Annotated in this window: 105 protein-coding genes and 3 tRNA genes (1 of these 108 cut by a window edge); 76 read left to right on the top strand and 32 right to left on the bottom strand. The window is 67.4% G+C overall.

Annotated features, from left to right (window positions below; all coding sequences use genetic code 11):
- Positions 1–323 precede the first annotated feature (323 nt).
- The gene (locus tag RZE79_RS34785; protein WP_373696586.1) at positions 324–10,865 is read right to left on the bottom strand and encodes a hypothetical protein; all 10,542 of its coding nucleotides are present in this window, start codon (positions 10,863–10,865) and stop codon (positions 324–326) included.
- On the opposite strand from RZE79_RS34785, the gene RZE79_RS34780 reads away from it, so the two are divergent.
- The 5 genes from RZE79_RS34780 (at position 10,837) to RZE79_RS23580 (ending at position 17,681) form a co-directional block, all read left to right on the top strand.
- Positions 10,837–12,243 carry a YadA family autotransporter adhesin gene (locus tag RZE79_RS34780; RefSeq protein ID WP_373696581.1) on the top strand — a complete coding sequence of 469 codons (1,407 nt, stop codon included), beginning with the start codon at positions 10,837–10,839 and terminating at the stop codon, positions 12,241–12,243. The two genes, RZE79_RS34785 and RZE79_RS34780, sit on opposite strands and share 29 nt — an antisense overlap.
- Positions 12,244–12,336: 93 nt before the next feature.
- The gene (locus tag RZE79_RS23595) at positions 12,337–13,488 is read left to right on the top strand and encodes a DUF2827 domain-containing protein (RefSeq protein ID WP_319357080.1); all 1,152 of its coding nucleotides are present in this window, start codon (positions 12,337–12,339) and stop codon (positions 13,486–13,488) included.
- Positions 13,485–14,651 carry a DUF2827 domain-containing protein gene (locus RZE79_RS23590; RefSeq protein WP_319357079.1) on the top strand — a complete coding sequence of 389 codons (1,167 nt, stop codon included), beginning with the start codon at positions 13,485–13,487 and terminating at the stop codon, positions 14,649–14,651. Before RZE79_RS23595 ends, RZE79_RS23590 begins: the two co-directional genes overlap by 4 nt.
- An 11-nt stretch (positions 14,652–14,662) precedes the next feature.
- Complete coding sequence (locus RZE79_RS23585) at positions 14,663–15,262, top strand: hypothetical protein (RefSeq protein WP_319357078.1); 600 nt, start codon at positions 14,663–14,665, stop codon at positions 15,260–15,262.
- A 154-nt stretch (positions 15,263–15,416) separates the two neighbouring features.
- A complete protein-coding gene (locus tag RZE79_RS23580) occupies positions 15,417–17,681 on the top strand; it encodes an acyl-CoA dehydrogenase (protein ID WP_319357077.1) in 2,265 nt (754 codons plus the stop codon).
- On the opposite strand, the gene RZE79_RS23575 is transcribed toward RZE79_RS23580, so the two are convergent.
- Complete coding sequence (locus RZE79_RS23575) at positions 17,584–18,438, bottom strand: helix-turn-helix transcriptional regulator (RefSeq protein ID WP_319357076.1); 855 nt, start codon at positions 18,436–18,438, stop codon at positions 17,584–17,586. The two genes, RZE79_RS23580 and RZE79_RS23575, sit on opposite strands and share 98 nt — an antisense overlap.
- A 132-nt stretch (positions 18,439–18,570) precedes the next feature.
- Between RZE79_RS23575 and RZE79_RS23570 the strand changes: the two genes are divergently transcribed.
- From RZE79_RS23570 to RZE79_RS23520, 11 genes are all read left to right on the top strand, one after another.
- Positions 18,571–18,984: a hypothetical protein gene (locus RZE79_RS23570; protein ID WP_319357075.1), complete on the top strand. Its 414-nt coding sequence runs from the start codon at positions 18,571–18,573 to the stop codon at positions 18,982–18,984.
- A gap of 174 nt (positions 18,985–19,158) precedes the next feature.
- Positions 19,159–22,026 (top strand): aconitate hydratase, encoded by a 2,868-nt coding sequence (locus RZE79_RS23565; protein WP_319357074.1) that lies wholly within the window; start codon positions 19,159–19,161, stop codon positions 22,024–22,026.
- 10 nt (positions 22,027–22,036) lie between these two features.
- Complete coding sequence (locus tag RZE79_RS23560; RefSeq protein ID WP_319357073.1) at positions 22,037–22,498, top strand: metallophosphoesterase family protein; 462 nt, start codon at positions 22,037–22,039, stop codon at positions 22,496–22,498.
- 121 nt (positions 22,499–22,619) lie between these two features.
- A complete protein-coding gene (efeU, locus tag RZE79_RS23555) occupies positions 22,620–23,456 on the top strand; it encodes an iron uptake transporter permease EfeU (protein WP_099795612.1) in 837 nt (278 codons plus the stop codon).
- 12 nt (positions 23,457–23,468) lie between these two features.
- Positions 23,469–24,650 (top strand): iron uptake system protein EfeO, encoded by a 1,182-nt coding sequence (efeO, locus tag RZE79_RS23550; RefSeq protein ID WP_319357072.1) that lies wholly within the window; start codon positions 23,469–23,471, stop codon positions 24,648–24,650.
- 22 nt (positions 24,651–24,672) lie between these two features.
- Complete coding sequence (gene efeB / locus RZE79_RS23545) at positions 24,673–25,986, top strand: iron uptake transporter deferrochelatase/peroxidase subunit (RefSeq protein WP_319357071.1); 1,314 nt, start codon at positions 24,673–24,675, stop codon at positions 25,984–25,986.
- Positions 25,987–26,033: 47 nt separating this feature from the next.
- The gene (gene efeO, locus RZE79_RS23540) at positions 26,034–26,870 is read left to right on the top strand and encodes an iron uptake system protein EfeO (protein WP_319357070.1); all 837 of its coding nucleotides are present in this window, start codon (positions 26,034–26,036) and stop codon (positions 26,868–26,870) included.
- A gap of 141 nt (positions 26,871–27,011) precedes the next feature.
- On the top strand, positions 27,012–27,311 hold the full coding sequence (locus tag RZE79_RS23535; protein ID WP_070062301.1) for a FeoA family protein: 300 nt from the start codon (positions 27,012–27,014) through the stop codon (positions 27,309–27,311).
- The gene (locus RZE79_RS23530; protein WP_319357069.1) at positions 27,304–29,199 is read left to right on the top strand and encodes a ferrous iron transporter B; all 1,896 of its coding nucleotides are present in this window, start codon (positions 27,304–27,306) and stop codon (positions 29,197–29,199) included. The genes RZE79_RS23535 and RZE79_RS23530 overlap by 8 nt, the downstream gene beginning before the upstream one ends.
- A gap of 35 nt (positions 29,200–29,234) precedes the next feature.
- Complete coding sequence (locus RZE79_RS23525) at positions 29,235–29,519, top strand: DUF6587 family protein (RefSeq protein WP_153282519.1); 285 nt, start codon at positions 29,235–29,237, stop codon at positions 29,517–29,519.
- Between the two features lie 5 nt (positions 29,520–29,524).
- Positions 29,525–30,709: an FAD-dependent monooxygenase gene (locus RZE79_RS23520; protein WP_319357068.1), complete on the top strand. Its 1,185-nt coding sequence runs from the start codon at positions 29,525–29,527 to the stop codon at positions 30,707–30,709.
- 269 nt (positions 30,710–30,978) lie between these two features.
- Here the strand turns inward: RZE79_RS23520 and RZE79_RS23515 are convergent, their stop codons facing one another.
- From RZE79_RS23515 to kynB, 4 genes are all read right to left on the bottom strand, one after another.
- Entirely contained in the window at positions 30,979–32,232 is a 1,254-nt protein-coding gene (locus RZE79_RS23515; RefSeq protein WP_319357067.1) for an SMI1/KNR4 family protein, read from the bottom strand.
- Between the two features lie 93 nt (positions 32,233–32,325).
- Positions 32,326–33,183, bottom strand: coding sequence for a tryptophan 2,3-dioxygenase (gene kynA, locus RZE79_RS23510; RefSeq protein ID WP_319357066.1), 858 nt, complete (start codon positions 33,181–33,183; stop codon positions 32,326–32,328).
- Complete coding sequence (kynU, locus tag RZE79_RS23505; protein WP_319357065.1) at positions 33,180–34,541, bottom strand: kynureninase; 1,362 nt, start codon at positions 34,539–34,541, stop codon at positions 33,180–33,182. The genes kynA and kynU overlap by 4 nt, the downstream gene beginning before the upstream one ends.
- A 14-nt stretch (positions 34,542–34,555) precedes the next feature.
- Complete coding sequence (gene kynB, locus RZE79_RS23500) at positions 34,556–35,200, bottom strand: arylformamidase (protein WP_319357064.1); 645 nt, start codon at positions 35,198–35,200, stop codon at positions 34,556–34,558.
- 176 nt (positions 35,201–35,376) lie between these two features.
- Between kynB and RZE79_RS23495 the strand changes: the two genes are divergently transcribed.
- Positions 35,377–35,853 (top strand): Lrp/AsnC family transcriptional regulator, encoded by a 477-nt coding sequence (locus tag RZE79_RS23495; protein ID WP_062477192.1) that lies wholly within the window; start codon positions 35,377–35,379, stop codon positions 35,851–35,853.
- A 4-nt stretch (positions 35,854–35,857) separates the two neighbouring features.
- Here RZE79_RS23495 and RZE79_RS23490 read toward each other — a convergent pair whose 3' ends face one another.
- Genes RZE79_RS23490 through RZE79_RS23475 form a run of 4 tightly spaced genes read right to left on the bottom strand, consistent with a single transcriptional unit; the run spans position 35,858 to position 38,906 of the window.
- Entirely contained in the window at positions 35,858–36,175 is a 318-nt protein-coding gene (locus RZE79_RS23490; protein WP_319357063.1) for a YkgJ family cysteine cluster protein, read from the bottom strand.
- Positions 36,172–36,732, bottom strand: coding sequence for a hypothetical protein (locus RZE79_RS23485; protein WP_319357062.1), 561 nt, complete (start codon positions 36,730–36,732; stop codon positions 36,172–36,174). The genes RZE79_RS23490 and RZE79_RS23485 overlap by 4 nt, the downstream gene beginning before the upstream one ends.
- Before the next feature lie 30 nt (positions 36,733–36,762).
- On the bottom strand, positions 36,763–37,698 hold the full coding sequence (gene argF, locus RZE79_RS23480; protein ID WP_153282528.1) for an ornithine carbamoyltransferase: 936 nt from the start codon (positions 37,696–37,698) through the stop codon (positions 36,763–36,765).
- A complete protein-coding gene (locus tag RZE79_RS23475; protein WP_192193060.1) occupies positions 37,695–38,906 on the bottom strand; it encodes an aspartate aminotransferase family protein in 1,212 nt (403 codons plus the stop codon). The genes argF and RZE79_RS23475 overlap by 4 nt, the downstream gene beginning before the upstream one ends.
- 160 nt (positions 38,907–39,066) lie before the next feature.
- Between RZE79_RS23475 and RZE79_RS23470 the strand changes: the two genes are divergently transcribed.
- A complete protein-coding gene (locus tag RZE79_RS23470) occupies positions 39,067–39,405 on the top strand; it encodes a DUF3579 domain-containing protein (protein WP_319357061.1) in 339 nt (112 codons plus the stop codon).
- A gap of 164 nt (positions 39,406–39,569) precedes the next feature.
- Here RZE79_RS23470 and rpsT read toward each other — a convergent pair whose 3' ends face one another.
- Positions 39,570–39,884, bottom strand: a complete 315-nt coding sequence (gene rpsT / locus RZE79_RS23465) for a 30S ribosomal protein S20 (RefSeq protein ID WP_056571937.1) — start codon at positions 39,882–39,884, stop codon at positions 39,570–39,572.
- A 118-nt stretch (positions 39,885–40,002) separates the two neighbouring features.
- Between rpsT and murJ the strand changes: the two genes are divergently transcribed.
- The 5 genes from murJ to RZE79_RS23440 all read left to right on the top strand — a co-directional run bounded on the left by murJ (position 40,003) and on the right by RZE79_RS23440 (position 43,913).
- Entirely contained in the window at positions 40,003–41,556 is a 1,554-nt protein-coding gene (gene murJ / locus RZE79_RS23460) for a murein biosynthesis integral membrane protein MurJ (protein ID WP_319357060.1), read from the top strand.
- A 65-nt stretch (positions 41,557–41,621) separates the two neighbouring features.
- Positions 41,622–42,473, top strand: coding sequence for a SirB1 family protein (locus RZE79_RS23455; protein ID WP_153282532.1), 852 nt, complete (start codon positions 41,622–41,624; stop codon positions 42,471–42,473).
- A 10-nt stretch (positions 42,474–42,483) separates the two neighbouring features.
- Positions 42,484–42,915 carry a VOC family protein gene (locus RZE79_RS23450; RefSeq protein WP_319357059.1) on the top strand — a complete coding sequence of 144 codons (432 nt, stop codon included), beginning with the start codon at positions 42,484–42,486 and terminating at the stop codon, positions 42,913–42,915.
- A gap of 124 nt (positions 42,916–43,039) precedes the next feature.
- Positions 43,040–43,462 (top strand): YciI family protein, encoded by a 423-nt coding sequence (locus tag RZE79_RS23445; RefSeq protein ID WP_319357058.1) that lies wholly within the window; start codon positions 43,040–43,042, stop codon positions 43,460–43,462.
- A 31-nt stretch (positions 43,463–43,493) separates the two neighbouring features.
- Positions 43,494–43,913: a YciI family protein gene (locus tag RZE79_RS23440; RefSeq protein ID WP_319357057.1), complete on the top strand. Its 420-nt coding sequence runs from the start codon at positions 43,494–43,496 to the stop codon at positions 43,911–43,913.
- A gap of 17 nt (positions 43,914–43,930) precedes the next feature.
- Here the strand turns inward: RZE79_RS23440 and RZE79_RS23435 are convergent, their stop codons facing one another.
- The gene (locus tag RZE79_RS23435; protein ID WP_373696500.1) at positions 43,931–44,926 is read right to left on the bottom strand and encodes a formylglycine-generating enzyme family protein; all 996 of its coding nucleotides are present in this window, start codon (positions 44,924–44,926) and stop codon (positions 43,931–43,933) included.
- A 38-nt stretch (positions 44,927–44,964) separates the two neighbouring features.
- Between RZE79_RS23435 and RZE79_RS23430 the strand changes: the two genes are divergently transcribed.
- Positions 44,965–46,257: an RNA polymerase sigma factor gene (locus RZE79_RS23430; RefSeq protein ID WP_319357056.1), complete on the top strand. Its 1,293-nt coding sequence runs from the start codon at positions 44,965–44,967 to the stop codon at positions 46,255–46,257.
- On the opposite strand, the gene RZE79_RS23425 is transcribed toward RZE79_RS23430, so the two are convergent.
- The 5 genes from RZE79_RS23425 to purM all read right to left on the bottom strand — a co-directional run bounded on the left by RZE79_RS23425 (position 46,254) and on the right by purM (position 50,709).
- Complete coding sequence (locus RZE79_RS23425; RefSeq protein WP_319357055.1) at positions 46,254–47,249, bottom strand: helix-turn-helix domain-containing protein; 996 nt, start codon at positions 47,247–47,249, stop codon at positions 46,254–46,256. The two genes, RZE79_RS23430 and RZE79_RS23425, sit on opposite strands and share 4 nt — an antisense overlap.
- Positions 47,219–47,848: a DJ-1/PfpI family protein gene (locus tag RZE79_RS23420; protein ID WP_319357054.1), complete on the bottom strand. Its 630-nt coding sequence runs from the start codon at positions 47,846–47,848 to the stop codon at positions 47,219–47,221. The genes RZE79_RS23425 and RZE79_RS23420 overlap by 31 nt, the downstream gene beginning before the upstream one ends.
- Entirely contained in the window at positions 47,845–48,417 is a 573-nt protein-coding gene (locus RZE79_RS23415) for an isochorismatase family protein (RefSeq protein ID WP_319357053.1), read from the bottom strand. The genes RZE79_RS23420 and RZE79_RS23415 overlap by 4 nt, the downstream gene beginning before the upstream one ends.
- A 112-nt stretch (positions 48,418–48,529) precedes the next feature.
- Positions 48,530–49,618: an AI-2E family transporter gene (locus RZE79_RS23410; protein WP_319357052.1), complete on the bottom strand. Its 1,089-nt coding sequence runs from the start codon at positions 49,616–49,618 to the stop codon at positions 48,530–48,532.
- Between the two features lie 50 nt (positions 49,619–49,668).
- A complete protein-coding gene (gene purM, locus RZE79_RS23405) occupies positions 49,669–50,709 on the bottom strand; it encodes a phosphoribosylformylglycinamidine cyclo-ligase (protein ID WP_319357051.1) in 1,041 nt (346 codons plus the stop codon).
- A 151-nt stretch (positions 50,710–50,860) separates the two neighbouring features.
- Between purM and hda the strand changes: the two genes are divergently transcribed.
- The 6 genes from hda to RZE79_RS23375 all read left to right on the top strand — a co-directional run bounded on the left by hda (position 50,861) and on the right by RZE79_RS23375 (position 55,876).
- Positions 50,861–51,550, top strand: a complete 690-nt coding sequence (gene hda, locus RZE79_RS23400) for a DnaA regulatory inactivator Hda (RefSeq protein ID WP_056571899.1) — start codon at positions 50,861–50,863, stop codon at positions 51,548–51,550.
- 46 nt (positions 51,551–51,596) lie between these two features.
- Positions 51,597–53,237: a polynucleotide adenylyltransferase PcnB gene (gene pcnB / locus RZE79_RS23395; RefSeq protein ID WP_319357050.1), complete on the top strand. Its 1,641-nt coding sequence runs from the start codon at positions 51,597–51,599 to the stop codon at positions 53,235–53,237.
- Complete coding sequence (gene folK / locus RZE79_RS23390) at positions 53,234–53,917, top strand: 2-amino-4-hydroxy-6-hydroxymethyldihydropteridine diphosphokinase (RefSeq protein ID WP_319357049.1); 684 nt, start codon at positions 53,234–53,236, stop codon at positions 53,915–53,917. Before pcnB ends, folK begins: the two co-directional genes overlap by 4 nt.
- Positions 53,918–53,922: 5 nt before the next feature.
- Complete coding sequence (locus RZE79_RS23385; protein ID WP_319357048.1) at positions 53,923–54,081, top strand: TRIC cation channel family protein; 159 nt, start codon at positions 53,923–53,925, stop codon at positions 54,079–54,081.
- A gap of 125 nt (positions 54,082–54,206) precedes the next feature.
- On the top strand, positions 54,207–54,851 hold the full coding sequence (locus RZE79_RS23380) for a DUF47 domain-containing protein (protein WP_099791791.1): 645 nt from the start codon (positions 54,207–54,209) through the stop codon (positions 54,849–54,851).
- 14 nt (positions 54,852–54,865) lie between these two features.
- The gene (locus tag RZE79_RS23375) at positions 54,866–55,876 is read left to right on the top strand and encodes an inorganic phosphate transporter (RefSeq protein WP_153282544.1); all 1,011 of its coding nucleotides are present in this window, start codon (positions 54,866–54,868) and stop codon (positions 55,874–55,876) included.
- A 135-nt stretch (positions 55,877–56,011) separates the two neighbouring features.
- On the opposite strand, the gene RZE79_RS23370 is transcribed toward RZE79_RS23375, so the two are convergent.
- Entirely contained in the window at positions 56,012–56,458 is a 447-nt protein-coding gene (locus tag RZE79_RS23370) for a hypothetical protein (protein WP_319357047.1), read from the bottom strand.
- Positions 56,459–56,466: 8 nt separating this feature from the next.
- Entirely contained in the window at positions 56,467–56,991 is a 525-nt protein-coding gene (locus RZE79_RS23365) for a GNAT family N-acetyltransferase (RefSeq protein WP_319357046.1), read from the bottom strand.
- Between the two features lie 179 nt (positions 56,992–57,170).
- Between RZE79_RS23365 and rpsP the strand changes: the two genes are divergently transcribed.
- From rpsP to RZE79_RS23325, 8 genes are all read left to right on the top strand, one after another.
- Positions 57,171–57,434 carry a 30S ribosomal protein S16 gene (gene rpsP / locus RZE79_RS23360; protein WP_153282546.1) on the top strand — a complete coding sequence of 88 codons (264 nt, stop codon included), beginning with the start codon at positions 57,171–57,173 and terminating at the stop codon, positions 57,432–57,434.
- Between the two features lie 15 nt (positions 57,435–57,449).
- Positions 57,450–58,004 carry a ribosome maturation factor RimM gene (gene rimM / locus RZE79_RS23355; protein WP_319357045.1) on the top strand — a complete coding sequence of 185 codons (555 nt, stop codon included), beginning with the start codon at positions 57,450–57,452 and terminating at the stop codon, positions 58,002–58,004.
- A 16-nt stretch (positions 58,005–58,020) separates the two neighbouring features.
- Entirely contained in the window at positions 58,021–58,767 is a 747-nt protein-coding gene (trmD, locus tag RZE79_RS23350; protein ID WP_319357044.1) for a tRNA (guanosine(37)-N1)-methyltransferase TrmD, read from the top strand.
- Between the two features lie 109 nt (positions 58,768–58,876).
- On the top strand, positions 58,877–59,260 hold the full coding sequence (rplS, locus tag RZE79_RS23345; protein WP_056572437.1) for a 50S ribosomal protein L19: 384 nt from the start codon (positions 58,877–58,879) through the stop codon (positions 59,258–59,260).
- A gap of 127 nt (positions 59,261–59,387) precedes the next feature.
- On the top strand, positions 59,388–60,131 hold the full coding sequence (locus RZE79_RS23340) for a CoA pyrophosphatase (protein ID WP_319357043.1): 744 nt from the start codon (positions 59,388–59,390) through the stop codon (positions 60,129–60,131).
- Positions 60,132–60,189: 58 nt separating this feature from the next.
- Positions 60,190–61,191 (top strand): CobD/CbiB family protein, encoded by a 1,002-nt coding sequence (locus RZE79_RS23335; protein WP_153282550.1) that lies wholly within the window; start codon positions 60,190–60,192, stop codon positions 61,189–61,191.
- A 4-nt stretch (positions 61,192–61,195) separates the two neighbouring features.
- Positions 61,196–62,281: a histidinol-phosphate transaminase gene (gene hisC, locus RZE79_RS23330; protein ID WP_319357042.1), complete on the top strand. Its 1,086-nt coding sequence runs from the start codon at positions 61,196–61,198 to the stop codon at positions 62,279–62,281.
- Between the two features lie 22 nt (positions 62,282–62,303).
- A complete protein-coding gene (locus tag RZE79_RS23325; protein WP_319357041.1) occupies positions 62,304–63,329 on the top strand; it encodes a hypothetical protein in 1,026 nt (341 codons plus the stop codon).
- Between the two features lie 28 nt (positions 63,330–63,357).
- Here the strand turns inward: RZE79_RS23325 and rsgA are convergent, their stop codons facing one another.
- From rsgA to RZE79_RS23310, 3 genes are read right to left on the bottom strand one after another with little or no spacing between them, the layout of a single operon-like run.
- A complete protein-coding gene (rsgA, locus tag RZE79_RS23320) occupies positions 63,358–64,317 on the bottom strand; it encodes a ribosome small subunit-dependent GTPase A (RefSeq protein ID WP_099791770.1) in 960 nt (319 codons plus the stop codon).
- A 12-nt stretch (positions 64,318–64,329) separates the two neighbouring features.
- Entirely contained in the window at positions 64,330–64,680 is a 351-nt protein-coding gene (locus tag RZE79_RS23315; protein ID WP_099791768.1) for a 4a-hydroxytetrahydrobiopterin dehydratase, read from the bottom strand.
- Between the two features lie 37 nt (positions 64,681–64,717).
- The gene (locus RZE79_RS23310; protein ID WP_319357040.1) at positions 64,718–65,983 is read right to left on the bottom strand and encodes a M48 family metallopeptidase; all 1,266 of its coding nucleotides are present in this window, start codon (positions 65,981–65,983) and stop codon (positions 64,718–64,720) included.
- Positions 65,984–66,045: 62 nt separating this feature from the next.
- On the opposite strand from RZE79_RS23310, the gene orn reads away from it, so the two are divergent.
- The 6 genes from orn to RZE79_RS23280 all read left to right on the top strand — a co-directional run bounded on the left by orn (position 66,046) and on the right by RZE79_RS23280 (position 72,812).
- On the top strand, positions 66,046–66,642 hold the full coding sequence (orn, locus tag RZE79_RS23305; protein ID WP_319357039.1) for an oligoribonuclease: 597 nt from the start codon (positions 66,046–66,048) through the stop codon (positions 66,640–66,642).
- Positions 66,643–66,892: 250 nt separating this feature from the next.
- Positions 66,893–68,854, top strand: a complete 1,962-nt coding sequence (locus tag RZE79_RS23300) for a DEAD/DEAH box helicase (RefSeq protein ID WP_319357038.1) — start codon at positions 66,893–66,895, stop codon at positions 68,852–68,854.
- Between the two features lie 215 nt (positions 68,855–69,069).
- A complete protein-coding gene (locus tag RZE79_RS23295; RefSeq protein ID WP_319357037.1) occupies positions 69,070–70,143 on the top strand; it encodes an NAD/NADP octopine/nopaline dehydrogenase family protein in 1,074 nt (357 codons plus the stop codon).
- Positions 70,133–71,137, top strand: coding sequence for a 3-hydroxybutyryl-CoA dehydrogenase (locus RZE79_RS23290; protein WP_319357036.1), 1,005 nt, complete (start codon positions 70,133–70,135; stop codon positions 71,135–71,137). The genes RZE79_RS23295 and RZE79_RS23290 overlap by 11 nt, the downstream gene beginning before the upstream one ends.
- Positions 71,134–71,937, top strand: a complete 804-nt coding sequence (locus RZE79_RS23285; RefSeq protein ID WP_319357035.1) for an alpha/beta fold hydrolase — start codon at positions 71,134–71,136, stop codon at positions 71,935–71,937. The genes RZE79_RS23290 and RZE79_RS23285 overlap by 4 nt, the downstream gene beginning before the upstream one ends.
- Entirely contained in the window at positions 71,934–72,812 is an 879-nt protein-coding gene (locus tag RZE79_RS23280; RefSeq protein ID WP_319357034.1) for a zinc-binding alcohol dehydrogenase family protein, read from the top strand. The genes RZE79_RS23285 and RZE79_RS23280 overlap by 4 nt, the downstream gene beginning before the upstream one ends.
- On the opposite strand, the gene RZE79_RS23275 is transcribed toward RZE79_RS23280, so the two are convergent.
- Positions 72,809–73,285, bottom strand: a complete 477-nt coding sequence (locus RZE79_RS23275) for a MarR family winged helix-turn-helix transcriptional regulator (RefSeq protein WP_099791754.1) — start codon at positions 73,283–73,285, stop codon at positions 72,809–72,811. The genes RZE79_RS23280 and RZE79_RS23275 overlap by 4 nt on opposite strands.
- A 144-nt stretch (positions 73,286–73,429) precedes the next feature.
- Here RZE79_RS23275 and RZE79_RS23270 point away from each other — a divergent pair, with 144 nt between their 5' ends.
- The 23 genes from RZE79_RS23270 to RZE79_RS23160 all read left to right on the top strand — a co-directional run bounded on the left by RZE79_RS23270 (position 73,430) and on the right by RZE79_RS23160 (position 98,962).
- Positions 73,430–75,622: an indolepyruvate ferredoxin oxidoreductase subunit alpha gene (locus tag RZE79_RS23270; RefSeq protein WP_319357033.1), complete on the top strand. Its 2,193-nt coding sequence runs from the start codon at positions 73,430–73,432 to the stop codon at positions 75,620–75,622.
- Between the two features lie 4 nt (positions 75,623–75,626).
- Positions 75,627–77,132 carry an indolepyruvate oxidoreductase subunit beta family protein gene (locus RZE79_RS23265; RefSeq protein ID WP_319357032.1) on the top strand — a complete coding sequence of 502 codons (1,506 nt, stop codon included), beginning with the start codon at positions 75,627–75,629 and terminating at the stop codon, positions 77,130–77,132.
- A gap of 22 nt (positions 77,133–77,154) precedes the next feature.
- Positions 77,155–78,141, top strand: coding sequence for a PDR/VanB family oxidoreductase (locus RZE79_RS23260; protein WP_319357031.1), 987 nt, complete (start codon positions 77,155–77,157; stop codon positions 78,139–78,141).
- 29 nt (positions 78,142–78,170) lie between these two features.
- Complete coding sequence (locus tag RZE79_RS23255) at positions 78,171–79,484, top strand: aromatic ring-hydroxylating dioxygenase subunit alpha (protein WP_319357030.1); 1,314 nt, start codon at positions 78,171–78,173, stop codon at positions 79,482–79,484.
- Positions 79,484–79,972 (top strand): aromatic-ring-hydroxylating dioxygenase subunit beta, encoded by a 489-nt coding sequence (locus tag RZE79_RS23250; protein WP_319357029.1) that lies wholly within the window; start codon positions 79,484–79,486, stop codon positions 79,970–79,972. Before RZE79_RS23255 ends, RZE79_RS23250 begins: the two co-directional genes overlap by 1 nt.
- 10 nt (positions 79,973–79,982) lie before the next feature.
- The gene (locus RZE79_RS23245) at positions 79,983–81,617 is read left to right on the top strand and encodes an AMP-binding protein (protein ID WP_319357028.1); all 1,635 of its coding nucleotides are present in this window, start codon (positions 79,983–79,985) and stop codon (positions 81,615–81,617) included.
- Entirely contained in the window at positions 81,614–82,789 is a 1,176-nt protein-coding gene (locus tag RZE79_RS23240) for a thiolase family protein (RefSeq protein ID WP_319357027.1), read from the top strand. The genes RZE79_RS23245 and RZE79_RS23240 overlap by 4 nt, the downstream gene beginning before the upstream one ends.
- A complete protein-coding gene (locus RZE79_RS23235; protein ID WP_192193028.1) occupies positions 82,786–84,069 on the top strand; it encodes an SDR family NAD(P)-dependent oxidoreductase in 1,284 nt (427 codons plus the stop codon). Before RZE79_RS23240 ends, RZE79_RS23235 begins: the two co-directional genes overlap by 4 nt.
- A gap of 17 nt (positions 84,070–84,086) precedes the next feature.
- A complete protein-coding gene (locus RZE79_RS23230) occupies positions 84,087–84,899 on the top strand; it encodes a cyclase family protein (RefSeq protein WP_319357026.1) in 813 nt (270 codons plus the stop codon).
- A gap of 145 nt (positions 84,900–85,044) precedes the next feature.
- A complete protein-coding gene (locus RZE79_RS23225) occupies positions 85,045–85,767 on the top strand; it encodes an SDR family oxidoreductase (protein WP_319357025.1) in 723 nt (240 codons plus the stop codon).
- A 66-nt stretch (positions 85,768–85,833) separates the two neighbouring features.
- Entirely contained in the window at positions 85,834–87,000 is a 1,167-nt protein-coding gene (locus RZE79_RS23220; protein ID WP_319357024.1) for an ABC transporter substrate-binding protein, read from the top strand.
- Positions 87,001–87,025: 25 nt separating this feature from the next.
- Positions 87,026–88,171, top strand: coding sequence for an ABC transporter substrate-binding protein (locus RZE79_RS23215; protein ID WP_319357023.1), 1,146 nt, complete (start codon positions 87,026–87,028; stop codon positions 88,169–88,171).
- A 26-nt stretch (positions 88,172–88,197) separates the two neighbouring features.
- Complete coding sequence (locus RZE79_RS23210) at positions 88,198–89,517, top strand: aromatic ring-hydroxylating dioxygenase subunit alpha (protein WP_319357022.1); 1,320 nt, start codon at positions 88,198–88,200, stop codon at positions 89,515–89,517.
- Entirely contained in the window at positions 89,514–89,978 is a 465-nt protein-coding gene (locus RZE79_RS23205) for an aromatic-ring-hydroxylating dioxygenase subunit beta (RefSeq protein ID WP_319357021.1), read from the top strand. Before RZE79_RS23210 ends, RZE79_RS23205 begins: the two co-directional genes overlap by 4 nt.
- A gap of 39 nt (positions 89,979–90,017) precedes the next feature.
- A complete protein-coding gene (locus RZE79_RS23200) occupies positions 90,018–91,181 on the top strand; it encodes an ABC transporter substrate-binding protein (protein ID WP_101489348.1) in 1,164 nt (387 codons plus the stop codon).
- Positions 91,182–91,236: 55 nt separating this feature from the next.
- Positions 91,237–92,292, top strand: a complete 1,056-nt coding sequence (locus tag RZE79_RS23195; RefSeq protein WP_062474985.1) for a branched-chain amino acid ABC transporter permease — start codon at positions 91,237–91,239, stop codon at positions 92,290–92,292.
- On the top strand, positions 92,289–94,076 hold the full coding sequence (locus RZE79_RS23190) for a branched-chain amino acid ABC transporter ATP-binding protein/permease (RefSeq protein WP_319357020.1): 1,788 nt from the start codon (positions 92,289–92,291) through the stop codon (positions 94,074–94,076). The genes RZE79_RS23195 and RZE79_RS23190 overlap by 4 nt, the downstream gene beginning before the upstream one ends.
- Entirely contained in the window at positions 94,073–94,804 is a 732-nt protein-coding gene (locus tag RZE79_RS23185) for an ABC transporter ATP-binding protein (protein WP_101489351.1), read from the top strand. The genes RZE79_RS23190 and RZE79_RS23185 overlap by 4 nt, the downstream gene beginning before the upstream one ends.
- Positions 94,794–96,389: an ATP-dependent acyl-CoA ligase gene (locus tag RZE79_RS23180; RefSeq protein WP_319357019.1), complete on the top strand. Its 1,596-nt coding sequence runs from the start codon at positions 94,794–94,796 to the stop codon at positions 96,387–96,389. Before RZE79_RS23185 ends, RZE79_RS23180 begins: the two co-directional genes overlap by 11 nt.
- A 5-nt stretch (positions 96,390–96,394) precedes the next feature.
- Positions 96,395–97,144: an SDR family NAD(P)-dependent oxidoreductase gene (locus tag RZE79_RS23175; RefSeq protein WP_319357018.1), complete on the top strand. Its 750-nt coding sequence runs from the start codon at positions 96,395–96,397 to the stop codon at positions 97,142–97,144.
- A 53-nt stretch (positions 97,145–97,197) separates the two neighbouring features.
- The gene (locus RZE79_RS23170) at positions 97,198–97,974 is read left to right on the top strand and encodes an SDR family NAD(P)-dependent oxidoreductase (RefSeq protein WP_319357017.1); all 777 of its coding nucleotides are present in this window, start codon (positions 97,198–97,200) and stop codon (positions 97,972–97,974) included.
- A complete protein-coding gene (locus RZE79_RS23165) occupies positions 97,971–98,507 on the top strand; it encodes a MarR family winged helix-turn-helix transcriptional regulator (protein WP_099791713.1) in 537 nt (178 codons plus the stop codon). The genes RZE79_RS23170 and RZE79_RS23165 overlap by 4 nt, the downstream gene beginning before the upstream one ends.
- The gene (locus RZE79_RS23160) at positions 98,504–98,962 is read left to right on the top strand and encodes a thioesterase family protein (protein ID WP_319357016.1); all 459 of its coding nucleotides are present in this window, start codon (positions 98,504–98,506) and stop codon (positions 98,960–98,962) included. Before RZE79_RS23165 ends, RZE79_RS23160 begins: the two co-directional genes overlap by 4 nt.
- A 6-nt stretch (positions 98,963–98,968) precedes the next feature.
- Here the strand turns inward: RZE79_RS23160 and RZE79_RS23155 are convergent, their stop codons facing one another.
- Positions 98,969–99,388 (bottom strand): hypothetical protein, encoded by a 420-nt coding sequence (locus RZE79_RS23155; protein WP_319357015.1) that lies wholly within the window; start codon positions 99,386–99,388, stop codon positions 98,969–98,971.
- Between the two features lie 153 nt (positions 99,389–99,541).
- Between RZE79_RS23155 and RZE79_RS23150 the strand changes: the two genes are divergently transcribed.
- The 5 genes from RZE79_RS23150 to RZE79_RS23130 all read left to right on the top strand — a co-directional run bounded on the left by RZE79_RS23150 (position 99,542) and on the right by RZE79_RS23130 (position 101,155).
- Positions 99,542–99,751, top strand: coding sequence for a hypothetical protein (locus RZE79_RS23150; protein WP_319357014.1), 210 nt, complete (start codon positions 99,542–99,544; stop codon positions 99,749–99,751).
- A gap of 254 nt (positions 99,752–100,005) precedes the next feature.
- A tRNA-Pro gene (locus RZE79_RS23145) sits at positions 100,006–100,082 on the top strand.
- Positions 100,083–100,225: 143 nt separating this feature from the next.
- Positions 100,226–100,438, top strand: coding sequence for a short-chain dehydrogenase (locus tag RZE79_RS23140; protein WP_319357013.1), 213 nt, complete (start codon positions 100,226–100,228; stop codon positions 100,436–100,438).
- Positions 100,439–100,474: 36 nt separating this feature from the next.
- A tRNA-His gene (locus tag RZE79_RS23135) sits at positions 100,475–100,548 on the top strand.
- A 43-nt stretch (positions 100,549–100,591) separates the two neighbouring features.
- Entirely contained in the window at positions 100,592–101,155 is a 564-nt protein-coding gene (locus tag RZE79_RS23130; protein WP_319357012.1) for an HNH endonuclease, read from the top strand.
- 137 nt (positions 101,156–101,292) lie between these two features.
- Here the strand turns inward: RZE79_RS23130 and RZE79_RS23125 are convergent, their stop codons facing one another.
- Positions 101,293–101,469 carry a hypothetical protein gene (locus RZE79_RS23125; RefSeq protein ID WP_153282581.1) on the bottom strand — a complete coding sequence of 59 codons (177 nt, stop codon included), beginning with the start codon at positions 101,467–101,469 and terminating at the stop codon, positions 101,293–101,295.
- Between the two features lie 109 nt (positions 101,470–101,578).
- Here RZE79_RS23125 and RZE79_RS23120 point away from each other — a divergent pair, with 109 nt between their 5' ends.
- A complete protein-coding gene (locus tag RZE79_RS23120) occupies positions 101,579–101,992 on the top strand; it encodes a hypothetical protein (protein ID WP_319357011.1) in 414 nt (137 codons plus the stop codon).
- A 315-nt stretch (positions 101,993–102,307) separates the two neighbouring features.
- Here RZE79_RS23120 and RZE79_RS23115 read toward each other — a convergent pair whose 3' ends face one another.
- The 7 genes from RZE79_RS23115 to RZE79_RS23085 all read right to left on the bottom strand — a co-directional run bounded on the left by RZE79_RS23115 (position 102,308) and on the right by RZE79_RS23085 (position 110,979).
- Entirely contained in the window at positions 102,308–103,846 is a 1,539-nt protein-coding gene (locus RZE79_RS23115; RefSeq protein ID WP_319355680.1) for an IS3 family transposase, read from the bottom strand.
- 368 nt (positions 103,847–104,214) lie between these two features.
- Positions 104,215–104,290 (bottom strand) — tRNA-Thr (locus RZE79_RS23110).
- Positions 104,291–104,315: 25 nt separating this feature from the next.
- Positions 104,316–105,329: a class 1 fructose-bisphosphatase gene (locus RZE79_RS23105; RefSeq protein ID WP_056571748.1), complete on the bottom strand. Its 1,014-nt coding sequence runs from the start codon at positions 105,327–105,329 to the stop codon at positions 104,316–104,318.
- Positions 105,330–105,461: 132 nt separating this feature from the next.
- Positions 105,462–108,173, bottom strand: a complete 2,712-nt coding sequence (pepN, locus tag RZE79_RS23100; RefSeq protein ID WP_319357010.1) for an aminopeptidase N — start codon at positions 108,171–108,173, stop codon at positions 105,462–105,464.
- Positions 108,157–108,846 carry an HAD family phosphatase gene (locus tag RZE79_RS23095; RefSeq protein WP_319357009.1) on the bottom strand — a complete coding sequence of 230 codons (690 nt, stop codon included), beginning with the start codon at positions 108,844–108,846 and terminating at the stop codon, positions 108,157–108,159. The genes pepN and RZE79_RS23095 overlap by 17 nt, the downstream gene beginning before the upstream one ends.
- A gap of 3 nt (positions 108,847–108,849) precedes the next feature.
- A protein-coding gene (prfB, locus tag RZE79_RS23090) for a peptide chain release factor 2 (RefSeq protein ID WP_099791691.1) occupies positions 108,850–109,954 on the bottom strand; the annotation gives its coding sequence in 2 pieces (ribosomal slippage) (positions 108,850–109,872 and positions 109,874–109,954; 1,104 coding nt in all).
- A 200-nt stretch (positions 109,955–110,154) separates the two neighbouring features.
- Positions 110,155–110,979 carry a MetQ/NlpA family ABC transporter substrate-binding protein gene (locus tag RZE79_RS23085; protein ID WP_319357008.1) on the bottom strand — a complete coding sequence of 275 codons (825 nt, stop codon included), beginning with the start codon at positions 110,977–110,979 and terminating at the stop codon, positions 110,155–110,157.
- Positions 110,980–111,215: 236 nt separating this feature from the next.
- Here RZE79_RS23085 and RZE79_RS23080 point away from each other — a divergent pair, with 236 nt between their 5' ends.
- The 3 genes in view from RZE79_RS23080 to RZE79_RS23070 are tightly spaced (at most 40 nt apart) and all read left to right on the top strand, a layout consistent with a single transcriptional unit that may run on beyond the window.
- The gene (locus RZE79_RS23080) at positions 111,216–112,085 is read left to right on the top strand and encodes a methionine ABC transporter ATP-binding protein (protein ID WP_153282591.1); all 870 of its coding nucleotides are present in this window, start codon (positions 111,216–111,218) and stop codon (positions 112,083–112,085) included.
- Positions 112,078–112,740 (top strand): methionine ABC transporter permease, encoded by a 663-nt coding sequence (locus RZE79_RS23075; protein WP_119556563.1) that lies wholly within the window; start codon positions 112,078–112,080, stop codon positions 112,738–112,740. Before RZE79_RS23080 ends, RZE79_RS23075 begins: the two co-directional genes overlap by 8 nt.
- Positions 112,741–112,780: 40 nt before the next feature.
- Positions 112,781–112,959, top strand: the 5' portion of a protein-coding gene (locus tag RZE79_RS23070; RefSeq protein ID WP_319357007.1) for a MetQ/NlpA family ABC transporter substrate-binding protein. The gene runs 646 nt beyond the window's last position; the window shows 179 of its 825 coding nt (coding positions 1–179); the start codon lies at positions 112,781–112,783; its stop codon lies beyond the right edge, outside the window.

Below are 112,959 nucleotides of genomic sequence, written 5' to 3'. Positions count from 1 at the left end.
GATGGCTCAGGCACGTTTTCTTCCGTTGTCGGAGGTTGCTCGGCGAACGGGGCAGGCTTTCTCGGCGTAACGCTCTTCGGGTCCTATACGACCGCGACTGGCAAAGGGGCGACCATGCTTGGCATGGGCTCAACCGCGGGAGTGTGGGGGACCGCGCTGGGATTGCAGGCAAAGGCCGCGGGACAAGGCAGTTTGGCTGGGGGCTTCAATGCGAACGCCAGCGCGACAAACAGCGTTGCACTCGGCAATGGCGCAACTGCTTCTGACGATAACAGCGTGGCCTTGGGAGCCGGTTCAACTACGGGCGTAGGAGCAAACACCGGCTATACGGCGTTCGGTTTGAGTGCTCCGCAGACTTCGATGGGGGAGGTCAATGTCGGCAATCGCCAGATTACAGGCGTTGCGGCAGGGAGTGCGGCGCAGGACGCAGTGAATGTGTCGCAACTGTCAACGACGGCTTCCAGCCTTTCGTCGGGCTTGAGCACGGCGAACAGCACTGTCAGCAGCCTGTCGACCTCGACATCCTCGGGTCTCAGCACGGCCACAAGTCGTATCAACAGCCTTTCGACATCGACATCGAGTGGTCTCAGCACAGCGACCAGCGGCATCTCTAGCCTTTCCACGGGCCTGAGTACCACGAACAGCAACGTCAGCAGCTTGTCGACTTCAACCTCGTCGGGCCTGAGCACCGCGACCAGCAGTATCTCCAGCTTGTCGACGGGTCTGAGTACGACCAACAGCAATGTCGGCAGCCTGTCGACTTCGACATCCTCCGGGCTGAGCACGGCCACGAGCAGCATCAGCAGCTTGTCGACGTCTACTTCCAGCGGTCTGAGCACGGTCGCCAGCGGCCTCTCAAGTCTGTCGACCGGTCTGAGCACCACGAACAGCAGTGTCGGCAGTCTCTCCACATCCACGTCATCCGGCTTGAGCACGGCCACAAGTGGCATCTCGAGCCTGTCCACCGGCCTGAGCTCGACCAACAGCAATGTGAGCAGCTTGTCGACTTCCACGTCGTCGGCCCTGAGCACAGCGACCAGTGGCATCTCGAGTCTGTCCACTGGCTTGAGCACGACGAACAGCAACGTCAGCAGCTTGTCGACTTCCACGTCGGCGGGCCTGAGCACAGCCACCAGTGGCATCTCCAGCCTGTCGACAGGTTTGAGCACCACGAACAGCAATGTCAGCAGCCTGTCGACGTCGACGTCGTCCGGCTTGAGCACCGCAGCGAGCGGCATCTCGAGCCTGTCGACCGGCCTGAGCACGACAAACAGCAACGTGGGCAGCCTCTCGACGTCCACGTCGTCCGGCCTGAGCACCAGCAGCAGCCGCATCGACAGTCTCTCGACGTCGACTTCGAGCGGGCTGAGCACGGCGACCAGTGGCATCTCCAGCCTGTCCACTGGCCTGAGCACTACCAATAGCAACGTCAGCAGTCTTTCGACCTCCACCTCGAGCGGTCTGAGCACGGCCACCAGCGGCATCTCCAGCCTGTCCACGGGCCTGAGCACCACGAACAGCAATGTGGGCAGTCTGTCGACGTCCACGTCGACTGGCCTCAGCACGACCAACAGCCGCATCGACAGCCTGTCGACGTCGACGTCGAGCGGCCTGAGCACCGCCACGAGCGGTATCTCAAGCCTGTCCACCGGCCTGAGCACAACGAACAGCAATGTCAGCAGCCTGTCGACTTCCACGTCGTCGGGTTTGAGCACGGCTACCAGCGGCATCTCCAGCTTGTCGACAGGTCTGAGCACGACGAACAGCAATGTGTCCAGCCTCTCGACCTCGACGTCGAGCGGTCTGAGTACGGCGGCCAGTGGTATCTCGAGCCTGTCCACCGGCCTGAGCACGACGAATAGCAACGTCAGCAGCCTGTCGACGTCTACGTCGTCGGGCCTGAGTACGGCAACCAGCGGCATCTCCAGCCTGTCGACCTCGACGTCGAGTGGTTTGAGTACGACCAACAGCCGCATCGATGGCTTGTCTACGGGGCTGAGCACGACAAACAGCAACCTGGACAGCCTGTCGAGCTCGACTTCGTCCGGTTTGAGCACGGCGACCAGTGGCATCTCCAGCCTGTCGACTGGCCTCAGCACGACGAACAGCAACGTCGGCAGCTTGTCGACCTCCACCTCGAGCGGATTGAGCACCGCCACCAGCGGCATCTCCAGCTTGTCGACTGGTCTGAGCACCACGAACAGTAACGTCAGCAGTCTCTCGACCTCGACGTCGTCGGGTCTGAGCACAGCGAACAGCGGCATCTCCAGTCTGTCGACCGGTCTGAGCACCACGAACAGCAATGTCAGCAGTCTTTCGACCTCGGCGTCCTCGGGCCTGAGCACGGCCACGAGCGGCATCTCGAGCTTGTCCACCGGCCTAAGCACCACGAATAGCAACGTGAGCAGCCTGTCGACCTCTACGTCGTCGGGTCTGAGCACGGCCGCAAGCGGAATTTCCAGTCTTTCGACTTCGACGTCGAGCGGCTTGAGCACGACCAACAGCCGTATCGATAGCCTTTCGACGTCCACGTCGTCAGGTCTGAGCACCACGAACAGCAACGTGAGCAGCCTTTCGACCTCGACGTCGTCCGGCTTGAGCACGGCCACGAGCAGCATCGACAGCCTGTCGACGTCTACCTCAAGTGGTCTGAGCACCGCAACCAGTGGCATCTCGAGCCTGTCCACCGGCCTGAGCACTACAAACAGCAACGTGGGCAGCTTGTCGACTTCGACGTCGTCGGGTCTGAGCACGACCAATAGTCGCATCGACAGCCTCTCGACATCCACATCGTCCGGCTTGAGTACCGCCACCAGCGAGATCTCCAGCCTGTCGACTGGACTGAGCACGACCAACAGCAATGTGAGCAGCTTGTCGACGTCGACGTCGTCCGGTCTGAGCACCGCGACCAGCGGAATCTCTAGCCTGTCGACTGGCCTGAGCACCACCAACAGCAATGTCAGCAGCCTTTCGACTTCGACGTCCTCGGGCCTGAGCACGGCCACAAGCAGTATCGACAGCTTGTCGACGTCAACCTCATCCGGCCTGAGCACCGCAACGAGCGGGATCTCCAGCCTTTCGACCGGTCTGAGCTCGACCAACAGCAACGTCAGCAGCTTGTCGACTTCTACGTCGTCTGGTCTGAGTACCGCCACGAGCAGCATCGATAGCCTGTCGACGTCCACATCGAGTGGCCTGAGCACCGCGACCAGTGGCATCTCGAGCCTGTCCACTGGCCTGAGCACGACGAACAGCAATGTGAGCAGCTTGTCGACTTCTACGTCGTCGGGTTTGAGCACGGCCACGAGCAGCATCGACAGCTTGTCGACGTCAACCTCATCCGGCCTGAGTACTGCAACGAGCGGTATCTCCAGCCTGTCCACGGGCCTAAGCACGACCAACAGCAACGTCAGCAGCCTCTCGACTTCTACGTCGTCGGGTTTGAGCACGGCCACGAGCAGCATCGATAGCCTGTCGACGTCCACATCGAGTGGCCTGAGCACTGCGACCAGTGGCATTTCGAGCCTGTCCACTAGCCTCAGCACGACGAACAGCAATGTCAGCAGCCTCTCGACTTCGACGTCGTCGGGTCTGAGTACGGCCACGAGCAGCATCGACAGTCTGTCGACGTCTACCTCGAGTGGCCTGAGCACTGCGACCAGTGGGATCTCGAGCCTGTCCACGGGCCTGAGCACCACGAACAGCAACGTGAGCAGTCTGTCGACGTCCACTTCCTCGGGGTTGAGCACGGCCACGAGCAGCATCGACAGTCTCTCGACCTCGACGTCATCGGGCTTGAGCACAGCATCCAGCGGCATCTCCAGCCTGTCGACTTCGACGTCGAGCGGCCTGAGCACTGCCACGAGCAGCATCGATAGCCTCTCGACCTCGACGTCGTCGGGCCTGAGCACAGCGACCAGCGGCATCTCGAGCTTGTCCACAGGTCTGAGCACGACCAACAGCAACGTCAGCAGCCTCTCGACTTCTACCTCGTCCGGTCTGAGCACGGCCACGAGCAGCATCGATAGCCTGTCGACGTCTACGTCGTCTGGCCTGAGTACCGCGACCAGCGGCATCTCGAGCTTGTCCACCGGCCTGAGCACCACGAACAGCAATGTCGGCAGTCTGTCGACGTCGACGTCGTCCGGTCTGAGCACGGCCACGAGCAGTATTGACAGTCTGTCGACCTCGACATCGTCTGGCCTGAGCACGGCTACCAGCGGCATCTCCAGCCTGTCCACGGGCTTGAGCACGACGAACAGCAATGTGAGCAGCCTGTCGACGTCCACGTCGAGTGGTTTGAGCACAGCGACCAGTGGCATCTCCAGTTTGTCCACCGGCCTGAGCACGACGAATAGCAACGTGAGCAGCCTGTCGACTTCGACATCGTCGGGCCTGAGCACAGCCACGAGCAGCATCGACCGCTTGTCGACGTCCACGTCGTCCGGTCTGAGCACTGCAACCAGTGGGATCTCCAGCCTGTCTACCGGCTTGAGCACGACAAACAGCAACGTCAGCAGTCTGTCGACTTCGACGTCGTCGGGCCTGAGCACAGCCACGAGCAGCATCGACAGCCTGTCGACGTCGACTTCGAGTGGCCTGAGCACGGCCACCAGTGGAATCTCGAGTCTCTCGACCGGCCTGAGCACGACGAACAGCAATGTCAGCAGCCTCTCAACCTCGACGTCCTCGGGCCTGAGCACAGCCACGAGCAGCATCGATAGCCTCTCGACATCGACGTCTTCCGGGCTGAGCACAGCGACCAGCGGTATCTCCAGCCTGTTCACTGGCCTGAGCACCACGAACAGCAACGTCAGCAGTCTGTCGACTTCGACGTCGTCGGGCTTGAGCACGGCGACGAGCAGCATCGACAGCTTGTCGACGTCCACTTCGAGCGGTCTGAGCACGGCGACCAGTGGCATCTCGAGCCTGTCCACGGGCTTGAGCACGACGAACAGCAACGTCAGCAGTCTGTCGACTTCAACGTCGTCGGGCCTGAGCACGGCCACGAGCAGCATCGACAGTCTCTCGACTTCGACCTCCTCGGGCTTGAGCACTGCAACCAGTGGCATCTCGAGCTTGTCCACTGGCTTGAGCACCACTAACAGCAACCTGGACAGCCTGTCGACGTCCACGTCGTCCGGCCTGAGCACCACCACCAGCGGCATTGCCAGCCTGTCGACTTCGACGTCGTCTGGCCTGAGTACGACCAACAGCCGTATCGACAGCCTCTCGACTTCCACATCGACGGGCCTGAGTACCGCGACCAGTGGCATCTCGAGCCTGTCCACGGGCTTGAGCACGACGAACAGCAACGTCAGCAGCCTCTCGACCTCCACGTCGTCCGGTCTGAGCACAGTCACGAGCAGCATCGACAGCTTGTCGACGTCTACTTCGAGCGGTCTGAGCACAGCGACCAGCGGCATCTCGAGCCTTTCCACCGGGCTGAGCACGACGAATAGCAACGTCAGCAGCTTGTCGACCTCGACGTCCTCGGGTCTGAGCACCGCCACCAGCGGTATCTCCAGCCTGTCTACGGGCCTGAGCACGACAAACAGCAACGTCAGCAGTCTGTCGACTTCGACGTCGTCGGGCCTGAGCACCGCCACCAGCAGCATCGACAGCCTGTCGACGTCGACTTCGAGTGGTCTGAGCACCGCCACCAGTGGAATTTCGAGTCTCTCGACCGGCCTGAGCACGACGAACAGCAATGTCAGCAGCCTCTCAACCTCGACGTCCTCGGGCCTGAGCACAGCCACGAGCAGCATCGATAGCCTCTCGACATCGACGTCTTCCGGGCTGAGCACAGCGACCAGCGGTATCTCCAGCCTGTCCACTGGCCTGAGCACCACGAACAGCAATGTGAGCAGCCTGTCGTCTTCGACGTCGACGGGCCTGAGCACGGCTACGAGCGGCATCGACAGCCTGTCGACGTCGACCTCGTCGGGCCTGAGCACTGCTACCAGCAGCATCGATAGTCTGTCGACGTCCACTTCGAGCGGTCTGAGCACCGCAATGAGCGGGATCTCCAGCCTGTCGACTGGCCTGAGCACCACCAACAGCAACGTCAGCAGCTTGTCGACCTCGACATCGTCGGGTCTGAGCACGGCTACAAGCAGCATCGATAGTCTCTCGACCTCGACGTCCTCCGGATTGAGCACGGCGACCAGTGGTATTTCGAGTCTGTCTACGGGCCTGAGCACGACGAACAGCAGCGTGAGCAGCCTGTCGACCTCGACGTCGTCGGGCTTGAGCACGGCGACGAGCAGCATCGACAGCTTGTCGACGTCCACCTCGAGCGGTCTGAGCACGGCGACCAGTGGCATCTCCAGCCTGTCCACGGGCCTGAGCACCACCAACAGCAACGTGAGCAGCCTCTCGACCTCTACGTCGTCGGGCCTGAGCACGGCCACGAGCAGCATCGACAGCCTGTCGACGTCGACTTCGAGTGGTCTGAGCACCGCCACCAGTGGAATCTCGAGTCTCTCGACCGGCCTGAGCACGACGAACAGCAATGTCAGCAGCCTCTCAACCTCGACGTCCTCGGGCCTGAGCACAGCCACGAGCAGCATCGATAGCCTCTCGACATCGACGTCTTCCGGGCTGAGCACAGCGACCAGCGGTATCTCCAGCCTGTCCACTGGCCTGAGCACCACGAACAGCAATGTGAGCAGCCTGTCGACCTCGACGTCTTCTGGCTTGAGCACGGCCACGAGCAGCATCGACAGCTTGTCGACGTCTACGTCGAGCGGCCTGAGCACGGCGACCAGCGGCATCTCGAGTCTGTCCACTGGCCTGAGCACGACGAACAGCAACGTGAGCAGCCTGTCGACCTCCACGTCGTCGGGTCTGAGTACGGCTACGAGCAGTATCGACAGCTTGTCGACGTCTACTTCGAGCGGTCTGAGCACTGCTACCAGCGGTATCTCCAGCCTGTCCACGGGCCTGAGCACCACCAACAGCAACGTCAGCAGCCTCTCGACCTCGACGTCCTCGGGTCTGAGCACAGCGACCAGTGGCATCTCGAGCCTGTCCACCGGCCTGAGCACGACGAACAGCAACGTCAGCAGTCTGTCGACGTCCACATCGAGTGGTCTGAGCACAGCGACCAGCGGCATCTCGAGTCTGTCCACCGGCCTGAGCACGACGAATAGCAACGTGAGCAGCCTGTCGACTTCTACGTCGTCGGGTCTGAGTACGGCTACGAGCAGTATCGACAGCTTGTCGACGTCTACTTCGAGCGGTCTGAGCACTGCCACCAGCGGTGTCTCGAGCCTGTCCACTGGCCTGAGCACGACGAATAGCAACGTGAGCAGCCTGTCGACTTCTACGTCGTCGGGTCTGAGTACGGCTACGAGCAGTATCGACAGCTTGTCGACGTCTACTTCGAGCGGTCTGAGCACTGCCACCAGCGGAATATCGAGCCTGTCCACCGGCCTGAGCACCACGAACAGCAATGTGAGCAGCCTGTCGACTTCGACGTCATCAGGTCTGAGTACGGCCACGAGCAGCATCGACAGCTTGTCGACGTCTACTTCGAGCGGTCTGAGCACTGCGACCAGTGGCATCTCGAGCCTTTCCACAGGCCTGAGCACCACGAACAGCAACGTCAGCAGCCTCTCAACATCGACGTCGTCCGGTTTGAGCACTGCCGCCAGTGGCATATCGAGCTTGTCCACGGGCCTGAGCACGACAAACAGCAACGTCAGCAGTCTGTCGACTTCGACGTCGTCGGGCCTGAGCACGGCCACGAGCAGCATCGACAGCCTGTCGACGTCGACTTCGAGTGGTCTGAGCACCGCCACCAGTGGAATCTCGAGTCTCTCGACCGGCCTGAGCACGACGAACAGCAATGTCAGCAGCCTCTCAACCTCGACGTCCTCGGGCCTGAGCACAGCCACGAGCAGCATCGATAGCCTCTCGACTTCGACCTCTTCGGGCTTGAGCACTGCAACCAGTGGCATCTCGAGCCTGTCCACCGGGCTGAGCACCACGAACAGCAACGTCAGCAGCTTGTCGACTTCTACGTCGTCGGGTCTGAGTACGGCGACGAGCAGCATCGACAGCCTGTCGACATCTACGTCGAGCGGCCTGAGCACGGCTACCAGTGGTATTTCGAGCCTGTCGACTGGGCTGAGCACGACGAACAGCAACGTCAGCAGCCTGTCGACCTCCACGTCGTCCGGCCTGAGCACTGCTACCAGCGGTATCTCCAGCCTGTCCACGGGCCTGAGCACCACCAACAGCAACGTCAGCAGCCTCTCGACCTCGACGTCCTCGGGCCTGAGCACCGCCACCAGCGGCATCTCAAGCCTTTCCACCGGGCTGAGCACCACGAACAGCAACGTCAGCAGCTTGTCGACTTCTACGTCGTCGGGCCTGAGCACGGCCACGAGCAGCATCGATAGCCTGTCGACTTCCACATCGAGTGGTCTGAGCACAGCGAGCAGCGGCATCTCGAGTCTGTCCACGGGCCTGAGCACCACGAACAGCAACGTGAGCAGCCTTTCGACCTCCACGTCGTCGGGTCTGAGTACGGCGACGAGCAGCATCGATAGCTTGTCGACGTCTACTTCGAGCGGTCTGAGCACTGCGACCAGTGGTATTTCGAGTCTGTCCACGGGCCTGAGCACAACGAACAGCAACGTGAACAGTCTGTCGACTTCGACGTCGTCGGGTTTGAGCACAGCCGCGAGCAGCATCGACAGCTTGTCGACGTCTACTTCGAGTGGCCTGAGCACGGCGACCAGTGGCATCTCCAGCCTGTCCACGGGCCTGAGCACCACCAACAGCAACGTCGGCAGCCTGTCAACCTCTACGTCGTCGGGCCTGAGCACGGCCACGAGCAGCATCGACAGCCTGTCGACGTCCACGTCTTCCGGGCTGAGCACTGCCACCAGCGGTATCTCGAGTCTGTCCACGGGCCTGAGCACGACAAACAGCAACGTCAGCAGCCTGTCGACTTCGACGTCGTCAGGTCTGAGCACTGCTACCAGCGGTATCTCCAGCCTGTCCACGGGCCTGAGCACCACCAACAGCAACGTCAGCAGCCTCTCGACCTCGACGTCCTCGGGTCTGAGCACAGCGACCAGTGGCATCTCGAGCCTGTCCACCGGCCTGAGCACGACGAACAGCAACGTCAGCAGTCTGTCGACGTCCACATCGAGTGGTCTGAGCACAGCGACCAGCGGCATCTCGAGTCTGTCCACCGGCCTGAGCACGACGAATAGCAACGTGAGCAGCCTGTCGACTTCTACGTCGTCGGGTCTGAGTACGGCTACGAGCAGTATCGACAGCTTGTCGACGTCTACTTCGAGCGGTCTGAGCACTGCCACCAGCGGTGTCTCGAGCCTGTCCACTGGCCTGAGCACGACGAATAGCAACGTGAGCAGCCTGTCGACTTCTACGTCGTCGGGTCTGAGTACGGCTACGAGCAGTATCGACAGCTTGTCGACGTCTACTTCGAGCGGTCTGAGCACTGCCACCAGCGGAATATCGAGCCTGTCCACCGGCCTGAGCACCACGAACAGCAATGTGAGCAGCCTGTCGACTTCGACGTCATCAGGTCTGAGTACGGCCACGAGCAGCATCGACAGCTTGTCGACGTCTACTTCGAGCGGTCTGAGCACTGCGACCAGTGGCATCTCGAGCCTTTCCACAGGCCTGAGCACCACGAACAGCAACGTCAGCAGTCTGTCGACCTCTACGTCGTCTGGCTTGAGCACGGCCACGAGCAGCATCGACAGCTTGTCGACGTCTACTTCGAGCGGCCTGAGCACGGCGACCAGTGGCATCTCCAGCCTGTCCACTGGCCTGAGCACCACCAACAGCAACGTCAGCAGTCTGTCGACCTCTACGTCGTCTGGCTTGAGCACGGCCACGAGCAGCATCGACAGCTTGTCGACGTCTACTTCGAGCGGCCTGAGCACTGCGACCAGTGGCATCTCGAGCCTGTCCACCGGCCTGAGCACGACGAACAGCAACGTCAGCAGTCTGTCTACGTCCACATCGAGTGGTCTGAGCACTGCAACCAGTGGCATCTCGAGCTTGTCCACAGGCCTCAGCACCACGAACAGCAATGTGAGCAGCCTCTCGACGTCCACGTCGTCGGGTCTGAGCACCGCCACGAGCAGCATCGACAGCTTGTCGACATCTACGTCGAGCGGCCTGAGCACTGCGACCAGCGGGATATCGAGCCTGTCCACCGGGCTGAGCACGACGAATAGCAACGTCAGCAGCCTGTCGACTTCCACGTCGTCGGGTCTGAGTACGGCTACCAGTGGTATTTCGAGCCTGTCCACTGGGCTGAGCACGACGAACAGCAACGTCGGCAGCCTGTCGACCTCCACGTCGTCGGGCCTGAGCACTACCACGAGCAGCATCGGCAGCCTCTCGACCGGCCTGAGCACTGCCACCAGCGGCATCTCCAGCCTGTCCACCGGCCTGAGCACCACCACCAGCAACATCGACAGCCTGTCGACCGGCCTGAGCACGACCAACAGCAACGTCAGCAGTCTCTCGACCTCGTTCTCGACCGGCCTGAGTACCGCCACCAGCGGCATCTTCAGCCTGTCGACGGGCCTGAGCACGACGAACAGCAACGTGAGCAGCCTGTCGACGTCGACGTCGAGCGGCCTGAGCACGGCAAACAGTGGCATCGGCAGCCTGTCGAGTGGCCTGAGCACAGCGACCAGCGGCATCTCGAGTCTGTCCACGGGCCTGAGCACCACGAACAGCAACGTGAGCAGCCTGTCGTCGGGCCTGAGCACGACGAACAGCAACGTCAGCAGCCTGTCGACGTCCACGTCGTCCGCCCTCAGCACGACGAACAGCAATGTGAGCAGCCTGTCGAGTTCGGTGTCCACCGGCCTGAGCACGGTCAACAGCAATGTCGACAGCCTGTCCACCGGCCTGAGCACGACCAACAGCAACGTGAGCAGCCTGTCGACGGGACTGAGCACCACGAACAGCAACGTCAGCAGCCTGTCGACGTCGACGTCGGCGGGCCTGAGCACGGCGACGAGCGGCATCAACAGCCTGTCGACCGGCCTGAGCACGACGAACAGCAACCTGGACAGCTTGTCCACCAGCGTGGGCGGTGCGGCCAGCGGCATTGCCAGCCTGTCGACCTCGACGTCGAGCGGCCTGAGCACGGCCACGAGCAGCATCAGCAGCCTGAGCACGACGGTCAGCTCGATCTACAACGGGGGCACGAAGTACTTCCACGCGAACTCGACCAACACGGACTCCAAGGCCAGCGGCCAGGAAGCCGTGGCGATCGGGCCGCGTACCGAGGCCAGCGGCGCCAACTCCTTCGCCGCCGGCAACGGCGCGAAGGCCACGGCCGACGGCGCGGTGGCGGTGGGCTTCGGGGCGCAGGCTACGGGCACCAACGCGATCGCCATCGGCACCGGAGCGCTGGCCACCGGCTCGCAGGCGATCGGTGCGAACTCCCGCGCGGGCGGCGGCGGCGTGGCCCTGGGCGATCGGGCCGATGCCGGCGGCACGCCGCTGAGCGCAGCGAAGAACGTGGCGCAAGGCACGGCGATCGGCTTCGGCGCGGTGGTGCAGCAGACCGGCGGCGTGGCGCTGGGTGCGAACTCGGTGGCCTCGACGGCGGCGGGCATGGTCGGCTACGTGCCGGGCAGCGCCAACGCAGAGCAGGCCGCGGCCATCCGGGCCACGACCGGCACGCAGGGTGCGGTGTCGGTAGGCGACGCGGCCAGCGGCCAGTTCCGCCAGATCACGGGCGTGGCTGCCGGCACGGCCGACAGCGACGCAACCAACGTGGCGCAGTTGAAGGCAGCCTCGGCAGCCTCGAAGGCCAGCAGCGTGCAGTACGCCACCAACCCCGACGGGTCGGTCAACTACAACCAGATCACGCTGGGTGCCGGCGAAGCGGCAAGCGGCACGCGCATCAGCAACGTGGCACCGGGCGTGCTGCCGGGCGACGCGGTCAACCTGGGCCAGTTGCAGCAGGTGCAAAAGCAGGTGGGCGACGTGGCGCGCATCGCCTACTCGGGCACGGCGATGGCCTTCGCGATGTCGGGCACCTACCTGCCCACGCTGTACCCGGGCGAGAAGACGATCGGCGTCGGCCTGGGTTCGTACCAGGGCTACAGCGCCGTGGCGCTGACCTTCAAGGCCTTGTCGGACGACGGCAAGATGTCCTGGGGCGCGGGCCTGACCTCCACCGGCAAGGAGTGGGGCGTCAACGCGGGCATCGGCTGGAAGTGGAAGTAAGCCGCTGAGCGAGCAAGCGCCAGGCTGACGCCCGGCCGGTGGCTCCCGTGCCCTGCGCGCGGGAGCCCTTGTTTTTTGGTACACACTTCGGCCATGCGCATCGGTATTTCAGTCCTCTCCCACGCGGGGCAGAACATCTGGGAAAACGGCATGGGACAGAACGTCCTGTTCCTGGCCCGGCTGCTGCAACGCATCGAATTCGTCGAATCCGTCACGCTCATCGACGCGGGCGACCAGCACGCCATGCCGCCGCAGGTCGACCTGTCGGGCATGGGCCTCACGCTGGGCCGCGCGCGCGAGTTGACCGACGCGCTCGACGTGGTCATCGAAATGGCGGGTGCACTCGACGTGCAGTGGCTGTCGTACTTCCGCGCCTGCGGCGGGCGCGTGGCCTTCCACGGCGTGGGGCAGCCCTTCGCGGCGTTGGCCGAGCCGATCATCTTTGCCGACAAGGGGCACTTCGGCGCCACTGACCGTTGCGACGAGATCTGGCTGCTGCCCAAGGACGCGGGCTTCGCGCCGATGATGCGCACGCTGCACCGCTGCCCGGTGCACGAGGTGCCGTACCTCTGGTCGCCGCAGTTCCTGGCGCAGCGCGTCGACGAGGTGCAGGCGCAGGGCTTCCGCTTTGGCTACCAGCCGCGCACGGCGGAGCAACCGGGTTTTCGGGTGGCGATCTTCGAGCCGAACATCTCGGTCGTGAAGTCGTGCAGCATCCCGATGCTGATCAGCGACGAGGCCTTCCGCGCCAACCCGGAGCACGTCGCGGCGATGCACGTGCTCAACACGCTGCACCTGAAAGACCATCCGACGATGCTCTACCTGGCCAACTCGCTGGACCTCGTGCGCCAGCACAAGGCCACCTTCCACGGGCGGCACGACTTCGCGGGCTTCATGGTGCAGCACGCCGACGCGGTGGTGTCGCACCAGTGGCAGAACGACCAGAACTACAGCTACCTCGACGCGCTGTACGGCAACTACCCGCTGGTGCACAACTCGCCCTGGCTGCGCGACGCCGGCTACTACTACCCCGACTTCGACATCGCCGTCGGTGCCGAGCAACTGGCCGCCGCCGTGCGCGGCCACGACGCGCAGCTCGATGACTACCGTGCGCGCAGCCAGCGCGTGTTCGACGCGATCGATCCGATGCACCCCGCCAACATCGACGGCTACGCGCAGCGGCTGCTGCACCTGGTCGGTGGCGACCCGGCGTTCCGCGCCGGCAACGCGAAGGTGGCCGCATGAGCGACGTGCAGAACCACACTGCAGGCCCGCGCGCAGCCGCTTCACCGACCCGCCTGAAAGTCGGCGTCTCCATCTTCATCCGCAAGGGCGAGCAGAGCCTGTGGGAGAACGGCGTTTATCAAAACTGCCTGTTCCTCGTGATGCTGCTGCTGCGCTCGCCCTGCGTCGAGCGCACGGTGCTGGTGGCCGGCGGCGGCGATGGCGGCCCGGCCGACGCCACCAACTTCCTGGCCGATTCGCCGGTGCCGATCATCGACATGGCCACCGCCGCGCAAGAGCTCGACCTCATGATCGAGATGAGCGCGCAGCTCGGTCGCGACTGGTCGGTGGCGTTCCGCGAACGCGGCGGCAAAATCGTTTCGATGCGCGTGGGCAACGACTACGTGATCGACATCGAGCGCATGACCTTCAACAAGCCGCACGGCATGCTGGTCAGCGGTGCGCCGTACGACGAGGTGTGGACGCTGCCCGAGTACGAAACCTCCTGCAAGCCGTACTTCGCGAGCACCTTCCGCGCGCCCACCAAGCTCATGCCGCACCTGTGGAGCCCGATGGTGGTCGAGAAGGCCATGGCGCGCGGCACCGAGGGCAAGCGCTTTGCCTACGAACCGGGCCGCACGCAATGGCGCGTGGCCATCTTCGAGCCCAACATCTGCATGGTGAAGACCAGCTTCATCCCGATGCTGGGCTGCGAGTCGGCGCACCGCGCGCAGCCGCGTCTCATCGAGAAGATGTGGGTCTACAACAGCTTCCACCTGAAAGAGAAGCCGAACTTCATCGCCTTTGCCCAGAGCCTCGATCTGGTGCGCCATGGCCTGGCGACGTTCGAAGGGCGTTTTCCGCTGTACCAGGTGCTGCCGGGCGCCATCGACGCGGTCTTTGCGCACCACTGGGAGAACGCGCAGAACTACCTCTACTACGAGGCGCTGTACGGCGGCTGGCCGCTCATCCACAACTCGCACCTGATCGGCGACTGCGGCTACCGCTACCACGGCTTCGACTGCGAGGAGGGCGGGCAGGCGCTGCGGCGTGCGTTCGCCGAGCACGACGCCAACCTGCCGGCCTACCGCGCGCGCGCCCGTGCACTCATCGCGAAGCTCGACCCGGAAGGCGAAGAGAACGTGCGCCTCTACTCGGCCGCCATCGAGAGCCTCTACGCGTGAAGGCGACACCGATGAACGTCCTTGCCCGATCCTCTGTCGCAGCCTGGACGCTCGCGATCGCCGGCAGCGCGCTCGCGCAAGGCGTGCTGGCCCCGCCCGCCCAGCCGCAAGACACGCTCACGCGCGCCGCCGCCAGCGTCGGCATCCAGCGCTGCCTGCCCGCCATCACGCGGCTGGCCACGCTCACCGTGCAGGGCAGCCGCGCGCACGACGTGCTGCTCGACTGGGACCGCAAGCGCCCCGACGCCGGCCCGGTGTTCTCGCTGGTGGGCATCCAGTACCCGAATGCGGGCGTGGCCGCGTCGATCACCGCCATCCCCGACGACAGCGGCGCCTGCACCGTGTCGGCCGAGCGCATCTCGGTCGCGCCCTTCACCTGCGCCAGCGTGGCCGAGCAGGAACTGAAGAACTACAAGCGCACGCCGCTGCTGCCGATCTACACGGTCTACACCGACGACAAGGAGCCGACCTCGTCGGTCTCGCTGATCGATTCGCCGCCGGGCTGCCTCGTGATCCGCCGCTACGTCGAGTACGGCTGGCGCGATCCGAACGCGCCGATGCCCGCTGCTGCACCGGCAGCACCGGCCGGGCAGGCGCCCAAGCGCCGCTGATCCGGCGCCGGTTCACGGGCTTGCGCGGGCCCATCTCCGACACGCGCGAACGCCCTTGACCGGCCCGGTGCGAGGCAGTGCGGTCCAACAATGGACGCACGCCGCGCTGTGCTTTTGCGCTTGGCTTGTGGGCGCGGCCTCACAAGGAGACCCCATGTCACTCGCGTCCCTGATCGGCCGATGGGCGATGCAGCCTTTCTCCCAAGCCCTGCCACCGCTGGGCGACACCGAGCGTGCCGCGCTCGAGGCCGGCACGGTCGGGTTCGAGGGCCGGCTCTTCGCCGGGCGCCCCGATTTCGATGTGCTCACGGCCGTCGGCCCCAACCAGCTCAGCGCGCGCGAAAAAGCCTTTCTGTCGAACGAAGTGCCCGCGCTGTGCCGCATGCTCGACGACCACGCCATCGACCAGGCGCGCGACCTGCCGCCCGAGGTGTGGCGCTTCCTGCGCGAGAAGCGCTTCTTCGGGATGATCATTCCCGAGGCATTCGGCGGCCTGGGTTTCGGCCACTTCGCGCATGCCTCGGTGGTGGCGCGCATCGCGAGCGTCAACGTCGCAACGGCCGTCACGGTGATGGTGCCCAACTCGCTCGGGCCGGCCGAGTTGCTGCTGCGTTACGGCACCGACGCGCAGAAAAGCCACTACCTGCCGCGCCTGGCCGACGGCCGCGAGCTGCCTTGCTTCGGCCTGACCTCGCCCTACGCGGGCTCCGACGCCGCCGCGATTCCTGATCGCGGCGTGCTCGTCGAGCGCGAGTTCCAGGGCCGGCGCACGCGCGGCTTTCTGGTCGATTTCGACAAGCGCTACATCACGCTCGCACCGGTCGCCACCGTGGTCGGCCTCGCGTTCCATGCCATCGACGAGAGCCGACCCGAAGGCCAGCGCGAACTGGGCATCACCTGCGCGCTGATTCCCGTGCCGCACGAGGGCATGGAGATCGGCCGGCGCCACCGTCCGATGGACAGCGCCTTCATGAACGGCCCGATCCGCGGCCGGCAGGTGTTCGTGCCGATGGACTGGGTCATCGGCGGCGAGCCGCAGGTGGGGCAGGGCTGGCGCATGCTGATGGAATGCCTGGCCGCGGGCCGTGCCATCTCGCTGCCCGCGCTGGGCTCGGCCATGCAGCAGACGGCGCTGTACGTGAGCAATGCCTACGGCCAGATCCGCGAGCAGTTCGGCCTGCCGGTCGGCAAGTTCCACGCGGTGGCGGGGCTGGTCGCGCAGATGTCGGCGCAGCTGTATGCGACCGATGCCGCGCGGCGCTTCACGGCCGCCGCGCTCGACAACGGCGAGCGGCCCAGCGTGGCCAGCGCGATCCTCAAGGTGCAGCTCACCGAGGCCGGGCGCCGCGCGGTCAACCATGGCATGGACATCCTCGGCGGCAAGGGGATCATCTCGGGCCCGTCGAACCTGCTCGGCGTGGCCTACCGGCAGGCGCCGATCGCGATCACGGTGGAGGGCGCGAACATCCTCACGCGCGCGCTCATCGTGTTCGGGCAGGGCGCGGTGCGCTGCCATCCGCACGTGCTCGACGAGATGGCGGCGGTGCAGGCGAAAGATGAAACGGCGCTCGGCCAGGCGCTCATCGCGCACGGCAAGCATGTGGCCGTCAACCTGTGGCACAGCCTGTTCGGTGCGCCGGTGCTCGGCGATCCGCCTGAGGCGCTGGCGGCCGAAGCGCGGCTCATTGCGCGCATGAGCGCCAAGTACGCGCTCACGGCCGACCTGGCGATGGGGCTGCTCGGCGGCAAGCTCAAGCGCATGGAGCTGCTGTCGGCGCGGCTGGGCGACGTGCTGGCCCACCTGTACCTGGCGAGCGCCTGCGTGTGGCGCTTTCGCGTCGATGCGGCGCCCGAGCTGTTGCCCTTTGCGCAGGCGGCGATCCGGCTGCAGCTGGACGAGGCCGGCAAGATCCTGCGCGACCTGTACGCCAACCTGCCGACGCCGGGGCGGCGCCTGCTCGGCGCGCTGGTGCTGCGCCGCACCGCGCACCTGGCGCCGCTGCGCGATGTGCAGCTGATGGCGCTGGCCGAGCTGCTGCGCACGCGGCCGGACGTGGTCGCGCGCCTCGTGCCCGATCTGGCCGAGCCCGGCCCAGGCGGCCTGCACGACCTGATGCAGGCGATGGCGCTCGGCGCGCAACTGGGTGACGAGACCGCCGCGCTCAACAAGGTGCTGCGCCGCACGCGCTCACTCGAGGAGGCCGCGCGCTCGGCCACCGATCCCGCGCTGGCGCTGGCCTACCTGCAGGCGGCCGACAAGGTCATCCAGGTCGACGACTTCGAGGGGCCGGCGCGCAATGCGGACGGCACCGTCGCCGATCTCAACCGCGCGCCTGCTGTGCAGCCAGCGCCGTCAGCGCCGCCGCCGTCTGCTCGTCCGCCGGAAAGAACGACTCCACCGCGAGTTCCTGCAACGTGACGTCCACCGGCGTGCCGAAGATCGTGATGGTGCTGATGAAGCTCAGCACGCCGCTCGGCATGACCACCTGGAACGGCACGGCCACGGCCGACAGGGCGGTGTCGAGCAGCGGCGCGTCGTGGCTCACGGCCGGCGGCGGGTAGCCTTCCAGCTCGTCGTGCAGCGCCTGCAGCACGGTGTCGCCGGTGGCGGCGATCTGCTGCTGCAGCCGTTCGAGCAGGTGCGTGCGCCATTGCGCCAGGTTCGCGATGCGCGGCGCCACGCCCTCGGGGTGCAGGCTCAGCCGCAGCACATTGATGGGCGGCTTCAGCAGCTCGGCCGAGCAGCCTTCCATGAGCAGCGGCACCAGCGCGTTGTGCGCGACCAGGTTCCAGTGCCGGTCCACGGCCAGCGCGGGGAAGGGCTCGTGGCCCTTCAGCACCAGGTCGATGGCGCGGCGCGCCGAGGCCATGGCGGGGTCGTCGAGCGAGCGCTGGCGGTACATGGGCGCGAAGCCGGCGGCCACCAGCAGCGCATTGCGCTCGCGCAGCGGCACGTCGAGGCGCTCGGCCAGGCGCAGCACCATCTCGCGGCTGGGCGCGGCGCGGCCGGTTTCCACGTAGCTCAGGTGGCGGGTCGAGACCTCGGCCTCCTGCGCCAGGTCGAGCTGGCTCAGGCGGCGGTGGGTGCGCCAGTGCCGCAGGTGGGCGCCGAACGGGTCGCGTGCGCCGGGAAGGCCGGCGGCGGCCTTGGACGAATGGGTGCGGGGGATGTTCATGGAGCCGCATTCTGGCGCGGCGGCGGCGCGGCGCCATGACCTCCCAGGTCATCGACGCGATCCACGTCCGGCGGAATCATCGACCCCAACGCAGCAGGACTGGCCTGCAGCGTACCCACCCAGGAGATTCACATGTCTGTTTTCGCTTCCCCCCGCTTCCTGTCGAACGTGATGTGGGCCGACGCCGCTTCGTGCGCCGCGACCGGCGCGCTGCAGGTGGCGTTCACCGATGTTCTCGCCTCGCTGACCGGCCTGCCGGCCTGGCTGCTCATGGGCACCGGCGTGTTCCTGCTGGCCTACGCGGCGGCCGCCGCCTTCATGGCCAGCCGCGCCACGCCGCCGCGCACACTGATCGGCCTCGTGGTCGTCGGCAACTTCGCCTGGGCCGTGGCCTGCGTGGCGCTGCTGGTGAGCGGCGTGTTCGCGGTCACCGCGCTCGGCACCGCCTGGGTGCTGGCGCAGGCGCTGTGCGTGGTCGTGCTGGCCGAGCTGCAATGGACGGGGCTGCGCCGTTCCCGGGGCGGTGCGCAGATGGCGATGGCCTGAGCGCTTGACCGTCCGCCATACGTCCGCTGCACGCCCGCCGCACCCCGTGTGGCGGGCATTTTTGCTATGAGAACCATAGTCTTGAGAGAGCCCGACAAGGAAGACTGACTACAACGACTGACATTGAACCTCGCTATCCTTGAGAGGCTTCCACGAACACACAGGAGTCCTCTCATGGCCAAAGCCCCGGCGCACGCGTTTGCGTCCACCCTCAAGACCTTCAAGACCGCGTCGGGAAAGTCCGGCAAGTACTGGTCGCTGAAGGAGCTGGCCAAGCAGTACCCGTCCGTGGAACGCCTGCCGGTGTCGATTCGCATCGTGCTCGAGTCGGTGCTGCGCAACTGCGACGGCCAGAAGGTGTCGGCCAAGCACGTCGAAGAGCTGGCCCACTGGGCGCCCAATGCCGAGCGCACCGACGAAATTCCGTTTGTCGTCACCCGCGTGGTGCTGCAGGACTTCACCGGTGTGCCGCTGCTGGCCGACCTGGCCGCCATGCGCAGCGTGGCCGCCAAGCTGGGCAAGTCGCCCAAGACCATCGAGCCGCTGGTGCCCGTCGACCTGGTGGTCGATCACTCGGTGATGGTCGACTACTACGGCACGCCCAAGGCGCTCGACCTGAACATGAAGCTGGAGTTCCAGCGCAACAACGAGCGCTACCAGTTCATGAAGTGGGGCATGCAGGCCTTCGACACCTTCGGCGTCGTGCCGCCGGGCTTCGGCATCGTGCACCAGGTCAACCTCGAGTACTTTGCGCGCGGCGTCTACAAGAGCCCGGCCGACAAGAGCGACACGCCGGTGTACTACCCCGACTCGCTCGTGGGCACCGACAGCCACACCACCATGATCAACGGCGTGGGCGTGGTCGGCTGGGGCGTGGGCGGCATCGAGGCCGAGGCCGCCATGCTGGGCCAGCCGGTCTACATGCTGACGCCCGACGTGGTGGGCTTCGAGCTCACCGGCAAGCTGCGCGAAGGCGTCACGGCCACCGACCTGGTGCTGTACGTCACGGCCATCCTGCGCGCCGAAAAGGTGGTGGGCAAGTTCGTCGAATTCTTCGGCCCCGGCGCCGCATCGATCGCGGTGCCCGACCGCGCCACCATCGGCAACATGGCGCCCGAGTACGGCGCCACCATGGGCTTCTTCCCGGTCGACGAGATGACCGTGGCGTACTTCGAAGGCACGGGCCGCACCAAGGAAGAGGTCGAGCGCTTCGCCGCCTACTACAAGGCGCAGGGCCTGTTCGGCATGCCCGCGCCGGGCGACATCGACTACACCAAGATCGTCAAGCTCGACCTGGGCACCGTCTCGCCGAGCCTGGCCGGCCCCAAGCGCCCGCAGGACCGCATCAACCTGGGCGACCTGTCGACCAAGTTCGCCGAGCTGTACAGCAAGCCCAACGACGCCAACGGCTTCAACCAGCCGGCCGACAAGCTCAAGCAGCGCTACCCGTTGGTCGCCGCCGGCCAGGGCGGCGACGAAGAAGCCGCGCCGCCGCCCGCCGGCGCGCCGCGCGAGGTGGTCGAGATGGTCGCCAACCGTTCGACCAAGGCCGCGGCCCACACGAGCGCTTCGGCACCGCCCGCGCCCAAGGGGCAGGTCACCATCGGCAACGGCGACGTGCTCATTGCCGCCATCACCTCGTGCACCAACACCTCCAACCCGAGCGTGATGCTCGCGGCCGGCCTGCTGGCCAAGAAGGCGGTGGAAGCGGGCCTGAAGGTGCAGCCGCACATCAAGACCTCGCTGGCGCCGGGCTCGCGCATCGTCACTGAATACCTCGAGAAAGCGGGCCTGCTGCCGTACCTCGAAAAGCTGGGCTTCTACCTCGCGGGCTACGGCTGCACCACCTGCATCGGCAACGCCGGCGACCTCACGCCCGAGATCAACGACGCCATCACCAAGAACGACCTCATCGGCGCGGCCGTGCTGTCGGGAAACCGCAATTTCGAGGCGCGCATCCACCCGAACCTGAAGGCCAACTTCCTGGCCTCGCCGCCGCTGGTGGTGGCCTTCGCCATCGCGGGCAACGTGCTGACCGACCTCATGACCCAGCCCGTGGGCAAGGGCAAGGGCGGCAAGGACGTGTACCTGGGCGACATCTGGCCCACGCCCAAGGAGATCGACGACAACCTGCGCTTCGCGATGAACGCCAAGTCGTTCCGTGCGAACTACGAGAAGGTGAAGTCCGATCCGGGCAAGTTCTGGACGAGCATCAAGGGCACGACCGGCCAGGTGTACGACTGGCCCACCTCGACCTACATCGCCGAGCCGCCGTTCTTCGAAGGCTTCCAGATGCAGCCGCACGCGTCCGACGCGGGCATCCAGGGCGCGCGCGTCATGGCGCTGTTCGGCGACTCGATCACCACCGACCACATCTCGCCGGCCGGCTCCATCAAGGAAAGCTCGCCCGCGGGCATCTGGCTCAAGGCCAACGGCGTGGCCAAGGCCGACTTCAACAGCTACGGTTCGCGCCGTGGCAACCACGACGTGATGGTGCGCGGCACCTTCGCCAACGTGCGCATCAAGAACCTGATGATTCCGCCGGACGCCAATGGCACGCAGGAAGAGGGCGGCGTCACGCTGTTCCAGCCGGGCGGCGAGAAGATGTTCATCTACGACGCCGCCATGAAGTACATGGAAGCGGGCACGCCGACCATCGTGTTCGGCGGCGAGGAGTACGGCACCGGCTCGTCGCGCGACTGGGCCGCCAAGGGCACGCAGCTGCTGGGCATCAAGGCCGTGGTGGCGCGCAGCTTCGAGCGCATCCACCGCGCCAACCTGGTCGGCATGGGCGTGCTGCCGCTGCAGTTCCGCGGCGCCGATTCGTGGCAGACGCTGGGCCTCACGGGCGAGGAAAAGATCGACGTCGTGATCGGCGGCGAACTCAAGCCGCAGATGGACGTGAAGCTGGTCGTGCACCGCGCCGATGGCACGCACCAGGAGGTGACGGTGCGCCTGCGCATCGACACGCCGATCGAGGTCGATTACTACAAGCACGGCGGCATCCTGCCGTTCGTGCTGCGGCAGCTGCTGGCGGCCTGACGGGTCGGGCTTGATCCGCGTCGGGCTCATCTCCGACACCCACGGCCTGCTGCGCCCGCAGGCCGTGGCGGCCTTGCAAGGCTGCGACTTCATCGTGCATGGCGGGGATATCGGCGACGCCGGCATCCTCGACACACTCGCCGCGATCGCGCCGCTGACGGTGGTGCGCGGCAACAACGACCGCGAGGCGTGGGCCGAGGCCATTCCGGAGACGGCATTCCTGAAGGTCGGCGACGTGTATGTCTACGCGATCCACGACCTTTCTCAGATCGACATCGACCCCGCCGGTGCCGGCGTGCGTGTCGTGGTCTCCGGGCACTCGCACCAACCGAAGGTCGAGGAGCGCGGCGGCGTGCTCTACGTCAACCCGGGCAGCGCCGGCCCACGCCGATTCAAGCTGCCTATCGCCGGGGCCGAGCTGATCGTCGACGGCGACACGGTCAGCGCGCGCATCGTCGAACTGCCCCTGTGAGCGGGGCGGGGTCGAATACCCCTAATTGAGAATAAATCTTATTTGATGGGGTATCCTCGGGCCGTTCTTTGAAAAATGCACCACATCGGGGCATTTTCAAAGGACATTCTTCTGCTCCGAAATGCTCATTCCCTTTCTCATCATGCTGCGCGAAGGCATCGAAGCCGCGCTGATCGTCGGCATCGTTGCCAGTTACCTGAAACAAAGCGGTCGCGGCGTGCTGATGCCCGCGGTGTGGGTCGGCGTGCTGCTGGCCACTGCGCTGTCGCTGTTTGCCGGCGCCGGCCTGCAACTGCTGGCGGCCGAGTTTCCGCAGAAGCAGCAGGAGCTGTTCGAAGGCGTGGTGGGGCTCATCGCCGTGGTCATGCTGACCACGATGGTGTTCTGGATGCGCAAGGCGGCCCGCTCCATCAAGGGCGAGCTGCACGCATCCATCGACAAGGCGCTGGCGCAGCATGCCGACGGGCAGGGCTGGGCGCTCATCGGCATGGTGTTTCTCGCGGTCGCGCGCGAGGGGCTGGAGTCGGTCTTCTTCCTGCTGGCCGTGTTCCAGCAGAGCACCGGCTGGGAAGCACCCGTGGGCGCGCTCGCGGGCATCGCCGTGTCGGTGGTGGTCGGCTGGGGCATCTATTCGGGCGGCGTGCGGCTCGATCTGCGCCGCTTCTTCCGCTTCACGGGCCTGTTCATCCTGCTGGTCGCAGCCGGGTTGCTGGCCGGCGTGCTGCGCAAGCTGCACGAGGCCGGCGTATGGAACCAGCTGCAGACCGTGGTGTTCGACATGAGCGAAACCCTGCCGATGGACAGCCCCGTGGGCGCCGTGCTGTCGGGCCTGCTGGGCTACCAGGCCGCGCCCGTGGTGGGCGAGGTGATCGTCTACCTGGCCTTCCTGGCTGTGGCCCTGTTCTTCTTCCTGCGCCCGGCGGCTGCCGCGGCGCCGCGCACGGCGACCGCCGGCTGATCTCTTTCCCCGATGTCTTCTTCCTCTTCTTCTTCGTCATCGACGCTCATGCGCGTCGCCGTGGGCGCCTCGGCGCTGCTGGTCGTCGCCGGCCTCGCGGCCTTCTGGTACGCCTCGAACCAGGCGCGCAAGGCGCCGCCCAAGGCGACCGACCATGCGGTCACCGTCACCATTCGCGGCAACGCCTGCGACCCGAACGACATCACCGTGCCTGCGGGCCGCACGACCTTCACCATCGTCAACCAGTCGAACCGCGCGCTCGAGTGGGAAATTCTCGACGGCGTGATGGTGGTCGAAGAGCGCGAGAACATCGCGCCCGGCTTCTCGCAGACCATGACGGTCAAGCTCTCGCCGGGCGATTTCGCCATCACCTGCGGCCTGCTGAGCAACCCGCGCGGCAAGCTGCATGTCACGCCGTCGGCGGCCTCGCTGGCCGAAGAGGCGCGGCCCTCGCTCGTCAACTACGTGGGCGCGCTGGCCGAGTACCAGGTGTTTCTGCGGCTGGAGGCTGCCACGCTCGACGATGCGGTGCGCGCGCTGGCCCATGCCGTCAAGGCCGGCGACCTGGCGCAGGCGCGTGCGCTCTACGCGCCGGCCCACCAGGCCTACAAGCGCATCGAGCCGATGGCCGAGCTGTTCGCCGACCTCGACGCGCGCATCAACGCCCGCGCCGACTACTTCGAGAAGCGCGAGGCCGACCCGGGCTTCAGCGGCTTCCATCGCATCGAGTACGCGCTGTACGCGCAGGGTGACGCGAAGGCGCTGGCGTCCGTTCTCGACCAGCTGCTGGCCGACACCGAGACGCTGCAGACGCGCCTGCGCGCGTTGAGCGTGCCGCCCGAGCGGCTCGCGAGCGCCGCCTCGAAGCTGCTGCGCCGCGTGGCCGACAACCTGCCGGCCGGCGGCGAAGACCACTACGGCCACGCCGAGCTGGTGAACCTGCAGGGCAGCTACGAAGGCACCAAGAAGATCGCCGACCTGCTGCAGCCGCTGCTCGTGAAGGCCGCGCCCGCGCAGCAGAAGGCGGTGGACGAGCGCTTCGCCGCCTTCGACGCCGCATTGGCGCCGTACCGCGCGGGCGAAGGCTTCAAGCCTGCGCCGCTGGACGAGGCGCAGCGCCAGGCGCTGGCCGTGCCCGTGCGCGCGCTGGCCGAGGAACTGGGCAAGGTGAACGCCGCGCTCGGGTTGGAATGAGTTGAGAGAGAACGACGATCCCATGGAACCGACGAAGAAGAACGACGTCCCCGTCGCGGGACATCCCGCCTCGCCGCACCGCCGCCGCATGCTCGGCGCCGCGGGCGTGGCCTTTGCCGGGCTCGCGGCCGCCGCGCGCGCCGGCGCGGCCATGCCGGGCCCGCCCGACAGCGGTGCGCAGGTCACCGACGCGCCGCAGAGCACCCACACGCAAGACCGCGTGCCCTTCCGCGGCAAGCACCAGGCGGGCGTCGTCACGCCGCGCCCCACGGCCGGCATGATCGCCTCGTTCTACGTGCTGGCCGAGCACCGCGCCGACCTGGAGCGGCTGATGCGCACGCTCACCGAGCGCATCGCCTTTCTCACGCAGGGCGGCCCGCAGACCGACCCCGACCCCAAGCTGCCGCCCGCGGGCTCCGGCATCCTCGGCCCGGTGGTGCAGCCCGACGGGCTCACCGTGACCGTGTCGGTCGGCGCGTCGCTGTTCGACGAGCGCTTCGGCCTCGTCAAGAAAAAGCCGCTGCGCCTGAACCCGATGCAGCGCCATCCGAACGACGCGCTCGACGCCGCGCTGTGCCACGGCGACCTGTCGATCCAGTTCTGCGCCAACACGCCCGACACCAACATCCACGCGCTGCGCGACATCATCAAGAACACGCCCGACCTGCTGGTGCTGCACTGGAAGCAGGAAGGCTCCGTGCCGCCGATTCCGGCCGTGGCGGGCCAGCCCGCGGAGAGCGCGCGCAACTTCCTTGGTTTTCGCGACGGCTCGGCCAACCCCGACTCGGCGGACGACACGCTCATGAACAAGCACGTCTGGGTGCAGCCGAACGGCGACGAGCCCGCGTGGGCCGTGGGCGGCAGCTACCAGGCGGTGCGGATCATCCGCAACTTCGTCGAGCGCTGGGACCGCACGCCGCTGCAGGAGCAGGAGGCCATCATGGGCCGCCTCAAGCCCAGCGGTGCGCCGCTGGACGGCGGCAAGACCGAGCACGACGTGCCCGACTACACGAAAGACCCTGAAGGCAAGGCGACGCCGATGGACGCGCACATCCGCCTGGCGAACCCGCGCACCAAGGCCTCGGACGCCAACCTGATGCTGCGCCGGCCTTTCAACTATTCGAACGGCGTCACCAAGTCGGGCCAGCTCGAAATGGGCCTGCTGTTCATCTGCTACCAGGCCGACCTCGAGAAGGGCTTTGTCGCCGTGCAGACCCGCTTGGACGGCGAGCCGCTCGAGGAATACATCAAGCCCATCGGCGGCGGCTTCTTCTTCACGCTGCCCGGCGTGCAGGGCGCCGACGACTGGCTCGGGCGCAGCCTGCTGGCCGCCTGATCTCTCACTCACTTTTCATCACCACCGCATCGCACCCAAGGAGATCCATGACCGTGCTGTTCCGCCGCCGCTTCCTCGCCGCTTTCGTCGCAGGCTTTGCCGGCCTTCATGCCGTGGGCGCGCAGGCCGCCGTGTCGCCGCTCGAGCTGGTCGGTCCGATCTCGGACTACAAGCTCTACGTGACGCAGAACGTGCGCAAGCTGGCCGCCGACGTGCGCGTGTTCACCGCCGCCGTGAAGGCCGGCGACATCGAGAAGGCCAAGAAGCTCTACGCGCCCACGCGCACCAGCTACGAACGCGTGGAGCCGGTGGCGGAGCTGTTCACCGACCTCGACCAGTCGATCGACTCGCGCGCGGACGACCACGAGAAGGCCGAGAAAGACCCGGCCTTCATCGGCTTCCACCGCATCGAGTACGGCCTGTGGACGCTCAAGAGCACCAAGGACCTGAACCCCGTGGCCGACAAGCTGCTGGCCGACGTGCTCGAGCTGCAGAAGCGCCTGGGCGCGCTGACCTTCCCGCCCGAGAAGGTCGTGGGCGGCGCCGCCGTGCTGATGGAAGAAGTGGCCGCCACCAAGATCTCCGGCGAGGAAAACCGCTACAGCCACACCGACCTGTGGGACTTCCAGTCGAACTTCGAGGGCGCCTACAAGATCGTCGAGCTGCTGCGCCCGCTGGTCGTGAAGCAGGACAAGCCGTTCGCCGAGAAGGCCGACGCCAACTTCAAGGTGGTGTTCGACACGCTGGCCAAGTACCGCACGGCCGATGGCGGCTTCGAAACCTATGCGAAGCTCACCGAGCGCGACCGCAAGATGCTGGCTGGGCGGGTGAATACGCTGGCCGAAGACCTGTCGAAACTGCGCGGGATGCTCGGATTGAACTGAGTCCGGCCCAGAGGGAGGCACTCATTTCCGCCTGACCCACCACTTTTTGGGGTTGGTCAGGTTTTCGCGAGTGAGAATTGCTAGCATCTGGCTTTTGCTTACTGGCGTGCCCCGGTGTTTCTGGGGGGCGCAACCCCCACCGTGCGAAACAACGACCTCGGCGCAGCGCCGACCACCACCGCGCTGAGCCTCGACCAGCTTCCGTCCCATCAGTGGGCCACCGTGCTCGACGTGGCCCGTCCCGACAGCGCGGACGACCGCGAGCTGGTGCTGCGCCTGACCGAAATCGGCTTCGTGCCGGGCGAGGCCGTGCGCATCGTCGCCACCGGCACCCCGGGCCGGGAGCCGCTGGCCGTGCGCCTTGGCCACACCACCTTCGCACTCCGCCGCCACGAGGCCGCGCTGATCCACGTCACGCCGGGGGCTGCGAACCATGGTTGAAGCCGTCATCCAGGGGCCGGGCCGCCTCGGCGCCACCGCACAGCCCGGGCGCATCGCGCTGCTGGGCAACCCGAACTGCGGCAAGACCGCGCTCTTCAACCTGCTGACCGGCAGCCGCCAGAAGGTGGCCAACTACGCCGGCGTGACCGTCGAGCGCAAGGAAGGCACGCTGCGCACGCCGACCGGCCGCCGCGTGTTCGTGCTCGACCTGCCGGGCGCCTACAGCCTGAACGCACTGAGCGCCGACGAGGCCGTCACGCGCGACATCGTCACCGGCCAAAGCAAAGAGGACCTGCCCGACCTGCTCGTGTGCGTGACCGACGCCACCAACCTGCGCCTGAACCTGCGCCTGGTGCTCGAAGCGCGCCAGCTGGGCCTGCCGATGGTGGTGGCGCTCAACATGACCGACATGGCCAAGAAGCAGGGCATCACGGTCGACACGGCCGTGCTCTCGCGCGAACTCGGCGTGCCGGTGATCGAGACCGTGGGCGTCCACAGCGGCGGTGCGAAGCATCTGCTCGCAGCCCTCGACCAGCCCGTGGCCGCCGCTGCGCCGCAGCCCTGGAAGGCGCCGGGCCTGGACGACGTGCTCGCCACGCAGCGCGAGGTGCGCCGCATCCTCGGCCTGGCCGTGAAGGAGCCCGTGGGCAGCCTGGACACCAGCGACCGCATCGACCGCGTCGTGATGCACCCGGTGTGGGGCATGCTGGTGCTGGCCGTCACCATGTTCCTGATGTTCCAGGCCGTGTTCAGCTGGGCCAACGTGCCGATGGACGCGATCAAGGCGGCCACCGAAGGGCTGGGCAACGTCATCAAGACGCACATGCCCGAAGGCATGCTGCAGAGCCTGCTGGTCGACGGTGTCATTGCCGGTGTGGGCGGCGTGATCGTGTTCCTGCCGCAGATCCTGATCCTGTTCCTGTTCATCCTGGCACTGGAAGATTCCGGCTACCTGCCGCGCGCGGCCTTCCTGCTCGACCGCATGATGGGCACCGTCGGCCTGTCGGGCCGTTCGTTCATTCCGCTGCTGTCGAGCTTTGCCTGCGCCATTCCGGGCGTGATGGCCACGCGAACCATCAGCAACTGGCGCGACCGCATCACGACCATCATGATCGCGCCGCTCATGACCTGTTCGGCGCGGCTGCCGGTGTATGCGCTGTTGATCGCGGCTTTCATTCCGGCGCGCACCGTGGGCGGCATCTTCAACCTGCAGGGCGTGGTGCTGTTCGCGCTGTATGTGTTCGGCATCGTCTCGGCGATGGCCGTGGCCTGGGTCATGAAGCGTTTCCGCGACAGCACGCGGCACTCGCCGCTGTTGATGGAACTGCCGGCCTACCGCTGGCCCAGCCCTCGAAACCTGGTCGTGGGACTCTACGAACGCGCATGGATCTTCCTTCAGCGCGTGGGCACGATCATCCTCACGCTCACGATCCTGCTGTGGTTCCTGTCGACCTTCCCGTCGCCGCCCGAAGGCGCGACCGGCCCCGCCATTCAGTACAGCCTGGCCGGCATGATCGGCCGCGGGCTGGAGCACATCTTTGCGCCCATCGGTTTCAACTGGCAGATTTCGATCGCGCTGGTGCCGGGCATGGCCGCACGCGAAGTCGCGGTGGGCGCGCTGGGCACGGTGTACGCGCTCTCGGCCACTGGCGACGACGTGGCCACCGCGCTGGAGCCGCTCATCGCCGGCAGCTGGTCGCTCGCGACCGCGCTGTCGCTGCTGGTCTGGTATGTGTTCGCGCCGCAGTGCATCTCGACGCTCGCGGCCGTCAAGCGCGAAACCGGCTCGTGGAAATACGTGTGGATCATGGCGGGCTACTTATTCGCCCTGGCATACGTGGCATGCTTCTTGACCTATCGCATTGCACTCGCTTTCGGAGCGGGGTAAAACCACAGGGACACAGGGAAAAGGTTGAAGAAGACATGACACAGCAACTGATCGTCGGATTGATCGTCGCGGCCGCCGCGCTCTACGCGGTCTGGCGCTGGATGCCCGCCGGCTGGCGCCGCGGTGCCGCGCGCAAGCTCGCGGCCGGCACGCAGCGCGCGGGCCTCATCGATCAGACCCGCGCCGATCAGCTCGCCGCTTCGCTGGCCAAGACCTCGGGCTGCGGCTCGTGCGACAGCTGCGGCAGCTGTGCCCCCAAGAAACCCGCCGGCGCCGAGCCGGCCGACAGCCACAGCCCCACGCCGAGCACCGGACGCTGAGTCCGATGCCCGCGCACATCCTCGTCGCAGGCGGCGGGATCGGAGGGCTGGCCACGGCGCTGGCGCTGTCCCGCGCCCACCACCGCGCCGACGTTTTCGAACAGGCCGCCGACTTCGGCGAAATTGGCGCCGGCGTGCAGCTCGGCCCTAACGCCACCCGCCGCCTTCACCAACTCGACCTCGGCCGCGGCCTCGCGGCCATCGCGGCGCGCCCCGATGCGCTCGTGGTCCACAGCGCCGGCAGCGGCGCCGAACTGGCGCGCATGCCGCTGGGCGACGCCATGCAACAACGCTACGGCGCGCCGTACTGCTGCGTGCACCGCGCCGACCTTCACACGCTGCTGCTCGATGCCGTGCGCGCACAGGGCACGGGCTCGCTGGTGACGGCCGCGCGCATCCGCCAGGTCGAGACCAGCGACGACCTCGTCTGCGTCTCGAGCACCGACGCGCGCGCGTGGGAGGGCGAGGCGCTGGTGGGCGCCGACGGCCTGTGGAGCCTGGTGCGCGCGCAGCTCGAATCCGAATCCGCCGAAGCGCCGCCGCGCGTGACCGGCCACACGGCGTGGCGTGCGTTGGTGCGCCAGGCCGACCTGCCTGCGGCGCTGCGTCGTTCGCGCGTCGATGTGTGGCTCGGGCCGCGTTTGCACGCGGTCGCGTACCCGGTGCGTGCGGGCGATGCGCTCAACGTCGTGGTGATTGCCGAATCTGCACCGGCTGGCGATGCGCGCGATTGGGACCAAGCCAGCAGCCTTGCGGCGCTGAAGAGTGCCATGGGTCGCAGCTGTGCGAGCCTTCAGTCGTTGCTCGATGCGATGCCGAGTTGGCGTGCGTGGACGCTGAGCGATCGCGCGCCCGTCGCCGGTCCTGGCGACATGGCGCATGAGCGCGTGGCGCTGGTGGGCGATGCGGCGCATCCGATGGTGCCGTACCTCGCGCAAGGTGCTGGCATGGCGATCGAAGATGCGGTCGCATTGGCGCACGCTTTGGGCGATACCTCTGCGTTGGGTGTGCCGGCTGCGTTCGCACGCTATGCCGAAGCGCGCTGGGAGCGCAACGCGCAAGTGCAGGCGCGTGCGCGGCGCAACGGCGAGATCTTTCATGCCACGGGTGCGGTGCGCTTTGGGCGCGACATGGCGATGCGGGTGTTGGGCTCCCGGTTGCTCGATCAGCCCTGGCTGTACGGCGGTTGATTCAGGGCGCGTGCCCAGGCCACCGGGTACTTCCCTCCGCGAATGTCCCCCGCTTCGCTCCTCCTTGATTTCGCTGCGGGAAGCACCCAGTGTCCTGAGCACGCCGGGCGCTGTCGTTGTGCTGATCGATCAACGGCGGCTCTGAACGCGCTCACGTCGATGGGGTGCCTTGCGCAGCGAAACCAAGGGGGAGCGGCGGAAGCCCGAAGGGCGGAGGACATTCGCGGAGCAAGGCTCCCCGTCGGCGGGAGCGTCGCCCTGAAAAAACGTCAGAGCCGAAAAGTCTGCAGATGCTCGATGCGCTCCGCCAGACCTTCCTGCCCCAGGTAATGCCCCTGCGTCCCATCGCGCATCTGCGCGAGCGTGGTTTCCAGCTCGACCAACATCGCGTCCCGATCGGCCACGAAGGCCGGCGGCACGTCGATGCCGATCTGCGTGCAGGCGTCGGCGATCAGGTGCGCGCTGGCGGGCGCACCGCAGGCCGCGCATTTCACGATGGCGGCGACGGTCGGTTCGGCGCCGTTGTCCAGCAGGGCGCGCGTGAGCTCGGGAGATATCTGGCCGTCGATGTTGCGCAGCACGTCGGATGCCACCGGCGCGCCTGCACGCACCAGCGCTGCCGCGGCGGCGAAGGCGCTGTGTCCCACCGCCACGTCGGTGGCGAGTGCACTGCCTTCATGCGGGCCTTCGAAGTTCAGGCCCGCGGCGGCGAGGTCGGCGACCAGCGCGGCGTCGTCGGCGGCGATCGCGTGGCGCAGCGCCGCGCGTGCGAGGGCGGGGTGATGGCGCAGCGTTCCGTCGGCGAGCGGCGTGCGCCAGTCGACGATGGCGCGGCAATAGAAGGTGACCAGCTTGTCCATCAGGTCGAGGTCGAGCCCGTAGCCTTCGTGGCGGTCGTCGAGGTAGGCGAGCAGCGCTTGCCCTGAGAAGTAGTCGCCCGTCGGCGCCAGCGGGTCTTCGTCGAGATGCAGCGCCGCGAAGGCGCCGTGCAGGTCGGCGGCGACGGGGCTCAATCCGTCTTCGTGCAGCGCGTGGGTCCAGGCCGGCGGCAGGCCTTGCTTCCACGCGATGATCTGGCCGTGCGTGGCGCCGGGCTCGACCACCGCGTAGATGCGGTCGCAGTACTCGAAGCCACCGAAGGGCAGGTGCGTGAGCTTGCCGCTCCAGGGCGTGCCGCTGTCTTCGGCCGCTTCCTCGGCGAGTTCCTGTTCGTGTTCGATCCAGCCCTGCAGGTCGCGGTAGCCATCGCTGCCGTCCCAGAACAATTCTGACCAGCTGACGCTTTCGACGTTGCCGTTCATCGGCAGCGCCAGGTCGTAGTCGAGACGCCCGCCCGCGGTGTGCTGCCACAGCGCGACCAGCGCTTCGGGCAGCGGGCCGGCGCACAGCGCCTGCACGGCATCGATCTGCTGCTGCGGCATCGGCGGCTGCGCGTCGAAGATCACGCGATCGGCGAAGAGCACGACGCCGTGTTCGCGCAGGGTGGAGAGCTCTTCGGCAGAGAACGAGGTGTCGTTGTTCATGGCAGCAGCCTCCGTGTTCTCCAAAATGTAGCGCTTTGCGCCGATGGAGCAACCCTCGTTCGCCCGGGGCCGCTGCGAGCCCCGCATGTCGCACTACAAGTCGGTGCGCAGCTTCCAGATTTCGGGGAACAACACCACGTCGAGCATCTTGCGCAGGTAGCTCACGCCGCCCGTGCCGCCGGTGCCGCGCTTGAAGCCGATCACGCGTTCGACGGTGGTCACGTGGCGGAAGCGCCAGAGGCGGAAGGCGTCTTCGAGGTCGGTGAGTTTTTCGCCGAGCTGGTACAGGTCCCAGTGGTCGTGCGGATTGCGATAGACCGTGAGCCAGGCCGCTTCGACGCCGTCGCTCGATTCATAGGGCTGGGTCCAGTCGCGCTCGAGCCGTTCGGCGGGCACGGGCAGGCCGTGGCGTGCGAGCAGGCGCAGCGATTCGTCGTACAGCGAGGGCGCGCGGTAGGCGGCATCGACCTGCGCGAGCAGGTCGGCGCGGTGCGCGTGCGGCTTGAGCATGGCGGCGTTCTTGTTGCCGAGCAGGAACTCGATGCAGCGGTACTGCGCACTCTGAAAACCGCTGGAGTTGGCGAGGTAGGGGCGCATGGCCGTGTACTCGGGCGGCGTCATGGTCGAGAGCACGGTCCATGCGCTCACCAGCTGTTCCATGATGCGGCTCACGCGCGCGAGCATCTTGAAGGCGTCGGGCAGCCGCTCTTGCGCGATGCAGCGCACGGCGGCGTGCAGCTCGTGCAGCATGAGCTTCATCCAGAGCTCGCTGGTCTGGTGCTGCACGATGAACAGCATCTCGTCGTGCGCGGGCGACAGCGGATGTTGTGCATTCAGGATGTCGTCGAGATGCAGGTAGTCGCCGTAGCTCATCGACGCGCTGAAATCCAGCTGCGCCTTCTCTTCGTGGACGATCGTCTCGGGGGTCTTGTTGTCGTGGTCGGTGCTCATGTCACTGCGTTCTTGCGGTTGAATTCAGCGCGTCGCCACTCGCCGGTTTCGAGCACCTGCACGAGGTGTTCGACCGAGTGCCACACATCCTCGAAGCCGACATACAGCGGCGTGAAGCCGAAGCGCAGGATGTCGGGCATCTGCGAATCGCCAGCGCGGTAGTCGCCGATCACGCCGCGCGCGATCAGCGCCTGCACGATGGCGTAGGCGCCTTCTTCGCGGCTGAGGCACACCTGCGAGCCGCGTTGCGCATGGTCGCGCGGCGTGACGAGCGAGAGGCCTTGTCCTGCGCAGCGTTCTTCGACCAGGCGGATGAACAGGTCGGTGAGCGCGAGCGACTTGGTGCGCAGCGCGGCCATCGCACCGCCGGTGCCGTTGAAGGCTTCGGCGGCGAGCACGGTGTCCAGGCCGCATTCGAGGCCGGCCAGCGCGATGACGGGTTGCGTGCCGCACAGGTAGCGGCCGACGCCGGGCGCAGGGCGGTAGTGCGGCGTGAACTCGAAGGGCGCCGCATGGCCCCACCAGCCGGACAGCGGTTGCTCGAACTGGCCTGCGTGCTTGGTGTTGACCCAGGCGAAGGCCGGCGCGCCGGGGCCGCCGTTGAGGTACTTGTAGCCGCAGCCGATCGCGTAGTCGGCGTCGCTGTCGTTGAGCGCGACGGGCACGGCGCCTGCGCTGTGCGCCAGGTCCCACACGGTGAGCGCGCCCACCGCGTGCGCGGCGGCGGTGACGGCCTTCATGTCGTGCATGGCGCCGGTGCGGTAGTTGACGTGCGTGAGCATCAGCACGGCGACCTCGTCGGTCAGCGCAGTGGCCAGTTCGCTCGCGTCGATCAGCTTCAGCGTGAAGCCGCGTTCGCGGCACAGCGATTCGGCGATGTACAGGTCGGTCGGGAAGTTGCTGCGCTCGCTGACCACCAGCTTGCGGCGGGACTGTGAGCCCCCAGGACTCGGCACGCCGAGTCCGTCCCCCGAGGGGGGCGAGGAAGCTTGGGAGCGGCCCGGCGCTTCCTCGGCCTTCTGCTGCGAGAGCGCCGCGAACAGCACCTTGTAGAGATTGACGGACGTGCTGTCGGTGCACACCACCTCGCCGGGCGCGGCGCCGATCAGGCGGGCCACCTTGTCGCCCAGGCGCTGCGGCAGGTCGAACCAGCTCGCGGTGTTCCAGGAGCGGATCAGGCCTTCGCCCCATTCCTTGGCGACCACTTCGGCGATGCGCGCGGGCGCGGCCTTGGGCAGCACGCCGAGCGAGTTGCCGTCGAGGTAGAGCACGCCTTCGGGCAGGGTGAATTGGTCGCGCAGGGTGCGCAGCGGGTCTTGCGCGTCGAGGGCGCGGCAGTCGGCAAGGGTCGTCGTCATGGAAGGGGGTGGTTTCAGCGGGGAAGTTCGCGCAGCACGGCGCGCACGGGGGAGGCATCGGCGCTCGTCAGCTTCAGCGGCAGCGCGATGAGTTCGTAGTCGCCCTCGGGCACGGTGTCGAGCACGAGGTTCTCGAGCACGCGCAGGTCGAGGTGGCGGATGCGCTGGTGGCTGTCGAGCGTCTTGCTGTCGGCCGGGTCGATGCTGGCGGTGTCGATGCCGATGAGCTTCACGCCCATGGCCGCCAGGCGCTCGACGGTGGCGGGTTCGTAGGCCGCGAGCTGCGGGTCCCAGCGGTCGACCGGCATGGCGGGGTAGGTGCGCACCAGCACGCGCGGGGGCAGCGTGTCGGTCACGGCATGCGCGATGTGCGCCCAGGTGACCAGCGGGCCGCGGCCGATCGCGTGGATCACGCGGCAGGGGCCGAGGAAGGGCGTGAGGTCGACCTGGCCGATGGTCTGGCCTTCGGGGGCGTAGTGCAGCGGCGCGTCGGCATGGGTGCCCACGTGCGGCGACAGCGTGATCGCGCTCACGTTGACCGGGCAGCCCGGGCCGATGGTGGCGCACCACTGCTGCGAATACGGCGTGTCGCCCGGGAACACCGGGCTGCCGGCGTGCACGGGGGCGGAGATGTCCCAGAGTCGGAGCGGGGCGGTCATGGCGGGCGGCAAGGCGAAGGAAGAAAAAGGGCAGTGTGGGCCGGTTGGAGACGCTCCACAAGGGGCCGGCGGGTGCCGAATGCTATGCGCAGTAACTGTCTTGAGTCGAGAAGTTATCCATCAATCATCGAAAGATTGAATAATCTATTCAATCAACGGGAATTGGAGAACAGATCATGCAAGCCGACCTCGACCGAACCGACCTCCAGCTGCTGCGCGCGCTGCAGGACAACGCCCGCCTGACCTCGGGCGAGCTGGCGCAGATGGCGCACCTGTCGCAGTCGCCGTGCTGGCGGCGGGTGAAGAAGCTGGAAGACGACGGCGTGATCGGTGGCTACCACGCGGGCCTGAACCGGCGCGCGCTGGGATTCGGCGTGCTGGCCTTCGTGATGGTCGGCATCGACCACCAGACCGAGATTTCGTCGCGCGCCTTCGAGGACGCGGTGTGCGCGATTCCCGAGGTGGTGATGTTCCACGGCATCTCGGGGCCGGCGGATTTCATCCTCGTGGTGGTCGCGAAGGACCTCGACGCTTACTCCGACCTGCTGCAGCGCAAGCTGCACCGCCTGCCGGGCGTGCGCCACGTGCAGACGCATTTTTCATTGCAGGAGTTCAAGGGGCAGCTGGGCGGGTTGCCGGTGCCCGTTGCTTGAATCGTCAGTGCAGCTCGTCGGACAGCATGGCGAGCCCATGCCGCAGGCGCGCGCGCTGGCAGGCGTCGCTGCCGGCCTGCAGCTCGTGGCAGGGGTTCGGGCGCCATTCGTAGATGCCGCAGGCCACCGACTGGCCGATCTTGCCGGTGAGCGCGGCGCAGCGCGGCGGCGTGTGGTCGGTGCCGCGCATGCGGCACAGGGCGTCGTTCACGTCGACCGCGAGGCCTGAGGGCACGCGGCCCCCGTTGTCGTCGAGCTCGTAGACGCTGAAGTCGACGCGGTAGGCGGCGCAGCAGGCGCCGCAGGTCTGGCAGGGATTCATGAGGCGAGCAGCGCGGCGTCACGCACGCGTTGCAGCATGCGGCGGCGGATCAGCCCGCTCGCGGGGCGGATCAGCAGCCAGTAGGCGGTGAAGCGGCGCTGCGCCGCGGCGTCGCCGCACCAGACCCGCGTGCGCGTGGTGAGGCGCGTGCCCGCGCCTTCAGGTTCCGCCGTGAAGTGAAGCACCAGCTTGGCGAGGCCCGTGGCATCGAGCGCCGCGAAGGCGGGGCCGTCGGCCAGCGGGACCAGCCCGTAGTCGAAGCGCCAGAAGCGGCCGGCCAGCCCGAAGGCCAGTTCGCGCTCGCCGTCGCGTCCCAGCGGCGTGAAGTCGGCAAAGCCGAAGGCCTCGCGCTGGCGCAGCGTGGGAGCGGCGAGGCCGAGCCGGCTGGCCAGTCGGTTCGGCAGTTCGCGCAGCGCGATGAGGCTGCGCGCCACGGGGTCGTCGGTGATCTCGGGCCGGGCCGCCATGTCGAGCACGCGCGCGGGCGACGCGGGCACATGGAGGCTGTGCGTCTCCGCGAACTGGTAGCGCGGCAGGTAGCGGTTCATCAGCTCCATGCGGCGCTCCGTGGGTTCAGTGGCGCGATGTCAGAGCCTGCCGAGCAGCAGGAACTCCATCAGCGCCTTCTGCGCGTGCAGGCGGTTCTCGGCCTCGTCCCACACGACCGACTGCGGTCCGTCGATGACCTCGGCCTGCACTTCCTCGCCGCGGTGCGCGGGCAGGCAGTGCATGAAGAGGGCGTCGGGTTGGGCGATGCGCATCATGTCCTCGTCGACGCACCAGTCGGCGAAGGCCTTGCGGCGCGCCTCGTTCTCGGCCTCGTAGCCCATGCTGGTCCAGACGTCGGTGGTGACGAGGTCGGCGCCGCGGCAGGCTTCCATCGGGTCCTTGAAGACCTTGTAGCTGTCGCCCGAGCGGATGCCGGCGATCGACTGGTCGACCTCGTAGCCGCTGGGCGTGCTCACGTGCACGGTGAAGCCCAGAATTTCAGCGGCCTGCAGCCAGGTGTTGGCCATGTTGTTGCCGTCGCCGACCCACGCCACCGTCTTGCCCTGGATCGAGCCGCGGTGCTCGATGTACGTGAAGATGTCCGCCAGGATCTGGCAGGGGTGGAACTCGTTGGTCAGGCCGTTGATCACGGGCACGCGCGAGTGCGCGGCGAAGTTGTCGATCTTGGTCTGCTCGTAGGTGCGGATCATCACCAGGTCGACCATGCGGCTGATGACCTTGGCGCTGTCCTCGATGGGCTCGGCGCGGCCGAGCTGGCTGTCGCCCGTGGTCAGGTGCACCACGCTGCCGCCGAGCTGGTACATGCCGGCCTCGAAGCTCACGCGGGTGCGCGTGCTGGCCTTCTCGAAGATCATGGCCAGCGTGCGGTCGGTCAGCGGCTGGTGCTTTTCGTAGGTCTTGAACTTCTTCTTGATGATCGCCATGCGATCGAAGAGGTAGACGTATTCGTCGGCCGTGAGGTCCGAGAACTGCAGGTAGTGGCGCAGGGCGTTCGGTGCGGCGGCGGTCGTCATTGCGCAACGGGCTCCGAGAGGAAGGTCTTGACGATCGGCGCGAGGATCGCAACGATCTCGTCGGCTTCGGCAATGCTCAGGATGAGCGGCGGCACGAGGCGGATCACCTTGTCGGCGGTGACGCTCAGCAGCAGGCCGGCGTCGCAGGCGCGGTTCAGGATCACGCCGCAGGGACGGTCGAGCTCGATGCCCAGCATCAGGCCCTGGCCGCGGATTTCTTTCACGCCCGGCAGGCCGCCGATTTCGCGTTCCAGCGCGGCCTTCAGGTGCGCGCCCACGGTGGCGGCGTTTTCGAGCAGCTTGTGCTCTTCCATGATGCGGATGGTTTCCACACCGGCGCGCATCGCCAGCGGATTGCCACCGAAGGTGGTGCCGTGGTTGCCCGGGCCGAAGATGTTGGCGGCCTTGGGGCCTGCGACCACGGCGCCGATCGGCACGCCCGAGCCCAGGCCCTTGGCCAGCGGCATCACGTCGGGCAGGATGCCCGCCCACTGGTGCGCGAACCACTTGCCGGTGCGGCCCATGCCGCACTGCACTTCGTCGATCATCATGAGCCAGTCGCGCTCGTCGCACAGCGCGCGCACCTGCTTCAGGTAGTCGACGCGCATCGGGTTGATGCCGCCTTCGCCCTGGATGGTTTCGAAGAACACGGCGACCACGTTCGGGTTGCCTTCGGTGGCCTTCTTCAGCGCCTCGATGTCGTTCAGCGGCACGCGGATGAAGCCCTCGACCAGCGGGCCGAAGCCGGCCTGCACCTTGGGGTTGCCGGTGGCCGACAGCGTGGCGATGCTGCGGCCGTGGAAGGCGGCCTCGTAGACGACGATCTCTGGGCGCTCGATGCCCTTGTCGTGGCCGAACTTGCGCGCCAGCTTCAGCGCGGCTTCGTTGGCTTCCAGGCCGGTGCAGCAGAAGAAGGCGTTGGTCAGGCCCGACAGTTCGGTGAGCTTGGCGGCGAGCTGTTCCTGGCCGGTCACGTGGTAGTAGTTGGAGCTGTGGATCAGCTTGGTCAGCTGGTCTTGCAGCGCGGGCACCAGCTCGGGGTGGTTGTGGCCCAGCGTGTTGACGGCAATGCCGCCCAGGCCGTCGAGGTACGCCTTGCCCGTGGTGTCCCAGACTCGGCAGCCCTGGCCGTGCGACAGCGCGATCGGCAGGCGACCGTAGGTGTTCATGACGTGGGGCGAGGTGGGTTGCTGGGCGGTGGCGCTCATTCGGTACTCCAGATAGGGAACACGAATTCTAGGCGTGCGATTTGACGGCTTCGTTGAGGATTCCGCATCACAGCAATGCCCCCCATTCAGGATGCAAAAAGGGCCGCGGATACAATCGCTTGCTGCACCGCAGCACCTGTTCCGGTCGCCTCACTTCACGATGATTTCCCCCAACGCCAAAGAAATCTTCATCCAGGGCATCACCCACGATGGCCGCACTTTTCGCCCCAGCGACTGGGCCGAACGCCTCGCCGGCGTCATGTGCTCCTTCCGCCCCGGCGGCGCCTACCCGGGCAGCCACCTGAGCTACTCGCCCTGGTGCATTCCCACGACCATCAACGGCGTGAAATGCGTGGTGGTGAACCGTGCCCTGCGCGACGCCGAACCCATGGCCTGGGACTTCTGCGTGAACTTCGCGAAAGACAACAACCTCCAGGTGGCCGAGGCCTGCCTGGTGCCCGATCCGGCGGACACGCCGCCCCCTCCCACAAAGACCTGACTTCCAGGTCTTTTTTTTGGGCTACGCGGGTCGCCCTTGCCTTGTCGGTTTTCGAGCGCCCATGAAAAAACCGCCCGAAGGCGGTTTTTCACTTTTGCTTGCTGCAGCGCACCCCGATCAAACGGCGGACTGGAGAATTCCGGTCCGGGCTTGCCTGACAGGTGTCAGGCTGCGGCCTTTTCAGGCGCGAGGGCGAGGGCCTTGACCTTGGCCGACAGGCGGCTCTTGTCGCGGGCTGCCTTGTTCTTGTGGAAGATGCCCTTGTCGGCGACGGTGTCGACGATGCTCTGGGCCTTCGCGAACAGTTCGCTTGCCTTGGTCTTGTCGCCAGCCAGAACAGCCTTTTCGACGTTCTTGACAGCGGTACGGTATTTGGAACGCAGCGAGGTGTTCGCAGCGTTGAGCTTGACGTCCTGGCGGACGCGCTTGCGGCCCGACGCGAGGCGGGGGTTCTTCTTCTTGGGCTTGGCGGATGCCATATTTAGTGTTCCTTAGGTGTCTGAGGATGATGCAGCAAAGCCCTCCATTATAGGCCGGGTTCCGGTTTTTGCCGAATTGCCTGCTTTTGTCACCTTTCGGAGCCCTACACTCGCCCCCGTGTCCCTGTTCAAATCCGCCTCCACCGTCTCCCTGCTGACCCTCGCTTCGCGGATCACGGGCCTCGTGCGCGACGTGCTTTTTGCCTCGGTCTTCGGCGTCAGCGCGCTCACCGATGCGTTCAACGTCGCCTTTCGCATCCCCAACCTGTTCCGCCGCGTGTTCGGCGAGGGCGCCTTCAGCCAGGCCTTCGTGCCGGTGCTGGCCGCGCGCAAGGCCGAAGCGGGACAAGAGGGCGCCCGGGAGCTGGTCGATCACGTCGCCACGCTGCTGACCTGGGCCCTGGTGGTGCTGTGCGTGGCGGGCGTGGCCGGCGCGCCGTTGCTGGTCTGGGCCATGGCCAGCGGGCTGCAGGGCTTCGACGCGGCCGTGGTCATGACGCGCTGGATGTTCCCCTACATCGGCTTCATGTCGCTGGTGGCGCTGGCGGGCGGCATTCTCAACACCTGGCGCAAGTTCGCGGTGCCGGCGGCGTCGCCGGTGCTGCTCAACATTGCGCTGATCCTGTCGATCTCGGTCGGCGCGCCGCTGTTCCGCCGTTATGGCATCGAGCCGATCTACGCCCAGTGCGTGGGCGTGATGGTCGGCGGCGTGTTGCAGCTGGCCCTGCAGATTCCGGCGCTGCGCGCGCTGGGGCTCATGCCGCGCATCGGCGCCAGCTTCAAGGCGTTGCGCACCGCGTGGACCGATCCGACCACCCGCAAGGTCATGAAGCTCATGCTGCCGGCGCTGCTGGGCGTGAGCGTGGCGCAGATCTCGCTGCTCATCAACACGCAGATCGCCTCGCACCTGGCCACCGGCAGCGTGACCTGGGTCACCAACGCCGACCGGCTGATGGAATTTCCCACCGCCATGCTCGGCGTCGCGCTCGGCGTGGTGCTGATGCCGCAGCTCGCGGGCGCCCGCGCCGCAAAAGACGACGCGCGTTACTCGTCGCTGCTCGACTGGGGCCTGCGGCTCGTGGTGCTGCTGGCGGCGCCGTGCGCCGTGGCGCTGCTGCTGTTCGCCAAGCCGCTGGTGGCTGTGCTGTTCCACAACGGCGCCTACACCGGCGAAGACGTGGGCCGCACCACCGTGGCGCTCATGGGCTACGGCGTGGGGCTGGTCGGCCTCGTTGCGGTGAAGGTGCTCGCGCCCGGCTACTACGCCAAGCACGACACGCGCACGCCCATGCTGATCGCCGTGTGCGTGCTGGTGCTCACCCAGGTGCTCAACTTCTTCCTGGTGCCGCTGCTGCAGCACGCGGCGCTGACGCTGACGATCGGCATCGGTGCATTGGTCAACGCGCTGTGGCTGCTGATCGGCCTGGTCCGCCGCGGCAGCTACACCCCCGAGCCCGGCTGGGGAAAGTTCGCGCTGCAGGTGCTGCTGGGCACCGTGGTGCTGGCGGTTTTGCTGGCCTGGGGCGCGCACTATTTCGACTGGGTCGGCCTGCGCGCGCAACGCCTGCACCGCATCGGCCTCTTGGCCGCGCTCATCGCCGGCGCCGCGCTGCTCTATTTCGCCGTGCTCACGGCCACGGGCGTGCGCCTTCGCAGTTTCATGCGCCGTTAAGGTGCCGTTGGCGAGCCGGAAAACCACTGCCTTGACGCTCCCCGCGGGCTCCTCTACAAAGCCATATGACGTTCAGCTACCAGGTTCCCACGGCACTGGAATATTTCGAGTCGCTGGTCGGCAGCGATGACCACTTTCCGCTGCTCGAGGCGGCCGCCAGCATCGCGCAGGACGAATACCCCGAACTCGACGTGCAGCAGGTGCTGGGCGACGTCGACCAGCTGCTCGCGCGCCTCAAGCGCCGCCTGCCGGCCGACGCCGCGCCGCTGGCCCGGCTGCGCGCGCTGAACCAGTTCTTCTTCAGCGACCTGAATTTCGGCGGCAACGTCAACGACTACTACGACCCCGACAACAGCTACCTGAACGCCGTGCTGCGCACCCGCCGCGGCATTCCGATCTCGCTGGCCGTGCTGTGGATGGAACTGGCGCAGGGCCTCGGGCTGCAAACGCGCGGCATCAGCTTTCCGGGGCATTTCATGGTCAAGGTCACGCTGCCCAAGGGGCAGGTCGTGATCGATCCGTTCACCGGCAAGTCGCTCTCGCGCGAGGAGCTGGGCGAGCGGCTCGAGCCCTACAAGCGCGGCAACGGGCTGGTCGGCGAGTTCGACGTGCCGCTGGGCCTGTACCTGCAGCCGGCGAGCCCGCGCGAGATCATTGCGCGCATGCTGCGCAACCTGAAGGAAGTGCACCACGCGCAGGAAGACTGGCCGCGCTACATCGCGGTGCAGAACCGCCTCATTGCGCTCTTGCCCAGCGCCTGGGGCGAGCACCGCGACCGCGGCGTGGCGCATGCCGAGCAGGGCCATGCGGCGCTGGCCGTGTTCGACCTCGAGACCTACCTCGCCAACGCCGAAGACGCACTCGACATCGACGCGATCGCCGAGCGCGTGGCGCTGTTGCGGCGCCTGGCCAACTAGCAACAACCCCATGACCGACACCCGCACCGGCGTGGGCGCGGCGCCGCCCGACCTGGGCACGCTGCACGAATTCCACGGCGTGCAGCCGGTGTTGCCGGTGTCCGACGTGTCGCGCGCCGCGCGCTGGTTTTCCGAGGTGCTGGGTTTCGAGATCGACTTCATCGCCGGCGAGCCGCCCAGCTACGCCCGCGTGAAGAAGGGCGACCGCAGCTACGGCGACCCCGTGTACCTGCGCCTGTGGCAATGCGGCAGCCGCGAAGCCCGGCCCTGGCGCGGCGAAATCGTGATCCACGTCGGCAAGGACATCGACGGCCTGCATGCCGCGTATGTGAAGCGCGGCGTGACCGTGATCGAGCCGCCCACGTCCCAGCCCTGGGGCCTGCGCGAATTCGCGATCCGCGAACCCGACGGCCACGTGCTGCGGTTCTGCGGCTATCTCTGACACACAAAATTACAAGCCGATCGACGCGGCCGTGTCGATCCGCTGTCCGCTCGTGCGACGTGTGAACAGGAGGCGCGCAGATTCCTGCGCCTCCCGACCCTCATCAACCCACAGGAGAAACGACATGCGATTCATGGTTCTGGTCAAGGCGAGCCCCGATTCCGAAGCCGGCGTGATGCCGAGCACCGAGCTGTTGACCGAGATGGGCCGGTTCAACGAAGAACTGGTCAAGGCCGGCGTGCTGCTGGCGGGCGAGGGGCTGCACCCGTCGTCCAAGGGCGCGCGCGTGCGCTGCGAAGGCAAGAAGCGCACCGTCATCGACGGCCCCTTCACCGAGACCAAGGAGCTGCTCGCGGGCTTCTGGCTGCTGCAGGTCAAGTCGAAGGAAGAGGCCATCGAGTGGATCAAGCGCAGCCCGTTCCAGGAAGGCGAGATCGAGATCCGCCAGGTCTTCGAGGCCACCGATTTCGGCGAGGCCATGACGCCCGAGCTACTGACGCAGGAAGACCGCCTGCGCGCCGAGTCGGCCGCCAAGGCCGGCCGCTGAACCCCGTCCATCCTTCAAAGGAGAAACGACCATGCGATTCATGATGCTGATGATTCCCCACGGCTACGAAAGCGCGGCGCCCGGCACCGTGCCCGACGACGTCGAACGCGTGGGGTCGATGATGGCTTTCAACGAGTCCCTGCAGAAGGCCGGCGTGCTGATCGGCTGCGAGGGCCTGCACCCGCCGTCGATGGGCGCGCGCGTGAGCTTTCCGGGCGGCAAGCCGAAGGTGGTCGACGGCCCCTTCGCCGAGGTCAAGGAAGTGCTGGGCGGCTACTGGCTGATCGATGTCGCCTCGCGCGCCGAAGCCATCGAATGGGCGAGCCGCTGCCCGGGCAGCGAGAACGAGGTCATCGAGATCCGGCAGGTGCAGGAGATGGAAGACTTCTCGCCCGAGGTGCAGGACGTGGCGAGCGAGTTCACGTCGATGCAGCAGACGCTGAAGAAGTGAGCGGCACTTTCACCTGATCAGTCTTCCCGCACCAGCCGAATGCCCACGAGCGTGTAGCGCGTGCTCGGCGCATTCCAGTTGCGGTAGGACGAGCGGGCATAGAAAGCCCAGGTGTGCCAGGAGCCCCCGCGGCGCACCCGCACGGTGCCCGTGGCCGGGCCCTGGGGGTCGTCGACCGGTGCGCGCGCGTAGTATTCGTCGCCATGCCAGTCGGCCACCCATTCCCACGCATTGCCGTGCATGTCGTAGAGGCCCCAGGCGTTCGGCGCGAAGCTGCCGACCGGGGCGGTGAAGGCAAAGCCGTCGTCACCCGCGAGCGCCATCGCGCGCCAGCGCGGCCAATGGGCGGCGCTGCGTGTGTCGAACACATTGGCTCCGCGCAGCAGCGTGGCCGGACCGTCCCCCGTGCTGTAGCGCGTGCGCGTGCCGGCGCGGCAGGCGTACTCCCACTCGGCCTCGGTCGGCAGGCGGTAGCGCCGGCCTTCCGTCTTGCTCAGCCATGCGGCCAGCGCCTGCGCGTCGTTCCAGCTCACGTTGACGACCGGGTGGTTGTTGTCCTGCGCGAAGCCCGGGTTGCGCCACGAGTAGCGCGGGTCGCGGCCTTCGAAGGCGTCGCCGCGCCGCGTGGTGGCGGGGTCGTAGTCGGCACGCCAGCCGTAGCCGCCCGTGCCGTCGGCCACCGATTCGGGCACATGGCCCGAGGCTTCGAGGAAGCGCCGGAACTGGCCCACCGTCACCTCGTGCTGCCCCATCCAGAACGCGCGCGTGATGCGCACGTTGTGCACCGGCCCTTCGTCGGCCAGCTGGGTGAAGCGCTCCTTCGGCAACGCGGGGTAGTCGCGTGCCAGGGCCTCCGGCGCCTCGTCGCTGCCCATGAGGAAATTGCCGGCCGGCAATCGCACGAAGGCCATGCCCAGGCTGTTGCGTTCCACTGCGGGGCCATCCGCCCGGACGCCGCCGCAGGCGAGGCCGAACGCGAAACCCAGGCTCAACAAGACGAGGCGTGGTGTCATGGCCGCATGCTATCCGGCGTGTCGATCGGAGGGGTCGCATGAGCGACGACCGGGGCCCCGCCGCCATCCACCGCGCCATCGAGGCGGTCTGGCGCATCGAGTCCGCGAAGATCATCGCCACGCTCGCGCGCAAGGTGCGCGACGTGGGCCTGGCCGAAGAACTGGCGCAGGACGCACTGGTGGCCGCGCTCGAGCAATGGCCCGTCGAGGGCCTGCCCGACAACCCCGCCGCCTGGCTCACGCAGGTGGCCAAGCACCGCGCCCTCGACCGCCTGCGCCACGTGCAGCTGGCCGAGCGCAAGGCGCCCGAGATCGGCCGCGAACTCGACGCGCTGCACACCATGGCGCAGGCCGATTTCGCGCAGGCCGTGGATGCGTCGCTCGACGACGACATCGGCGACGACCTGCTGCGCCTCGTGTTCACCGCCTGCCACCCGGTGCTCTCGACCGAGGCGCGCGTGGCGCTCACCTTGCGGCTGATGGGCGGCCTCGCGACCGACGAGATCGCACGCGCCTTCCTCGTGCCCGAGGCCACCGTGGCGCAGCGCATCGTGCGCGCCAAGCGCACGCTGGCGGAGGCGCGCGTGCCCTTCGAGGTGCCACGCCGCCACGAACTCGAAGCCCGGCTGGCCTCGGTGCTCGAGGTGCTCTACCTGATCTTCAACGAAGGCTATTCGGCCACCGCCGGCGACGACTGGATGCGCCCCACGCTGTGCGACGAGGCCCTGCGCCTGGGCCGCATCGTGGCCGAGCTGGTGCCCGGCGAAGCCGAGGTGCACGGGCTGGTCGCGCTGATGGAAATCCAAGCCTCGCGCACCACCGCGCGCGTCGGCGTCTCGGGCGAGCCGGTGCTGCTGCTCGACCAGAACCGCGCGCGCTGGGACCAGCTGTTGATCCGCCGGGGCCTCGCGGCGCTGGCGCGTGCCGAGTCGCTGGGCGGCGCGCTCGGCCCCTACGCGCTGCAGGCCGCCATCGCCGCCTGCCACGCACGCGCGCGCACCGCGGGCGAGACCGACTGGGTGCGCATCGCGGCGCTGTACGACGCGCTGGCCGCGCTGTCGCCGTCGCCCGTCGTCGAGCTCAACCGCGCGGTCGCACTGTCGATGGCCTTCGGGCCGGCGGCCGGGCTGGCGGTGGTCGATGCGCTGAGGGACGAGCCCGCGCTGAAGGGCTACCACCTGCTGCCGACCGTGCGCGGTGACCTGCTCTTCAAGCTCGGCCGCCACGACGAGGCGCGCCGCGAGTTCCAGCGCGCCGCCTCGCTCACGCGCAACACGCGCGAGCAGGCGCTGCTGCGGGCGCGCGCCGACGCCTGCGGCGACAAGCCTTAACGAACGGGTGCTGACGTGCCCGCGGAAGGCGACCCGGGCAATCCGAACTGATGCCACGCCCGGCGCAGCTGCGTGTCCGAGCCGAAGCCCGACAGCTCCGCCGCCCGCGTCACGCTGGCGCCCGAGGCCAGGGCCAGTTGCGCGGCGGCCAGCCGCAGCTGGCGCAGGTAGGTCAGCGGCGCCACGCCCGCATGCTCGACGAACAGCCGCGTGAGGTGCCGCGCCGAGGTGTGGGCGACCTCGGCCATGCGCGGCACGCTCCAGTCGGCCTGCGGTTGCTCGCTGACCGCGTCCTGCACCCGGTGCAGCGCCGCGTGCAGGTGGTTGCGGTAGGCGAGAAAGGGCGACAGCTCCGGGTCGTGTGGGCCGCGCCGCAGCGCCACCACCATCGTCTGCGCCACCTGGGCCGCCAGCGCCTCGCCGCAGGTGTCGGCGATGCGGTGCAGCATGAGGTCGATGCCCGTGGTGACGCCCGCGCTGCTGTAGACAGGCGGGTCGAGCACGAAGACGCGGTTGCTCACCACCTCGCAGCGCGGCTCCACGGCGCGCAGCTCGTCCAGGTGATGGTGATGCGTGGTGACGCGCCGGCCCGCGAGCGCGCCCGCATGCGCCGCGAGCAGGGCGCCCGCGCAGACCGTGACCAGCTCGACGCCGCCGCGCGTGAAGCGCTGGCCGCGAAGCCAGTGCAGCAGGTCCTGTGCCTCGGGGCTGTCGGTCGCGATGGTGTCGCCCGGCAGGCCGACCAGCACCACCCAGCCGGGGCCGTCCCACTGCGTCGGCAGCGGCGCCAGCCCTGACAGCGCAACGCCGACCGAGCCCTTCATGCTGGGCCGCGGCCCCGCGAACTCGATAACAAAGCGCTCAGGCTGGCCTGCCGCGCGCAGCCGCTGGTTGGCAATGCGCAGCGCCTCGGCCGGCCCGGCCCAGTCGAGCACCAGGCTGTCGGGCAGGAGCACGAAAACTACGCGGATGGGGTCTCGTTGCGGGTCCATGCGTAGTCCATCTGGCGCGCGGTGCGCTCGGCCAGTTCGCGTCCGGCCAGGCGCTCGACCAGGTGCAGGCTCATGTCGATGCCTGCGCTGATGCCCGCCGAGCTGACGACGCGGCCGGTGTCGACCCAGCGCACGCCTTCGCGCACGTCGAGCTGCGGAAACTGCGTGCGCAGGTCGGCGAGGTCTTCCCAGTGCGTGGTGACCGCTTCGCGCGTCACCACGCCAGCTTGTGCGAGCAGGAAGACGCCGGTGCAGACCGAGGCGACGAGTTGCGCGTGGGCCGCGCACTGCACGATCCAGCGCAGGGTGTCGGGGCTTGCCATCGGCCCATCGACCACGCCGCCGGGGACGACGAGCACATCGGCGGCTGCTGCAGCGTCGGCCAGCGTGTGGTCGGCGAGCAGCCGCAGGCCGGCGCGCGCCTGAACGAGCTCTGCGGTGCGGGCGTAGGCGACCGAGGCGACCTCGAACGGCGCGGGCGCACCCGGCTGCAGGCGCTGGTGGACGCGCGCGGCGGTGGTGAAGACCTCGAAGGGGCCGGCAAAGTCCAGCGCCTCGACGCCGTCGTAGGCCAGGATGCGCACGCGCAACGGGGTCATGCAGTCACGCTTTCGGTGGCGCGCGCCAACGCCTGCGCCACGCCGCAGACCGTGGCGAAGCGCCCGTCCAGCACGGTCGCGGTGCGTGCCTTGATGTCGGCGGCGGACAGCGGGCGGCCGTCGGGCTGCACCATGTCGAAGGTGAGGGTGGCGTCGGTCACGTAGTCGACCTCCCAGCCCAGGTCCGAGGCGTGGCGCGTGGTGGTTTCGCAGCATTGCTCGGTGCGGATGCCGCTCACGATCAGGCGGCGAATGCCGTGCTGCGTGAGCCACACATCGAGCCCGCTGTTGACCAGCGCGCTGTGGCGGTACTTGGTGAAGGTGGCGGCCGCCTCGAAGGGCGCGAGGCCGTCAATCGGGCGCACATGGCCCGATTCGAGCGCGAAGGGATTCGATGCATCCTGCGGCGCATCGACGTGGAACACGCGCACCACCGGCAGTCCGGCCGCCACGGCGCCGGCGATCAGCGCGTTCTGGGCGTCGAGGTAGGGCGCGAGCAGGGCGGCGTTCCAGTACGGGCGGTGGCGGAACGATTCCTGGGCGTCGATCACAATCAGACAGGTGGTCATGGCGGTGGCGGGCAAGGCAAAGTGGATGATGCCGCCTATTCTTGGGCGCCGCCAGCGGTTCGTCCGCGCCGAAGCGGACCGGAACCGATCAGATCAGGACATCAAGCGGGCTCTAGACCAGGCCGCCCGCGTGCAGTTCTTTTTTCAGGTACGCGTAGTACAGCGGTGCCGCCACCAGCCCGGCCGGGCCGAACACCGCTTCGGCCACGAACATCACCGACAGCAGCTCCCACACGCGCATCTGCGTGCGCGCGCCGACCACCTTGGCGTTGATGACGTACTCGGCCTTGTGGATCAGGATCAGGAAGCCCAGGCAGGCCGCGGCCGTGACCGGCGACACCGACAGCGCCACCAGCGTGATCACCGAGTTGCAGACCAGGTTGCCGACGATCGGCACCAGCCCGGCGACGAAGGTCAGGGTGATGAGTGCGGGCGTGTAGGGCAGCTCGAGGCCCCACAGCGGCATCAGGAACAGCAGGAAGATCGCGGTCAGCAGCGTGTTGAAGGCCGCGATCCAGAACTGCGCCGCGACGATCTGGCCGAAGGCCTCGCCGAAGGTGCTGATGCGCTGGAACATCTGCTGCGCCAGCGGCCGGCGCTGGGCCGGCGGCGGCGCCACGGCGGCCAGCGCGCCGATGATCAGGCCCACATAGGCGAACAGCAGCCCGCCCAGCCAGGCGCGCCCGGCCATGGCGAGCGAGCCCGCCTGCGTGCGCAGGTAGTTGGCGACGATGCGCTGCACCTCGGCCGCGCCCTCGGGCAGGTAGACGGCGATGTCGGGCGGCAGCTTGGAGCGCAGCTCGAGCACCGTGCGGGCCGTGTAATCAAGCAGTTCGCGGTACTGATCGGGCGCATCGAGCACGTACTCGCGTGCCTGCGAGAACCCCAGCGTGCCCAGGCCGATCGGGCCGAGCAGCACCAGCGTGACCGCCACCACCCGGGCCAGGCTGTCGGCGCCGGAACGCAGGGGTTTCAGGCGCGACAGCCAGCCGCCCAGCAGCCGGGTGAACCAGCGCGCGACCAGGAAGCCGATGCACACGCACAGCAACCCCGGCAGCAGGTGCTGCCACATCACGAGCATCAGCCCCGCGAGCATCAGCAGGTAGCTGGCCACGACCACGTGGCGGGAGGTTGCGGCCTGGGGCGCCTGGGGCACTTGGGGCGGGGCGGCGAGGGTGGCGTCGGGCAGCGGCGTGGCCATCCGGGGAGCGGGGCGTGCGGTGAGAAAAAGAAAAAAGAACGGGCGCGCGGTCAGGCGACGACCACGGCCGCGCCGTCGCCGCGCTCGGCGATCACGCCGATCTCGTGGACCGACTCACCGGCCGCGCGCAGCGTGGCGGCGCAGGCGGCGGCTTCGGCCGCGTCGATCACCACGACCATGCCGATGCCGTTGTTGAAGGTGCGGTTCATCTCGATGTCGTCGATGCCTGCCACCTTCTGCAGCCAGGCGAACAGCTCGGTCTGCGGCCAACTGCCCTTCTGGAGGTGGGCGGCCGTGCCTTCGGGCAGCACGCGCGGGATGTTCTCGAGCAGGCCGCCGCCGGTGATGTGGGCCAGCGCCTTGATCGGGTGCTTGCCCAGCGCTTCGAGCACGGGCTTCACGTACAGGTGAGTGGGTTCCATCACGGCGTTGCGGAAGGGCTTGCCGTCGAGGGTGGCGGGCAGGTCGGCGCCAGCGCGCTCGATGACCTTGCGCACGAGGCTGAAGCCGTTGGAATGCACCCCGGCCGAGGCCAGGCCCAGCACCACGTCGCCGGGCTTGACGTTCTGGCCGGTGAGGATCTTCGACTTTTCGACCGCGCCGACCGCAAAGCCCGCCAGGTCGTACTCGCCGGCCGGGTACATACCGGGCATTTCGGCGGTCTCGCCGCCGATGAGGGCGCAACCCGAGAGTTCGCAGCCGCGGGCGATGCCGCCGATGACGGCCGCGGCCGTGTCCACGTCGAGCTTGCCGCAGGCGAAGTAGTCGAGGAAGAACAGGGGCTCGGCGCCCTGCACCAGCACGTCGTTGACGCTCATGGCCACGAGGTCGATGCCGACCGTGTCGTGCATGTTCCATTCGAACGCCAGCTTGAGCTTGGTGCCCACGCCGTCGGTGCCGCTCACCAGCACCGGCTCGGTGTAGCGCTTGGGCACTTCGAAGAGCGCGCCGAAGCCGCCGATGCCGGCCAGCACGCCTTCGCGCATGGTTTTCTTCGCCAGGGGCTTGATGCGGTCAATCAGGGCGTCGCCTGCGTCGATGTCGACACCGGCGTCCTTGTAGCTGAGCGGGGTGGGCGTGGAGGAGGTCATGGGCGGGCGGTGTCGAGAAGAAGGAGCGAAAGGGTTGCGAAGCGGCGAGGAAGGGCGGGCAGGGGAGGCGCCGGCGACCGAGGCGGCCGGGCCGATAGAATTCCTCACGATTTTAAGGGCCCTCCGGGCCCCCTCCATGAACCTTCCCGGGATGAAACAGCTCGCGCTCGATATCGGCATTGCGACGGGCCCCAGCTTCGACGCCTTTTTTGCCGGCCCCAACGAGGCGGCGCTGCGACACCTGCAAGTGTGGGTGGGCGGTGCCGACGGCAGCCCCGCGCTGCACTCGCCGGTGCCGACCTACCTCTGGGGCGACAGCGGCAGTGGCAAGACCCACCTGCTCGAATCCGTGCGCGTTGCGCTGGCCGAGCAGGGCGCCAGCGTGGGCTGGCTGCATGCCGGCCTGCTGGAGCCGCCCGAGTTCGACGAGCGCTGGGGCGCCGTCCTGCTCGACGACGTCCACCTCTACACCGCGGTGCAGCAGCACGCGGCCTTCAACTGGTTTGTCAACGCCCAGACCCTGCAGCGCGGCGTGGTCGCCGCCGGCGCCTTGCCGCCGGCCGACCTGCCGCTGCGCGAAGACCTGCGCACCCGCCTCGGCTGGGGCCATGTGTTCCACCTGCAGGTGCTGAGCGAAAGCGAACGCCGCGCGGTGCTGCGCCAGGCGGCCGACGCGCGTGGCGTGATGCTGTCCGACGACGTGCTCGACTTCATGCTGCACCGCTTCAGCCGCGACCTCGGCAGCCTGATGGAGCTGCTGTCGCAGCTCGACGGCTACGCACTGCAGACCCAACGCGCGATCACCATTCCGCTGATCCGCTCCATGCTCGAAAACGAATAAGCGAATAAATAAGAAGAAGCGCCTGCTTCTCCTCGAAAAACAACCAATGATCAAGAAATTCATCGACAAGCTGCTCGGCAAGTCCGCCGGCAGCGCACAGGGCAAGAGCCGCTTCGGCAAGCGCCAGGAGGTGCCGGCAGAGGTTCACAAGATCGATCCCGCCCTGGTCGACGAACGCGCGAAGAACGTGGTCACCACGCTGCAGCAGGCGGGCTACGAGGCCTACGTGGTCGGCGGCGCGGTGCGCGACCTGCTGCTGGGCCTGCGCCCGAAAGATTTCGACGTGGCCACCAACGCCACGCCCGAGCAGGTCAAGTCGCTGTTCCGTCGCGCCTTCATCATCGGCCGGCGCTTTCGCATCGTGCACGTGGTGTACGGCCGGGGCCGCGAGCACGAGGTGATCGAGGTCTCGACCTTCCGCGCCTACATGGACAACGCCGCCGCCGAGCAGGTGGCCGGCAACGAACGCACCAGCAAGGGCGAGCTCGCGAGCATGAAGCACGCCGTGGACGCCAGCGGCCGCGTGCTGCGCGACAACGTCTGGGGCCCGCAGGAAGAAGACGCGGCGCGCCGCGACTTCACCGTGAACGCCATGTACTACGACCCGGCCAACCAGGTCGTGGTCGACTATCACAACGGCATCAAGGACGCCCAGAAGCTCACGCTGCGCATGATCGGCGACCCGGTCACGCGCTACCGCGAAGACCCGGTGCGCATCATTCGCGCCATCCGCTTCTCGGCCAAGCTCGCGGCGCTCGGTTTCAAGATGGAAGCCAAGACCGCCGCGCCGCTGATCGAGTCGAGCAAGCTGCTGGCCGACGTGCCGCAAAGCCGCATGTTCGACGAGATGCTCAAGCTGCTGCAGACCGGCCACGCCATCGCCACGATCGAGCAACTGCGCAAGCTGGGGCTCGCCACCGGCATCTATCCGCTGCTCGACGTGGTGGTGGAGCGCGCCGACCAGCCCTTCGTGAAGGCCGCCCTGCAGGACACCGACCGCCGTGTCGGCGAAGGCAAGCCCGTGGCGCCCAGCTTTCTGCTGGCCTGCGTGCTGTGGGCCGATGTGCGCGACGGCTGGGCCCAGCGCCAGGAAGGCCGCCACGGCCAGCGCCCGCAGCCGCCGTTCCCGGCGCTGCAGGACGCCATCGACGACGTGTTCAATTCGCGCATCGGCGACGTGTCGGGCCGCGGCAAGCTGGCCGCCGACATGCGCGAGATCTGGATGATGCAGCCGCGCTTCGACAAGCGCACCGGCTCCACGCCCTACAGCCTGGTCGAGCAGGCGCGCTTTCGCGCCGCCTTCGACTTCATGCGCCTGCGTGCCGACGTGGGCGAGGTCGGCGAAGCCATCGCCGAATGGTGGCAAGAGTTCAGCACCGCCGACGACCTGCGCCGCCAGGACCTGCTCGAACAGGTTCGCGAAGAACAGAAGGTGCGCCAGCGCGTGCGCGTGCGCGATCCGGTGGCTGCGCCCAAGCCGCGCAGCGAGCAACCGGCGCGCCAGAAACAACAGGCCGAAGCCGAGTCGGACGATGGCGACGGTCTCGACGTCGAGGCCGACGCCGTGCCGCCGGATGGCGAAGCGGCGGCCCCGCGCAAGCGCAAGCGCCGGCGCAAGCCGCGCCCGGTGGGCGGCGGTAGCGGTGGTGGCGGCAGCGAGGGCGGCGGGAGCGCCGCTGGCGAATGAGTGCGCCCGACCGGCCGAAGGACGGCAAGAAGATGCCCGCAGCCAAAGCTGTGGGCAAAGCGGCGGCCAAGACAGCGGGCAAGAAGCCCGCACCGCCGCGTGCGGGCGGCGCCAAGCCGTCATCGTCTTCAACGGCCGGCGCCAGAAGCGGTCCACCCGCGCGCCGCGCCCCCGCCGGAGCCCCCGTGCGTCGTCCGCGCGGTCCGCGTGAGGACTACCCGACCGTGCAGGCCTTCGTTGCCATCGGCGCCAACCTGGGCGATGCCGAGGCGGCCGTGAAGGCCGCCATGGCCGCGATCGGCGCGCTCCAGCGCACCCAGGTCACGGCCCGGTCGTCGCTGTATCGCAGCGAGCCGGTGGATGCCGAAGGCCCCGATTTCATCAACGCCGTGGTCGCCGTGCGCACTGGCCTCGATGCCGAGCAGTTCCTGGTGGCATTGCAACGCCTCGAGACGCTGGCTGGCCGTGAGCGACCCTTTCCCAATGCGCCGCGCACGCTCGACCTCGATCTGCTGATGCACGGCAATTCGGTGATCGACACGCCGGCGCTGACCCTGCCGCACCCCCGCATGCGCGAGCGCGCCTTCGTGCTGAAGCCGCTCGCCGAAATCGCACCCGACAAGGTGCCGCGTGCCGCGCTGGCGCGTGTCACGGGCCAGGTGGTCAAGCGCATCGTCTGACGGTCGTGCCGCTGCTCTACGTCCTCGATCTCGCCGGTGTGGCGGTCTTCGCGGTCAGTGGGGCACTGGCGGCCGGCCATGCGGGCGTGGGGCTGATCGTGGCGCTGCGGCTGGGCGGCATCTACGGCGGCTGGCACCTGCCGGTGCTGCGGTTGCCGGCCTGAGTGGGCTTGCAGGGCAGGGGCCCGAAGGTCGGCCCGACCGGTCGTTCCGGTCGCGCCCGTTAAACTCGGCAGGTTTTCACGAAGGCGTCATGAAATTGTGATTGGCGCGTCCCAGGAGTTTTTCCATGTTCGGCAAGCTGCTGCCCCGAGAGGGCAATTTTTTTGAAATGTTCAACCAGCATGCCGAGCGCATCGTGGAGGCGGCGCGTGCTTTCGAGCAACTCGTCGCCAACTATGCGGACGTGCATCTGCGTGAACAGTACAACCGCGATGTCGACAACGCCGAGCGCGCCGCCGACCGCGTGACGCACGACGTCAACCGCCTGATCCACAAGACCTTCATCACGCCCATCGACCGCGAGCAGATCCACAAGCTCATCAACACGATGGACGACGTGGCCGACCTGATCCAGGACTCGGCAGAGACCATGGCGCTGTACGACGTGCGCCACATGACCGACGAGATCGTGCGCCTCACGGCCCTGAGCGTGAAGTGCTGCGACCGCCTCAAGGACGCCGTCAAGTACCTCGGCAAGATCGCCGACCCGGCCGTGGCCGAGGCCACGCTCAAGACCTGCGAGGAAATCGACCGCCTCGAATCCGACGCCGACCGCGTGATGCGCAGCGCCATGAGCAAGCTGTTCCGCGAAGAGCCGGACGTGCGCGAGGTCATCAAGCTCAAGGCGATCTACGAGCTGCTCGAGACGATCACCGACAAGTGCGAGGACGTGGCCAACGTGATCGAGGGCATCGTCCTCGAGAATTCCTGAGCGGGTAGCAGCCGATGACAACGGTGCAGGTCGCCCTCTGGGTGGTGGTGGTGCTGGTCGCGCTCGCGATCCTGTTCGACTTCATGAACGGCTTCCACGATGCCGCCAATTCGATCGCGACGGTGGTCTCCACCGGCGTGCTCAAGCCGGGGCAGGCCGTGGTGTTCGCGGCTTTCTTCAACCTGATCGCGATCTTCGTCTTCCACCTGAGCGTGGCGGCCACCGTGGGCAAGGGCATCGCCCAGCCCGGCGTGGTCGACGTGCACGTGGTGTTCGGGGCGCTCATCGGCGCGATCAGCTGGAACCTCGTCACCTGGTACTACGGCATCCCGAGCAGCTCGTCGCATGCGTTGATCGGCGGCATCGTGGGGGCCGTGATCGCCAAGACGGGCACCAGCGGCCTCGTGGCTTCCGGCATCTGGAAGACCGTGGCCTTCATCTTCGTGTCGCCGCTGCTGGGCTTCCTGCTGGGCTCGCTGATGATGATCGTGGTGGCCTGGGGCTTCCGGCGCGCCACGCCGTCGCGCGTGGACCGATGGTTCAGGCGATTGCAGCTGGTCTCGGCCGGTGCCTACAGCCTGGGCCACGGCGGCAACGATGCGCAGAAGACCATCGGCATCATCTGGATGCTGCTGATCGCCACCGGTTATGCCTCGACCAGCGACGCGGTGCCGCCGACCTGGGTCATCGTGAGCTGCTACGCCGCGATTGCGCTGGGCACCATGTTCGGCGGCTGGCGCATCGTGAAGACCATGGGCCAGAAGATCACCAAGCTCAAGCCCGTGGGCGGCTTCTGCGCCGAGACCGGCGGGGCGCTGACGCTGTTCCTGGCCACTGCGCTGGGCATTCCGGTGTCGACCACCCACACCATCACGGGCGCCATCGTCGGCGTCGGTGCCACTCAGCGCGCGAGCGCGGTGCGCTGGGGCGTGGCGGGGAACATCGTCTGGGCCTGGGTCCTGACCATTCCCGCCTCTGCCTTCGTCGCGGCGATGGCTTACTGGTTCAGCTGGCAGATTTTCTAAGTCGCTGAATCAGCGCGCGCTGTCTCTTCTTCATTCGTGGGGCCGCCGCGCACGGCCGCCCGAAGCGGCCGGCCCGCCCCCGGTCGGGGTTGGCGAAGCGACACGAAGTGCGCGCAGCCTGGGGGCGAGCAACAGTTACTGTGAAATCTTGCGGCCTTCTTCGATCTGGTGTTCGAAGTAGTGCTGGAAGCTGTACACGATGCTCGCCATCAGGATCGAGCTGCCGAAGAACAGAGAAGCGACCACGGCACCGATCGTGAGCCAGTTGGTCTGGCCCGGTGCGGCGTCGGGCGTCGCGCCGGCGTTGAAGCGGGCATTCCACTTCTCGGGCGTCATCAGGCCGTAGATGATGGCCATCAACGCGCAGCCCGCGATCGTGAAACCGAGCAGCGGAATCAGCGCCCAGCTCACACCGTCGTCCACGCCGTACATGCGCAAGCGCTCGATGCCGTAGATGCCCAGCGCGGTGGGAATGGGCAGCAGCCAGCCGAGCCAGTCGCCCATGCCGCGCAGGTAGAAGCGGTGCAGGCCCAGCGGGCCACCGAGGAAGGAGAGCCAGGCGGCCACGGTTTTGCTTTTCATCTTCGTCTTCATTCGGGTTTTGTGCGGCTGCCTTCGCCGAGCACTTTTTCCATCAGGACCACATCGCGCCAGGCGTCGAACTTCCAGCCGCAGTCTTTCAGCACGCCCACGTGCGTGAAGCCCTGGCTGCGGTGCACGCCGACCGAACCGACGTTGGCCGAATCGCCGATCACGGCGATCAGCTTGCGCACGCCGACCGCTTCGGCCGCCTGCGAGAGCGCCGCGAGCAGCTGCGTGCCCAGGCCCTTGCCGCGTGCGGCCTCGGACATGTAGATCGAGTCTTCGGCTGAAAACCGGTAGGCCGGGCGGGGCTTGAACCAGTTGCAGTAGGCAAAACCCAACACTTCGCCGTTGGCTTCGGCCACGAGGTAGGGCAGGTTCTTGCCCAGCACGTCGGCACGCCGGGAGGCCATGTCGGCCTCGGACGGAGGCTCGGTTTCGAAGGTGCCGGTGCCGTGCAGCACGTGGTGGGCATAGATGGCCGTGATGGCTGCGATGTCTTCGTCGCGGCTGGGGCGGATGGTGGGAGTCATGCGGGTGGGGCAGGCGGCACGGGGCCGGAATTCGGAGAAAAACCCGGGTCGGGCTATAATCGTGGGCTTTTCAGCGTGCGCTGGCCGGGTGGCCATGTCGCGTGTCTCGACGCTGGAAGAACATCGTGAGCGGGCCTCTTTCTATTTGAACTGGCTCGCTGACCACCCAAGGATAAATCATGGTCGTCATTCGACTCTCCCGCGGCGGCTCCAAAGGCCGTCCGTTCTTCAACATCGTCGTGTCGGACAAGCGCGTTCGCCGCGATGGTCGCTTCATCGAGCGCCTGGGTTTCTACAACCCGGCCGCCAAGGAAAACGAAGAAAGCATCCGCATCGCCCAGGACCGCCTCGCGTACTGGACGGGCGTCGGTGCCCAGGCGTCGCCCACGGTGCTGCGCCTGATCAAGCAAGCCGCTGCTGCGGCCCCCAAGGCGGCCGCCTAAGCCGCCCGCACGGCGATGCTGCCCACACTCGAAGCCGCCGAACTGCCGGCGGATGCGATCGAGGTCGGACGCATCGCCGATGCCTGGGGCATCAAGGGCTGGTTCAAGGTCCTGCCCCACAGCGCCCAACCCGAGGCGCTTTTTTCTTCCAAGCGCTGGTTCCTGCAGGCTCCCGGAGCCTCCACCTCTGCCGCTTTCCGGCTCGCGGTTCGCGAAGCCAAAGAACATTCCGACTGCATCGTCGCCTCGTCCGAGGATGTGCCCGACCGCAATGCGGCCGAGGCCCTGCGCGGCGCGCGCGTGTTCGTGCCGCGCTCGAGCTTTCCGACCGCCGGCGACGACGAGTACTACTGGGTCGACCTGATCGGCCTGTCGGTCGTCAACCGCGAAGGCGTTGTGCTCGGCGCGGTGCGCGAGTTGCTCGCCACCGGCCCGCAGACCACGCTGGTGCTGACGGCCGAAGAAGACGGCAAGACGATCGAGCGCATGGTGCCGTTCGTCTCGGTCTTCGTCGACAAGGTCGACCTGCCCGGCCGCCTCATCACGGTCGACTGGCAACCCGAGTTCTGACCCGGGCCGCGCGCGCATGCGCTTCGACGTCCTCACGCTTTTTCCCGAACTGTTCGCGCCTTTCATGGCCAGCGGCGTGACGCGTCGCGCCTACGAATCGAAGCAGGTCGAGGTCGTGCTGTGGAACCCGCGCGATTTCGCGCAGGGCAACTACAAGCGCGTCGACGACCGCCCCTTCGGCGGCGGTCCCGGCATGGTGATGATGGCCGAGCCCCTGACGGCGTGCCTCGATGCCGCGCTGGCGGCACGCGGCGCACCGGCGCCGGTGGTGCTGTTCTCGCCGATCGGCGAGGCGCTGCGCCATGAGGCGGTCGAGCGTTGGTCGGCGAGCGAGGGCGCGGTGCTGGTCTGTGGCCGCTACGAGGGCATCGACCAGCGCTTCATCGATGCGCGCGTCACGCACCAGATCAGCCTCGGCGACTTCGTGCTGTCGGGTGGCGAGATCGCGGCGATGGCGTTGCTCGACGCCGTGGCCCGGCTGCAACCCGGCGTGCTGGGCGACGAGGCCAGCCACGTGCAGGACAGCTTCAATCCGGCGCTCGACGGCCTGCTCGACTGTCCGCACTACACGCGGCCCGAGCAGTGGAACGGGCAGGGCGTACCGGCGCCGCTGCTGTCGGGCCACCATGCGCAGATCGAGCGCTGGCGGCGCGACCAGCGCCTGGCCATCACGGCCGCGCGGCGCCCCGAACTGATCGAGGCCGCTCGCGCCGCTGGCAAGCTGAACAAGGCCGATGAGGCCGCGCTGAAAAAAAAGCTATAATCCGCGGTTCCCCGATCCTCTGTCCGGCCGCGCCCGGTTTCCTGGCGGTTCTTCCGCCAAAGCCACGGCGCCTTTAGTGCAGCCCGAAACGATCGATATCCAGGAAATCATGAACCTCATCCAGACCCTCGAGCAGGAAGAAATTTCCCGTCTCGGCAAGACCATTCCCGATTTCATGCCCGGTGACACGGTCATCGTCAGCGTGAACGTCGTCGAAGGCAGCCGCAAGCGCGTGCAGGCCTACGAAGGCGTCGTGATCGCCAAGCGCAACCGTGGCCTCAACAGCGGCTTCACCGTGCGCAAGATCTCCAGCGGCGAAGGCGTGGAGCGTACGTTCCAGACCTACAGCCCGCTGATCGCCGGCATCGAAGTCAAGCGCCGCGGCGACGTGCGCCGTGCCAAGCTGTACTACCTGCGCGAGCGCAGCGGTCGTTCGGCACGCATCAAGGAAAAGCTGCCGGGCAAGTCGCAGAAGGCTGCGTCGGCCGCTTAATCAGCCGTCGTCCTTTCTGCTCAAAAAGCCGCCGTTCTGGCGGCTTTTTGCGTTGGCGCCGCGCTTTCAAGACAGCTTTTCATTTTTACGCTCTACTCACTTCATCCGCCACAGGCCGCTTCCTCTCTTGACCTCTTCCACTTCCGCCCCCACGCCCTCTGCCGTCGTCGAACCCGTCAATGCCGTGGTGCCGCCCGCGTTGCTGCAGATCGACCCGCGCCAGGCGCCCTTCGTGGACGGAAGCGATGGTCTGCCGGCAGTGGTGCCGGCGCAGCTGACGGCAACCGCCTTGCGTGCACGCTTTGCCTCGCCGCCCGTGTGGACGCCCGAACTGCGCCGCGAGCCCCGCATGAGCGACCGGGCGCCCGCCCAAGCCGCCGTGCTGGTGCCAATCGTGCAGCGCCCCCAGGGCGCGACCGTGCTGCTCACCGAGCGCACCACGCACCTGTCGACCCATTCCGGGCAGGTCGCGTTTCCCGGCGGGCGCGTCGATCCTGAAGACGCCAACATCCAGGCCGCCGCATTGCGCGAAGCCTGGGAAGAAGTGGGCCTGTCGGCGCAGTTCATCGAAGTGCTCGGCTCCCTGCCGACCTACACGACCGTCACCTCGTTCGTCGTGACCCCGGTGGTCGCGCTGGTGCAGCCCGACTTCGTGCTGGAGATCAATCCGTTCGAGGTGGCCGAGGCCTTCGAGGTGCCGCTGGCCTGGCTCATGGACCCGGCCAATCACCGCCGCCACGCCGTCAGCGCCACCGATGGTGTCCGTCGCACGTGGTACTCGATGCCGTACATCGATGGTCCCCACGAGCGCTTCGTCTGGGGTGCCACGGCGGGCATGCTGCGCAACCTCTATCGCTTCCTGGCTGCCTGAACCTGATGGGGCGCAACCTGGGGCCAAAACCTTCAGGTGCTCTCGCTATCATCGAAGGATGAGCTTCTTTGCCATCCTGTGCGCGTTGCTGATCGAGCAGGTGCGGCCCCTGGGTCCGCACAACCCCGTGTACGGCGGCGTTCTGGCGTGGACGCGCTGGACCAGTCGCAACTTCGATGCGGGCAAACCGCACCACGGATGGATCGCCTGGGGGCTCGCAGTGTTCGTGCCCACGCTGCTGTCGCTGGGCGTGCACTGGCTGCTGGTGCTCACGCTGGGCCTGCCGTTCGCCGTGCTGTGGAGCGTCGCGGTGCTCTACATGACCCTCGGCTTTCGCCAGTTCAGCCACCATTTCACGGACATCCGCGACGCGCTCGACGAGGGCGACGAGCCGCTCGCGCGCTCGCTGCTGGCGCACTGGCAGGGCGTCGATGCCGCCGAGTTGCCGCGCAGCGAAATCGTGCGCCATGTGATCGAGCATTCGGTCATTGCGGCGCACCGCCATGTCTTCGGCGTGCTGGCCTGGTTCTCGGTGCTCGCCGCCCTGGGCCTCGGGCCGGCGGGCGCGGTGTTCTATCGCATGAGCGAGTTTGTCGCGCGCTACTGGGCTCATAAGAACGGCGCACCCGTGCAGCCGTCGAGCGTGGCGGTGCAGGACGCAGCCGAGCGCGCCTGGCATGCCGTCGACTGGCTGCCCGCGCGCATCACCGCGCTCGGCTTTGCCGTGGTCGGCAGCTTCGAAGAGGCGATCGATTGCTGGCGCAACGACGCACGGCGATTCCCCAACGAGAACGACGGCGTGATCCTCGCGGCCACGTCCGGCGCCGTCAACGTGCGCCTGGGCGGCGGCTCGTTGAGTCCGATCCCGGTGGCCGATCCGCTGTCGCGCGCGCAGGCGGGCGAGTCGCCGGGCGTCGGGCGGCGCCTCGACAGTGGCAGCACGCCGGGCCGCGAGCCCGAACCCGGCCATCTGCGCAGCGTGGTCGGCCTGGTCTGGCGATCGGTCGTGATGTGGATGGTGCTGCTGGCCTTGCTCACGCTCGCGCGGCTGCTGGGCTGAGCCCATGACCACGCCGCCCGCACCGGCCTTCTGGAGCCCGCGCATCGGCGCGCTCGAACCCTACGTGCCCGGCGAGCAGCCGCGCATCGCCAACCTCGTCAAGCTCAACACCAACGAGAACCCGTACCCGCCGTCGCCGAGCGCCATTGCGGCAATCCAGCGCGCGGCCGCCGACGGCCTCGAGCGCTACCCCGACCCCACCTCGCTCGCGCTGCGCGAAGCCGTGGCGCGCCGCCACGGTCTGCAGGTCAATGAAGTGTTCGCGGGCAACGGCTCGGACGAAGTGCTCGCGCACGCGTTCTTCGCCTTCTTCCAGCAGGCCGAGCCGCTGCTGATGCCCGACGTGAGCTACAGCTTCTACAAGGTCTATGCCCAGCTCTACGGCATTGCCTGCGAGCAATTGCCGGTCGATGACGGCCTGCGCATCGACATCGATGCGTTCGCGGCGCGTGCGCGCCAAGGCTGCGGCGGCGTCGTCATCGCCAACCCGAACGCGCCGACCGGCATCGGCCAGCCGCTGGCGCGCATCGAGCAGCTCCTGGCCGCGTGTCCTGATCGCGTGGTGCTGGTCGACGAGGCGTATGTCGATTTCGGTGGCGAGAGCGCGCTCTCGCTCATCGGCCGTTACCCGAACCTGCTCGTGGTGCAGACCCTGTCCAAGTCGCGTTCGCTGGCCGGCCTGCGGGTCGGCTTCGCCTGCGGGCAGGCACACCTGATCGATGCGCTCGTGCGGGTCAAGGACAGCTTCAATTCCTACCCGATCGACCGACTGGCCTCCGCGGGCGCCGTGGCCTCGCTCAAGGACGAGGCATGGTTTCGCAAGACGCGCGACCAGGTCGTCGACACGCGCGAAGGCCTGAGCCTGCAGCTCGAAGACCTCGGCTTCGAGGTGCTGCCGTCGCAGGCCAACTTCGTGTTCGCACGGCATCCGCAACGCGATGCGGCCGAGCTGGCCGCCTTGTTGCGCGAGCGTGCCGTGCTGGTGCGGCATTTCAAGCAGCCACGCATCGCGCAGTACCTGCGCATCAGCATCGGCACGCGGGACCAGTGCAGCGCGCTCGTGCAGTGCCTGCAAGAAATCCTGGCCTGAAACCCTGAGAGAAAGCTTGTCGATGTCGCCCCTTCATGCCGACCCGCGCGCCGTTGCCTGCGCATCGTTCTGGCAGGCCTTGAGCGACAAGCTCGAGAGCCTGCAGTCCTTGTCCGGCCACGCGCTCGTGGGCGAACTGAATGCGCTGCTGCAGCCCTTCTTTCCGAACCTGGCGGCCGAAGTGCTGGGCGATCCGCCGGCCTTCACGCTCGTGCTGACAGCACACGGCGCCGAAGACGATTTCGAGGATCTCATGGCGCTGGTGCACAGCGCGCCACCGTTGCCGCAGGTCACGGTGGAGGCCTTCCGGCAGCGCATGCGCGAAGGGTTCAGCATGCGCATGAACGACTTCGAACTGGCCAGCTCGGACGTGCTCGTGAAGCACGAGCCCTACAGGGGGCGGGTGGCGCTGGAGCTCGGCTTTGCCAAGCCCATTCCGATGGACATGCAGGATCACGCGCGCCACATGAGCCTGATCATGCTCGACCACATCCTGGGCGAGTACGACTTCGCGGTGAAGGTCGGTCCGGTCGATCATGTCGAGGCCGATGCGCAAGCGGATTTCGATGGCGTGCCGCTCGACGACTTCGTTCATCTGTTCGATGCCTGCTGGCGCGACGATCTGGGTCACACGGGCGTGTTTCCCGCAGGCGAGCACGGCTGGTCCGGCCTGACCGCGACGCGCACCGCGGAGGACGGCAGCGAGGTCGAAGCGGTCGTCATGCGAAACGATGCCGCAACTGCGCTGCTCGGGCGTGCCGACCTGGGGCACCGGCTCTCGGCCGCTGTCCCCGTCGAATCGGGCGAAGAGCTGGATGAAGCCCGTGTCTACGAAGACCGGCTCACGGCGCTGCTGCAGACGCACGGCGAAGGCTGCTGCACGCACATCGTCTTGGAGGAGGGCGTTCGCACCGTGCACTTCCATGTGGCCGATCCGCAGGTGGCCATTGCGCATGCGCAATCGGTTCAGGAAGCGTTGGAGCTGCCGGTGACGCTCGACCTGGTCTTCGACCCGACCTGGAAGTCGTACCGCACCTGGCTGGCCTGAGCACGGCGGCCAGTCTCTCGATGCGTCGTCAGTAGCGCGTCTGGCTCAGCTCGGCGAACAGCTCGCCGTAGATCCTGTAGCGCGAGGCGCTGATCGGTCCAGGTTGGGTCGGCGTCTCGACGTTCGAAATCACGCCGCAGCCGGGTTCATGCAGGTGGGTGCAGTTGTAGAACTTGCAGTCGCCCGTGTGCTCGGCGATGTCCGGCATCAGGCCGGCGAGTTGCATCGGCTCGATGTGGTTCAGGCCGAATTCCTGGAAACCCGGTGAGTCGATGAGGCCGGTGGTGCGGGCCTCGTCGATCCAGTACCAGGTGGTGCTGGTGGTCGTGTGCTTGCCCGAGTTGAGCGCCTGCGAAATCTCTTGCGTCAGCACGCTCGCACCGGGCACCAGCAGGTTGGTGAGCGTGCTCTTGCCCGAGCCTGATGGGCCGAGCACCAGGGTCGACTTGCCCGCCAGCAGCTTCATCAGCGACGCGTAGTCGGTCTCGCCCGAGGCCTTGAGCGAGAGCGGCAGCACGCCGTGGTGCATGCGGCGGTAGGGCGCCAGCTTGTTCCAGGCGCGCGCAAAAGGCTCGACGAGGTCGCTCTTGTTGAGCGCGATGATGGGCGTGATGCGTTGGGCCTCGGCCGCGATCAGTGCGCGCGCCAGCTGGTGCTCGGAAAACTCCGGCTCGGCCGCGATCAGGATCAGCACATGGTCGAGATTCGCCGCAAACGACTTGGTACGGATTTCGTCCTGCCGATAGAAGAGGTTGCGGCGCGGCAGCACTTCTTCGATGGTGCCTTCGTCTTCGGTGGCCTGCCAGCGCACGCGGTCGCCGACCACGGCCTGGCTTTTCTTGCCGCGCGGGTGGCAGATCAGCCGCTCGCCCGTGGGCGTTTCGACGAGGCAGTGACGCCCGTGGCTGGCGACGACGAGGCCGTCGTGATGCGCCTTCCCCGTGTTGTGCGCAGCAGGGGTGAAGGCGGCGCGGCCCGGCTTAGCCACAGGCGTGCATCCTCATGCGGCGGGGCTCGCAACCAGCGCGTCGGCTTGTCGCGCGCAATCGAAATCGGTGACCGAGAGACCGTTCACGTCGTGCGTGTTGAAGCGCACCACGCAGCGGTTGTAGTGCACCGACAGGTCGGGGTGGTGGTCTTGCGTGTGGGCCACCATGGCCAGCGCGTTCACGAAGGCGATGGTCTCGAAGTAGTTCGCGAAGGTGAAGGTTTTCTCGATCGCGACATCGGCGCCGTCGCCGGTGAGCTTCCAGCCGTCGAGCTGGGCCAGGCCCGAGACGATCTCGGTGGCGCTCAGGGCCTTGCGGGGCGGGAGGTTTTTCCAGTCCTTGGGTTTGAACATGCTGCTCATGGTGCGCTTCGAAGAAGAAAGAAATGGAAGGGGGTGGTCACGCCGCGGTCATGCGCGCAAGGCGCTCGGAGGCGGGCGGATGGGAGTAGTAGAACTTGACGAACACCGGGTCGGGCGTGAGCGTCGATGCGTTGTCCTGGTAGAGCTTGAGCAGGGCGGCCGACAGGTCGGCGCCGCTGGTCTGCGCCACGGCGTAGGCGTCGGCCTCGAACTCGTGCTTGCGCGACAGGCGCGCCGGCAGCGGGGCGACGAAGAAGCTGAACACCGGCACGGCCAGCATGAACAGCAGCAGCGCCAGCGCGTTGTTGGGCGCGGCCGGCGACAGGTTGGGCTGCACGCCCAGGCCCGCGTAGAACCAGACCTGGGTCGAGACCCAGCCCAGCAGCGCAAAGCCTGCCAGGCTCAGCGCGAACATCGCGACCAGCCGCTTCACGATGTGGCGGTGCTTGAAGTGGCCGAGTTCGTGCGCGAGCACGGCCTCGACTTCGCCGGCGTTGAGCTGGCGCAGCAGCGTGTCGTAGAACACCACGCGCTTGCTGGCGCCGAAGCCCGTGAAGTAGGCATTGGCGTGCGCGCTGCGCGTGGATCCGTCCATCACGAACAGGCCCTTGGCCGCGAAGCCGCAGCGCTTCATGAGCGCGGTGACGCGCGCCTTGAGCGTGGGATCGTCCAGCGGCTTGAACTTGTTGAACAGCGGCGCGATGAAGGTCGGGTAGATCAACATCAGCAGCAGGTTGAAGCCCATCCAGGCGCCCCAGGCCCAGAGCCACCACAGCGTGCCGGCCGCACCCATGAGCCACAGGATGAGCGCCGCGATCGGCAGCCCGATCAGCGCGCCGAGCAGCGTCGACTTGAGGGTGTCGGTGAGCCAGAGCTTCCAGGTCATCTTGTTGAAGCCGAAGCGCTCCTCGAGCCGGAAGGTCTGCCACAGCGTGAAGGGCAGCTCCAGCAGCCCGCCGATGAGCGCAAAGGCCGCCAGCAGCGCCAGTTGCTGCAGCATGCCGCCGCCCAGCCACACCAGCAGCAGCTTGTTCAGCAGGTCGAGCCCGCCGAGCAGCGTCCAGCCCAGCAGCAGGGCGGCGCCCCACGCCATCTCGACGAGCCCGAAGCGCGCCTTGGCGATGGTGTAGTCGGCGGCCTTCTGGTGCGCGGCCAGCGTGATGGTCTGCGCGAAGGCGGCCGGCACGGCGCCACGGTGGCGCGCCACGTGGCGCACCTGGCGCGTGGCCAGCCAGAACTTCACGAGCAGGCCCGCGACGAGTGCCGCCGCGAAAGCGAGGGTGAAGAGGAGTGAATAGGACATCATGAAGCGGCGAGTTTAGTCCCCGGTATATCGGGGTGCAGGCCTTCGACGACAATCCTGCGATGCCCGAATCCCTTGACCTGACGCCTCCCGCAGCCGCGCCCATCCTGAAGAAAAGCGACCAGAACCTGGTCTGGCTCGACTGCGAAATGAGCGGCCTCGACCCCGAGAAAGAGCGCCTGCTCGAGATCGCCGTGGTCGTCACCGGCCCCGACCTCACGCCCCGCATCGACGGCCCCGTGCTCGTCATCCACCAGAGCGACGCCGTGCTCGACGCCATGGACGCCTGGAACAAGGGCACCCACGGCCGCAGCGGCCTGATCGACAAGGTGAAGGCCTCCACGCTCGACGAAGCCGCGGCCGAGCAGCAGCTGCTCGAATTCATCGCCAAGTACATCCCCCGCAGCGGTTCGCCGATGTGCGGCAACACCATCGGGCAGGACCGGCGATTCCTGGTCAAGTTCATGCCCAAGCTCGAGGCGTACTTCCACTACCGCAACCTCGACGTCAGCACGCTCAAGGAACTGGCCAAGCGCTGGAAGCCTTCGGCCTACACCGCCTTCAAGAAGCAGCAGGCGCACACCGCGCTGGCCGACGTGCACGAGTCCATCGAGGAGCTGGCGCACTACCGGGAAACCTTCCTGCGATTGGTGGATTGATAACGATTAGGTGAAAACCCGAAGCCGTGCCATAATTGCAAGCTTCGCTGATTTGAACGCGTCTTTGGACACAGATCAGCGTCTCTTGCATCTCCCTATCTTGCACACCGCGCCCGATCGCATTCGCTGATCAAAAAGGGCCGCAGCCTCCGACGAAAGCCGGAAGTTGAATGTCGTTGGATGGTTGATGTTTTTAACCACCAACGGGGCGCCGCCTACGGCAGCGCTCGCGTTTGAGATTGATATCTACATGACCGACGCTTTTGAAGCGCAGGGCGAACTCGCGCCTGTGCAATCCGCTACCCATAACGAATTCACCGCTGTCGCGGAAACCGTGTCCGAGGCGCCGATCCTCGACGCACTGGACGCCGCAGCCCCCGAGGCCGCCGAAGCCGAAGCGCCTGCTGCGCCCAACGGTTTCATCAAGCTGGGCCTCGCACCCGAACTGATCGCCGCCGTGGCCGACCTGGGTTTCACCCAGCCCACGACCGTGCAAGACAAGGTGATCCCGCTCGCCATGGGCGGCGAAGCCGGCCAGGACGGCAAGGCCCGTTTTGTCGACCTGATGGTGTCCAGCCAGACCGGTTCGGGCAAGACCGCAGCCTTCCTGCTGCCCGTGCTGCACACGCTGCTCAAGCGCCAAGCCGAAGCCGAAGCTGAAGCCAAGGCCGAGTTCCAGCGCCTGGCCGCTGAAGCTGCTGCCCGCGGCGAAGCACCGCTCAAGAAGCCCAAGCGCAAGGACCCGACCAACACCCGTCATTTCAAGGCCGCCACCCCCGGCGCCCTGATCCTGTGCCCGACGCGCGAACTCGCGCAGCAAGTTGCACACGACGCCATCGAACTGGTGCGCCATTGCCGCGGCCTGCGCGTTGCCAACGTGGTGGGCGGCATGCCCTACCAGCTGCAGATCGCCAAGCTGCAGAACGCCGACCTCGTGGTTGCCACGCCGGGCCGTCTGCTCGACCTGCAGCGCTCGCAGCAGCTCAAGCTCGACCAGGTCAAGTTCCTGGTCGTCGACGAAGCCGACCGCATGCTCGACCTCGGCTTCTCCGACGACCTGGCTGAAGTCAACCAGCTCACCATCGAGCGCCAGCAGACGATGATGTTCAGCGCCACCTTCGCGCCGCGCATCCAGCAGCTGGCCCAGCGCGTCATGCGCGAGCCGCAGCGCATCACCATCGACAGCCCGCAAGAGAAGCACGCCAACATCAAGCAGTCGCTGTACTGGGCTGACAACAGCCAGCACAAGCGCAAGCTGCTCGACCACTGGCTGCGCGACACCAGCATCAACCAGGCGATCGTGTTCGCCAGCACGCAAGTCGAGTGCGACGGCCTCGCCAACGACCTGCAGCAAGAAGGCTTCAGCGCCGTCGCGCTGCACGGCGCCCTGAGCCAGGGCCTGCGCAACCGCCGCCTGATGGCACTGCGCCAGGGCCAGGTGCAGATCCTGGTGGCCACCGACGTTGCCGCCCGCGGCATCGACGTGCCGACCATCACCCACGTCTTCAACTTCGGCCTGCCGATGAAGGCCGAGGACTACACCCACCGCATCGGCCGCACCGGCCGTGCCGGTCGCGATGGCCTGGCCATCACGTTCGCCGAGTTCCGCGATCGCCGCAAGATCATGGACATCGAGCAGTACAGCCGCCAGCAGTTCAAGGCGGAAGTGGTTGCCGGTCTTGAGCCGCAACAACGCATGCCGCAATCGCGTCCCCCGATGGGCGAGTACCGCGGTGGCCGCGGCGACAACCAGTCGCGTGACCGCAAGTTCGGCAACGGCGGTGCAGGCGGCGGCGGTGGCGGTGGCTACCGCGGCAACAACGGCGGCGGCTATGCCGGCGCCAGCGGCTTCAACGACCGCAACGCACGCGGCCCGGCTCCGAGCCACGGTCACCAAGCCCCGCGCGGCTTCCAGGGCGGCGGCAACAACGCCGGCTTCGGCGGCGGTCGTGACGAAGGCGGCAATGGCGGCGGTGGTGGCGGCTACGGTCGCAAGCCGGGCTGGGGCGACAGCGCCCCGCGCGGTGGCCACGGCCATGGCGGCGGTCGCGGCGACGGTGGCTTCGCGCCCCGTGAAGGCTTTGCACCCCGCGAGGGCTTCGCCCCCCGCGAAGGTTTCGCACCGCGCGGCAACGGCGCCGGTCACGGTGGCCCGGGCAAGGTGTTCGTGCCCCGCGACGCGCAAAAGCGCGCGTTCAAGCCCAGCCGCTGATCTTTCCTGCAAGCGGCCTTGAAAAAGGCTGCTTCTCCCAAAAAGCCCGCGCTTCTCACGAACGCGGGCTTTTTCGTTGTCGGGTTTCCGAGCAGCCCGATTTGCATGAAGTTGGTTGACACCTGAATCGATGAAAAGTAATGTAATAGCGCATTGCTTCTCCCGGGTCCGTTCGCGGCTGCCGGTTCATCGACACCTGTTCTCGACTTTCGATCATGAAAATTGCGATTCTTGGGGGTGGCCACGGCGCCTATGCGGCCGCCGCGGACCTGTCTGAAACCGGCCATGAAGTGCGCCTGTGGCGCCGCGACGCCGCGGCGCTCGAACCCGTCGTGCAAGCCGGCGCGATCACGTTGAAAGATGCCGCCGGTGTGCGCGAGGTGCCCATCGCGCTCGCCACCGCCGACATCGGCGCGGCGCTGAAGGGCGCCGAACTCATCGTCATTCCCACGCCCGCTATCGCCCAGCACGACATCGCGCTGGCCATGGCGCCGCACCTGGTCGACGGGCAGGTCGTGTTCCTGCCGCCGGGCACCTTCGGCAGCTACGTGATGGCGCAGACGGTGAAGGCCACCGGCAACCGCGCCGATGTGGCCTGGGCCGAGACCGGCACCTTGCCGTACCTTGCGCGCAAGCACGGCGAGCGCGAAGTCAACGTCACCATCCGCGCGATCCGCCTGCCCACCGGCGTCTACCCGGCGCGCAAGGAGGCGCAGGCCATCGAGGTGATCCGCCGCGCCTACCCGGCCGTGCACGGCTGCGGCGATGCGCTCTCGGGCGCACTGATGAACGCCGGCCCCGTCATCCACCCGCCGCTGATGGTGATGAACGCCGCGCCGCTGCAGCACTTCGAGCGCTGGGACATTCACAACGAAGGCACGCAGCGCGCCGTGCGCGACGTGACCGACCGGCTCGACCGCGAGCGCATGGCTGTGCGCGAGGCCTTCGGGCAGGGCGCGCCGCACTATCCGCTGGCCGACCACTACAACAACGACCAGTGGATGTACGGCGATGCGCACAAGCAGCTCGTCAAGTCGGGCGACTGGCGCGAGAACATCGACCTGCACACGCACCGCTACATCACCGAAGACACCGAACTCGGCCTGGCCTTCCTGGCCTCGGCCGCGCGCCATGCGGGCGTCGATGCGCCCATCGCCCACGGCCTGCTGGCCATCGTGGGCGGCTTCCTCGGGCGCGACCTGCGCCAGGGCCCGCGCACCTTCGAAAGCCTGGGTCTGGCCAGCCTGAGCGCGACCCAGCTCAAGCAGAGGCTGCACGATGGCGAATGAGCCCGCGCCGCCGCGCTTTGCTGCCGTGGGCGCCGGCCGCATGGGCCGCGGCATCGCCATCGCGTTCGCCTATGCGGGCCATCGCATCGCGCTGATCGACCTGCGCCCGCGCACGCCCGAGGCCTGGCAGCGGCTGCGCGACGAGGCGCAAGCGGAAATCACCGCGAGCCTCTCAGGCCTTGCGCAGCTCGGCGTGATCGATGCCTCGCAGGTCGAGCGCATCGCCGCGCGCGTGGATTTCGTGAATGCAGCAGAAGCACCGCGCGCACTGGCCGCCGCCGAGCTGGTGTTCGAAGGCGTGCCCGAAACCATGGACGCCAAGCGCGAAGCCTTCGAGCACCTCAACCGCCATTGCAGCGACGATGCGATCCTCACCTCGACCACCAGCAGCATCCTCGTGACGCAACTGGCCGCGCTGGTGCGTCGCCCCGAGCGCTTCCTGAACATGCACTGGCTCAATCCCGCGTACGTGATTCCCGTGGTCGAACTGAGCTGCCATCCCGGCACCGATGCCGGCGTGCTCGCACGCACGAAGGCACTGATGGAGGCCATCGGCAAGCTGCCCGTGGTCTGCGGCGCGTCGCCGGGCTACATCGTGCCGCGTCTGCAGGCGCTCGTGATGAACGAGGCGGCCCGCATGATCGAAGAAGGCGCTGCCACAGCGGAAGAAATCGACAAGGCCACGCGCTACGGACTGGGCCTGCGCTTCGCGGCGCTCGGCGTGGTCGAGTTCATCGACTTCGGCGGCTGCGACATCCTGCACCACGCGAGCCGCGAGATGTCGGCCTCGCTCGATGCGGGCCGCTACACCGCGCCGGCCATCGTCGGGCGCATGGTCGAAGAAGGCCGGCTCGGCCTGAAGACCGGCAGCGGCTTCTACAACTACGCGGGCCGCGACACTGCCGCCTACCGGCGCGACGTGCTCTCGCGCACGCTCGGTGAACTCAAGCACGCGGGCCTGTGGCGCGCACCGGCCGACGAGACGCTGTCATGACGATCCGCCGTGCCTTCGCCGACCTGTCGGTGGGGCAGGTGCACCACGCCGTGTGCGGCGACGCGCAGGCACCGGCCGTGCTGCTGTTGCACCAGTCGCCACGCAGCTGGACCGAGTACCGCGAGGTGCTGCCGCGGATCGCCGGCGCGGGCTACCGCGCCATCGCGATGGACACGGCGGGCTTCGGCGATTCGGCCGATGGCGGCGTGCCGGCGAGCATTGCGCAGTGGGCGCGCGTCGCGTGCGAGCTGCTCGATGCGCTCGGCATTGCGCGGGCCGACGTGGTGGGGCATCACACCGGCGGTGTGGTCGCGATCGAACTGGCCGCGGCGTTTCCCGAGCGCGTGCGCAGCCTCGTGCTGTCGTCCACGCCGTACACCGACGAGGTGTTTCGCCGCGCCCGCGCGCAGCGTCCGCCCATCGACGAAGTGGCGCCCAGCGACGACGGCAGCCACCTCGCCGCGCTGTGGCAGAAGCGGCAGGCCTTCTATCCGCCGGGGCGTCCCGATCTGCTCGAGGCCTTCGTGCGCGATGCGATGAAGGTCGGTCATCGTGTTGAAGAAGGGCACCGCGCCGTGGCCTCGTACCGCATGGAAGAGCGCATCAGCCGCGTGACGCAACCGACGCTCATCGTGCGCGCCACGCTCGACCCTTTTGCCGCACCGCATGCGGCAGAGTTGCTGCATCACCTGCCGCAGGCGCGCATCGTCGACATCGACGGCGGCATGGTGCCCTTGCCCGACCAGATGCCCGAGGCCTTCGCGCGCGCGGTGCTCGAATTTCTGGGGACGCGGCCATGAAGGCGGTTCGCATCCATGGCTTCGATGCGGTGCCGGTGCTCGAAGACCTGGCCGAGCCTGTGGCGCGATCCGGCCGCACCCTCGTGCGCATGCAGGCCGCGACCGTCGGCCACATCGACCGCACCGTGTGGCAAGGCCGCTTCCTGCGGCATCCGCCGCTGCCTTACACGCCGGGTGTGGAAGCCGCGGGCGTTGTCGTCGCGAGCGAGCGTTATGCAGAGGGGCAACGCGTGTGGTTGCGCGGCAGCGGATTGGGCACGCTGTTCGACGGCACCTGGTGCGAGCTGATCGATGCACCCGACGACGCACTCGGTGTGTTGCCCGATGCGGTGTCGATGGCGCTCGGCGCGGCGTTCTTCTCGCCCACCACATCGGCGTGGGTCGCCTTGCATGAGGTCGCCCGATTGAAGGCTGGAGAGCAAGTGCTGGTGACGGGCGCAAGCGGCGCGGTGGGTTCGTTGGTGATGCAGTTGGCACGCGATGCCGGCTGCACCGCAACGCCGGTCGATCCGAAGGCCGTGCCGCCTGAAGTCGCCAGCGCCGACCTGCTCATCGACACCGTCGGCGGCGACGTGCTCGCCACCGCCTTGCCTGCCGTGCGCCCCGGCGGTCGCGCCGTGCTGATCGGCTACACCGCCGGTCCGACGCTGCAGCTGGACATCGCGCACTTCCTGCAGCGTGACGTGGCGCTGCTGCCGCTCAACATGTTCAGGCGCGAAGCCGCAGGCCGCGCAGCCGCTCCCGAGTTGCTTGCGCGCCTGGCCGATGGCCGCCTGCACCTCGACGTGCAGCCCTTCGCGCTCACCGATGCAGCCCTCGCGCTCGACTGGATTGCGCAACGTGGCCATCGCGGCCGCGCGGTGCTCGTGCCTTAGTCTTCGTCGGGTACCTCGACCGGCACATGCACGTGCAGGTCGATCATCTGCCGCAGCGTCTGCTTGAGCTCTTCGGCGCGTCGCAGGCCGAAGGGTTCGAGCACACGGCGCTCGTGTTCGCGCGCCAGTTCCATCAGATGCTCGACTGCTTTCAGTCCCGCGGGCGTGATGCGCACCAGCGTGATGCGGCGATCACTTTCATGGGGCAGGCGTTCGACCTGGCCGCGCGCTTCCATGCGGTCGAGCAGCCGCGTCACTGTCGGCTGCTTGGTCACCGTCACCTGCGCGAGCTGGCCGATGCTGACTGCGTCGCTGCCCGCCAGCGACGCCATCACGCGCCACTCCGACACCGAGAAACCCTGCTGCCGCGCCACCTCGTGGAACTCCGAAGAGATCAGCTGGCTGGCCTGCGCAAGCAGCGCGGGCAGGTAGTCGTCGACGAAGCGATGCGTTTCCTTGAGCGGTTCAGACATGACGGTGCCTCCTGTTTGCCGCAGGCATGCGGATTGCATGGCTAGGGTAATTCATGATTGTGGATACATTCATTTCTAAACATTATAGGAACCGTGATGTGACCCCGGGGCCGCATCCTCCCACGAGAAAGAAGAAGGACATCCATGGCTGAGCGTTCGTTCGTCGAAGAAGTCAAGAAGCTGCGACTTACTGGTGGAGAAGTGTTCCGCGGCGAAGGCATTCTGGCCGTCACCAAGGCCCTGCTGGAGTCGGGCGTGTCGTATGTGGCGGGCTACCAGGGCGCTCCTATCTCGCATCTGATGGATGTGCTGGCCGATGCGCAAGACATCCTGGCCGACCACGGCATCCGCTTCGAGAACAGCGCCAGCGAAGCCACTGCCGCTGCCACGCTGGCCGCCTCCGTCAACTACCCGCTGCGCGGCGCCGTCACCTTCAAGGCGACCGTGGGCACCAACGTGGCCTCTGATGCATTGGCCAATCTGGCCTCGGGCGGCGTCACCGGCGGCGCGCTCATCATCGTGGGCGAGGACTACGGCGAAGGCTCGTCGATCATGCAGGAGCGCAGCCATGCGTTCGCCATGAAGTCGCAGATCTGGCTGCTCGATCCGCGGCCCAACCTGCCGAGCATCGTCGATGCGGTGAAGACCGGCTTCGATCTCTCGGAGGCCAGCAACACGCCCGTGATGCTGCAGCTGCGCATCCGCGCCTGCCACGTGCACGGCCACTTCATCGCGGGCGACAACAAGCGCGCCAAGTTCACCTTGAAAGAGGCGCTGGAGAACCCGCAGCGCGACGTCAGCCGCATCGTGCTGCCGCCCGCGAGCTTCGTGCACGAACAAGAGAAGGTGAAAGACCGCTGGCCCGCCGCCGTGCGCTTCATCGAGGAGCGCCAGCTCAACGAGTTCTTCTCCGAAGACGCCGACGACATCGGCATCATCGTGCAGGGCGGCAGCTACAACACGCTGCTGCGTGCGCTCGAACGCCTGGGCCTGGCCGACGTGTACGGCGAGACCCGCGTGCCGCTGTACGTGATGAACGTGGCCTATCCCGTCATCGAGAGCGAAGTCATCCGCTTCTGCGAAGGCAAGCGCGCCGTGCTCATCGTGGAAGAAGGCCAGCCCAACTTCGTCGAGCAGAACCTTGCGACCATCCTGCGCCAGGCTGGCTCCGCCACCGCGCTGCACGGCAAGGACATGCTGCCCATGGCCGGCGAATACACGACGCTCGAACTGCTCAAGGGCACGCGCACCTTCTGCGAGCGCTACGAACGCCTCGCGCCGCTTCCCGTGCCTGCACCGGTGCGCAAGGTGATTCCGCTGAAGGAAGTGGCGGCCATCGGCGTCGACGATGCGCCCGAGCCCGCGCAGCTGTCGAGCGCGCTCGGCGACGTGGTGCATTCGCGCCCGCCGGGCTTTTGCACCGGCTGCCCCGAGCGCCCCATCTTCAGCGCGATGAAGCTGGTCGAGCGCGAACTCGGTGCGCACCACGTGAGCGCCGACATCGGCTGCCATCTGTTCTCGATCCTGCCGCCCTTCAACATCGGCAACACGACGATGGGCTACGGCCTCGGCGGCGCGGGCGCTTCGGCACTCAACGCACCGGCCGGCAAGCGCGCGATCTCGATGATGGGCGACGGTGGCTTCTGGCACAACGGCCTGACGAGCGGCGTGGCCAACGCGGTCTTCAACAAGAGCGACAACCTCACCATCATTGTCGACAACAACTACACCTCGGCCACGGGCGGGCAGGACATCCTCTCGTCGACCGCCGTCAACAAGACGCGCAGCACCGGCCACGAAATCGAGCGCGCCGTGCGCGGCGTGGGTGTCGAATGGGTGAAGACGATCCGCCGCACCTACGACGTCGCCGGCATGCGCGACGCGCTGAAAGACGCACTCACCACCACGAAGAAAGGCCCCAAGGTCCTCATCGCCCAGTCGGAGTGCATGCTCAACAAGCAGCGCCGTGAGAAGCCGCTGGTGCGCAAGGCCATCGCCGACGGCAAGCGCATGGTGCGCGACAAGTTCGGCGTCGATGCCGACACCTGCACCGGCGACCACTCGTGCATCCGCCTGTCGGGCTGCCCCTCGCTGTCGATCAAGCCCAACCCCGATCCGCTGCGCATCGACCCCGTCGCCACCGTGCTCGACAGCTGCGTGGGCTGCGGCAACTGCGGCGACGTCTCGCACGCCGCCGTGTTGTGCCCCTCGTTCTACAAGGCGCAGGTCGTGAGCAACCCGACGGCCTGGGACCGCTTCCGCCAGCGCGTGCGCAGCACCGTCATCGGCTGGCTGCAGCGCGGCGACGCGCGCCGCCGTGACGCCTATGCCTTCTGACGCCATGACGAACACCGTTCAACCCATCAAGATCGCCATCCTCGCCATGGGCGGGGAGGGCGGCGGCGTGCTCGCCGACTGGATCGTCGACATGGGCGAGGCCAACGGCTACGTCGCCCAGACCACCTCGGTGCCGGGCGTGGCCCAGCGCACCGGCGCGACCATCTACTACGTCGAGCTGTACCCCGATGCGCAGGCGCACGCCGACGGCGGACGCCCCGTGCTCGCGCTGATGCCGCTGCCGGGCGATGTCGACGTGGTGCTCGCCTCCGAGCTCATGGAAGCCGGCCGCGCGGTGCAGCGCGGGCTGGTCACGCGCGACCGCACCACGCTCATCGCCTCCACGCATCGCGTCTTCTCCATCGCCGAAAAGAGCGCCATGGGTGACGGCCGTGTCGACAGCGACCAGCTGCTCGCCCACACCGCGCGCGCCGCCAAGCGCTTCATCCGCTTCGACATGGCGCAGGCCGCCGAAGCCTCGGGCAGCGTGATCAGCGCCGTGCTGTTCGGCACGCTCGCGGGCTCGGGCGTGCTGCCCTTCGGCCGCGCGCAGTTCGAAGCCACCATCGAGCGCGGCGGCGTGGGCGTGAAGCCTAGCCTCAAGGCCTTCGGTGCGGCATTCGATCGCGCACAGGACGGCGACGACGGCGAACCCGCCAAGGTGGCACCGGCCGCCACGCCCGCACCGCAGCCGCGCCACCCGGCCGTGCGCGCGCTGGTCGAGCGCGTGCAGCGCGACTTTCCGCTGCCCGCGCAAGACTTCCTGCTCGAAGGCGTGCGCCGCCTCATCGACTACCAGGACCTGGCCTACGCCGGCCTGTACCTCGATCGCATGGCCGCCATTGCCAAGCTGCCCGACGACGCCCACCGCCTGCTGCGCGAAACCGCACGCCACCTCGCGCTGTGGATGTCCTACGAAGACACGGCCCGCGTTGCTGCCCTGAAGACCCGCGCGACCCGCTTCGAGCGCGTGCGCGGCGAGGCCGGCGTGCAGCCGGGCCAGGTGCTCGCCATCCACGAGTACATGCACCCGCGCCTGCAGGAAATCTGCGAGACGCTGCCCGGCGGCATCGGCCGCTGGCTCATGCACTCCACCTTGCCCAAGAAGATCGTCGAGCGCTTCACGCAGCACGGCCGCGTGATCCGCACCAGCTCGCTGCGCGGCTATCTGATGCTGCGCACCGTGGCCGCGATGAAGCGCTGGCGCCGCTCGACGATGCGCTACGCCGACGAAAGCCGCCGCATCGAAGAGTGGCTGCAACGCATCGCCGCCACCGCGCAGCGCAACCCCGCGCTTGCCGTCGAACTCGCCCAGTGCCAGCGCCTCGTCAAGGGCTACAGCGACACGCACGAGCGCGGCCTGCGCAACTACGACACCGTGATGCGCGCGTTCGAACGTGCCGGTGCCGCGCTGGCGCCTGCCACCTTGCGCGAACTGCGCGACGCCGCGCTCGCCGACGAACACGGCCACAAGCTGCAAGCCGCGCTGGCGCAGCACGCCCTGGCCTGAAGAGACGAAGGGACCCCGCCCCATGACCGCCCCCACGCTCCAGCTTCGCGTCGCCGAAGCGCGCGCCCTCAACCCGCTGATCCGCCTGCTGCGCCTGCGCGCCGAAGACGGCCGCGCGCTGCCCGGCTTCGCCGCCGGTGCGCACATCCGCGTGCAGGTGACGCTGGCTGACGGCACCACCGACTGGCGCCACTACTCGCTCATCAACTTCGCGACCGAGCGCAACGCCACCAACGCCCCGACCGACTACGTGATCGCCGTGCGCAAGGAGGCCGAAGGCCGCGGCGGCTCGCGCTTCATGCACGAAGGGCTGGCCGAGGGCAGCGTGCTCACCATCGAGCCGCCGAAGAACGACTTTCCGCTGCACACCGGCCCGGGCGGCTCGGTGCTGGTGGCCGGCGGCATCGGCGTCACGCCGCTCGCCTCGATGGCCGCGCGCCGCCGTGCCGAAGGCGCTGCCGTGCGCATGCACTACGCCGGCCGCAGCCGCGATCTCATGGCCTTCCTGCCCGAGCTGCAGGCGCTGCTGGGCGACGACCTGCGCGTGCATGCCGACGCCGAGGCCGGTGCACCGCTCGACATCGACGCGCTGCTCGACGGCGCGCCCGCCGGCGACCGCCTCTACGTTTGCGGCCCCAAGGTCATGCTCGATGCCGTGCTCGCACGCACCCAGGCCCGCGGCTGGGAACACGACCGCGTGCACTTCGAGCTCTTCACCGAACCCGTCGTGGAGGAGGGCGACCAGCCCTTCGAGGTGGAGCTTGCCCAGTCGGGTCAGCGCTTCACCGTGCCGGTCGGCCAGAGCATCCTCGACTGCCTCATCGAACACGGCTGCGACCCGATGTTCGATTGCAAGCGCGGCGAATGCGGCGTGTGCGCCGTGCCCGTGATCGAGGGCGAGATCGACCACCGCGACTACGTGCTCACCGCCCGCGAGAAGGCGGAAGGCACCGTCATGCAGATCTGCATCTCGCGCGCCAAGGGTGCGCGCCTGGTGCTCGACCTCTGAAGAAAAGCCAGGAAGGAGCCAGGAGAACCATGCCTTCGTACCGAGACAACCCCGATGCCGTTCGCGCGCTCGTGCAGAACGACCGCGTGCACCGCGACCTGTACATCAGCCAGGACCTCTTCGCGCTGGAGCAGGAACACTTCTTTGCCAACACCTGGAACTACGTCGGCCACGAGAGCCAGCTGCCCAAGCCGGGCGACTGGATCACCAACGAGATCGCGGGCCGCCCGCTGATCGTCGTGCGGCACAGCGACGGCAGCGTGCGCGTCATGATGAACCGCTGCGCCCACAAGGGCTCGCGCCTCGTGAACGGACCCTGCGGCAACACCGGCAAGTTCTTTCGCTGCCCGTACCACGCCTGGACCTTCAAGACCGACGGCGCGCCGCTGGCCATTCCGCTGAAGACCGGCTACGAGCACACGCAGCTGCACGAATGCGAGTCGGGCAAGGGCCTCACGCCCGTGAAGCACGTGCGCAGCCACCGCGGCTTCATCTTCGTGAAGATCAACGATGCGGGCCCCGACTTCGAAGAGTACTTCGGCGATTCGCTCAGCTCGATCGACAACATGGCCGACCGCTCGCCCGAGGGCGAACTCGAAATCGCTGGCGGCTGCCTGCGCTTCATGCACCAGTGCAACTGGAAGATGTTCGTCGAGAACCTCAACGACACCATGCACCCCATGGTGGCGCACGAGTCGTCGGCCGGCACCGCCAAGCGCATGTGGGCCGACAAGCCCGAAGACGAACCCAAGCCCATGGCCGTGGAGCAGTTCGTGCCCTTCATGTCCGACTACAAGTTCTTCGAGGACATGGGCATCCGCACGTACGACCACGGCCACAGCTTCACGGGCGTGCACTTCAGCATCCACAGCAAGTACAAGGCGATCCCCGCCTACGACGACGCCATGAAGGCGCGCTACGGCGAAGAAAAAACGGCGCAGATCCTGGGCATGGCGCGGCACAACACCGTGTACTACCCGAACCTCACGATCAAGGGCGCGATCCAGGCCATTCGCGTGGTGAAGCCCATATCGGCCAACCAGACGCTCATCGAGAGCTGGACCTTCCGCCTCAAGGGCGCGCCGCCCGAGCTGCTGCAGCGCACCACCATGTACAACCGCCTCATCAACTCGCCGTTCTCGGTGGTGGGCCACGACGACCTGCAGGCCTACCGCGGCATGCAGGCCGGCCTGCACGCCAGCGGCAACGAGTGGGTGAGCCTGCACCGCGACTACGACGAATCGGAACTCAAGGGCGGCGAGATCACCACGGGCGGCACCAACGAGCTGCCCATGCGCAACCAGTACCGCAGCTGGGTCGAACGCATGACGGAGACGATGTAATGGGCACCGTCAACATCACTCGCCAGGACCTCGTCGACTTCGTCGTCAACGAGGCACGCCTGCTCGACACCCGCCGCTACGAGGAGTGGAACGCGCTCTTCACCGACGACGCGTTCTACTGGATTCCGCTCGTGCCCGAGCAGGAAGACGGCCTCAACCACACCTCGCACCTGTACGAAGACAAGCTGCTGCGCGAGCTGCGCATCGAGCGCCTCAAGAGCCCGCGCGCGTTCTCGCAGCAGCCGCCCAGCCGCTGCCACCACCTGCTGCAGGTGCCCGTGGTCGAGACCTTCGACACCGAGGCCCAGCGCTTCGTGGTGCGCACCGAATTTCACTACACCGAATCGCAGGGCGACGAGCTCCAGTTCTACGTCGGCACCTTCTTCCACCACCTCACGGTGCAGGACGGCGCGCTGCGCATGACGCTCAAGCGCGTCGACCTGCTCAACTGCGACGCGGCCCTGCCGGCCGTGCAGCTCTTCATCTAGCAAGGACGCGATGACCCACGCCACCGTCCACCAGGTGTTCGCCGCGACTGCCGCGCGCACGCCGCAGGCCGAATTCCTCTTCACCGAATCGGTGACCGCCGCCGCCTACGGCATCGCCGCCGGTGCCATCCGCTGGGGCGAAGCCGCCGCAGAAATCGAACGGCTGCGCACGGCCTACGCGCAGGCCGGCTACGGCCACGGCCACCGCGTCGGCGTGCTGCTGGAGAACCGGCCCGCCTTCATCTTCCACTGGCTCGCGCTGAACGCGCTCGGCGCGAGCGTGGTGCCGATCAACGCCGAAATGCGCTCGGCCGAGCTGGTCTACCTCATCGGCCACAGCGAGATCGGCCTGGCCGTCACGCTGCCCGAGCGCGCCGCCGACCTGCAGGCCGCTGCCGCACAGGCCGGCGTGGCCTTCGAGACCATGGGCCCCGACGACACCGTGCCGCCCGCGAAGACCGCCGCGCCGCGCGCCGGCGAGCCCCTTGGCACCGACACCGAATGCGGCCTGCTCTACACCTCGGGCACCACCGGCCGGCCCAAGGGCTGCATCCTGAGCAACGCGTACTTCCTGCGCGCGGGCGAGTGGTATGCCGCGCTCGACGGCGTGTGCAGCATCCGCCCCGACGCCGAACGCGTGATCACGCCGCTGCCGCTCAACCACATGAACGCGATGGCGTTCTCGACCATGGTGGTGCTGGTGGCGGGCGGTTGCCTCGTGCAGCTCGACCGCTTCCACCCGAAGAGCTGGCTGGCCAGCGCGAAGGAAAGCGGCGCGACCATCGTGCATTACCTGGGCGTGATGCCCGCGATGCTGCTGTCGGCCCCCGCGTCGCCGGCCGACCGCGACCACGCGATCCGCTGGGGCTTCGGCGCCGGTGTCGACCGCAAGAACCACGCGCCCTTCGAAGAACGCTTCGGCTTCCCGCTGGTCGAGGCCTGGGCCATGACCGAGACCGGCGCGGCCGCCTGCATCATGGCCAATCGCGAGCCGCGCCTCGTGGGCACGAGCTGCTTCGGTCGGCAGGAAGACTTCGTCGAGATCCGCCTCATGGGCGAAGACGGCAGCGACGTGGGCACCGACATGCCCGGTGAACTGCTGGTGCGCTCGGCCGGCGCCGACCCGCGCCGCTACTTCTTCTCCGGCTACCTGAAAGACGAAGAAGCCACGCGCGAAGCCTGGGCCGACGGCTGGTTCCACACCGGCGACCTCGTGCGCCGCGACGCCGACGGCAATTTCTTCTTCGTCGATCGCAAGAAGAACGTGATCCGCCGCAGCGGCGAGAACATCTCGGCCGTCGAGGTCGAGAGCGTGCTCAACCAGCACCCGGCCGTGAAGACCTCGGCCGTGGCCGCCACGCCCGATGCGGTGCGCGGCGACGAGGTGCTCGCCTGCATCGTGCTGCGCGAAGACACCGGTGCGGCGCAGCGCGAAGCGGTCGCGGCCAGCATCGTCCAGCACGCGCTCGCGCAGCTGGCGTACTACAAGGCGCCCGGCTACGTCGCTTTCGTCGAGGCGCTGCCGCTCACGCCCTCGCAGAAGATCCAGCGCGGCCAGCTGCGCGAGATGGCGCAGACGTTGCCGGGCCAGGGCCATTGCATCGACACGCGCTCCATGAAGAAACGACAAGTGGGGCAGGCATGACCAAGCGCAACCGGCTTTCCTACGAAGGCGTCGCGGTCGCGGTGCCCGTCACCGTGCCCTACGTGCGCTACTCCACGCGCACCGCGCACTGGTTCGTCGGCCAGGCCATCGACGCGCTGGTGCAGGCCAGCGGCGTGGCCAAGGAACAGATCGACGGCCTGTGCCTGAGCAGCTTCTCGCTCTCGCCCGACACGGCCGTGGGCGTCACGCAGCACCTGGGCCTGTCGCCGCGCTGGCTCGACCACATGCCCACCGGTGGCGCCTCGGGCGTGATGTGCCTGCGCCGCGCGGCGCGCGCCGTGCAGGCGGGCGATGCCGACATCGTCGCCTGTGTGGGCGCCGACACCAACCACGTCGACTCCTTCCGCCAGACGCTGGGCAGCTTCAGCAACTTCGCGCGCGACGCGAGCTACCCCTACGGCTCGGGCGGCCCGAACTCGATCTTCGCGTTCATCACTGCCAACTACATGCGCACCTACGGCGCCACGCGCGAAGACTTCGGCCGCATCTGCGTGGACCAGCGCACCAACGCGCTGGGCAACCCGAACGCCATGTTCAAGAAGGGCCTCACGCTCGACGAGTACATGGCCGCGCGGCCCATCTCCGACCCGATCCATCTGTTCGACTGCGTGATGCCCTGCGCCGGTGCCGACGCCTTCCTCGTGATGAGCGAGGAGCGCGCACGCGACCTGGGCCTGGCGCACGTGGTGATCCGCGGCGCCATCGAGCGCCACAACGCCTACGCCGAAGACCCGGTGATGGTGCAGGGCGGTTGGCGCATGGACCGCGACGACCTCTACGCGCAGGCCGGCGTGCAGCCCGCGGCGCTCGACTTCGTGCAGACCTACGACGACTACCCCGTCATCGTGATGATGCAGTTCGAAGACCTGGGGTTCTGCGAGAAGGGCGAAGGCTCGGCCTTCGTGCAGGCCAACACCATGACCTTCGACGGCAGCTTTCCGAACAACACCAGCGGCGGCCAGCTCTCGGCCGGGCAGGCCGGTGCGGCGGGTGGCTTCCTCGGCATGGTCGAGGCGATCCGACAACTGACCGACCAGGCCGGCGCGCGCGCCGTACCCAACGCCCAGCTGGGCCTTGTCGCCGGCTTCGGCATGGTGACCTACGACCGCTGCCTGTGCACAGGCGCCGTCATCCTCGGGAGACCCGCATGACGATGCCGATGATGCGCCCCCCGCGCAAGAACCCGGTGCTGCGCACCCGGCAGATGAACCTGCCGCCCGGCGCGCGCGGCCGTGTCGCGCTCGGCCTCACGGCCGCTGCCGCCGAAGGCCGCTTCGAGCTGCAGACCTGCGAAGACTGCGGCACGGTGCAGTACCCGCCGCGCGAGGTCTGCCACAAGTGCCTGTCGTCGGCGCTGCGCTGGCGCGCACAGAGCGGCGAGGGCGCGCTGCTCGGCAGCACCACGCTGCACCACAGCAACGACCTGTTCTTTCGCGAGCGGCTGCCCTGGCGGCTGGGCCTGGTGCACCTCGACGCCGGCCCGACGCTCATGGTCCACCTGCACGGCGAGGTCGGCGAGGCGCCACAACGCGGGCAACCCGGAGGGGACGCGCTACCGCGCGTCCGTGTCGGCGCCCGGCTCGACCGCGCAGGCCAGGCCGTTCTCATTGCTTTTCCGAATGAAGGGAGTCCCCACATGGCCGACGACAAGATGCTGCGCGAAATGACCAGCGACCCGAAGTTCCGCAAGGTGCTGGTGACCGACGGCAAGACCGAAACGGGCCAGGCCATCGTGCGTGCGCTGGTGAAGGCCGGTGCCGACATCGTCTGGGTCGGCCATGCCGAACCGTGGAAGAAGATGGGCGACGGGCTCGACGACATCTCGGCGCTGCCGCAGGTCACGCTGGTGCCGCTCGACCTCACCAACGGCCGCCAGGTGACCGAGCTGGCCGGCTCCATCGGCGGCAAGGTCGACATCGTGATCAACAACGCCGAGGTGCACCGCACCTTCGGCATCGGCGCGCGGCGCGGCACCGACGTGGCCAAGGCCGAGATGGACATCAACTACTTCGGCCTGCTGCGCCTGGCGCAGGAGTTCGGTCCCGCGCTCAAGGGCCGCTCGGCCGATGGCGAGACGGGCGCGACCGCGTGGGTCAACCTGCTGTCGATCTACGCGCTGAGCAACTTCCCGCCGCACGGCACCTTCAGCGCCTCGAAGGCGGCGGCGCATTCGCTCGCGCAATGCCTGCGCGCCGAGATGCGGCCCGCCGGCATCCGCGTGATCAATGTGTTCCCCGGCCCCATCGACGACGAATGGAACCAGCACACGCCGCCGCCCAAGCTGGCGCCCACCGCACTGGCCAACGCCATCGTCAAGGCGCTGCGCGACGGCGTGGAAGACGTGTACCCGGGCGACGTGGCGCAGGAGTGGCTGGAGCGCTGGCGTGACAACCCCAAGGTGCTCGAACGCGAACTCGCGGCGGGCGGCTGAGAACAGGAGCCACACGAATGACCACGACAACCGAACTGATGTCCGCCGCCGAAATCCTCGGCGGCCTCGTGAGCGCCATGGCCAGTGGCCGCATCCGCGTGATCGACCTCACGCAGACGCTCACGCCCGAGTTCCCGCAGATCGCCTTGCCGCCCGAGATGGGCCAGTGCTGGCCCTTCCGCATCGAGGAAGTGTCGAAGTACGACGAGCGCGGCCCGGGCTGGTACTGGAACAACTTTTCCTGCGGCGAGCACACCGGCACGCACTTCGATGCGCCGATCCACTGGATATCCGGCCGCGATCTGCCGAACAACTCGGTCGACACCATTCCCGTGCAGCACTTCGTGGCACCGGCCTGCGTGATCGACTGCTCGGCCGACGTGCAGGGCAACGACGACTACCTGCTGAGCGTGGCCGACATCGAGCGCTACGAAGCCGCGCACGGCCGCATCCCCAAGGGCGCGTGGGTGCTGATGCGCACCGATTGGTCCAAGCGCACCGATCCCGAGGCGTACCAGAACTTCGACGAGACCGGCCAGCACACGCCGGGCCCGAGCACCGAGGCCGTGCGCTTCCTGGTCGAGCAGCGCGACGTGCTGGGCTTCGGCTCCGAAGCCATCGGCACGGATGCGGGGCAGGGCTACCACCTGCGTCCGCCGTATCCCTGCCACTACTACATGCACGGCGCGGGGCGCTATGGGCTGCAGTGCCTGAGCAACCTTGATCTGCTGCCGCCTTCGGGCGCGGTGCTGATCTGCCCGCCGCTGAAGATCGAGAAGGGGAGTGGCAGTCCGCTGCGTGTGCTGGCTTTGGTGGGAGCTTCGCTATGACTCGCTGCTGCGGTTTTGGCTTTGGCTCCTTCTCCCGCCCGCGGGAGAAGGCGGGGGATGAGGGGGCTTGCGTAGGCCTCGGGGGTCACCCTCACCCCAACCCTCTCCCGCAAGCGGGAGAGGGAGCAACGCGGGGAGCGCGCGCATGAACAAGATTGCAGCAGTGACGGGCGGCAGCGCCGGCATCGGCAAGGCGATCTGCGAAGACCTGCTCGCGCAGGGCTACGAAGTGATCTCGCTCGCGCGCCGCAAGGCCGAGATCGATCACCCGAAGATGCACAGCCTCGAGGTCGACCTGGCCGACCGCGCCGCCACCGGCGAAGCTGTGCGCGAACTCGTCGAGCGCTTCGCACCCACCACCATCGTCCACAACGCTGGCGTCATCCGCGCTGCGTTGCTGCCCGAGGTGAAGCTCGACGACCTCGACGCGCTGGTCGACCTGCACCTGGGCTGTGCGATTCAGCTCGTGCAAGGCGCATTGCCCGCGATGCGTGCGCAGCGCTTCGGCCGCGTGGTGTTGCTGTCGTCGCGCGCCGCGCTGGGCCTGGCCACGCGCACCAGCTACTCGGCCACCAAGGCCGGCATGCTGGGCATGGCGCGCACCTGGGCGCTCGAACTTGCCGCAGACGGCATCACGGTGAACGTGGTGGCGCCGGGCCCGATCCGCACCGACATGTTCTACGACGTGGTCGAGGCCGGCAGCGAGAAGGAGCGCGCGCTCGCGGCCTCTGTGCCCGTCAAACGCCTGGGCGAATCGGCCGACGTGGCACGCGCCGTGCGTTTCTTCGCCGCGCCCGAGAACAGTTTCGTCACCGGCCAGGTGCTGTACGTCTGCGGCGGCACCAGCGTCGGCAGCCTCGCCCTCTAGTTTCATTTCAGCGTTCGTCTCGTCTCGTTTCGTTCCGTTCAAAAACATCACCTCTGGAGCACCGCCATGAAAGTCATGAACCGAATTCGCACCCTCGCGGCCGTTGTCGCGGGCCTCGGCGCGCTGGGCGCCACCGGCGCCTGGGCCGCCGATCTCAAGGTCGGTTTCATCACGTCGCTGTCGGGGCCGGTGTCGTCGCTCGGCATTCCCTACGAAAAGGGCATGAAGGCCGCGCTCGCCTACAAGGCCGAACTCGGCGGCCGCAAGATCCAGCTGGTGCAGCTCGACGATGCGTCCGACCCCACCACGGCCGCACGCAATGCACGCAAGATGATCGACGAGGACAAGGTCGACGTCATCATCGGCACGGCCGGCTCGCCCGGTGCGCTGGCCATTGCCGGCGTGGCGCGCGAAACAAAAACGCCGCTGATCTCCATCGCCAACGCCAACCTGCCGGGCGACGAGGGCGCGTGGATGGTCACGCTGCCGCAGCCGGCGCCGCTCATGGTGAGCGCGGTGGTCGAGCGCATGAAGAAGTCGGGCGTGAAGACGGTCGGCTACATCGGTTTCTCCGACGCCTGGGGCGACCTGGTGTACGGCGCGCTGCAAAAGAGCGCAGAGCCGGCGGGCATCAAGATCGTGTCGAACGAACGCTATGCGCGCGGCGATTCGTCGGTGACGGGCCAGGTGCTGAAGATCGTGGCGTTGCGCCCCGACGCGGTGATCACCGGCACCTCGGGCACGCCCGGCGCGCTGCCGTACCTGGCACTCGCGGAGCGCGGCTACAAGGGCCAGATCTACGGCATGCATGCGCTCATCAACCCCGACTTCGTGCGCGTGGGCGGTGCCTCGGTCGAAGGCCTGCTGGCCCCCACCGGTCCGGTGATCGTGGCCGAGCAGTTGCCCGCCGACAACCCGATCCGCAAGGTGTCGATGGACTTCCGCGCGGCGTACCAGAAGGCCAACGGCGCACCGCCCACCGACGCCTTCTCGGCCTACACCTTCGACGCCTGGCTGGTGTACCTCGACGCCGCCCAGCGCGCGCTCGCCACCAAGGCCGAGCCGGGCACGCCGCAGTTCCGCCTGGCGCTGCGCGATGCCATCGTGAGCACCAAGGAGCTGGTGGGCACGCACTCGGTCTACAACTTCAAGCCGACGGATCGCTATGGCTCGGACGAGCGCTCGCGCGTCGTGGTGAAGCTCGAGAAGGGCCAGTGGAAGCTGGTTCCCTGACACAACACACGCCGGAGCCACCTCAATGAACAAGAACCTGACCCGCGTCCTCGGCCTCACCGCGCTTGCACTGGCGGCCACCCAAGTCATGGCGGCTGATCTCAAGATCGGCTTCATCAGCTCGCTCTCGGGGCCGGTCGCAGCGCTGGGCGTGCCGTACGAGAAGGGCATCCGCGCGGCCATCGCCGAGCGGCCCGAGATCGGCGGGCGCAAGGTGCAGCTCATCGTGCTCGACGATGCATCCGACCCGACCACGGCCGGGCGCAACGCGCGCAAGCTGGTGACGGAAGACAAGGTCGACGTGCTCATCGGCACTTCGGGCGTGCCGGGCGCGATGGCCATCGCCTCGGTGGCGCGCGAGCTCAACACGCCGCTCATCTCGCCCACGCCCGTGACCATTCCGGGCGCGGACGGCGCATGGACCGTCACCGTGTCGCAGCCGTTCCCGCTCATGGTGGCGGGCGTGGTCGAGCGCATGCAGAAGTCGGGCGTGAAGACGGTCGCCTTCATCGGTTTCTCGGACGCGCTGGGCGACCTGGCTTACGACTCGCTGATGAAGAGCGCCGCCACCGCCGGCATCAAGGTGGTGGCGAACGAGCGCTATGCGCGCAGCGACTCGTCGGTGGCCGGGCAGATCCTGAAGATCGTCGCGGCGCGGCCCGACGCGGTGTTCGCAGGCAATTCCGGCACGCCGGGCGCGCTGCCCTACCTGGCACTGGCCGAGCGCGGCTACAAGGGCAAGATCTACGGCACGCACGGCCTCATCAACGCCGACTTCGTGCGCGTGGGCGGTGCCTCCATCGACGGCCTGCAGGTGCCCAGCGGCCCCGTGCTCGTGGCCGACCAGCTGCCCGACAGCAACCCCATCAAGAAGGTCGCGATGGGCTTTCGCAACGCCTACCAGAAGGTGAACGGCACGGTGCCCACCGACGCGTTCTCGTCGTACACCTACGACGCCTACCTGCTGCTGGCCGACGCGGCCTCGCGCACCAAGGGCGAGCCCGGCACGCCGCAGTACCGCACGGCGCTGCGCGACGCGATCGTGGGCACGAAGGAGCTGGTGGGCACGCACGGCATTTACACCTTCAAGCCCGACGACCGCTACGGCTCGGACAAGCGGGGCGTAGTGATCGTGCAGATGAACAAGGGCCAGTGGAAATTGGTTCCCTGATCCCGGCGTAATCGGAGCCCACCACCATGACCACCTACCGCAACCGCCCCGATCTCGTCGCGGCGCTGGTCCGCGACGACCGGGTGCACCGCGACCTGTACCTCAGCGACGAGCTGTTCGCGCTGGAGCAGGAGCGCCTGTTCGCCCACACCTGGGTCTTCCTGGGCCATGCGAGCCAGGTGCCGGAGGCGGGCGATTTCGTCACGCAGGAGATCGCGGGGCGTCCGCTGCTCATGGTGCGCCAGCCCGACGGCGCGGTGCACGTCATGTACAACCGCTGCGCCCACAAGGGCACGCAGCTCGTGACCGACGAGAGCGGCAACACCGGCCGCTTCTTTCGCTGCCCGTACCACGCGTGGACCTACAAGCTCGACGGCGCGCCGCTCGGCCTGCCGCTGAAGAACGGCTACGAGGGCACGCAGCTCAAGGCCTGCGAATCGGGGCAGGGGCTGTCGGTGGTGAAGCATATGAAGGTGTACCGCGACTTCGTGTTCGTGCGCCTCGCGGACACGGGACCGTCGTTCGAGGACTACTTCGGCGACGTGCTCGGCGCGCTCGACAACATGGTCGACCGCTCGCCCGAGGGCAAGCTCACCGTGGGCGGCGGCGTGCTGCGCAACATCGTCCATTGCAACTGGAAGATGTACCTGGAGAACATCAACGACACGGTGCACCCGATGTCGACGCACGAGTCGGCCACCAAGGCCGCCGAGGCGCTGTGGGAAGGGCATGCGCCCACCGACCCCAAGCCGATGGCGATGGAGCAGATATTGCCCTTCGGCTCGGGCTACGAGTTCTTCGACAAGATGGGCGGGCGCGTGTTCGCCAACGGCCACAGCGTGCTGGGCGTGAACTTCAGCATCCACTCCAACTACGCCCAGCTGCCCGAGTACGAAGCCGCGATGCAGGCCGCGCACGGCGTGGAACGCGCCACCGACATTCTTCAACGCTCGCCGCAGAACTCGGTGCTGTACCCGAGCCTGTCGGTCAAGGGCTCGCCGCAGGCCATTCGCGTGATCCGGCCGCTGGCGGCCAACCGCACGCTCATCGAGGCCTGGAGCTTCCGCGCGGCCGGTGCGCCCGCGCTGCTGTTCGAGCGCGCCATGAGCTACAACCGGCTCGTGTTCTCGCCGATGTCGGTGGTGGCGCACGACGACGTGCACCTGTTCGAGAGCATCCAGCAGGGCCTGCGCGCCGGTGGCAACGAATGGGTCAGCCTGCACCGCAACCACGACCCGGCCGAAACGCAGCAGGCCACGGTGACCACCAACGGCACCAACGAGCTGCTCATGCGCAACCAGTTCCGTGCGTGGGCCCAGGCGATGACGGTGGAGGCTGCGGCATGAACGACCCGCGCGACTTCATCGCTCACGAGGCCGCCCTGCTCGACGAGCACCGCTTCGACGAGTGGCTGGCCCTGTTCGCCGACGATGGCCACTACTGGGTGCCGCTGCTCGGCGCGGCGCAGGCCGATCCGTTCTCGCACAACTCGCTGGCCTACGAAGACCGGCTGCTGCTGCAGCTGCGCGTGGAGCGCCTGAAGAACCCGCGCGCGCATTCGCAGCACCCGGCCAGCCACAGCCAGCATGTGCTGCAGCCCTCACGCATCGAGGAAGAAGCCGCCGACGAAGTTCGTCTGCGCACGCCGTTCCTCTACGTCGAGGCGCGCGGCGACGACCAGATTCTGCTGAGCGGCACCGCCCGCCATCGCCTCATCCGCACCCCGACGGGCTGGGCCATCCGCGAGAAGCGCATCGACCTGCTCAACGCCACGCGCGCGTTGCCCGCGATCCAGTTGTTCATCTGAGTTTCTGTTCCTTCCATCCTTCCTCACTGGAGCTACGACATGAAGAACCTGATGCAGACCTTGACGCGCGGTGCCCTCGCCGCAGCGCTGACCGCCTGTGGTGTGGCGAGCGCACTGGCGGCCGACCTCAAGGTCGGTCTCAGCGTGTCGCTGTCGGGGCCCAACTCCTCGCTGGGCGTGCCCTATGCCAAGGGCATGCAGGCCGCGCTGGCCTACAAGGGCGAGGTCAACGGCCGCAAGATCCAGCTGGTGGTGCTCGACGACGGCTCCGACCCGACCACGGCAGGGCGCAACGCGCGCAAGCTCATCGAGGACGAAAAGGTCGACGTGCTCATGGGCACCTCGGGCGTGCCGTCGGCCATCGCAATGGCGCAGGTCGGCAAGGAAGCCAAGACGCCGATGATCGGCCTCACGCCGATCCTGCTCGACCCGAACGAGAACCCGTGGGTCATGACGGTGGCGCAGCCCACGCAGCTCATGATCGATGCGGTGGTCGAGCGCATGAAGCGCAACAACGTCAAGACCGTGGGCTACATCGGTTTCTCCGACGCCTGGGGCGACCTGGTGTACGAGGCCCTCAACAAGGCCGCGCCCGCCGCCGGCATCAAGGTGGTGAGCAACGAGCGCTATGCGCGCGGCGATTCGTCGGTGACCGGCCAGGTGCTGAAGATCGTGGCGCTGCGCCCCGATGCAGTGATGACCGGCGGCGCCGGCACGCCGGGCGCGTTGCCGTTCCTGGCGCTGCAGGAGCGTGGCTTCAAGGGCGGCGTGTACGGGCAGCACGGCCTCATCAACCCCGACTTCGTGCGCGTGGTCGGCGCCGCCGGCCAGAACGCGCTGATGCCCACGGGCCCGGTGATCGTCGCCGAGCAGCTGCCGGCCGACTACCCGACCAAGAAGATCGCGACCGACTTCCGCGCCGTGTTCCAGAAGGTCAACAACGCACCCACCAGCGATGCCTTCTCGGCCTACTCGTTCGACGGCTGGCTGGTGTTCGTCGATGCCGCCTCGCGCGCCATGAAGAAGGCCGAGCCGGGCACGCCCGAGTTCCGCGTGGCACTGCGCGACGCCATCTTCAGTACCAAGGAAGTGGTCGGCACGCACGGCGTCTACACCTTCAAGCCCGGCAGCCTGTACGGCGTGGACGAGCGCGCCCGCGTGATCGTCAAGCTCGACAACGGCCAGTGGAAGCTCGCCCCTTGAATCTCCTCTTTCCCTTCACGACAACGACAACGATGACTCCGACAGAGGTTTTTCTATGAACTGGGACGTGGCGCTGATCCTCGTCACCGACGGCCTGGCCAACGGTGCCGTCTATCTGCTCGCCGGCCTCGGGCTGGTGCTGATCTTCTCGGTCACGCGGGTGGTGTTCGTGCCGTTCGGCGACATCGCGGCCTTTGCCGCGCTGTCGCTGGCGGCCTTCGAAACCGGCCGCGTGCCGCCGACCATCGGCATGGTCGCGGTGCTGGCCGCGCTGGCGCTGGCCACCGAAATCGGCAGCCTGCTGCGGCGCGGCGAGACCGCGCGCATACCGAAGGCGGTGCTGATGTGGGGCGTGCTGCCCGCCATTCCGTGCGTGCTCGCCTGGCTGGCGGCGCGGCCCGGCGTGCCGGTGGCCGTGCACATCGCGGTGGCCGTGCTGCTGGTGGTGCCCATCGCGCCGTTGCTGGCACGCGTGGTGTTCCAGCCGATCGCCGATGCCTCGGTGCTGGTGCTGCTGATCGTGTCGCTCGCGCTGCACTTTCTGCTGTCGGGCCTGGGCCTGCTGTTCTTCGGGCCTGAGGGTTCGCGCACCACGCCGCTCACGAGCGCGGTGTTCACGCTGGGCGACGGCTTCACGGTCAGCGGCCAGGTGGTGCTGATGGTGGGGGCGGCCGTGGTGCTGAGCGGGCTGTTCTTCCTGGTGTTCGAGCGCACGGTGGCCGGCAAGGCGCTGCGCGCCACGGCCGTGAACCGCGTGGGCGCGCGGCTGGTCGGCATCCGGCCGGTGCGCACGGCGCTGCTGGCCTACGGCTGCGCCTCGCTGCTGGCGGGGCTCATCGGCGTGCTGATTGCGCCGGTGACCACCATGTATTACGACTCGGGTTTCATCATCGGCCTGAAGGCCTTCGTGGCCGCGATCATCGGCGGGCTCGTGAGCTACCCGATGACGGCCATCGGTGCGCTGGCGGTCGGCGTGGTCGAGAGCTTTGCGTCGTTCTGGAGCGGCGCGCTGAAAGACGTGATCGTGTTCAGCCTGCTGATCCCGGTGCTCATGCTGCGCTCCTTCATGGCGGCCCATTCGGAAGAGGAAGAAGACGAGGTGGACCAATGAACGGCAACACGAAACGCATGGCGTGGATCGCGGGCGTGATCGTCGTGCTGGCCTTGGTGCCGGCCGTGGCGGGCAGCTTCACGGTCTCGCTGCTGAACGACATCGGCATCGGTGCGCTGGTGGCGCTGGGCCTCGTGCTGCTCACCGGCGTGGGCGGCGCCACCTCGTTCGGGCAGGCGGCCTTCGTGGGCATTGCGGCCTACGCCACGGCGTGGCTCACGACCGCGCAGGGCCTGTCGCCGTGGCTGGGCCTCTTGTTCGCGCTGCTGCTCACGGGCCTGTCGGCACTGGCCATCGGCATGCTCACCTTGCGCCTGGGCGGGCACTTCCTGCCGCTGAGCACCATCGCCTGGGGGCTGTCGATCGCGATGCTGTTCGGCAACGTCGATGCACTTGGACGGCACACAGGCCTGTCGAACATTCCGGCGCTGCAGATCGGCGGCTGGTCGCTGGCCGACCCGCGCGCGATGTACTACCTGATCTGGGTGGTGGTCGGGCTGGCCTGCCTGTTCAGCCACAACCTGCTGCAGTCGCGGCCCGGCCGCGCGATTCGCGGGCTGCGCGGCGGCGCCACGCTGCTGGCGAGCGTGGGGGCGGATGCGTACCGCGTGCGGCTGTCGCTGTTCGTCACGGCGGCGCTGTTCGCAGGGCTGGCAGGCTGGCTCTATGCGCACATGAACCGCTTCGTGAGCCCGTCGCCCTTCGATGTGCGCATGAGCATCGAGTACCTGCTGATGGCGGTGGCCGGCGGGCTCGGGCAGCTCTCGGGGGCGCTCGTGGGCGCGGCCCTGGTGCTGGTGCTGAAGAACGGCCTGCAGGACGTGCTGCCGATGCTCACGCAGCGCGCGGGCCAGTTGGAGGCCGTGGCCTTCGCGGCGCTGTTCATCCTGCTGCTGCACTTTGCGCGCGGCGGCGTGATGGGCCTGCTGCGCCGCTGGACGCGCCGGCGCGGCACGACGCAGGGCGCTTCGCGCTACGCCGGCGCACCGGTCGACCCGCTGCCGCACCGGCAACTGCCGGCGCGCGGCACGCCGGTGCTGTCGGTCAACGGCGCCGTGAAGCGCTTCGGCGGGCTGGTGGCGGTGAACGACGTGAGCTTCGACGTCAAGGCGGGCGAGATCGTCGGCCTCATCGGGCCCAACGGCGCGGGCAAGTCGACCATGTTCAACCTGCTGACCTGCACGCTGCCGATGAGCGCGGGCCAGGTGCGCTTTCTCGAACACGACATCGCCGGCATGCCACAGCGCGCGGTGGCGCGGCTCGGGCTGGCGCGCACCTTCCAGCACGTGAAGCTGCGCCCGCACATGAGCCTGCTCGACAACGTGGCGCTGGGCGCGCATTCGCGCACGCGCTCGGGCATCCTGAAGGCGGGGCTGCGCCTGGACCGCACGGAAGAAAGCCAGATCCTGCAGGAGGCGCAGCGCCAGCTCGACCGCATCGGCCTGGGCGACCGCGCGAACGAGCTCGCGGGCAGCCTGCCGCTGGGCACGCAGCGCATCCTGGAGATTGCGCGCGCGCTGGCCGCCGACCCCGTGCTGCTGGTGCTCGACGAGCCCGCGGCCGGCCTGCGCCGCAAGGAAAAGATGGCCCTGGGCGACCTGTTGCGCAAGCTGCGCGAGGAGGGCGTGACCATCCTGATCGTCGAACACGACATGGACTTCGTGATGAAACTGGTGGACCGTCTGGTGGTGATGAACTTCGGCTCCAAGCTCGTGGAGGGCGTGCCGTCGGCGGTGCGCGCCGACGAGCGCGTGCAGGCGGCTTACCTGGGGAGCGTCGTATGACCGCGATGCTGGAGATTGGTGACCTGCACGTGTCTTATGGGCAGGTCGAGGCGGTGCGCGGCGTGTCGCTCGACGTGCAGCCGGGCCAGATCATCTCGGTGATCGGCCCCAACGGCGCGGGCAAGACCACGCTGCTGGCCGCGGCCATGGGCCTGCTGCCGTGCAAGGGCACGCTGCGCTTCGAGGGTGAAGACCTGCAAGGGCTCGATGTGGAGTCGCGCGTGGAGCGCGGCCTGTGCCTCGTGCCCGAGCGGCGCGAGCTGTTCGGTGAACTCACCGTGCTCGACAACCTGCAGCTCGGCGCCTATGCCAAGCGGCTGCGCGGCGACGCGATGAAGCGGCAGTTGCAGTCGGTGTACGACCGCTTCCCGCGGCTGGCGGAGCGCCGCGCGCAGCGTGCCGACACGCTTTCGGGCGGTGAGCGGCAGATGCTGGCCGTGGGCCGCGCGCTCATGTCGGCGCCGCGCCTGCTCATGCTCGACGAGCCCAGCCTGGGCCTGGCGCCGCTGATCGTGCGCGACATCCTCACCATCGTGCGCAAGCTGCGCGACGACGGCGTGTCGATCCTGCTGGTGGAGCAGAACGCGCGCGCCGCGCTCGAAAGCTCCGACGAAGGCTATGTGCTCGAGACGGGCGAGATCGCGCTCTCCGGCGCCTCGGCCGAACTGGCCAGCGACCCGCGCGTGCAGGCCACCTACCTCGGCGGAGGCACGCACGATGACGAGTGACCCGCGCGCGGTACCGCCGGCGCAACGCACGCTGCCCGCCATGCTGCAGCGGCAGGCGGCGCTGTTCGGCAGCCGCCCGCTGCTGCGCATCGCGGGCCGGCAATGGACGCACGCCGATGCGGCCGACGCGGCGGCCACGCGCGCTGGGGCACTCGCACAGCACGGCGTGGCGCGCGGCGACCGCATCGCCGTGATGTGCGGCAACCGCATCGAGTTTCTCGACACCTTCCTCGGTGCAGGCTGGCTCGGTGCGTCGGTGGTGCCGGTCAACACCGCGTCGATGGGGCCGCAGATCGAATACTTCCTCGCGAACAGCGAGGCGAAGCTGCTGGTGATCGAGGCGGGCTTTCTGGAGCGGCTGGCCACGGCCGACCTGGCCCGCACCGCGCTGCGCGAGGTGTGGGTGGTCGGCGCCATCGACAAGGGCGAAGCGCCGTGGACGCCGCCCGCCGGCGTGCGCGTGTCGGCCTACCCGGCGGGCGCGCAGGCGCTGCCACCTGCCACGGTGCAGCCGGGCGATCCGCTTGCCATCCTCTACACCTCGGGCACCACGGGCCCGGCCAAGGGCGTGATCTGCCCGCAGGCGCAGTACTTCTGGTGGGGCGTGAACAGCGCCGAGGTGCTCGGCGTCGGCCGCGACGACGTGCTGTGCACCACGCTGCCGCTGTTCCACATCAACGCGCTCAACACCTTCGCCCAGGCCGCGCTCACCGGGGCCGAAGTGGTGTTCGAGTCGCGCTTCTCCGCCTCGGGCTTCTGGCCGGCGATGCGCGCCAACGGCGCGACCGTGGTCTACCTGCTCGGCGCGATGGTGCCCATCTTGCTGGCGCAGCCCGAAGGCGAGGGCGAGCGCAACCACCGCGTGCGCACCGGCCTCGGGCCCGGCGTGCCCGCGGCGGCAGGGCAGGCCTTCATGGCGCGCACGGGCGTGGCGCTGCTCGAAGGCTACGGCTCGACCGAAACCAACTTCGCGATCGCCACCGCGCCCGATTCGCCGCGCGGCGGCGTCATGGGCTGGCTGCGCCCCGGTTTCCAGGCCTGCGTGGCCGACGAAGACGACGTGCCGCTGCCGCCCGGCAAGGCCGGCGAGTTGCTGCTGCGTGCCGACGAGCCCTATGCCTTTGCCAGCGGCTACTTCCACATGCCCGAGAAGACCGTCGAGGCCTGGCGCAACCTGTGGTTCCACACGGGCGACCGCGTGGTGCGCGATGCCGACGGCGCGTTCCGCTTTGTCGACCGCATCAAGGACGCGATCCGCCGGCGCGGCGAGAACATCTCGTCCTTCGAGGTCGAGCAGGTGCTGCTGAGCCACCCCGGCGTGGCCTCGTGCGCGGTGTACCCCGTGCGCTCCGAGCTGGCCGAAGACGAGGTGATGGCCGCGCTGGTCGCGCGCGACGGCGTGGTCATCGACCCGGCCGAGCTGGCGCGTTTCTGCGAAGGCCGTCTGCCGTACTTTGCGGTGCCGCGCTACATCGACCTGTTGCCCGATCTGCCGCGCACCGAGAACGGCAAGGTGCAGAAGTTCAAGCTGCGCGAGCGCGGCGTGGGGCCGCAGACCTGGGACGGTCGGCCCGCGAAGGCCTGAGCGGCATGACGCAAGCCACGGCGCTTCCGCTGGCAGGCCGTGTGGCCTTCGTGACCGGCGCGGGGCAGGGGTTGGGCGCGGCCATCGCGCGCGGGCTGGCGCAGGCCGGTGCGCGGGTCGCGCTGGCCGACATCGACGAAGCCAACGCCCAGGTCGTGGCCGCCGAGGTGAACGGCCTCGCGCTGCCGCTCGACGTGCGCGACGAGCAGGCCTTCAACGACCGCTTCGCGCAGGCCGTGGCGCACTTCGGCGCCGTCGACATCCTGGTCAACAACGCGGCGCGCACGCCGACCACCTCGCTGTGGGACATCACGCCCGCCGAGTGGGACGACGTGCTCGCCATCAACCTGCGCGGCAGCTTCTTCGGCTGCCGCATCGCCGGACGCCACATGCGTGAACGCGGCGCGGGCCGCATCGTCAACCTGGCCTCGCTGGCGGGGCAGCAGGTCAGCGGCGCGACCGGCGTGCACTACGCGGCCAGCAAGGCCGGCGTGCTGGCGCTGACGCGTGCCTTTGCGCAGGAACTGGCGCCGCACGGCGTGACCGTGAACGCGCTGGCGCCCGCCGCCATCGACAGCCCCGCGCTCGCTGCGCTGGCGCCCGAGCGGCAGCAGGCGCTGAAGGCCGGCATCCCGCTCGGCCGCTTCGGGCTGGCCGACGAGGTGGCCGCCGCCGTTGTCTACCTGGCCTCGCCGGCCGCGGCCTTCATGACCGGGGCGACGCTGGACCTGAACGGCGGGCGTTTCATGCGGTAGCACCACCGCGGGGCGCAAATGGCTAAAATGATTCAGAACTAAACCATTCAGGTATGCACACAAATTCGCTCACTGGCCGTCATGCCCTCGTCACCGGCGCCGCTCGCGGCATCGGCGCAGAGATCGCCCGCACCCTTGCCGCCCAGGGCGCCAAGCTGACCCTGTTGGGCCGCGATGCGCAGGCCCTGCAGCGCGTGGCCGAGACCCTGGCGGGCAGCGGCCACGGCGTGGTGGCGGCCGACGTGGCCGACCCAGAGGCTGTGCAGTCGGCCTTTGCGCAGGCGCGGGCCGAGCGCGGGGCGGTGACCGTGCTGGTCAACAACGCGGGCGCCGCCGAGAGCGCGCCGTTCCTGAAGACCTCGGTCGAGCTGTGGCAGCGCATGCTGTCGGTCAACCTCACCGGCAGCTTTTTGTGCGCGCAGGCCGCGCTGCCCGACATGCTCGATGCCGGCTGGGGCCGCATCGTCAACATTGCCAGCACGGCGGGGCAGAAGGGCTACGCCTACGTGTCGGCCTACACCGCCGCCAAGCACGGCGTGATCGGCCTCACGCGCTCGCTCGCGCTCGAAGTGGCGCGCAAGGGCATCACCGTGAACGCCGTGTGCCCGGGCTACACCGACACCGACATCCTGCGCAACAGCGTCGCCAACGTGGTCGGCAAGACCGGCCGCAGCGAAGCCGATGCGCTGGCCGAGTTCTCCAGCGTGAACCCGCAAAAGCGCATCGTGCAGCCCGCCGAAGTGGCCGATGCCGTGCGCTGGCTGTGCGGCGAAGGCGCCGCGTCGGTCACCGGCCAGTCGGTCTCCGTTTCCGGAGGAGAAGTCACATGAACCGCAACGATGCCTCGCATGCCGTGCTGAGCGACGCCGAAGAACTCGGCCACGAAGGCCGCGCCGGCCATGAAGACCACGCCATGCTCAAGCTGTGGCTGCGCATGCTCGCGAGCACCACGCAGATCGAAGCCGAGATCCGGCGTCGGCTGCGCGAGCGCTTCGGCATCTCGCTGGCGCGCTTCGACTACATGGCGCAGCTGTACCGCTACAAAGACGGCCTGAAGATGCGCGTGCTCTCGCGCTACCTCATGGTGACCGGCGGCAACGTCACCGGCCTGACCGACGAGCTCGAGCGCGAAGGCGTGGTGGCGCGTGCGCCCAGCCCCGACGATCGCCGCGCCTGGATCGTGAGCCTCACGCCCACCGGCCGCACCGCCTTCGAGGCCATGGCCACCGAGCACGAGCAGTGGATCCTTGAGATGTTCTCGGGCCTGGACATGAAGACCGTCAAGCAGATGCACAGCCAGCTCGGGCTGCTGCGCGTGCACGTGATGCGCGGCGACGGCGCGGGCGAGGAAGCGCGCGCATGAGCGGCGAGGGTGGTGGTGGTGTGGCGTTCCAGCGCCCGCGCCTGATCCGCTTTTCTGACTGCGACCCGGCGGGCATCGTCTTCTATCCGCAGTACTTCGTGATGCTCAACGGCCTGGTCGAAGACTGGGTGAGCGACGGGCTCGGCGTGGGCTACCACGCACTCATCGGCGAGCGCCGCGTCGGCCTGCCGACCGTGAAGCTCGACGCCGACTTTCGCGCCGTGAGCCGCATGGGCGACCGCGTGACGCTCGGCCTTTCGGTCGCGCAGCTGGGCTCGCGCTCGATCACGCTGTCGTTGCGCTGCTTCGAGCCCACCACGGGCGAGGTGCGCATGCAGGTGCGGCAGGTGCTGGTGACGACCTCGCTCGACACCCACCGCGCCATCGCCGTGCCGGACGACATGCGCGCGGCCATCCTGCGTGATGCGCCGGCGTTGGCTTCCGGCAAAGCCTGAGAGAGGCTAGGGCGCCGGCGCAGGGCCGTCGGCAGGCTCGAGCGCTTTCTTCTTCTCCTGCGCGTGCTTCTTCAGCCAGCCGCTGAGTTCCCGCTTTCCCTTTGCATTGGCCTGTTGCCACGCTTCACGCGCGGCAGCCACGAAGCGTTCTTCCGCCGCATCGGGCGGTGCTTCCGAAGGCGGTGTGTTGTCTTCGTCGAGCCAACCGGCGGCCACGTCGCAATGCCGTTCGATCTGCCGTGCGAGCTTGTCGCCGATGGGCCGCGCACTCTTGATCTGGCTCCACATGCTCGGAGAGATTTCGATCTTGCGTGCAAAGGCTTGGTCGAGCCCCTTGGCGGGCAGGCCCGCCGCGACGGCGTCCTCGAGAAAGCGGCGATGCAGCACAAGCGCATTGCGGCGGCGCGCGACGGTGGTATGGGGCACTGTTCAAAAACAACAACAAGACAAGAAAAGATTGTCCCGGTTGTTGACGTCGCCGTAAACACTCTTTACAGTTGCCTCCAATTCACGGCATCAGCCGTCCCTTTTTTCCAACCCCTTACAGCCGACAGCGGCAATTTTTGACCAGGAACCATCGTGAACACCGCACTGACCCTCACCAGCATTCGACCCGCCTCGGGCCGACCGCTCGTGCGCGTCGGGTTCTGCCATGGTTTCGACATGCCGTCGCCCCTGTCGTTGTCTTCGCATCTGAACACCGCGTACGCCACCCAAGCCGCAGCCCGTCTGCGCGTGGGTGGTCAGTTCGAGGCTCATCAGGTGCCCCCGGGTGGAGGTCGCGCGTAGGCGCGCATCTCTCAAGCTCTCTCGCAAAGAGGCCCGGACACCGCAAGGTTCCGGGCCTTTTTGTTTTGCCGCTTTCCATTTCGGGTGTGCCTTCACCCCACCGCCAGAAATTGCCGCGTCGACGGTCTGGCGGGATGTGCATGAGTTGATCACTCCTGTGCAGCGACGTTTGACGGGGCCGCGCCCAGCGCGCGGCCCGTCGCGTGAGGACACAACCGAAATGGAAGCGCGGGCAGGCTTCTTTTGTTTTTCTTCCGTGTGTGGCGCAGCCTGGTAGCGCATCTGGTTTGGGACCAGAGGGTCGCAGGTTCAACTCCTGCCACACGGACCACACCCGAGCGGGTCCGGGCCATGCCAACGCGTGGCCCTCCCGCGGAAACCGGCCGCAAAGATAGGGCGGCGCCGGAACCCGTCACCGGACATTTTTTTCAAGTCGTTGCTTTTACTTTTCTGTCACTCACCAAGGAGGCCCTCATGCGCAAGCGCAACACACCGATCCGGATGATCGCCGTGCACCCGTCACCGCTGCCGCGCAGGCACTTGGTGTGGTCGCTGGCCCAGCGCTTCGGCGTGGGGCTCGGGCCGCGTGCCATCGCGTACCGCGCGTCGGCACTGCCGGATGGCACCGAGGCGCAACCCGACAGCCTCGACCTCGACCAGCGCGTGCGCGCGTCGGGCGAGTGGTAGCAGGCCGGCGCCGTTCGTTTTCGTTTTTCTTCAATGGTGCGTGTAGCTCAATGGCAGAGCCGCGGGTTGTGGTCCCGCTGACAACGGTTCGATTCCGTTCGTGCACCCCATCCGTTCACCACCAACCATCGCCCCGAAGGGAGGCGATTCATCATGCACTCTCACGTCCTGCAACTCGACATTCAGGGCACGCCGCAAGCCTGGATCTCGCTGGAGCAGGCGGTGTTGCACTACGCCACTGGCAGTGTGGCCTGGGAAGACGGCGCGCTGCCGCTGGCCACGCTGCGCGGCGGCTTCAACGTGGCGCGCGGTGTGCAGTCGCGCATCGAAGTCGCGCCCATCATCGCGCTGCGCGGTGCGTCGAAGATCAACCTCTTCGACGTCGTGCCCGGCGTGACCAAGGCCAAGCTGCTGCGCCGCGACCGCCACACCTGCGCGTACTGCGCACAGGTGTTCGCCGACCGCGACCTGCAGTGCGAGCACGTCATGCCCGAGTCGCGCGGCGGCCCGTGGAGCTGGACCAACCTCGTGAGCGCCTGCGCCGTCTGCAACAACCGCAAGGCCGCGCGCACGCCTGAAGAAGCGGGCATGCCGCTGGTCTACCTGCCGTACGTGCCGAGCCGCTTCGAGAACTTCCTGCTCGAAGGCCGCAACATCCGCGCGGACGTGCACGAGTGGCTGGCCAAGCGCCTGCCGCGCGGCTCTCGGCTGCAGTAGCGCCACGCGCACAAAGAGAAAAGCCCGCTTCCGTTGGATCAACGGACAGCGGGCTTTGCCTTGTGCGGCTCGCGGTGCGCGAGCGATGCGTGTGTGTGAAGAATGAAGGCGGGAGCGGCTTGCTTGTTTGTTTGTATTCAGCGACCCGCGCCGAAGAAGCTGTAGGCCACTGCGGTGGCTGCTGCGAGCCCGCCGATCAAGATGAAGAGCACCTTCGTCGTACGACGAGGGCCGCGCCGTGAACGGGCCCAATGCTCCGGCCCGATCAGATCGATCGGAACCGTGGGTTTACCTATGTCGGATGCCTTTTCCATGCGAAGAAATATAGCGCAGGCGCCAAGGCAAGAAGTTACAACGGCCTTTTGGCCTGTTCGCACCGTGGCTCCTTGCCGACACCGGGCAGAACCGGGTGAAATATTCCCCATGAACCAACAGATCATTCTCGAGAGCCTGGTCCGCGCGCTGGAGAGCTGGGTCCGCAACGCCTCCGCGGCCGAGCTGTGGCGCGTGCACCGCGAGGGCGGCCTGGGCGCATCGATCCGCACCGAAGGCGAGAGCGTCGTGCACGTGCGCATCGCGCTCGACGGCCCGCCCGACGCGCTGTCGAGCATCGGCAAGACCGACGGCCGCCTGCCCATGACCGAAGCGTTCAGAGGCGCCGCCGGCGAAGCAGGGTGGGGCACCCCACCACCGCAAGGCAGCGCCGAGCGCGAGCAGTGGTTTCTGTCGAGCGACGTGGCGCAAGAGCAGGCGCGGCAGTACCTGTTGGCGGAGGTGGCGGCGCGGCGGGATGCGTTGGTGCGGCGGGTGGAGGTGTGGGAGGCGGGGGCTGGGTGAAGCGAGTGAATGGTTCGCAGAGCCGTTTGTTGGTCGACTCGTAAAGCAATTCCGCTTGCCGCTGATGATCTCGTTCAGAAGTTGTGCGGAGCGCGTAAGGTGCGCCGACCGCGCAAGAGCAGTGACATGTGAGCGGTGTGCTTCAACCGCACGAAGCCCAGTGCAGTTGTCCTGTTGTTGATCCATGCCAAGGCGAACCTTGATTCGATCTCTGGCGAAACCTTGAGGGAGTCGCGCAATGCCGCAAGTAGAGCCGATGTTGGATTCCGCCGATCTCTGACCCTAGGGGGGTGCGGATAAAAACTTGGACTGGTTTTATGCCGCAAGTCCAAGGCTCACCCGGTATTCGATAGGGCTGAGAGAGCCAAGAGAGATCTTGATCCGCTTCTCGTTGTACCAGCGGATGTACGAGTCGACCGCCTCGATGAATTGCTCGATGGTGGCGTTCTTCCAGTCTCGAGGATAGAACAGCTCGTTCTTCAGCCGACCGAAGAAGCCTTCGCAAGCTGCGTTATCAGGTGAGCATGCCTTGCGAGACATCGAGCGAGTGAAGTTCGCGTCGCTCATTCTTGATAGCCAACCTGGCCAGCGGTAGTGGCCGCCCCGATCGGAGTGAACCACAGGCCGGTCAGTAGTTTCGGCCACTGTCTCGATGGCCGCATCCAGCATCGTGTTGACCAACTCAGCGTCCGGACTGGTCCCAATGGTCCAGCTGACGACCATTCCATCGAAGCAGTCGATGATGGGCGAGAGGTACACCTTGCCAGCCGGGATCTGGAACTCCGTGATGTCCGTGAGCCATTTCTCGTTGGGGACCGCGGCCTGGAAGTCGCGGTTGATGAGGTTCTCAGGCGCTGGACTGATCTCGCCAAGGTATGACGCATACCTGCGCTTCCTGGGCTTTGGAACAACCAGGCTTTCCTGCTTCATCAACCGCTGCACGACCTTCTCGGAGATCGCGACGTCCTGTCTGGTGAGCGATGCTTGCAGTCTGCGGTAGCCATAGCAGCGGTGGTTCGACTCAAAGATGTCGGTGATGGATTGCCGCACCTTCAGGTACTTGTCGCCCACCGCTGCGCGGGCCCGATGGTAGAAGTACGAACTACGCGCAAGGTCCAACTGTGCAAGGAGCTCTGGCAGGCCATAGTGCTCCCTGAGGGCGTCAATCAGCAGTGTCTTCTCCCGGTTGGACAGGAGCTGCAGGTCGACGCCCAGGCCTTTTTTTAACAGTTCGTTGGCCTTGTTCAAGAGGTCCTGCTCAAGGCGAAGTTGCCTGACTTCGCGGCGCAGTGACTCAACCTGGCGCTCAAGGTCGTCGCGCTCTTGCGACGGCGGAGATTGATTGGTGCTTTTCATGGATGCGGGTGCCTCACGTCCCAGAAGTTGGTTCTTCCAGTTGTACAGCGTTGGCCGGCACACGCCGAACTTGTCGGCTACAGCCTGCGCACTTTCCTCACGCGTGCAAAGCTCCATGACTCCCGCATGCATCAGCTCCCCGGAATACCTTCGTCGCCCCACACTTCCAACGACAGCCCTTCTGGCCTCAGGAATGGCCTCGCGAACCCACGCGGTTAGTGTCCCTCTGCCGGGATAGCCCAATGCCCTCATGGTGGCAGCAATGCAGCGGTCGTGAGTGAGGTAGTGCTCGATAGCTGCCGCTTTTTGCTCCTGCGAGAACTTGGGTCGCCGGCCCGCATAGCCCGCTGGCAAGTCGAGCTTCTGCTGGTATTCGTTATACCAGCCCTTCAGAGAATTTTTTGTTGGGTAACCCAGCTGACGGATAGTGGGTCTGACGCGTTTGCCGAGCTTGATGTAGAGCTCAACGGCTCGAATCCGATCTTCGTAGGAATACATGAACTACCTCCTGGTAGTCCAAGTTTTCCGCCGCACCCCCTTACTGCGTTTAGTGGGTCAATTTTCGGCAGCAATCAACAATCAGAGACTGCGATCTGTATCTGGCCACCGTTGATGAAAATGTCGCAGCCAGCGTGATTTCAGAGATGGGAGAGGCTGGAATTTGCCTCGTCGTCCCAGAGTCGCTAAAGATCTCGGACGCAGCCGTCTATCGGCGCCAGCCGAATGTAATTTCTTTCGCGGATTTTTTTGAGACTCATATAAGGAAGCTGCGCTTCCCGCTCTGGCGAGCGCGGGGCGCACTTCTTTGAAGTGATTTCCGCCAAGCAAAAAAGCCCCTGATCCTTGCGAATCAGGGGCTTTTTATTTGGTGCCGGAGAGATGAATCGAACACCCGACCTTCTCATTACGAATGAGCTGCTCTACCGACTGAGCTACACCGGCGAAGCCTCAGATTATAGCCAAGAAATCAAGGCTTCTCGGCGTGGTACTGCGTCAAACGCTCCACTTCGTGACGCGAACCCAACATCACGCTCACGCGCTCGTGCAGTTTGGTGGGCTTCAGGTCGAGGATGCGCTGCTTGCCGTTGGTGGCGGCGCCGCCGGCCTGCTCGACGAGCCAGCTCATGGGGTTGGCCTCGTACATCAGGCGCAGCTTGCCGGCCTTTTCGGGCTCGCGCTTGTCCCACGGGTACATGAAGACGCCGCCGCGCATCAGGATGCGGTGCACGTCGGCCACCATGCTGGCAATCCAGCGCATGTTGAAGTCCTTGCCGCGCGGGCCTTCCTTGCCGGCCAGGCATTCGTCGATGTAGCGCTTCACGGGCTCGTCCCAGTGGCGCATGTTGCTCATGTTGATGGCAAATTCCTTGGTGTCGGCCGGAATCTGGATGTCTTCCTGCGTGAGCACGAAGCTGCCTTGCTCGCGGTCGAGCGTGAACATGGCCACGCCGTTGCCCACGGTGAGCACCAGGGTGGTCTGCGGGCCGTAGATGCAGTAGCCGGCGGCCACTTGCTGGGTGCCGGGCTGCAGAAAGTCGGCTTCCTGCACGCCGGGGGTGTCGTCGGGCTTCTTCAGCACGCTGAAGATGGTGCCGATGCTCACGTTGACGTCGATGTTGCTGCTGCCGTCGAGCGGGTCGAACATCAAGAGGTATTCGCCTTGCGGGTAGCGGTTGGGCACCACGTGGATGGTTTCCATCTCTTCGCTGGCCATGGCCGCGAGGTGGCCGCCCCATTCGTTGGCTTCAATGAGCACTTCGTTGGCGATGATGTCCAGCTTCTTCTGGATTTCGCCCTGCACGTTCTCGCTCTCGGCGGTGCCGAGCACGCCACCCAGCGCGCCCTTGTTGACGGCCTGGCTGATGCTCTTGCAGGCGCGGGCGACCACTTCGAGCAACAGGCGCAGCTGGCCGGGAATGAGGCCGTCGGCGCGTTGCTGCTCGACGAGGTAGCGGGTGAAGGAGATTTTTTGTTGAGCCATGGGATCTGTCCTATCCAAATGAGAGGGTCTGTTCGTGGAACACCGCGGAACCGGCTTTGCCGGGCCGCTGGTGTTGCCCCCGGTGAGGGGGTTGGAGAAGCGACACGAAGTGCGCGAAGCCTGGGGGAGAGCTCAATTACCGGCAAGGGCGCGGGTGACGACTTCGTGGGTGTCCTTGCTCAGGTCGGGCTTGGCAGCCACGCGGGCAATCGCTTCGCGCGCGGCGCTGCGGTACGGCTCGGCCAGCTTGCTCCAGCGGTCGAGCGCGCGCGCGAGGCGGGCGGCCACCTGGGGGTTGATGGCGTCGAGCTCGATCACGCGGTCGCTCCAGAACACGTAGCCGGCCGCGTCGGCGCGGTGGAAGGCGCCGGGGTTGCCGCTGCAGTAGCTGAAGATCACGCTGCGCGCGCGGTTGGGGTTCTTCAGCGAGAAGTCGGGGTGCTTCATGAGCTGCTTCACCAGCGGCAGGATGTCGCCGCCGCGGTCGCTGGCGCCGGCCTGCAGCGAGAACCACTTGTCGATGACCAGTGCCTCGTCCTTGAACATGACGTGGAAGCGCGCGAGCGCCTGCGCCGCCAGGGTGTGGCCCGACGACACGAGGGCGTTGAGCGCGTTGAAGCGGTCGGTCATGTTGCCCGCGTCTTTGAAGCGCTGCAGGGTCTTGCCCGGCCACACGGTGTCGCCCGAGGCGCGCGCCGCCAGGCACAGGAAGTTGAGCGCCATGCCGGCCAGCGCGCGGCGGCCCGACGAGGTCGGGTCGGGCGTGTAGGCGCCGGTGTCGTGGTTGGCTTCGTACACCTGCTCCCAGTCGGCAAACAGGGCGGTGGCGAGCTGGGCGCGCATGGCTTCGCGCACAAGGTGCACGCGCTGCGGATCGACCACGTCGAGCTGCTCGGCGATGTAGGTTTCCGACGGCAGCGTGAGCACCAGTTCCTTGAAGGCGGCGTCGAGTTGCGGGTGGCGCAGCACGCTGCGCATGGCGTCGAGGTAGGCGTCGTTCAGCACCGGCGTGGTGTCGGTGGCGTTGGCCGCAATGGCTTGCAGCGCGGCGCGCAGGCCCAGGCGCTGGCCGGCTTCCCAGCGGTTGAACGGGTCGGGGTCGTTGGCCAGCAGGGTGAGCAGCTGGGCGTCGGTGTACGCAAAGTCAAGGATCACCGGCGCGCTGAAGCCGCGCAAGATCGACGGCACGGGCTCGGCGTCCAGGCCCACGAAGGTGATCTGCTCGCCGGCGCGCGACAGCACGATGGTGCGGGTGCCGCGTGCGACGTCGCTCTCGCCCTCGAGCTGCATGGGCAGCTCGCGGCCGGTGGCGGCGTCGAGCAGGCCGATGTTCATCGGAATGACGAAGGGCTCTTTGGTCTGCTGGCCCGGCGTGGGCGGGCAGCTTTGCACCACGCTCAGGGTGTAGCTGCGGTTCTGCGCGTCGTACACGCCGTGCGCGGCCAGGCGGGGCGTGCCGGCCTGGCTGTACCAGCGCTTGAACTGGGGCAGCAGGCGGGCCAGTTCCGAATCGGGGTTGGCGTCGGCAATGGCCTGGGCGAAGTCGTCGCAGGTCACGGCCTGACCGTCGTGGCGCTCGAAGTACAGGGTGATGCCCTTTTCGAAGCCTTGGCGGCCGACCAGCGTCTGCATCATGCGAACGACCTCGGCACCCTTTTCATAAATGGTGACGGTGTAGAAGTTGCTGATCTCGATGTAGCTGTCGGGCCGCACCGGGTGGGCCATGGGGCCGGCGTCTTCGGGGAACTGTGCGGTGCGCAGCACGCGCACGTCCTCGATGCGCTTCACGGCACGGGCCGAGGCGTCGGCGCACAGGTCCTGGCTGAACTCCTGGTCGCGGAAGACGGTGAGGCCTTCTTTCAGCGACAGCTGGAACCAGTCGCGGCAGGTCACGCGGTCGCCGCTCCAGTTGTGGAAGTACTCGTGGCCGACCACGCTTTCGATGTTGCTGTAGTCGGCGTCGGTGGCGGTGGCCTGGTTGGCCAGAACGTACTTCGTGTTGAAGATGTTCAGGCCCTTGTTCTCCATGGCGCCCATGTTGAAGTCGCTGGTGGCCACGATCATGAAGCGGTCGAGGTCCAGCGGCAGGCCGAAGCGGGCTTCGTCCCACAGCACGGAGTTGACGAGCGAGTTCATGGCGTGCTCGGTCTTGTCGAGGTCGCCGGCGCGCACGTACACCTGCAGCAGATGCTCCTTGCCGTTGCGCGCCTTGATGCGCTGCTCGCGCGCCACGAGCTTGCCCGCCACCAGGGCGAACAGGTAGCTGGGTTTCTTGAAGGGGTCGACCCACTTGGCGAAGTGGCGGCCCTCGGGCAGCTCGCCCTGGTCGACGAGGTTGCCGTTCGACAGCAGCACCGGGTACGCGGCCTTGCTGGCGCGCAGCGTGACGGTGTACATCGCCATCACGTCGGGACGGTCGAGAAAATAGGTGATGCGGCGGAAGCCCTCGGCCTCGCACTGCGTGAAGAAGGTGTCTTCGCTCACGAACAGGCCCATCAGCTTGGTGTTCTTGATGGGGCAGCAGGTGGTGAAGATTTCGAGCTCGAAGGCCCCTTCTTCCGCGGACGGCAAACCGTCCAGGACGAGCTGGTCGCCTTCCATGCGGAACGAGGCGCCCTGGCCGTTCACGAGCACGCGCGCCAGGTTGAGCTCGTCGCCGTCCAGGCGCAGCGGCTGGGCCGGCACCTCGGGGTTGCGGCGCAGCTGCATGCGGTTGAGCACGCGGGTCTTGGCGGGGTCGAGGTCGAAGGTCAGGTCGACGGTGTCGATCCAGAACGCCGGCGCGGCATAGTCTTCGCGTCGGATGGCAATGGGTTGCCCTTGGGCGTCACGCTGAAGCAGCATCGAGGGTCTCCAGAAAATTCGAATGGGCCAGTTCGTTGTAGTCGCGAACGGCGGCGATCACGTGGGGGCCGGCCAGCTCGGCGGCCGTATGGGTGCTGCACACGGCCACGGCACGCATGCCGCCGCGGCGGGCCGCTTCGATGCCGAAGGGCGCGTCTTCAAAGACGATGCAGCGCTCGGGCGCCACGCCGATGCGGCGCGCGGCTTCCAGGAAGATCGCGGGCGTGGGTTTGCCCGAAAAGCCTTCGTCACCGCCGACGATGGCCAGCGGCAGCGGGTCCATCTTCAGGCGCGACATGGCGAACGCGATGTTGTGCCTGTCGCCGGCCGTGCCCACCGCCACTTTCAGGCCGCGTGCCACCGCGGCCTTGGCGAAGGCGGTGAAGCCCGCCACTTCGGTGAAGTTGTCGTGAAAGAGCTCGCGGTAGATCTCTTCCTTCTCGTGCACCATCGCCTGGCACTCGGCATCGGAGAGCTCGCGCTCGAACAGCTCGCGCATGCTCTCGGTGCCGGTGCGGCCCGTGGTGCGCGCAAGAATTTCGCTCACGTCGAGCTTCACGCTGTGGCGCTCCGCGAACGTCACCCACGACCGCGCATGCCAGGGCATGGAGTCGATCATGGTGCCGTCCATGTCGAAGATCAGGGCTTCGACCCTGCCGGTGTTCAGGCTCATCGATCAGACGCCTTGCTTGAGCGACGCTTCAATGAACACGTCGAGGTCGCCGTCGAGCACCTTCTGCGTGGCCGAGACTTCGACGTTGGTGCGCAGGTCCTTGATGCGGCTGTTGTCCAGCACGTAGCTGCGGATCTGGTGGCCCCAGCCCACGTCGGTCTTGCTGTCCTCGAGCTTTTGCTGCTCTTCCTGGCGCTTGCGCATCTCGTGGTCGTACAGGCGCGAGCGCAGGCGCTTCCACGCCACGTCGCGGTTGCTGTGCTGGCTGCGGCCGTCCTGGCATTGCACGACGATGCCGGTCGGGATGTGCGTCAGGCGCACGGCCGAGTCGGTCTTGTTGATGTGCTGGCCGCCGGCGCCCGAGGCGCGGAAGGTGTCGGTGCGCACGTCCGAAGGGTTGATGTCGATCTCGATCGAGTCGTCGATTTCGGGGTACACGAAGATCGAGGCGAAGCTGGTGTGGCGCCCGCCCGACGAGTCGAACGGCGACTTGCGCACCAGGCGGTGCACGCCGGTCTCGGTGCGCAGCAGGCCGAAGGCGTAGTCGCCCTCGACCTTGATGGTCGCGCCCTTGATGCCGGCGGTGTCGCCGGGCGTTTCGTCTTCGATCTGCGTCTTGAAGCCCTTGCGCTCGGCGTACTTCAGGTACTGGCGCAGCAGCATGCTGGCCCAGTCGCAGGCCTCGGTGCCACCAGCGCCGGCCTGGATGTCGACAAAGGCGTTCAGCGGGTCGGCCGGGTTGTTGAACATCCGGCGGAACTCGAGCTGCTTGATGTCGGCTTCGAGCGTGGCGGCGTCATCGGCAATGGCCTGCAGGCCGTCCATGTCGCCGTCGGCCTTCGACATTTCGAAGAGCTCGGTGTTGTCCGACAGCCCGTTGGTGAGCCGGTCGAGCGTGACGACGACGTCGTCGAGCGACTTCTTTTCCTTGCCCAGTTCCTGGGCCTTCTTCGGGTCGTTCCAGACGTTCGGATCTTCGAGCGATGCGTTGACTGTCCTCAGTCGTTCAGCTTTGGCATCGTAGTCAAAGATACCTCCGTAAATCGACCGTACGGACGCTCAGGTCCGCGAGCATTGCGTCGATTTGGTTGATCTGTTCTGCGTCCATGGGGTGTCCTGACTGTGTGAGGTTGGTGTTCGGGGGAACCCGTCATTTTCTCACGGTCCGCCAACCTTCCCAGGAGCATCCCTGTATTGCTCCTTCCCCCTCTGGGGGAAGGCTGGGATGGGGGCGGGCAGAGCGCCCCTTGCGAGCGCCGCTTGCCCCCACCCCGGCCCTCCCCCGGGAGGGGAGGGAGGAAGACAAACTCAGAACGCGGGAATCAACGCCCCCTTGAACTGCGTCTCGATGAAGCTGCGCACCTCCGGCGACTGGTAGGCCGCCACGAGGCGCTTGGCCCAGGGCTTGTCCTTGTCGGCGCGGCGCACGGCGATCAGGTTGGCGTAGGGGCTCTGGGCCGATTCCTTGATGACGGCGTCCTTGCCGAACGACAGGCCGGCCTTCTCGGCGTAGTCGTTGTTGATGGCCGAAATGGCCAGGTCGTCGAGCGAGCGCGGCAGCTGGGCGGCGTCCAGCGACACCAGCTTGAGCTTCTTGGGGTTGGTCACCATGTCCAGCGGCGTGGCGTTGTTGTTCTTCACGGCCTCGGGCTTGAGGGTGATGAGCTTGGCCTGTTGCAGCAGCAGCAGGGCGCGGTTGCCGTTCGACGGGTCGTTCTGGATGCCGACCGAGGCGCCGTCGGCCAGCTGGTCGATCGACTTGAGCTTGCGCGAGTAGAAGCCCAGCGGCGCGGTGATGGTCAGGCCCACGGGCACGAGGTCGAAGCCGCGCGCCTTGATCTGGTTGTCCAGGAAGGGCTGGTGCTGGAAGGCGTTGGCGTCGAGGTCGCCGGCGGCCAGCGCCGCGTTGGGCAGCTGGTAGTCGTTGAACACCACGACCTGGACGGTCAGGCCGTCCTTGGCGGCGACCTTCTTGACCACCTCGAACACCTGCTCGGCGCTGCCGACGGAAATGCCGACCTTGACGGTGTTCTTGTTGCCCTGCGCGAAGGCGGCGTTGCCCGCGAAAACGGTGAAGAGGGCGGTGGCCAGGGTGGCGAGCACGAGGCTGCGGCGGCGGAAAGTGGAATGCATGGTGGCGCGAGATCGAAAGAAATGAAGGCGCCGAATGTGGCATTGCCGCCGCGGATCGGGAACGAACCAATCCTCATATCGATATGGCATCCACTCGTCTTATGTGGTCTTTCTTATCTGATTTTTCATATAAGCACGAGCCGATTTGTTCGTTCCCTTTCGGTCTCTTTCTTTACATACTCGGCACCTTTTTGCGAACCTGCGCGATCGCGCCCTTGCGGCCCGCGCCTTCTTTCATGACCTTCCCTTCGCCTGATGCGGCACGCGGCAACGCGGCGCCGGTCATCCGTCTTCAATCGGTGCAGAAGTCCTTTGCCTTGCCCAGCGGCGAGGTGTTCGATGCCGTGCAATCGCTGTCGCTCGACATCCAGCAGGGCGACGTGTTCGGCCTGATCGGCAAGAGCGGCGCCGGCAAGTCGACGCTGCTGCGCCTCATCAACCTGCTGGAGCGGCCCGATGCGGGCCAGGTGTTCGTCGGTGGGCGCGACCTCACGACGCTCTCGCGCCGCGAGCTGCGCGACACGCGCCAGAACATCGGCATGATCTTCCAGCAGTTCAACCTGCTGCAGAACGCCACGGTGTTCGACAACGTGGCCTTCCCGCTGAAGATCCACGGCCGCCACTCCAAGGCCGAGATCAACGAGCGGGTGCGCGAGTGCCTCGACCTCGTCGGCCTGGCCGAAAAGATCGACACCTACCCGGCCCAGCTGTCGGGCGGCCAGAAGCAGCGCGTGGCCATTGCGCGTGCGCTGGCGTCGCGTCCGCAGGTGCTGCTGTGCGACGAGCCCACCTCGGCGCTCGACACTGAAACCACCCGCGCGCTGCTCGAGACGCTGCGCGACATCAACCAGAAGATCGGCGTGACCATCGTGATCGTCACGCACGAACTCTCGGTGGTCGAGGTGCTGTGCCGCAACGTGGCCATTCTCGAAAAGGGCCGCCTCATCGAGCAGTTCGCCGTCGATGCACCGAGCGAAGAGCGCAAGACCGCGCTGGGCCGCGAAATCGACGAACTGGTGCGCCGCCGCGAACGCGAAGCGCGCGAACCCGTGGCGCCGCGTGTGGCGACCGCACAGCGCAACGCGCAGGAGCTGGCCTATGTTTGAGAACATCACCCCCATCCTTCCCGAGCTGTGGACGGCCACGGGCCAGACCTTTTTGATGCTGGCCATCGGCCTGTCGGCGGCGGTGCTCATCGGCGGGCCGCTGGGCATCCTGCTGTTCCTGCTGGGGCCGGGGCAGTCGCTCGAAAACAAGCCGGCGTTCCTCGTCCTCAACTGGATCGTGAACACGGTGCGTTCCTTCCCGTTCATCATCCTGCTGGTGGCGCTGGTGCCGTTCACGCGGGTGATCGCCGGCACGTCCATCGGACCGCTGGCGGCGGCTGTGCCGCTGTCGTTCGCGGCCATTCCGTACTTTGCGCGGCTGGTCGACCAGTGCCTGCGAGAGGTGCCGCGCGGCGTGATCGAGGCGGCCCACGCCATGGGCGCCTCGGAGCTGCAGATCGTCTGGCGCGTGCTGGTGGTCGAGGCGCGCTCGGGCCTGGTGCTCGCGCTCACCGTGCTGGCCGTGAGCTTCCTGTCGTACTCGGCGATTGCCGGTGTGGTGGGCGGCGGCGGCATCGGCGACCTCGCGATCCGCTACGGCTACTACCGCTTCCAGACCGACGTGATGGTGCTCACCGTGGCGCTGCTCGTGGTGCTGGTGCAGATCCTGCAATTCGTGGGCAACACCACGGCGCGCCGGCTCGACAAGCGTTGATGTCTCTTTCTTATTCCCTTTCTTTTTCTCTGCTCACTCCATGAAAACCGCATTGCTGCGCCGTTCCGTCCTCGCCGTTTCCCTCGTCGCGCTGTCGTTCGGCGGCCTTTCGCTGTCGGCGCAGGCGCAAGACGCCAAGAAGAACCTCGTGATCGGCGGCACCGCCGGCTCCAACGCCGACCAGCTCAAGGCCGGCATCATTCCGATCCTTGAAAAGAA

The sequence above is a fragment of the Variovorax sp. EBFNA2 genome (assembly GCF_033802765.1).
In the GTDB taxonomy this organism is placed as follows: Bacteria; Pseudomonadota; Gammaproteobacteria; order Burkholderiales; family Burkholderiaceae_C; genus Variovorax; species Variovorax paradoxus_H.
The sequence above is the reverse complement of the archived record's forward strand: the minus strand, read 5'-3'. Positions and strand labels throughout refer to the sequence as shown.

Coding starts and splice junctions, on each gene's coding strand:
- RZE79_RS23415 (WP_319357053.1), bottom strand. CDS start 48,417: ATGACCACCTGTCTGATTGTGATCGACGCCCAGGAATCGTTCCGCCAC.
- RZE79_RS23205 (WP_319357021.1), top strand. CDS start 89,514: ATGAACGACCCGCGCGACTTCATCGCTCACGAGGCCGCCCTGCTCGAC.
- RZE79_RS23450 (WP_319357059.1), top strand. CDS start 42,484: ATGACCGACACCCGCACCGGCGTGGGCGCGGCGCCGCCCGACCTGGGC.
- rimM (WP_319357045.1), top strand. CDS start 57,450: ATGCTGCCCACACTCGAAGCCGCCGAACTGCCGGCGGATGCGATCGAG.
- RZE79_RS23170 (WP_319357017.1), top strand. CDS start 97,198: ATGCACACAAATTCGCTCACTGGCCGTCATGCCCTCGTCACCGGCGCC.
- RZE79_RS23080 (WP_153282591.1), top strand. CDS start 111,216: ATGACCTTCCCTTCGCCTGATGCGGCACGCGGCAACGCGGCGCCGGTC.
- RZE79_RS23200 (WP_101489348.1), top strand. CDS start 90,018: ATGAAGAACCTGATGCAGACCTTGACGCGCGGTGCCCTCGCCGCAGCG.
- RZE79_RS23370 (WP_319357047.1), bottom strand. CDS start 56,458: ATGAAAAGCAAAACCGTGGCCGCCTGGCTCTCCTTCCTCGGTGGCCCG.
- RZE79_RS23570 (WP_319357075.1), top strand. CDS start 18,571: ATGTCTGTTTTCGCTTCCCCCCGCTTCCTGTCGAACGTGATGTGGGCC.
- RZE79_RS23280 (WP_319357034.1), top strand. CDS start 71,934: ATGAAGGCGGTTCGCATCCATGGCTTCGATGCGGTGCCGGTGCTCGAA.
- RZE79_RS23475 (WP_192193060.1), bottom strand. CDS start 38,906: ATGAGCGCCACCGCCCAGCAACCCACCTCGCCCCACGTCATGAACACC.
- RZE79_RS23105 (WP_056571748.1), bottom strand. CDS start 105,329: ATGGCTCAACAAAAAATCTCCTTCACCCGCTACCTCGTCGAGCAGCAA.
- RZE79_RS23520 (WP_319357068.1), top strand. CDS start 29,525: ATGCCCGCGCACATCCTCGTCGCAGGCGGCGGGATCGGAGGGCTGGCC.
- RZE79_RS23485 (WP_319357062.1), bottom strand. CDS start 36,732: ATGGAGCTGATGAACCGCTACCTGCCGCGCTACCAGTTCGCGGAGACG.
- efeO (WP_319357072.1), top strand. CDS start 23,469: ATGTCTTCTTCCTCTTCTTCTTCGTCATCGACGCTCATGCGCGTCGCC.
- RZE79_RS23315 (WP_099791768.1), bottom strand. CDS start 64,680: ATGAGCAGCATGTTCAAACCCAAGGACTGGAAAAACCTCCCGCCCCGC.
- RZE79_RS23530 (WP_319357069.1), top strand. CDS start 27,304: ATGGTTGAAGCCGTCATCCAGGGGCCGGGCCGCCTCGGCGCCACCGCA.
- RZE79_RS23275 (WP_099791754.1), bottom strand. CDS start 73,285: ATGTCTGAACCGCTCAAGGAAACGCATCGCTTCGTCGACGACTACCTG.
- purM (WP_319357051.1), bottom strand. CDS start 50,709: ATGACCTCCTCCACGCCCACCCCGCTCAGCTACAAGGACGCCGGTGTC.
- RZE79_RS23140 (WP_319357013.1), top strand. CDS start 100,226: ATGCGCAAGCGCAACACACCGATCCGGATGATCGCCGTGCACCCGTCA.
- RZE79_RS23525 (WP_153282519.1), top strand. CDS start 29,235: ATGACACAGCAACTGATCGTCGGATTGATCGTCGCGGCCGCCGCGCTC.
- RZE79_RS23585 (WP_319357078.1), top strand. CDS start 14,663: ATGAACGTCCTTGCCCGATCCTCTGTCGCAGCCTGGACGCTCGCGATC.
- RZE79_RS23265 (WP_319357032.1), top strand. CDS start 75,627: ATGACGAACACCGTTCAACCCATCAAGATCGCCATCCTCGCCATGGGC.
- RZE79_RS23085 (WP_319357008.1), bottom strand. CDS start 110,979: ATGCATTCCACTTTCCGCCGCCGCAGCCTCGTGCTCGCCACCCTGGCC.
- RZE79_RS23445 (WP_319357058.1), top strand. CDS start 43,040: ATGCGATTCATGGTTCTGGTCAAGGCGAGCCCCGATTCCGAAGCCGGC.
- efeO (WP_319357070.1), top strand. CDS start 26,034: ATGACCGTGCTGTTCCGCCGCCGCTTCCTCGCCGCTTTCGTCGCAGGC.
- RZE79_RS23365 (WP_319357046.1), bottom strand. CDS start 56,991: ATGACTCCCACCATCCGCCCCAGCCGCGACGAAGACATCGCAGCCATC.
- RZE79_RS23075 (WP_119556563.1), top strand. CDS start 112,078: ATGTTTGAGAACATCACCCCCATCCTTCCCGAGCTGTGGACGGCCACG.
- RZE79_RS23130 (WP_319357012.1), top strand. CDS start 100,592: ATGCACTCTCACGTCCTGCAACTCGACATTCAGGGCACGCCGCAAGCC.
- RZE79_RS23565 (WP_319357074.1), top strand. CDS start 19,159: ATGGCCAAAGCCCCGGCGCACGCGTTTGCGTCCACCCTCAAGACCTTC.
- RZE79_RS23440 (WP_319357057.1), top strand. CDS start 43,494: ATGCGATTCATGATGCTGATGATTCCCCACGGCTACGAAAGCGCGGCG.
- RZE79_RS23120 (WP_319357011.1), top strand. CDS start 101,579: ATGAACCAACAGATCATTCTCGAGAGCCTGGTCCGCGCGCTGGAGAGC.
- RZE79_RS23220 (WP_319357024.1), top strand. CDS start 85,834: ATGAAAGTCATGAACCGAATTCGCACCCTCGCGGCCGTTGTCGCGGGC.
- folK (WP_319357049.1), top strand. CDS start 53,234: ATGAGTGCGCCCGACCGGCCGAAGGACGGCAAGAAGATGCCCGCAGCC.
- RZE79_RS23380 (WP_099791791.1), top strand. CDS start 54,207: ATGTTCGGCAAGCTGCTGCCCCGAGAGGGCAATTTTTTTGAAATGTTC.
- argF (WP_153282528.1), bottom strand. CDS start 37,698: ATGACGACCGCCGCCGCACCGAACGCCCTGCGCCACTACCTGCAGTTC.
- RZE79_RS23250 (WP_319357029.1), top strand. CDS start 79,484: ATGGGCACCGTCAACATCACTCGCCAGGACCTCGTCGACTTCGTCGTC.
- RZE79_RS23495 (WP_062477192.1), top strand. CDS start 35,377: ATGCAAGCCGACCTCGACCGAACCGACCTCCAGCTGCTGCGCGCGCTG.
- RZE79_RS23375 (WP_153282544.1), top strand. CDS start 54,866: ATGACAACGGTGCAGGTCGCCCTCTGGGTGGTGGTGGTGCTGGTCGCG.
- RZE79_RS23175 (WP_319357018.1), top strand. CDS start 96,395: ATGACGCAAGCCACGGCGCTTCCGCTGGCAGGCCGTGTGGCCTTCGTG.
- RZE79_RS23455 (WP_153282532.1), top strand. CDS start 41,622: ATGACGTTCAGCTACCAGGTTCCCACGGCACTGGAATATTTCGAGTCG.
- kynU (WP_319357065.1), bottom strand. CDS start 34,541: ATGACGACGACCCTTGCCGACTGCCGCGCCCTCGACGCGCAAGACCCG.
- RZE79_RS23125 (WP_153282581.1), bottom strand. CDS start 101,469: ATGGAAAAGGCATCCGACATAGGTAAACCCACGGTTCCGATCGATCTG.
- rpsT (WP_056571937.1), bottom strand. CDS start 39,884: ATGGCATCCGCCAAGCCCAAGAAGAAGAACCCCCGCCTCGCGTCGGGC.
- RZE79_RS23245 (WP_319357028.1), top strand. CDS start 79,983: ATGACCCACGCCACCGTCCACCAGGTGTTCGCCGCGACTGCCGCGCGC.
- RZE79_RS23410 (WP_319357052.1), bottom strand. CDS start 49,618: ATGGCCACGCCGCTGCCCGACGCCACCCTCGCCGCCCCGCCCCAAGTG.
- RZE79_RS23160 (WP_319357016.1), top strand. CDS start 98,504: ATGAGCGGCGAGGGTGGTGGTGGTGTGGCGTTCCAGCGCCCGCGCCTG.
- RZE79_RS23325 (WP_319357041.1), top strand. CDS start 62,304: ATGTCGCCCCTTCATGCCGACCCGCGCGCCGTTGCCTGCGCATCGTTC.
- kynA (WP_319357066.1), bottom strand. CDS start 33,183: ATGAGCACCGACCACGACAACAAGACCCCCGAGACGATCGTCCACGAA.
- pcnB (WP_319357050.1), top strand. CDS start 51,597: ATGATCAAGAAATTCATCGACAAGCTGCTCGGCAAGTCCGCCGGCAGC.
- RZE79_RS23235 (WP_192193028.1), top strand. CDS start 82,786: ATGACGATGCCGATGATGCGCCCCCCGCGCAAGAACCCGGTGCTGCGC.
- kynB (WP_319357064.1), bottom strand. CDS start 35,200: ATGACCGCCCCGCTCCGACTCTGGGACATCTCCGCCCCCGTGCACGCC.
- RZE79_RS23190 (WP_319357020.1), top strand. CDS start 92,289: ATGAACGGCAACACGAAACGCATGGCGTGGATCGCGGGCGTGATCGTC.
- RZE79_RS23580 (WP_319357077.1), top strand. CDS start 15,417: ATGTCACTCGCGTCCCTGATCGGCCGATGGGCGATGCAGCCTTTCTCC.
- RZE79_RS23285 (WP_319357035.1), top strand. CDS start 71,134: ATGACGATCCGCCGTGCCTTCGCCGACCTGTCGGTGGGGCAGGTGCAC.
- RZE79_RS23255 (WP_319357030.1), top strand. CDS start 78,171: ATGCCTTCGTACCGAGACAACCCCGATGCCGTTCGCGCGCTCGTGCAG.
- RZE79_RS23215 (WP_319357023.1), top strand. CDS start 87,026: ATGAACAAGAACCTGACCCGCGTCCTCGGCCTCACCGCGCTTGCACTG.
- RZE79_RS23240 (WP_319357027.1), top strand. CDS start 81,614: ATGACCAAGCGCAACCGGCTTTCCTACGAAGGCGTCGCGGTCGCGGTG.
- RZE79_RS23115 (WP_319355680.1), bottom strand. CDS start 103,846: ATGTATTCCTACGAAGATCGGATTCGAGCCGTTGAGCTCTACATCAAG.
- RZE79_RS23575 (WP_319357076.1), bottom strand. CDS start 18,438: ATGAACATCCCCCGCACCCATTCGTCCAAGGCCGCCGCCGGCCTTCCC.
- RZE79_RS23185 (WP_101489351.1), top strand. CDS start 94,073: ATGACCGCGATGCTGGAGATTGGTGACCTGCACGTGTCTTATGGGCAG.
- trmD (WP_319357044.1), top strand. CDS start 58,021: ATGCGCTTCGACGTCCTCACGCTTTTTCCCGAACTGTTCGCGCCTTTC.
- RZE79_RS23180 (WP_319357019.1), top strand. CDS start 94,794: ATGACGAGTGACCCGCGCGCGGTACCGCCGGCGCAACGCACGCTGCCC.
- RZE79_RS23295 (WP_319357037.1), top strand. CDS start 69,070: ATGAAAATTGCGATTCTTGGGGGTGGCCACGGCGCCTATGCGGCCGCC.
- RZE79_RS23165 (WP_099791713.1), top strand. CDS start 97,971: ATGAACCGCAACGATGCCTCGCATGCCGTGCTGAGCGACGCCGAAGAA.
- RZE79_RS23435 (WP_373696500.1), bottom strand. CDS start 44,926: ATGACACCACGCCTCGTCTTGTTGAGCCTGGGTTTCGCGTTCGGCCTC.
- RZE79_RS23195 (WP_062474985.1), top strand. CDS start 91,237: ATGAACTGGGACGTGGCGCTGATCCTCGTCACCGACGGCCTGGCCAAC.
- RZE79_RS23430 (WP_319357056.1), top strand. CDS start 44,965: ATGAGCGACGACCGGGGCCCCGCCGCCATCCACCGCGCCATCGAGGCG.
- RZE79_RS23425 (WP_319357055.1), bottom strand. CDS start 47,249: ATGGACCCGCAACGAGACCCCATCCGCGTAGTTTTCGTGCTCCTGCCC.
- RZE79_RS23595 (WP_319357080.1), top strand. CDS start 12,337: ATGCGCATCGGTATTTCAGTCCTCTCCCACGCGGGGCAGAACATCTGG.
- RZE79_RS23225 (WP_319357025.1), top strand. CDS start 85,045: ATGAACAAGATTGCAGCAGTGACGGGCGGCAGCGCCGGCATCGGCAAG.
- RZE79_RS23260 (WP_319357031.1), top strand. CDS start 77,155: ATGACCGCCCCCACGCTCCAGCTTCGCGTCGCCGAAGCGCGCGCCCTC.
- hisC (WP_319357042.1), top strand. CDS start 61,196: ATGACCACGCCGCCCGCACCGGCCTTCTGGAGCCCGCGCATCGGCGCG.
- RZE79_RS23095 (WP_319357009.1), bottom strand. CDS start 108,846: ATGAGCCTGAACACCGGCAGGGTCGAAGCCCTGATCTTCGACATGGAC.
- RZE79_RS23420 (WP_319357054.1), bottom strand. CDS start 47,848: ATGACCCCGTTGCGCGTGCGCATCCTGGCCTACGACGGCGTCGAGGCG.
- RZE79_RS23590 (WP_319357079.1), top strand. CDS start 13,485: ATGAGCGACGTGCAGAACCACACTGCAGGCCCGCGCGCAGCCGCTTCA.
- RZE79_RS23270 (WP_319357033.1), top strand. CDS start 73,430: ATGGCTGAGCGTTCGTTCGTCGAAGAAGTCAAGAAGCTGCGACTTACT.
- RZE79_RS23515 (WP_319357067.1), bottom strand. CDS start 32,232: ATGAACAACGACACCTCGTTCTCTGCCGAAGAGCTCTCCACCCTGCGC.
- RZE79_RS23300 (WP_319357038.1), top strand. CDS start 66,893: ATGACCGACGCTTTTGAAGCGCAGGGCGAACTCGCGCCTGTGCAATCC.
- rplS (WP_056572437.1), top strand. CDS start 58,877: ATGAACCTCATCCAGACCCTCGAGCAGGAAGAAATTTCCCGTCTCGGC.
- efeB (WP_319357071.1), top strand. CDS start 24,673: ATGGAACCGACGAAGAAGAACGACGTCCCCGTCGCGGGACATCCCGCC.
- RZE79_RS23490 (WP_319357063.1), bottom strand. CDS start 36,175: ATGAATCCCTGCCAGACCTGCGGCGCCTGCTGCGCCGCCTACCGCGTC.
- RZE79_RS23470 (WP_319357061.1), top strand. CDS start 39,067: ATGATTTCCCCCAACGCCAAAGAAATCTTCATCCAGGGCATCACCCAC.
- RZE79_RS23310 (WP_319357040.1), bottom strand. CDS start 65,983: ATGTCCTATTCACTCCTCTTCACCCTCGCTTTCGCGGCGGCACTCGTC.
- RZE79_RS23335 (WP_153282550.1), top strand. CDS start 60,190: ATGAGCTTCTTTGCCATCCTGTGCGCGTTGCTGATCGAGCAGGTGCGG.
- RZE79_RS23290 (WP_319357036.1), top strand. CDS start 70,133: ATGGCGAATGAGCCCGCGCCGCCGCGCTTTGCTGCCGTGGGCGCCGGC.
- efeU (WP_099795612.1), top strand. CDS start 22,620: ATGCTCATTCCCTTTCTCATCATGCTGCGCGAAGGCATCGAAGCCGCG.
- RZE79_RS23210 (WP_319357022.1), top strand. CDS start 88,198: ATGACCACCTACCGCAACCGCCCCGATCTCGTCGCGGCGCTGGTCCGC.
- rpsP (WP_153282546.1), top strand. CDS start 57,171: ATGGTCGTCATTCGACTCTCCCGCGGCGGCTCCAAAGGCCGTCCGTTC.
- pepN (WP_319357010.1), bottom strand. CDS start 108,173: ATGCTGCTTCAGCGTGACGCCCAAGGGCAACCCATTGCCATCCGACGC.
- orn (WP_319357039.1), top strand. CDS start 66,046: ATGCCCGAATCCCTTGACCTGACGCCTCCCGCAGCCGCGCCCATCCTG.
- RZE79_RS23230 (WP_319357026.1), top strand. CDS start 84,087: ATGACCACGACAACCGAACTGATGTCCGCCGCCGAAATCCTCGGCGGC.
- hda (WP_056571899.1), top strand. CDS start 50,861: ATGAAACAGCTCGCGCTCGATATCGGCATTGCGACGGGCCCCAGCTTC.